The 115,343-nt window shown below is 37.4% G+C and carries 75 protein-coding genes, 1 tRNA gene, 2 pseudogenes and 1 riboswitch (1 of these 79 running past the window's edge); of the genes and pseudogenes, 37 read left to right on the top strand and 41 right to left on the bottom strand.

The annotated features are described in order from the left end of the window. The 6 genes and pseudogenes from fbp to nrdJ (BC008_RS15350) all read right to left on the bottom strand — a co-directional run. On the bottom strand, nucleotides 1-648 hold the 5' portion of the coding sequence (gene fbp / locus BC008_RS15380; RefSeq protein WP_027842510.1) for a class 1 fructose-bisphosphatase. It extends 402 nt beyond the left edge of the window; 648 of the gene's 1,050 nt are visible here — the first part of the coding sequence; it begins with the start codon at nucleotides 646-648; its stop codon lies off the left edge, out of view. A gap of 1,019 nt (nucleotides 649-1,667) precedes the next feature. Continuing rightward, nucleotides 1,668-1,958 (bottom strand): RNA recognition motif domain-containing protein, encoded by a 291-nt coding sequence (locus tag BC008_RS15370; protein WP_027842511.1) that lies wholly within the window; start codon nucleotides 1,956-1,958, stop codon nucleotides 1,668-1,670. A 1,196-nt stretch (nucleotides 1,959-3,154) separates the two neighbouring features. Then, entirely contained in the window at nucleotides 3,155-3,373 is a 219-nt protein-coding gene (locus tag BC008_RS15365; protein WP_027842512.1) for a hypothetical protein, read from the bottom strand. A gap of 330 nt (nucleotides 3,374-3,703) precedes the next feature. Next, nucleotides 3,704-4,777, bottom strand: a pseudogene (nrdJ, locus tag BC008_RS15360) (ribonucleoside-triphosphate reductase, adenosylcobalamin-dependent); the annotation flags it as partial. Between the two features lie 9 nt (nucleotides 4,778-4,786). Beyond that, a complete protein-coding gene (locus BC008_RS15355) occupies nucleotides 4,787-5,758 on the bottom strand; it encodes an NUMOD3 domain-containing DNA-binding protein (RefSeq protein ID WP_027842513.1) in 972 nt (323 codons plus the stop codon). Nucleotides 5,759-5,936: 178 nt separating this feature from the next. Further along, nucleotides 5,937-7,163: pseudogene (nrdJ, locus tag BC008_RS15350) on the bottom strand (ribonucleoside-triphosphate reductase, adenosylcobalamin-dependent); the annotation flags it as partial. Between the two features lie 225 nt (nucleotides 7,164-7,388). On the opposite strand from nrdJ (BC008_RS15350), the gene BC008_RS15345 reads away from it, so the two are divergent. Further along, nucleotides 7,389-7,973 (top strand): Npun_F5749 family FMN-dependent PPOX-type flavoprotein, encoded by a 585-nt coding sequence (locus tag BC008_RS15345; RefSeq protein WP_027842514.1) that lies wholly within the window; start codon nucleotides 7,389-7,391, stop codon nucleotides 7,971-7,973. A gap of 401 nt (nucleotides 7,974-8,374) precedes the next feature. On the opposite strand, the gene BC008_RS15340 is transcribed toward BC008_RS15345, so the two are convergent. Continuing rightward, entirely contained in the window at nucleotides 8,375-9,799 is a 1,425-nt protein-coding gene (locus BC008_RS15340; protein WP_027842515.1) for a DUF4335 domain-containing protein, read from the bottom strand. Next, a complete protein-coding gene (locus BC008_RS15335) occupies nucleotides 9,799-10,422 on the bottom strand; it encodes a DUF3038 domain-containing protein (RefSeq protein WP_027842516.1) in 624 nt (207 codons plus the stop codon). Before BC008_RS15335 ends, BC008_RS15340 begins: the two co-directional genes overlap by 1 nt. Before the next feature lie 400 nt (nucleotides 10,423-10,822). On the opposite strand from BC008_RS15335, the gene BC008_RS15330 reads away from it, so the two are divergent. Both BC008_RS15330 and BC008_RS15325 read left to right on the top strand, forming a co-directional pair. Next, nucleotides 10,823-11,341 (top strand): adenine phosphoribosyltransferase, encoded by a 519-nt coding sequence (locus tag BC008_RS15330; protein ID WP_027842517.1) that lies wholly within the window; start codon nucleotides 10,823-10,825, stop codon nucleotides 11,339-11,341. 506 nt (nucleotides 11,342-11,847) lie between these two features. Beyond that, nucleotides 11,848-12,897, top strand: a complete 1,050-nt coding sequence (locus BC008_RS15325; RefSeq protein WP_027842518.1) for an ABC transporter permease — start codon at nucleotides 11,848-11,850, stop codon at nucleotides 12,895-12,897. A 72-nt stretch (nucleotides 12,898-12,969) separates the two neighbouring features. Here BC008_RS15325 and recQ read toward each other — a convergent pair whose 3' ends face one another. Further along, entirely contained in the window at nucleotides 12,970-15,114 is a 2,145-nt protein-coding gene (recQ, locus tag BC008_RS15320; RefSeq protein ID WP_036265083.1) for a DNA helicase RecQ, read from the bottom strand. Between the two features lie 500 nt (nucleotides 15,115-15,614). Between recQ and BC008_RS15315 the strand changes: the two genes are divergently transcribed. Further along, entirely contained in the window at nucleotides 15,615-16,784 is a 1,170-nt protein-coding gene (locus tag BC008_RS15315; protein WP_027846357.1) for a homocysteine biosynthesis protein, read from the top strand. Between the two features lie 390 nt (nucleotides 16,785-17,174). On the opposite strand, the gene BC008_RS15310 is transcribed toward BC008_RS15315, so the two are convergent. Beyond that, the gene (locus BC008_RS15310; protein WP_027846356.1) at nucleotides 17,175-18,194 is read right to left on the bottom strand and encodes a hypothetical protein; all 1,020 of its coding nucleotides are present in this window, start codon (nucleotides 18,192-18,194) and stop codon (nucleotides 17,175-17,177) included. Nucleotides 18,195-18,570: 376 nt separating this feature from the next. Here BC008_RS15310 and BC008_RS15305 point away from each other — a divergent pair, with 376 nt between their 5' ends. Continuing rightward, a complete protein-coding gene (locus tag BC008_RS15305) occupies nucleotides 18,571-19,467 on the top strand; it encodes a tetratricopeptide repeat protein (protein ID WP_027846355.1) in 897 nt (298 codons plus the stop codon). A gap of 208 nt (nucleotides 19,468-19,675) precedes the next feature. Here the strand turns inward: BC008_RS15305 and BC008_RS15300 are convergent, their stop codons facing one another. From BC008_RS15300 to BC008_RS15275, 5 genes are all read right to left on the bottom strand, one after another. Beyond that, nucleotides 19,676-20,317, bottom strand: coding sequence for a TMEM165/GDT1 family protein (locus BC008_RS15300; protein ID WP_027846354.1), 642 nt, complete (start codon nucleotides 20,315-20,317; stop codon nucleotides 19,676-19,678). 550 nt (nucleotides 20,318-20,867) lie between these two features. Next, nucleotides 20,868-22,595 carry a succinate dehydrogenase/fumarate reductase flavoprotein subunit gene (locus BC008_RS15290; RefSeq protein ID WP_027842554.1) on the bottom strand — a complete coding sequence of 576 codons (1,728 nt, stop codon included), beginning with the start codon at nucleotides 22,593-22,595 and terminating at the stop codon, nucleotides 20,868-20,870. A gap of 204 nt (nucleotides 22,596-22,799) precedes the next feature. Next, nucleotides 22,800-23,111 carry a hypothetical protein gene (locus BC008_RS15285; protein WP_058183145.1) on the bottom strand — a complete coding sequence of 104 codons (312 nt, stop codon included), beginning with the start codon at nucleotides 23,109-23,111 and terminating at the stop codon, nucleotides 22,800-22,802. Between the two features lie 466 nt (nucleotides 23,112-23,577). Further along, nucleotides 23,578-23,985, bottom strand: coding sequence for a QcrA and Rieske domain-containing protein (locus BC008_RS15280; protein WP_027842555.1), 408 nt, complete (start codon nucleotides 23,983-23,985; stop codon nucleotides 23,578-23,580). A 173-nt stretch (nucleotides 23,986-24,158) separates the two neighbouring features. Further along, a complete protein-coding gene (locus BC008_RS15275) occupies nucleotides 24,159-26,426 on the bottom strand; it encodes a transglycosylase domain-containing protein (protein ID WP_027842556.1) in 2,268 nt (755 codons plus the stop codon). 439 nt (nucleotides 26,427-26,865) lie between these two features. On the opposite strand from BC008_RS15275, the gene BC008_RS50520 reads away from it, so the two are divergent. Beyond that, on the top strand, nucleotides 26,866-27,570 hold the full coding sequence (locus BC008_RS50520) for a hypothetical protein (RefSeq protein ID WP_058183147.1): 705 nt from the start codon (nucleotides 26,866-26,868) through the stop codon (nucleotides 27,568-27,570). A gap of 477 nt (nucleotides 27,571-28,047) precedes the next feature. Here the strand turns inward: BC008_RS50520 and lspA are convergent, their stop codons facing one another. Together lspA and BC008_RS15260 are read right to left on the bottom strand one after the other, a co-directional pair. Further along, nucleotides 28,048-28,527 (bottom strand): signal peptidase II, encoded by a 480-nt coding sequence (gene lspA, locus BC008_RS15265; protein ID WP_027842557.1) that lies wholly within the window; start codon nucleotides 28,525-28,527, stop codon nucleotides 28,048-28,050. Between the two features lie 228 nt (nucleotides 28,528-28,755). After that, nucleotides 28,756-29,343: a biotin transporter BioY gene (locus BC008_RS15260; protein ID WP_027842558.1), complete on the bottom strand. Its 588-nt coding sequence runs from the start codon at nucleotides 29,341-29,343 to the stop codon at nucleotides 28,756-28,758. A gap of 1,039 nt (nucleotides 29,344-30,382) precedes the next feature. On the opposite strand from BC008_RS15260, the gene pstS reads away from it, so the two are divergent. The 4 genes from pstS to pstB all read left to right on the top strand — a co-directional run bounded on the left by pstS (nucleotide 30,383) and on the right by pstB (nucleotide 34,563). Further along, nucleotides 30,383-31,555: a phosphate ABC transporter substrate-binding protein PstS gene (gene pstS, locus BC008_RS15255; protein WP_027842559.1), complete on the top strand. Its 1,173-nt coding sequence runs from the start codon at nucleotides 30,383-30,385 to the stop codon at nucleotides 31,553-31,555. A gap of 215 nt (nucleotides 31,556-31,770) precedes the next feature. Then, entirely contained in the window at nucleotides 31,771-32,733 is a 963-nt protein-coding gene (gene pstC / locus BC008_RS15250) for a phosphate ABC transporter permease subunit PstC (protein ID WP_027842560.1), read from the top strand. 20 nt (nucleotides 32,734-32,753) lie between these two features. Then, nucleotides 32,754-33,650 carry a phosphate ABC transporter permease PstA gene (pstA, locus tag BC008_RS15245; RefSeq protein WP_027842561.1) on the top strand — a complete coding sequence of 299 codons (897 nt, stop codon included), beginning with the start codon at nucleotides 32,754-32,756 and terminating at the stop codon, nucleotides 33,648-33,650. A 97-nt stretch (nucleotides 33,651-33,747) separates the two neighbouring features. Next, complete coding sequence (pstB, locus tag BC008_RS15240) at nucleotides 33,748-34,563, top strand: phosphate ABC transporter ATP-binding protein PstB (protein WP_027842562.1); 816 nt, start codon at nucleotides 33,748-33,750, stop codon at nucleotides 34,561-34,563. Nucleotides 34,564-34,776: 213 nt separating this feature from the next. On the opposite strand, the gene BC008_RS15235 is transcribed toward pstB, so the two are convergent. The 3 genes from BC008_RS15235 to BC008_RS15225 form a co-directional block, all read right to left on the bottom strand. Further along, nucleotides 34,777-34,847: transfer RNA gene (locus tag BC008_RS15235), tRNA-Gly, on the bottom strand. A 40-nt stretch (nucleotides 34,848-34,887) separates the two neighbouring features. Beyond that, entirely contained in the window at nucleotides 34,888-36,171 is a 1,284-nt protein-coding gene (locus BC008_RS15230) for a hypothetical protein (protein WP_027842563.1), read from the bottom strand. A 69-nt stretch (nucleotides 36,172-36,240) separates the two neighbouring features. Beyond that, nucleotides 36,241-39,756, bottom strand: a complete 3,516-nt coding sequence (locus BC008_RS15225; RefSeq protein ID WP_027842564.1) for a response regulator — start codon at nucleotides 39,754-39,756, stop codon at nucleotides 36,241-36,243. A 1,256-nt stretch (nucleotides 39,757-41,012) separates the two neighbouring features. Here BC008_RS15225 and BC008_RS15220 point away from each other — a divergent pair. Together BC008_RS15220 and BC008_RS15215 are read left to right on the top strand one after the other, a co-directional pair. Further along, nucleotides 41,013-41,657 carry a GNAT family N-acetyltransferase gene (locus BC008_RS15220; RefSeq protein ID WP_058183149.1) on the top strand — a complete coding sequence of 215 codons (645 nt, stop codon included), beginning with the start codon at nucleotides 41,013-41,015 and terminating at the stop codon, nucleotides 41,655-41,657. Between the two features lie 978 nt (nucleotides 41,658-42,635). Next, on the top strand, nucleotides 42,636-43,190 hold the full coding sequence (locus tag BC008_RS15215) for a hypothetical protein (protein ID WP_027842565.1): 555 nt from the start codon (nucleotides 42,636-42,638) through the stop codon (nucleotides 43,188-43,190). Between the two features lie 35 nt (nucleotides 43,191-43,225). Here the strand turns inward: BC008_RS15215 and BC008_RS15210 are convergent, their stop codons facing one another. From BC008_RS15210 to BC008_RS15190, 5 genes are all read right to left on the bottom strand, one after another. Then, nucleotides 43,226-44,383 carry a histidinol-phosphate transaminase gene (locus BC008_RS15210; RefSeq protein ID WP_027842566.1) on the bottom strand — a complete coding sequence of 386 codons (1,158 nt, stop codon included), beginning with the start codon at nucleotides 44,381-44,383 and terminating at the stop codon, nucleotides 43,226-43,228. A gap of 218 nt (nucleotides 44,384-44,601) precedes the next feature. Next, nucleotides 44,602-45,240 carry a YqiA/YcfP family alpha/beta fold hydrolase gene (locus BC008_RS15205; protein ID WP_027842567.1) on the bottom strand — a complete coding sequence of 213 codons (639 nt, stop codon included), beginning with the start codon at nucleotides 45,238-45,240 and terminating at the stop codon, nucleotides 44,602-44,604. Nucleotides 45,241-45,410: 170 nt separating this feature from the next. Further along, nucleotides 45,411-46,790 carry a glutathione-disulfide reductase gene (gene gor / locus BC008_RS15200; RefSeq protein WP_027842568.1) on the bottom strand — a complete coding sequence of 460 codons (1,380 nt, stop codon included), beginning with the start codon at nucleotides 46,788-46,790 and terminating at the stop codon, nucleotides 45,411-45,413. 116 nt (nucleotides 46,791-46,906) lie between these two features. Beyond that, complete coding sequence (gorA, locus tag BC008_RS15195) at nucleotides 46,907-48,253, bottom strand: glutathione-disulfide reductase (protein ID WP_027842569.1); 1,347 nt, start codon at nucleotides 48,251-48,253, stop codon at nucleotides 46,907-46,909. A 106-nt stretch (nucleotides 48,254-48,359) separates the two neighbouring features. After that, a complete protein-coding gene (locus BC008_RS15190; protein WP_027842570.1) occupies nucleotides 48,360-49,430 on the bottom strand; it encodes a glutathione S-transferase family protein in 1,071 nt (356 codons plus the stop codon). A 180-nt stretch (nucleotides 49,431-49,610) separates the two neighbouring features. Here BC008_RS15190 and BC008_RS15185 point away from each other — a divergent pair, with 180 nt between their 5' ends. Continuing rightward, nucleotides 49,611-50,030 (top strand): hypothetical protein, encoded by a 420-nt coding sequence (locus BC008_RS15185; protein ID WP_027842571.1) that lies wholly within the window; start codon nucleotides 49,611-49,613, stop codon nucleotides 50,028-50,030. 39 nt (nucleotides 50,031-50,069) lie between these two features. Here BC008_RS15185 and BC008_RS15180 read toward each other — a convergent pair whose 3' ends face one another. Both BC008_RS15180 and BC008_RS15175 read right to left on the bottom strand, forming a co-directional pair. Then, complete coding sequence (locus BC008_RS15180; protein WP_027842572.1) at nucleotides 50,070-51,527, bottom strand: alkaline phosphatase D family protein; 1,458 nt, start codon at nucleotides 51,525-51,527, stop codon at nucleotides 50,070-50,072. A 68-nt stretch (nucleotides 51,528-51,595) separates the two neighbouring features. After that, complete coding sequence (locus tag BC008_RS15175; protein WP_063800773.1) at nucleotides 51,596-53,080, bottom strand: FecR family protein; 1,485 nt, start codon at nucleotides 53,078-53,080, stop codon at nucleotides 51,596-51,598. Between the two features lie 356 nt (nucleotides 53,081-53,436). Here BC008_RS15175 and BC008_RS15165 point away from each other — a divergent pair, with 356 nt between their 5' ends. Beyond that, nucleotides 53,437-55,200, top strand: a complete 1,764-nt coding sequence (locus BC008_RS15165) for a hypothetical protein (protein ID WP_058183156.1) — start codon at nucleotides 53,437-53,439, stop codon at nucleotides 55,198-55,200. 478 nt (nucleotides 55,201-55,678) lie between these two features. Here BC008_RS15165 and BC008_RS15160 read toward each other — a convergent pair whose 3' ends face one another. Continuing rightward, entirely contained in the window at nucleotides 55,679-56,500 is an 822-nt protein-coding gene (locus tag BC008_RS15160) for a sulfurtransferase (protein ID WP_027846304.1), read from the bottom strand. A gap of 87 nt (nucleotides 56,501-56,587) precedes the next feature. Here BC008_RS15160 and BC008_RS15155 point away from each other — a divergent pair, with 87 nt between their 5' ends. The 3 genes from BC008_RS15155 to glmU all read left to right on the top strand — a co-directional run bounded on the left by BC008_RS15155 (nucleotide 56,588) and on the right by glmU (nucleotide 61,375). After that, nucleotides 56,588-57,463 (top strand): tRNA (5-methylaminomethyl-2-thiouridine)(34)-methyltransferase MnmD, encoded by an 876-nt coding sequence (locus tag BC008_RS15155; protein ID WP_027846305.1) that lies wholly within the window; start codon nucleotides 56,588-56,590, stop codon nucleotides 57,461-57,463. A gap of 950 nt (nucleotides 57,464-58,413) precedes the next feature. Further along, on the top strand, nucleotides 58,414-59,661 hold the full coding sequence (locus BC008_RS15150) for a response regulator (RefSeq protein WP_027843012.1): 1,248 nt from the start codon (nucleotides 58,414-58,416) through the stop codon (nucleotides 59,659-59,661). Between the two features lie 337 nt (nucleotides 59,662-59,998). Continuing rightward, complete coding sequence (gene glmU / locus BC008_RS15145; protein ID WP_027843011.1) at nucleotides 59,999-61,375, top strand: bifunctional UDP-N-acetylglucosamine diphosphorylase/glucosamine-1-phosphate N-acetyltransferase GlmU; 1,377 nt, start codon at nucleotides 59,999-60,001, stop codon at nucleotides 61,373-61,375. Between the two features lie 76 nt (nucleotides 61,376-61,451). Here the strand turns inward: glmU and BC008_RS15140 are convergent, their stop codons facing one another. Then, a complete protein-coding gene (locus BC008_RS15140; RefSeq protein ID WP_027843010.1) occupies nucleotides 61,452-62,405 on the bottom strand; it encodes an isoaspartyl peptidase/L-asparaginase in 954 nt (317 codons plus the stop codon). A gap of 22 nt (nucleotides 62,406-62,427) precedes the next feature. Then, the gene (locus tag BC008_RS15135) at nucleotides 62,428-62,607 is read right to left on the bottom strand and encodes a DUF2256 domain-containing protein (RefSeq protein ID WP_058183157.1); all 180 of its coding nucleotides are present in this window, start codon (nucleotides 62,605-62,607) and stop codon (nucleotides 62,428-62,430) included. Nucleotides 62,608-62,854: 247 nt separating this feature from the next. On the opposite strand from BC008_RS15135, the gene BC008_RS15130 reads away from it, so the two are divergent. Further along, nucleotides 62,855-63,796 (top strand): CPBP family intramembrane glutamic endopeptidase, encoded by a 942-nt coding sequence (locus BC008_RS15130; RefSeq protein WP_058183159.1) that lies wholly within the window; start codon nucleotides 62,855-62,857, stop codon nucleotides 63,794-63,796. A 6-nt stretch (nucleotides 63,797-63,802) separates the two neighbouring features. On the opposite strand, the gene BC008_RS15125 is transcribed toward BC008_RS15130, so the two are convergent. Next, a complete protein-coding gene (locus BC008_RS15125) occupies nucleotides 63,803-66,688 on the bottom strand; it encodes a GAF domain-containing protein (RefSeq protein WP_027843008.1) in 2,886 nt (961 codons plus the stop codon). A 343-nt stretch (nucleotides 66,689-67,031) separates the two neighbouring features. Here BC008_RS15125 and BC008_RS15120 point away from each other — a divergent pair, with 343 nt between their 5' ends. Then, the gene (locus BC008_RS15120) at nucleotides 67,032-68,177 is read left to right on the top strand and encodes a quinone-dependent dihydroorotate dehydrogenase (RefSeq protein WP_027843007.1); all 1,146 of its coding nucleotides are present in this window, start codon (nucleotides 67,032-67,034) and stop codon (nucleotides 68,175-68,177) included. Between the two features lie 55 nt (nucleotides 68,178-68,232). On the opposite strand, the gene BC008_RS15115 is transcribed toward BC008_RS15120, so the two are convergent. Next, complete coding sequence (locus tag BC008_RS15115; RefSeq protein WP_027843006.1) at nucleotides 68,233-68,991, bottom strand: hypothetical protein; 759 nt, start codon at nucleotides 68,989-68,991, stop codon at nucleotides 68,233-68,235. A gap of 55 nt (nucleotides 68,992-69,046) precedes the next feature. Between BC008_RS15115 and BC008_RS15110 the strand changes: the two genes are divergently transcribed. From BC008_RS15110 to cobW, 3 genes are all read left to right on the top strand, one after another. Then, on the top strand, nucleotides 69,047-69,250 hold the full coding sequence (locus BC008_RS15110) for a hypothetical protein (RefSeq protein ID WP_027843005.1): 204 nt from the start codon (nucleotides 69,047-69,049) through the stop codon (nucleotides 69,248-69,250). Between the two features lie 147 nt (nucleotides 69,251-69,397). Next, nucleotides 69,398-69,703, top strand: coding sequence for a hypothetical protein (locus BC008_RS15105; RefSeq protein ID WP_027843004.1), 306 nt, complete (start codon nucleotides 69,398-69,400; stop codon nucleotides 69,701-69,703). A 369-nt stretch (nucleotides 69,704-70,072) separates the two neighbouring features. Beyond that, nucleotides 70,073-70,229: riboswitch (cobalamin riboswitch) on the top strand. Between the two features lie 455 nt (nucleotides 70,230-70,684). Beyond that, nucleotides 70,685-71,719, top strand: coding sequence for a cobalamin biosynthesis protein CobW (gene cobW, locus BC008_RS15100; RefSeq protein ID WP_027843003.1), 1,035 nt, complete (start codon nucleotides 70,685-70,687; stop codon nucleotides 71,717-71,719). A 45-nt stretch (nucleotides 71,720-71,764) separates the two neighbouring features. On the opposite strand, the gene BC008_RS15095 is transcribed toward cobW, so the two are convergent. Both BC008_RS15095 and BC008_RS15090 read right to left on the bottom strand, forming a co-directional pair. Continuing rightward, nucleotides 71,765-74,143 (bottom strand): EAL domain-containing response regulator, encoded by a 2,379-nt coding sequence (locus BC008_RS15095; RefSeq protein WP_058183161.1) that lies wholly within the window; start codon nucleotides 74,141-74,143, stop codon nucleotides 71,765-71,767. A 485-nt stretch (nucleotides 74,144-74,628) separates the two neighbouring features. Further along, complete coding sequence (locus BC008_RS15090) at nucleotides 74,629-80,259, bottom strand: chemotaxis protein CheB (RefSeq protein ID WP_058183163.1); 5,631 nt, start codon at nucleotides 80,257-80,259, stop codon at nucleotides 74,629-74,631. 228 nt (nucleotides 80,260-80,487) lie between these two features. Here BC008_RS15090 and BC008_RS15085 point away from each other — a divergent pair, with 228 nt between their 5' ends. Both BC008_RS15085 and BC008_RS15080 read left to right on the top strand, forming a co-directional pair. Continuing rightward, nucleotides 80,488-81,915, top strand: a complete 1,428-nt coding sequence (locus tag BC008_RS15085) for an FAD-dependent oxidoreductase (RefSeq protein WP_027843002.1) — start codon at nucleotides 80,488-80,490, stop codon at nucleotides 81,913-81,915. 154 nt (nucleotides 81,916-82,069) lie between these two features. After that, nucleotides 82,070-84,823, top strand: coding sequence for a pentapeptide repeat-containing protein (locus BC008_RS15080; RefSeq protein ID WP_036265271.1), 2,754 nt, complete (start codon nucleotides 82,070-82,072; stop codon nucleotides 84,821-84,823). A 257-nt stretch (nucleotides 84,824-85,080) separates the two neighbouring features. Here the strand turns inward: BC008_RS15080 and BC008_RS15075 are convergent, their stop codons facing one another. Beyond that, nucleotides 85,081-86,556, bottom strand: coding sequence for a S8 family peptidase (locus tag BC008_RS15075; protein ID WP_063800737.1), 1,476 nt, complete (start codon nucleotides 86,554-86,556; stop codon nucleotides 85,081-85,083). A gap of 311 nt (nucleotides 86,557-86,867) precedes the next feature. After that, nucleotides 86,868-88,961 (bottom strand): S8 family serine peptidase, encoded by a 2,094-nt coding sequence (locus tag BC008_RS15070; protein ID WP_027846471.1) that lies wholly within the window; start codon nucleotides 88,959-88,961, stop codon nucleotides 86,868-86,870. A gap of 367 nt (nucleotides 88,962-89,328) precedes the next feature. Here BC008_RS15070 and BC008_RS15065 point away from each other — a divergent pair, with 367 nt between their 5' ends. From BC008_RS15065 to BC008_RS15015, 10 genes are all read left to right on the top strand, one after another. Beyond that, complete coding sequence (locus tag BC008_RS15065) at nucleotides 89,329-90,099, top strand: TIGR00297 family protein (RefSeq protein WP_235595787.1); 771 nt, start codon at nucleotides 89,329-89,331, stop codon at nucleotides 90,097-90,099. A 605-nt stretch (nucleotides 90,100-90,704) separates the two neighbouring features. Next, nucleotides 90,705-91,466 (top strand): peptidylprolyl isomerase, encoded by a 762-nt coding sequence (locus BC008_RS15060; RefSeq protein WP_027845077.1) that lies wholly within the window; start codon nucleotides 90,705-90,707, stop codon nucleotides 91,464-91,466. Further along, nucleotides 91,415-94,306: a peptidase domain-containing ABC transporter gene (locus BC008_RS15055; RefSeq protein WP_027845078.1), complete on the top strand. Its 2,892-nt coding sequence runs from the start codon at nucleotides 91,415-91,417 to the stop codon at nucleotides 94,304-94,306. Before BC008_RS15060 ends, BC008_RS15055 begins: the two co-directional genes overlap by 52 nt. 794 nt (nucleotides 94,307-95,100) lie before the next feature. Further along, nucleotides 95,101-96,471, top strand: coding sequence for a tetratricopeptide repeat protein (locus tag BC008_RS15045; RefSeq protein ID WP_058183170.1), 1,371 nt, complete (start codon nucleotides 95,101-95,103; stop codon nucleotides 96,469-96,471). Nucleotides 96,472-97,014: 543 nt separating this feature from the next. Continuing rightward, nucleotides 97,015-98,700 carry a tetratricopeptide repeat protein gene (locus BC008_RS15040; protein WP_058183172.1) on the top strand — a complete coding sequence of 562 codons (1,686 nt, stop codon included), beginning with the start codon at nucleotides 97,015-97,017 and terminating at the stop codon, nucleotides 98,698-98,700. Nucleotides 98,701-98,989: 289 nt separating this feature from the next. Further along, entirely contained in the window at nucleotides 98,990-99,700 is a 711-nt protein-coding gene (locus BC008_RS15035) for a diacylglycerol/polyprenol kinase family protein (protein WP_027845079.1), read from the top strand. A 1,160-nt stretch (nucleotides 99,701-100,860) separates the two neighbouring features. Then, complete coding sequence (locus BC008_RS15030) at nucleotides 100,861-102,126, top strand: DegT/DnrJ/EryC1/StrS family aminotransferase (RefSeq protein ID WP_027845080.1); 1,266 nt, start codon at nucleotides 100,861-100,863, stop codon at nucleotides 102,124-102,126. Between the two features lie 743 nt (nucleotides 102,127-102,869). Continuing rightward, entirely contained in the window at nucleotides 102,870-103,727 is an 858-nt protein-coding gene (locus BC008_RS15025; RefSeq protein WP_082650474.1) for an ABC transporter permease, read from the top strand. Nucleotides 103,728-103,774: 47 nt separating this feature from the next. Further along, nucleotides 103,775-104,818 (top strand): taurine ABC transporter substrate-binding protein, encoded by a 1,044-nt coding sequence (locus tag BC008_RS15020; RefSeq protein WP_027846417.1) that lies wholly within the window; start codon nucleotides 103,775-103,777, stop codon nucleotides 104,816-104,818. A 116-nt stretch (nucleotides 104,819-104,934) separates the two neighbouring features. Beyond that, complete coding sequence (locus tag BC008_RS15015) at nucleotides 104,935-105,741, top strand: ABC transporter ATP-binding protein (protein WP_036268436.1); 807 nt, start codon at nucleotides 104,935-104,937, stop codon at nucleotides 105,739-105,741. 134 nt (nucleotides 105,742-105,875) lie between these two features. On the opposite strand, the gene BC008_RS15010 is transcribed toward BC008_RS15015, so the two are convergent. Next, nucleotides 105,876-106,343 carry a hypothetical protein gene (locus tag BC008_RS15010; protein ID WP_058183174.1) on the bottom strand — a complete coding sequence of 156 codons (468 nt, stop codon included), beginning with the start codon at nucleotides 106,341-106,343 and terminating at the stop codon, nucleotides 105,876-105,878. A gap of 258 nt (nucleotides 106,344-106,601) precedes the next feature. Between BC008_RS15010 and BC008_RS15005 the strand changes: the two genes are divergently transcribed. After that, complete coding sequence (locus tag BC008_RS15005) at nucleotides 106,602-107,306, top strand: hypothetical protein (protein ID WP_027846415.1); 705 nt, start codon at nucleotides 106,602-106,604, stop codon at nucleotides 107,304-107,306. Nucleotides 107,307-108,046: 740 nt separating this feature from the next. Here BC008_RS15005 and BC008_RS15000 read toward each other — a convergent pair. Beyond that, nucleotides 108,047-108,199 carry a hypothetical protein gene (locus tag BC008_RS15000; RefSeq protein WP_027845976.1) on the bottom strand — a complete coding sequence of 51 codons (153 nt, stop codon included), beginning with the start codon at nucleotides 108,197-108,199 and terminating at the stop codon, nucleotides 108,047-108,049. 1,033 nt (nucleotides 108,200-109,232) lie between these two features. Beyond that, nucleotides 109,233-109,868, bottom strand: coding sequence for a cysteine dioxygenase family protein (locus BC008_RS14995; RefSeq protein WP_036267827.1), 636 nt, complete (start codon nucleotides 109,866-109,868; stop codon nucleotides 109,233-109,235). A 189-nt stretch (nucleotides 109,869-110,057) separates the two neighbouring features. Here BC008_RS14995 and BC008_RS14990 point away from each other — a divergent pair, with 189 nt between their 5' ends. Then, entirely contained in the window at nucleotides 110,058-110,618 is a 561-nt protein-coding gene (locus BC008_RS14990; RefSeq protein ID WP_027845974.1) for a sigma-70 family RNA polymerase sigma factor, read from the top strand. Next, nucleotides 110,615-111,460 carry an anti-sigma factor gene (locus BC008_RS14985; RefSeq protein ID WP_027845973.1) on the top strand — a complete coding sequence of 282 codons (846 nt, stop codon included), beginning with the start codon at nucleotides 110,615-110,617 and terminating at the stop codon, nucleotides 111,458-111,460. Before BC008_RS14990 ends, BC008_RS14985 begins: the two co-directional genes overlap by 4 nt. 323 nt (nucleotides 111,461-111,783) lie before the next feature. Here BC008_RS14985 and BC008_RS14980 read toward each other — a convergent pair whose 3' ends face one another. Together BC008_RS14980 and BC008_RS14975 are read right to left on the bottom strand one after the other, a co-directional pair. Next, entirely contained in the window at nucleotides 111,784-114,084 is a 2,301-nt protein-coding gene (locus BC008_RS14980) for an NACHT domain-containing protein (RefSeq protein WP_027845972.1), read from the bottom strand. 694 nt (nucleotides 114,085-114,778) lie between these two features. Beyond that, a partial coding sequence (locus BC008_RS14975) for a CAP domain-containing protein (RefSeq protein ID WP_235595871.1) occupies nucleotides 114,779-115,343 on the bottom strand: 565 nt, incomplete at its 5' end.

Here is a 115,343-nt window from a genome sequence, read left to right as displayed (position 1 = left end):
TTCTTCTGTGAGAATAAATTCCCCTAAGCTTGGATCGAGGGTGAATGAGTGAACCCCTTTCCCCATGGTATACACCAGCATTGTACTTGGACCATAAAGGATATACCCTGCAGCAATTTGCTTGTGTCCAGGTGCCAATAAATCTTTAGCATCACCATCAAGGTCATCACCTTCTTGTTTGCGAATCGCAAAAATCGAGCCCAAACTGAGATTAGTATCGGTATTTGAAGAACCATCAATTGGATCGTACAGCAAACTATAGCGGCCAATGGGACAATTCTCAGGAATATAGTATGGTTTATCCATTTCCTCAGAAGCTAAGCGGCATACTAAACCACTTTGCTTAAATACGGAAATAAACACATCATTAGCATAGACATCCATCTTTTTGACAGATTCTCCCTGCACATTGACTTCACCAGTGAATCCCAAAACACCTTCCATTAACCCAGCATGACTCATACGACGTGCAATTAGTTTTCCTGCTAGGGCTATTCGATTCATCAGGGCGCTCAAGTCTTGCGCCTCTGGGGAAAAATTCTGAAATTGTTGTAAAACATGACGTGACAAAGTTGTACAGTCGCGGTCTAAACTTTTATCTGTACCTTTATCCATTGATGACTCCAAAGATTCTGCTGCTTTAGTCATGCGTTTATCCTCGCTGCGGACTACTAATTAAACTGCAGTTTTTTCACAACACCTTGGTTGCTGACTCTATCTTAGAAAGCTTATTTCAGAACTCAAATATGATTTTAGATAAACTAAAGAAACTCAGCTTTTTTTCGATCGCATCATTGATGAATGGTAATGCAGTATACATCCTATCCAAGAAATATACTGTTTTGCCGATTAAATGGGGGCTCACATCTAGAGTGGGACGCCTCTTTGGCGATCAAATTGAAAAATAAGGAGTTTATGCCGTATAAATTACGTCAAATTATCGCTGCAGTATTTTTCGTGAAGCCTAAAGGAGATGGTGATGTATGAAGTTTTGTTGTTCTCTAATTCTCCTTTCAAAGCAGCCTGTGTAAGTGCCGTAAACATTTTCGGATTTTATTCTGTTATAGAAATAATCACAGAGTATTCTGGACCCATAACTCCAACCAAGTTTGACATTGACTTTACCCAACGGGTATATCATTTACAGATATAAGTTTTAATTCTACTCACCTTACCTCAATAAAGTCTCGGAAATATATTAACTTATCAAAATTAGTGTGGCAGAATTGATTATCTTAATTTTATCCAAAGCTACTACTATTTCATTCTAAAAGTTAAAACAATATCCAATACCTATAATGTAATTATCTAGCAGAAAAAATAAACATTCTACTCTCAAAAAAATACAATAGAAAAGGTGACAAATTAGGGACAGTAGAACATTAAAATAGGTTAAGTTAAATCAAGTATATTTTATTTTTTATTATCAATGAAGCAATTCATTATAAAATTTACAAAGTATAAAAATAAAGACTATAGAAATACAAAGTATAAATAACCATCTTAATAGCAAAAGCCGACCAGTCGTGAGGTTATTAATAGAGCCTCTGCGACTTGTCGGAATTTAGTTTATTTTTTGATAAAAATCTAAATTATTTCTAGTAAAAAGTGACTTTTGAAGTCTTGTACGACTAGAAAAAAAGTTATTTAGATAAGAGCATAATTAATTATTGCGTAACATCTTGAGGTTTTGCCCAACTAGTGCGTCGGTTATCTTCCCTTGGCTTAGCTTTATTGACTCTGATTTGTCGACCCATCCATTCAGCACCATCGAGTTCAGAAATAGCTTCATCCTCTTGTGCTTCTTCTGCTAGATCGACAAAAGCGAAGCCACGCTTACGCCCTGTTTCACGATCTGTGGGTAGTACCGCTCTTGTAACTTCGCCATAATCAGCGAATACAGCTCTTAAATCTGCTTCAGTAGCGCGGTAGGAGAGATTACCAACGTAAATAGTCATGTGGATATACTTGAGTTAAACAAAAAGCAATTTATTTACTAGAGGAAACAGATTTAAATAATAAAAAATAATTCTGTTTTCTCAATAATTATTGAGAGGCAAATAAAATATAAGTTTGCAATTTATATAATTTCTGCTTTACTTACTAGTTTGCCTAGATGTGTGAGAATATTCAGTGTACGCTTATATAATAACTGATTGCCCTATTTTTCTAGGTATGAGAAATTACAAATGCATCTAACTTAAAATTAGCCTCACTTATATATTTTTTAACTCATATTATTATGTATAGTCGTCATGTATAGTAGTTGCTTGACTATTGATTTTATCCAATTAGAAATGTATATATATTTACTGCTTGTAAAATAAATTATATCGAGTTATTTTAGCTTCTATATTCTTATAAATTTGAGATGAAAGTTAGATGTAAATTGTTTATTATTTGTTTGTTGATATTTTTTGATAAATGTAAATAATTCACATCTTACAATAAGGTTTTTTTTGTAATAAATAATCTATTTGTAAAGTACTATTATGCGCTCTAGCTAACATATTATTATGAGAATTTAACCCATTACAGTCTTTGTAGCAAAAAATGCGATTAATTCCCTGAATTCTAGAATAGCAAAGACAGTAGGCTGGGCTGGTATTTATAGCGGATTGTAAGTAAGTGAGGTACAGCCAAAAAGCTAAAAGTTATATGTAAAGCAGCTTTCACTCCTGACTCCTGCTTATAGGTTCTGGTCACACATAGGCCATTAACATATAGTCATAAAGCAAACAAAATCAAATATTATTTGTACGTTAGAATCTAGTTTAATTTACGCGAATAAAAACAATTAGTACTTGTAAGTATCATTTAAAATTACAAAATTTATTACAAAATTTTAATAGTGAGAAGTAATACATTACTAAAATAATAGTCAATATTTGAAGTGAAGGATTAAGTATCTTCGGGAAAATAATAAGCGATACCGATAATAATTCATTAATTATTATTCGATATAACTTACGAACCATAAGACTAAATTTTACTATTCGTTATCTTTAAAAAAAAACCGGACTCTGGAAAGACCGGATTTTTCAAGTATATTTTCAGTTAATTAAAAGCAACAGAAATAACAATCAGTATGTGATTCAAATCTATTGGATAATAGTATTATTTGCTGCTTCTAAGATACAAATTTTATCAAGTTTTATTCGATAGAAATTTGTTGAGGACCTTTAGCTTTACCATTGTGTGACTCGTTCGCAGAATTTATATTGCTGCTGTGTCCAAGTTGTTCTTCAAGCCAACTTTTGACCGGATCCTCAGCAAGGTTAAGTCGAAGAGCACCAGAAACAAAACCACCCATAAATGAAAGAGGATGCTGCGTAAATTCTTTAAAGATAGGTGTTAATTCATCTAGAAACATAGCTGTTTTCCTAATGCTGTTCGTGGGTAGTTGACTAGAATTACTAGGCAGCAAATACTGTGTAGCAAAATTAGTCACTATTCTCCAATTATAGATAATCAGTATTTAGACAGAGAATGTAAGGAAATTCTCAGGGATAGATTTTTCAGATTTGAGCAATTTGTTGATAAGACCAAGTTGTTGATAAAATTCTCAGTAGAATAACATAATTTCAAAATTTTAGGAAAATTTTTATTGTTTAAATTTTGAATAAAGTATCCATTCTCTAGATACTTACTCTCTGAAACAAGGAGAACCTAGTCTCACAAGAAACTAGGTATTCTCCATTTTCTATAGTCTTGGTTCCGCTTCAGGTAACATGCACTTATCCGAGTCACATCCAGCAGGGCCTGCTTCTATTAGTTCGCCAAAGTCATAACGGCTTAAAGCTGTATGGAAATCATCATTTTGGCGTCGTTTCTCCACTGCTTGCATCGACTCTTCGTACTTTTCTTTAGAAATTGGTTCAAATGGTAAGCGAGGAAAAGTTTGGTGATCGTCAAATCGTGCAAGAAGTGCGGCACTAATGTAACCCTGATCGTCTCTGATGGCTTCATATATGCGAGTACCTAAAGATTCAATTTCAGGTTCTCGTAATTCTATAGTGGCAGATGTATTATGAGTTACGTAGAATTCTTGCACCTGCATGTAGAAATCCATCTGAGCTAGGGCGCTAAATTTACTGATATCAATTTCATCTGCACCCGGTAAATCTGCCCAAGGTACGGCGACGGGAATTTCTACCAACCATTCAGTACAGCGCGGATCGAATGGATCGTTTAGCAAATTACCATTTTCATCCTTATCCGACTGAGAAGGTACAACAGAATAACCGTAGTCAATACAAGCTAGGGCTACAGGGTCATTTTTCCGGAAAGTAATCCGGCGGATGAATCGTTGTGCTTTCGGGGGATGCCATCCCGGCGAAGCTCCTGTAAGTAAAGATTTGGTGCCAGAAGGTTGAACGGTGGTACAGCGATTGGGTTGTTTGAGGTTGTGGCGATCGCAGTAATCCCAAACTACGCGATGTACAATTTCTTTCCACATGCTGAGGTATTCTTGCTCTCGGCGCTTAAATGCCAATCCTTCAGGGGTTTGGGGTCTTCCTGCTTCCCACCAGCGTAACCAATCTACTCCAAAAGCTCGGACAAAGAAATCAAATAAGCCGGTGAAGGAAACACCAACAATCGGATCTAATTCCCGACTGTATTGGTAACGCGGTTCGATAAATTTGTGATTTAATAATCCGGCTACAGATAATGCACCTGCAGTAAAGGCTTCTTCTTGTTCTTTGTAATTTTCAGGATCGATTTGATTCAAGTGTATTTCGCTAAGGTTACAGTGAAAATTAGAACCTATAATTTCCAATTCTTGTTATCCTAGGGGCTTTTTATCCCCTAGTTCTACTGCTTCCTGATTTGCAGTAGTTCCGCGTACATTTTGTACATATGACCTTAAATAGTAAAGAAAATCTTTCCTGCTACAAGGTTTACCAACAACAATTTTGCTAATAGTTCTGATATCCAAAATTTTGTATTCTTTTGCGATTGAATCCCATAAAGGCTGAAACAACTGTTTTAATTTATTCAGCTTTACTGAAAAAATTTTCTCAGAATTTTCTAAAGCGAAACTGTGAGCTAAAGCTTGAATACCTGGATCTGTCAGTGTAGTTTTACCATGTTGTGCTTCAACAGAACAATGTTTTGAGCAAAATTTTCGTTGAGACACTTTATGTGGTAGAACTTCAAAGTTTTTGTGGCACATCTCACAACTAAGAATGATTCTAGGAACTAATGGTCCTGTCTTCCTACCTTGACGGGAGAGATGATAAGCTTTGCGCTTGGGACTATTGAGAAACTTTTCTTTAAATACAGGATTGGCAAATCTGGCTTTTGCTTTGGCACGAATTTTAGCCTTGGTACTTTCAGATTGAGTCACACCAAACATTGGGTTTCTTTTTCCAAAGCTATCCATACCTCTAACTTTAGTGCGAGATTTCCATTCCTGCTTTAGGTGTTCAAATACAAAAGGAGTTGGTTTAATGAGCTTTCTTAGGTCTTTCTCTTGTAAGATTGTAACTTTGACATTGTAATCAGACTCGAACTGCTGAATTTTTGGCAGGTCATTTTCAAAATTAAAAATACCTTTTATTTCGACAAATTCCTCATTTTCCAATAATAGGAAATCAGGTTTGTACCGAACTCCATTAGAGAGTACATAAGTCTTATGTTCGTATGTCCAGTCAATGTTCATGTAATCCAAGTATCTAGCGTAAATATATTCGAGACTAGACCTTAAACAATGCTCACGATAAAAACCAGAGTAGCCATAGAAAGTACTTGTCATACATACCCCCACACTCTTGGAGAAGTATATTCTAGAATACGATTTTCATTGTAATCTAGTTTCATTCTCTACGCTGTACGGTGTCAAAAGCTTTTTAGTTATTTTGATTACCTCGGTGTTGGCATCTCAGCTTTCACCGATTTTGTGGGGTTTTTTACGTGAGGCAAAATTATCGATTACCACACGGATTTAAGCCCATACGAGCTGTTCTATGTTCTATTTCTTGAGCACCTAAATCTGGATATTTTTGTTTTAGCCACTGCTTTGCTTCTCCTTGCTGGTAAGCAACCAAGAAATTATTTTTTAGCTCTGGTGTAGTTAGTAAATCGCGGTTAGCTCTTGCGACAGCTTCACCAGCCCATTGAATCGCACCTTCTCCGCTGTAATATTGTTTGCGAACTGCTGCTATACATTCTTCTAAGCTAGGTTTTTGATGAAATACTCTGGTATGATTTGCCATCCTGAGGGCATCTCTGTCAGGATCGATCCGCCAATTACCATCCTCACCTTGCTGCCATAAGTTAGTTTTTGCATCTGCAAAAGAGTTGTCATAGCTAGCACCTTGACGGATACCTGCTGAGCGTCTAATGTTTCCTGCGACGATAGTTACAGCCGCTTCATCAATTAACAAACAACACTCAACTGAAGTTAATCGTCTTCCTACAGCTTTGTTGAGAATTGACGCACAGCGCTGATAAAGACCGGGTAATTTCACCGGATTTGCAACACCACCAAAACCTTGAAGGGGTTCACCAGCATTGCGGACATCACTAATATCAACGATTACTTCTACAACACCCTCAAATCTTTCATCAGAGGAAAGTTCTAAAAGACTTTGATAGGAATCCACCCAACCTTCACGGCTATCACCCACATGGATGATGACGCGATTTTCCTCAAATTTAACTTCTGTGGACTCCCGGCGTTGTTCAACTGGTGTTTTACCAATTTCTCCTTGCACTGCAAGGTTGATACGATTGCGAATAGAAGGTAAATGACTGATATACCTTGGTTCTATAACTGCTCCGGTTCCGCAGCCCATCATGGCTAAGCCCATCATTAACCCAAAAGCACTCCAGTCAGTCAGGTTAGTGGAAGTACAATTATATGCCCCAGAAAAATTTTTGGATTTGGCTAACCAATCAGTACCACCAACCCACAACCAACGTCCGCTGGGTAAGGCTTTCAAGTTACGCTGCATTTTATCCAAGATTGCAGATTCTTCAGAACTGAGTTGAGCCAAATCGACTAATCCCTTCAGGGTACGGGAACACACATCATCCCATGTTTCCCTCACTCCTGCCGTCAAGCGACGACTATAAGTTCTAAAAAATACAGGATTAGCAGCTGGGGCAGTTTCCGGAAATTTTGCACTCTGGTATTTTCTTTCAAGCTCTCGAACCATTTTGGGAAACCTTGTTGTTCTCTGACAGATTAAGACTATACGCTAAGTGGTGGTAGCTAAGAAAGAATTGCAAAATAATCAGATCTGCGGTAGACCCATAACAAAGCTCTAGAAATAAACCTAAAACTCATAAAACATGGGAATATGAAGAATTGAGGAAATTATGAAAAAGTTTTATTATCATCATCTCCATTATCTATTTCCCATCCTTTAGTTCAAGTAAAAATGTCTCTTGCCCCTTGGCGTTCTTACCTTGCTCGCGCTCTGCAAAAAAATCGTTCCCAACCCCATAGTCGCTATTTTCAACTAGCAACAGTTCAAGGTGATGGATATCCCGCTAATCGCACCGTTGTGTTTCGTGGCTTTGTTGAAGATGGTAATCAATTGAAAATAATTACTGATGTGCGTAGTGAAAAAATTATCCAAATTCACCATCAAGCCAGAGGGGAAATTTGTTGGTACTTTACGGTGACCAGGGAACAGTTTCGTTTAGCTGGAGAATTAACTCTAGTCGATTACAACCACCCCGATCCCCAATTACAAGCCGCTCGATATTCTACCTGGGAGCAAATTTCTGATAACGCCAGATCGCAATTTACTTGGGCAAATCCAGGAGAACCAAAAAGCATGAATACAAAATATTTTCCAATATCTGATATAGATAGAAATAAACCTTCAGATAATTTTTGTTTATTATTACTAGATCCTGTAAGGGTAGACCATTTGCAATTACGGGGCGATCCCCAAAATCGTTGTTTATATATTCTTGATAATTCTGGAATTTGGAATACTACTGAAGTTAATCCGTGATTAGTAAGTAACAAGTAATGTTAGCGTAGCGGGGCGCGTAGAAGCGCGTAAGCGTACCGTAGGTATTGCACACAGTAATAAGTAATAAGTAATAAGCAAAAGTTTATCAGAATAAATCCTGCTTTTAGTATTATTGCTTATTAAATTACTGGTTCATTACCTAATTACTTACGCAATCAAATAACTACAGTATGCTGGAGGCTTAGACCATAGCAAAATCGTAAGATTAATAATACCGTGAAGTTTAAGGCCGACACCATCACAGTCTACCTTACTTCATCCAGTATTTTTGTATAGTTTCTTGCGTCATTCTCCGCGATCTAAGCGCTTTTACTAAGCCTCATTACTTATTGCTGTGCGCTAACATTACTCATTACTTATTACTTATTACTTATCACTCATTACCGAGATACTTGCCAATGACTTACTGATAGATCGGTATCAGGCTGAAATTCTACTTGGAATTGAGCAACAGCTGCTGGGTCCAAGTTGGATGTTTGGGCAATTTTAGTAGATTTGTACAAATGCGGTAGGGGAGTATCTCGAAAGTTTTCTAATGCTGCCTCATTTAAAGGTTCATAATCAGTAATAGATCCTTCTCCATTCACTGCGACGCGATATTTCAAAACTTCTTCGAATTTCTGCTTTTCGCTCAACTTCTCACGAATATTTGTCTCCAGATTTTTTTTTAAACTATCAACCTTAACTGGATCTTTAATCTGAGTCCCAATAATTTCTCTTCCGTAACCATGCCAAGGAGAAACTTGCAAAATCCCTTCCGGAGTAAAAACTATCCTAAATTGAGCAATTGGTTCGCTGCCTGCTGGATTACGCTTATTTGGATTGTAAAGTAATTCGGGAAGTGGGGTACGCTCTAGATGAGTATTAGCTCCCTGATTTATGGACTTGTAACCCAAAATAGCCGCATCAGTACCTACACCTACTCGGTAAATTAAATTCTCTGTAATCTGAGAACGATTATTCCAAGCATTGTTGAGTTGATTGTGAACTCTACGAGTTAAAATCTTTAACACCGAGCTATCAGTAATTTCAGGTACTTGACTCAAAAGAGCTTCTAAATCTTGTACTTGGGAAGATAAATTTTTTGCCGATTTTGTAGATGAACTATTTGATTCCGATACATTTGAATCAAGATTTTTTTCTTCACCCGTTTGTGAAGACTTAACTGCAGAACTAACCTCTTTTTCCGTTTCGGGTTTTGGTGTTTGTATTTTCGGTGCAGGAATCAAAGCAAATATTGCAGCAGCAGCAACTAAACCAGAGACTCCAAGAGTTGCAGGTACAGCTTGCTGTACTACAGTTTTCTTCGAATTGTTATAACGTTTACCAACGGGCTCAAGTTGCAGTGTAAATTCTGGTAAAGTTTGGGTGTCAGCAAAAAACTGGTCGATTGCTTCCACTAAGTCAAAAAGCTGTACTGTATTTAAGTTAACTTCAATCGGTGGTTTAATATTGCTTTTGTCATAATCCAAAGTTGGTTGAGGCAACTCCGAATTGACAACCATTTTATGCTTGTTAGTATCTATTTTTTCAATTTGTACTAACTCCACCTCGATATTGTGAGCTTGTGGATTTGGTACATTACTTAAACATTCCTGAGCATAGGAACTGGCGACCCTAGCCAAACTTTCAAAAAATTCTCGTCCTCCCAAAAGTGGTTGATGTCCAGATATTTGACACTCCGCATTTACCAAAATAGATAATACGGGACGCAATTCTTGGACATGAGAAGCTTTTGAAGAATCACTCAAACCTTCTAGGAGTAGGGTGCAATTAGGCAAACTGTATTTACGTTGAATATTCATTACACTTCACCGTCAAAAAGACTAATCCAGAACCTTTGCATTCCTGATGTACCAGCACAAAATAGTAATTGTCCTAACAAATTCATCGCTAGTTCATCTACTTTTTCATCGGAAGTTAATAATGGAAAACCAGCACGCCTGGGATTCATCCGACTTTTAAAGTGTGCTCTGAATCTTTCCAAATAATTTGAAAGACGCAAATTTTGCTCGAGTGGTATTTGTTTTTCACTCAATTGCTGATATATCATTAATAATTGACGAATCACAACAGTCAATCTTCGAGCTAAATAACAAGCAATTACAACTAATGCTTTTGCTTCAGTTGTACTTAGAGGACGGCGAATGTGTGCTCTACGCATCGGATTAGTGTTACGCAACCGCCAAAGGTTTACTCTATCTTTAATAATTATTTTTAAGTCTAACTCTTGTGCGAATGCCAAAATAGCTTCGGAACCTCCCAGCTCCAAAGCTTCGATTGCCAATAAAATTAAGTCGATTTGTACTCTGGTGTTACGGGGACATACCTGCCCTTCAATTACAGGATCTGGCAGATTTTCCAAAATCATTGGCGTTGATTCGGGTGCTGAATTGTCAAATGGCGTTAAACTCGCGGAAACACTCATCCTCTAAATACCTTATACGGGTGAAAATAATTTAATGACAACTAATTAAAATAGGTAGCTAAACTAGGTTAATTGAATTTAATGCGATTTTATGACTGCATGATATATACATTACTTACCTTTTCAAATTAAAGTTTTCCGTATACTTACATTTAATTTTTGTTCTTACTATCATCAACCAAGATCAACTAGTACAACTACATCCCTACCTTGGTGTAGATTATAACAATCGTCAATAACCACCAAAATCAAATCTAATTTCAAGGGTATGATTCCAAGGGTATGACATTATAGTGTACGATTTTCCAAGCATTTACTTGATAAGAGCAAGCTTCTCGAGGTAGGGAAGGGTCGCAAACAACAATAGTATTAAAAATTCAACTTTTGTTGACAAAGATTTATGGACTTGAAGCCTCTAATTCGTGATATTCCTGATTTTCCTAAGCCAGGAATTTTGTTTCGAGACATCACCACGCTATTGCGAGATCCAGAAGGACTACGCCATACGATAGATTTATTAACCCAAAAGTTTACAGAAGCCAATTTACAACCCGATTATGTGATCGGCATGGAGTCTAGAGGCTTCTTATTTGGTACACCACTAGCTTACAAGCTCGGTGCAGGTTTTATTCCTGTCCGAAAAAAAGGTAAGTTACCGGCTTCTGTTCATGCAGTGGAATACGAACTAGAGTATGGTACAGACTGCTTAGAAGTTCATCAGGATGCTTTACAACCAGGAAATAAGATTGCTATTGTAGACGACCTGATTGCCACAGGCGGGACTGCAAGTGCCACTGCTAAGTTAGTTGAAAAAGTTGGCTGTGAGTTACTGGGATTTGGCTTTATTATCGAACTGCGCGAGCTACAGGGACGGGACAGATTACCTGATGTCCCAATTGTTACTCTTGTTGAGTATTAATCTGGGACAATTTATATTAAGTTAAGTTAATACTTACACTTTCGTTTAAGTAGCGATCAAGTAAGTATTTATCGATTTTTGATTTTTTTGCTTTCCTTAAACCTCCTATTTAATGGAGGTCTTATGGAATTTATATAAGTTTGCATTACGAGACAGTTTTATACTTAAAACCATGAAACTAATGATACCTCATTGCTTTTTTTGACGCAGTATGGAAATTGGCAAAATTCTGCAAATAAGGAGTTAGAATCCAGAAGACAGAATCCAAAATAATTAGAAAGGATTTTATACTCACATTTTTAACTAGAACATACCTAAAAAAGTTTTTTAAATACAAATCCTGAAAAGGTTCAGATAAATTTTAATTTTTATTCTTACCTGAATTTTACTCCTAGCTTCTATTCACTTGTCAGAGTGCGGTCGTCTGTCCTGACTTCTGACTCCTGAGTCCTGACTCCTGACTTCTGGCTCAAAAGGCGCATCAACTGATAACTAGCATCCGTGTTATGAATACAACATCAAGAAGTTACTGGGAAACAAGTTTAGATTGGTTACAAAGACTGGTTACAAGTGATAACTTCCTTTTTGTCCTTAAAAGGATTTTGCAAGCACTGCTAACTGTCTTACTTGCTTCTGCATTGTCATTTTTTATTATTAAACTATCTCCGGGAGATTACATCGATACACTACGGCAAAATCCGAAAATTTCTCCAGAAAGAATTGAAGAACTGAGACGACAATTTGGTTTGGATAAATCAAATATAGAGCAATATCTCTTATGGCTGAGAAATATTGTGACGCGGGGTGATTTCGGTACTAGTTTTGTTTATCAGCGCTCTGTTGCTTCATTGATTTGGGAAAGAATACCAGCAACTTTGCTCTTAGCAATTTCTTCTTTGATTGCAACTTGGGCGATCGCCATTCCTTTAGGTATCATTGCTGCGGTCAATCAAAATCGTTTTGCTGACAGGGTTTTGCAAGTTATTAGCTATATAGGACAAGGTTTTCCCAGTTTTATCACAGCTTTGTTATTACTCATATTTGCTCAAATAACTAGCCCAGTATTTCCAGTGGGTGGAATGACGAGTATTAACCACGACGAACTTTCATTTTTTGGTAAAGCACTAGATATTACTTGGCATATGATTTTGCCAACCGTTGCTTTAAGTATTACTAGTTTTGCCGGTTTGCAGCGGATTGCTCGCGGTCAGCTATTGGATGTCTTGCGCCAAGATTATATTAGAACTGCCCGTGCTAAGGGGTTACCAGAAAATGTAGTGATTTATGTCCATGCTTTACGTAATGCTATTAACCCCCTAATCACCTTGCTGGGTTTTGAATTATCTAATTTATTGGCGGGTGCTTTTATTACGGAATTTTTCTTTAACTGGCCGGGTTTAGGTAGACTTACTTTGCAAGCTGTGAATGCTAAAGATTTATATCTTGTAATGGCTAGTTTGGTGATGAGCGCGATTTTACTGATTATTGGTAATTTAGTTGCGGATTTGTTACTGAAATTTGCCGATCCCCGCATTCGTTTAGAGAATTTGAATTAGAAGGGAACGGGGAATAGGGAACAGGGAACAGCCAAGAAAATCTATTTGCTATTTCCTGTTTGCTTCTTGTACTTAACTATTCTTTTTTTTACGCCACATCGCCCGCACCAAATTAATTTCATCAAAGCTATAATCATCGCCCAAATATTCTTTAACTGGTGTTAGGGCTACATTTCCTAAAGTTTCTAATACCTGTTGAATTTTTTCCTGTTTTTCTACTGGAACTAATAAATTTATATCTACTGGTTGATGTTTTTCTATTAAGTCGGAAAGGTGACCGATAACTGTTCTTGCTTTTAGATTGCGTTGTTGAGCAATTTCTTTAATACTTAATCCTTGTTTATGTAATTCTAAAGTTTGTAATTCAGTGTATGTTGCTGTGGCTTGCAAGGAAATAGAATCATTTTCCGGTAAATTATTTTCTTGGCAATAAGCACGAATTTCTGCCAGAAATTTATCGCCATACTGTGCTAATTTATGGGTACCAACTCCAGAAAGTTTGCTAAATTCTTGCTTATTTCTCGGTTTAACTTGCGCCATTAATCTCAAGGTAGAGTCGCCAAAAATGGCATAAGGTGGGACACCAATTACATCTGCTAGTTGTTTGCGCAATTCTCGTAATCTTTGCCATAACATCTCAGCTTCTATAGCTTTAGGACTCTCTGTTTTCCAAGTTGCTATTTGCTGTGGACTTACAGCGATGGAAACTGGACGCTGTCGCCGCATAACTTCCCAACTATGGGCATTCAGTTTTAAAACGCCGTAACCGTCCGCACTTTGGGTGAGTAAACCTTGATGTAGTAAAGAACGCCCCAACATGCGCCACTCATCAACAGTTTTATCTTTACCTATTCCATAAGTAGAAAGCTTTTCATGTCCTCTTTGGATAATTTTTTGGTTCTTCGACCCCCGCAAAACATCAATGATGTAAGCCATGCCAAATCTTTCTTTGCAGCGCGCCACACAGGATAAAAACTTCATGGCTTCAATTGTCCAATCTTCAACTGGTTTGGGATGGCGACAATTGTCACAATTACCACAATTTCCGGCAAACTGTTCGCCGAAATAACCGAGTAAAATTGTCCGGCGACAGTCAGTACCTTCGGCATAGTCAATCATTTGTCGCAGTTGATGTTTAGCAATTAATTGTTCTTGGGGATCGGTTTTTTGATTGATGCTCCATTCAATAGTTTTCAGATCGCCGTAGCCGTAAAAAACGGTACAGCGGCATGGCTCTCCATCTCTACCAGCCCTTCCCGATTCTTGGTAATAACTTTCAATATTCCGGGAAATATCATAGTGAACTACAAATCGCACATCTGGCTTATTAATTCCCATGCCAAAAGCAATTGTTGCGATCATTACCCGAGCATCATCGCGAATAAATTTGGTTTGGTTTTCGCTACGTTCTGTATCACTTAAACCAGCGTGGTAGGGAAGGGCAGAAATTTTGTCATGCTGTAGTTTAAATGCCAGTTCTTCTACCTTTTTGCGGGTTAAACAATAAACTATTCCCGAACCTTCAGTTTTTCGAATAATTTCTAATAGCTCAGTGTAAACATATTTCTTTTTGGGGCGAATTTCGTAGTAAATATTTTGGCGGTTAAAACTGGCTATATGAACGTTTGGTTGTTTGAGTTGGAGCTGAGTAATAATATCGCTTCGGACGCGATCAGTAGCTGTGGCAGTAAGTGCTAATGTGGGAACTCCGGGATAACGTTGTCTTAAGGTACTTAACTGGCGATATTCAGGACGAAAGTCGTGTCCCCACTCAGAAACGCAATGGGCTTCATCAATGGCAAATGTGGAAATTCCTATTTGATGATTTACTAAATCCAGAAAAGGAAGAAATCTTTCGCTGAGCAATCTTTCTGGAGAGACATAAAGTAATTTTACTTTGCCACCGAGGATATATTGTTCCCGCGATCGCACTTTATAGGAATTAAGACTACTGTTGAGAAATGTTGCCGAAATTCCATTTTTCCGTAGTGTTTCCACCTGATCTTGCATTAAAGCTATTAAAGGTGATACCACCACCGTTAAACCTTTTTTGAGTAGTGCTGGTAACTGAAAGCACAAAGACTTACCCCCACCTGTAGGCATCACAATTAGTAGATCTCGGTTTTGTAGCGCCTGAGTAATAATGTCACGCTGTCCGAGACGAAAACTATCGTAACCAAAGTGATGTTTTAGTGCTTGTTCGAGATGAGGATACATGTTATCAGCTACCAGTTATCAGTTGCCAGTGACCAGTTAATGCGCTGTCGCGCACGCTATAGCTATAGCTGCGCTACCTGCGGATCCGCTACCTACGGATCCGCTAACAGTTTATGGCTAACGCCACGCCCTTACGGGCTACAGTGACCAGTTATCAGTTACCAATTATTGTTGGTTAAATTGTTTTGTCTTTATATTTTTTATGAGGTAAAAATGATTTGTGTCCAATTAAACTCAAAAATCTTGCTGTCTGAGCATTTTATCCAAAAATATTAACACTTCTTCCCATAGAGATACACCTGATAGAGATACACCTGAGAGTATGGGTGTGATACGCTGATTTTGCTCAGTGCGTTCAGAACTTTTTCCCAGTACTATGCAGAACTTACCAGAACGACTTAACGCATACCACTACAATTGATGTTATTTAGCAAACAAGAGAAAATAATTCACTTTCCCTTTCCCCCTTTCTTATCCCTGCTCTATTTAAATAATTTAATATGCGAACAATTGCGGAAATAAATGACAAAATCAACCGCAAAAAAGCGGTAGTCCTCACCGCACAAGAATTAAAAGCAAAAGTTGCAGAAGAAGGTGTTACATCTGTAGCCAAAGAAGTCGATGTAGTAACCACTGGAACTTTTGAACCAATGGAATCTAGTGGAGCTGTGATTAATTTGGGTCATACCGATCCACCAATTAAAATTCGTCGCTGCTGGTTAGATGGAGTACCAGCATATTCTGGCTTTGGGGCAGTAGATTTATATTTGGGTGCTAGTTGTCCCGTAGAACAAAAAGAAGGGGAAGAACTCAAAGAACGTGGTGGCGGTCATGTTATAGAAGATTTGATCGCAGGTAAGCTCGTACAAGTACGCGCTCAAGGACAAGTAACAGACTGTTATCCACGGGGAACTTTTGAGGCTGCAATTACCCGCGAAACAATCAATCAGTTTTATTTATTTAATCCCCGGAATATTTATCAAAATTTTATAGTTGGAGTCAATGGTGGAGAACGCATGCTGCATACCTACCTCGGGCCTTTACATCCGCGTTTGGGTAATGCAGTCTATTCTAATGCTGGTGCCATCTCTCCTCTACTCAATGACCCAGATTTACAGCTTGTTGGTATCGGTACACGAATTTTTCTTGGTGGTGGTGTAGGTTATGTCACCTGGGAAGGTACTCAACACTTTCCATTACAAAAACGTTTACCCAATCGAACGCCTGTAGGACCAGCAGCGACCTTAGCTTTAATCGGTGATGCGAAACAAATGGATTCGCGCTGGGTTAGGGGCTGTTACTTCAAAAATTATGGTCCTTCTTTGATGTTGGGTGTGGGAGTGCCCCTACCAATACTAAACGAAGAAGTGGTTGTTAGATGTGCTGTCGAAGACAAAGACTTAGTCGCACCAATTGTTGATTTTTCCATCCCTCGCAGGGTACGTCCCACCTTTGGCTTGGTAAGTTACGCTCAACTTAAATCAGGACGGATCGTTATTGAAGGTAGAACGGTGCGCGTAGCTCCTTTAGTAAGCTTATATCTATCAATTCAAGTTGCCCAAGAGTTAAAACAATGGATCGAGGCTGGTAACTTCAATCTTACAGAACCGGTTTGTCAAATTCCTACAGAGCGAACTTTTTTGCCCCAAAATCGTTGGACAGAATTTTGAATTAGAACCAATAACTTGTTAGCTATCGTGGGCGTATAGCACTATTTTGGTACAGTCTGCCCCCAGAAAAAAGGTAATTTGGAATTAATAAAGCAATTCAGTAATTAATTTAGATTGGTAATTAATTTAGAAGCAAATTCTCCACTTTTAGTAGTTTTAAGCACCTACGGTGTGGCTGCGACGGAACGCCCTGAGAGTGGGCGTGCCGTATAATTTATTTATTGATGAAATAAAAAAATACGCAGCATCATCATTACAATCCCCTGGATTCATCGCACCGGGTTATTACGATATACCACAAGGGGCACGCTATGCTATGACCAATTAGCGATCACCTCAGTCTTTAGCAAAGTATACCGTAGGTACTGTTTGGCTTTAGCCATGTTTTAACTACTCCTGTTGAGGTTTTTGGCGTTTTACTGGCTTTGGAGTAGGTCTATTTTCTGCAGCAGGTGCAGCAGGTCTTGATGATGGTCTTGGACTATCACTTCTCTTGACAGGACGAGTTTTTTCCCCATCTTGTCTGCGGAATGGTTTTTTCCCTCGGTCAAAGCGCTTTTTCTTAAACTTATTGTTGAACGGATTGCGTTTTTTCGGTAAATCGGCAATTAGTTCAGCTTTACCGATTGTTAAGTTATCGGCTTGGCGCTCTACTTCAAAATCCCAGAATTTACCAACTGCTTTGGTATCCAGTTTGCCCTTCAGTTTAACCTTGAAATACTTGGGTTTATCAGATGCTTTCCGAGGAGCTTGTTTAATTTTTACAACCAGGCTTTCATCGCCATAGGATTGGTAAACAACTTCACCTCGAATGGAGAAACCACCATCGGCAACTTCTGATGAAGGAATAAAGTTATCTGTTGCTTTTTTATCAGTTTCTGAAGAAGATGGATCTTCTTCCATTTCTTCTTGTGGTGAAGCTTCAGATTCTTCAAGCGCATCTGGGGATTTTTTCGCCAGATTTTCTGGCTCCCAAACACCAACTATTTGGACGTGTAACTGGTCATTTTCTTGTCTGGTTCGGGGATAAACTACCCATAAGTGCTCTTGCTCTAGAGAAAGGTGGTTTTTTACCAAACTCATAATTCGACCGAGAAGGACAGCGTTTAATTCTGTACCATCTGCGGTCAGCAGTAAGCCTTGGGTAAATTGTTCGCTGCTAGCTTGATAACGCCCTCTAACTAATCCAATGGCTCGGTATTGCATCGGTTCGCTAGGGGGTGGAATTGGTTGCTGACGACTATCATTACTTTTATTTTCGTCAGCATCGGTATGGCTAGCCTGTGAATTGTCAACTTCAGCTGCGGGAGCATCCGTATGCTCAAGCGCCGGTTTAACAATATTATTTTCTGCCTGATCGGGGGCAGTGGAATTGGAAGATTCAGGTGACGGCATCAGGTCGGAATTCATAAAAACTCCTTGCGGCGGAGACACATCCCGTAATGGGACTTAATAATATTGCGGTTCTCAAAAGCTTTTGTGCGGCAGATCGAAGTAGATAAATTCAATTTGCCACCCAATCGCACAGTGTGTGATACTAAAAACGCATTTGGAATGCATACACACACTAAATGTGTAATTTAGCGCCTTTATACTAGTTTCGGAAGCATACCATAGCTACAAATCCAACAATTTATCCTAAAATCATTGCTAGACTTGGCTGTTCAAATGCCTGTTTGTTATAAAGTTCACAAGCAATTCATGGTATTCCGCAAAGTTTGTAAATTTTTTGGTTTTTTCAATTTTTACAGTCCATAATTTGTAAATTAGAGTAAAGGAAAGTTTTGTGTCTCAAGCACGCAATCGCTGGATGGTGTTTTTGGTTTTAGGTTTGGCTGGTGTGGGTTTGCTTGGAGCTTCAGTTGCTCCCCTTATCGCTGCTTTTAACAACGAGCAATCCTCAAACGAAGAAACTGCTACTGTAAGAAACACACTTAAAACAAGTTCGCCTGCAGCAGCACAAATCTCCAAACTCACGAAAGACGTACAGTTTTATCAACGTTTGTCTCAGGAGGAGCCAGAAAATACAGCTGCTCTCAAGCGCCTCATCGAAGCAAGGCTACAGCTATTAAGTCTAAAACAAGGTGACATAAAAGCGGTAATTGAAGATTTAGAAAAGTTAGTAAAAAAAGCTCCCGAACGAGCAGAATATGCTGTATTGCTCGGTCAAGCTAAGCAGCAAGTAGGCGATAAAGAAGGTGCTGCCAAAGCTTTTCGTTCCGCTTTGAAAACTAAACCCGGCGACTCTAAGGTGCTAGAAGCATATGTTAGTCTTTTGCTCCAACAAAAACGACCTCAGCAAGCTATTAGCTTGTTGAAAGATAACCTCTCTACTGCAGCAAAAGCAAATAAAGTTGAGCCAGGCAGTATTGATGTTACAGCAGTTCAGACTTTACTTGGTAGTGTTTATGCTAAGGAAAATCGCTATGGGGAGGCGATCGCTGCTTTTGATATCGCCATTAAAAATGATAAACAAGATTTTCGTCCGGTGATGGCAAAAGCATTATTACTTAAGCAACAAGGGAAAGTAGATCAAGCAAAACCATTGTTTACTAAAGCTGCAGAACTAGCCCCTGCTAAGTACAAGGATGAAATTAATCGTCAGGCAAATAGCACTCCGAGCCCAAATCCTACAGCTTCCACAACTGAAACACCTTCGTCCAAAAATACTCCTAAAGAGTGAGTACAAAGTATAGTATTCTGCGATGCTATGGGCAGTGCAAGATGGTCTTATTGCCCTGTGCTAACAAAATTCGAAAGCTATAGCGCTATGTACAAATCATTAGCGAATCCGTAGTTAGCACAGCAAAAAGGACCGCGCCCGTAGGGTGACTAAAAGCTTGCAGTTCACAGCTTTTAGAATTGAATTCATAACGAATTGCCCAAACTAATTACGTAGTTATGATTTTTATGACTGCTAAAGTGGCAAAGATCAGAAATAGAAATCCACCAGCAAAAGTGAGTTGACGTTCGGATATTCGTCTATTCAAGAATCGCCCAGAAGTAACTGCGATCGCAGCACAAATTGTATGTCCCAAAATAGCACCTGAACTCACTGCTACAGGATTATTTCCTGCCGCTAAAGCAATAGTGGCAATTTGGGTTCTATCTCCCCACTCAGCAGTAAATATTAATAAAAACGCTTCGAGGAAAATCAGAAAAATATTTTTGTAGCTAACATTTTTATACTTCGGTATTTTTTTTTCTGCTGCATTTACCTCAGCATTTGCCTCTTTTATTATTTCTGACTCGCCAATGATTTTATCCATCCTAATGGCGTCATAAAGTAGTTTTATCCCAAAAACAAAAAATAAAATAAATTCTGCGACCTCAATGTAAATTTTCGGTAACAGTGAAGCAACTTGTCCTAGGAGTGCAGAAAGTACAGTCATTAATCCTAAAGCAGCAATCGCAGCTAACAATACCAATTTTCGCGAGTGCTTTATAGACAAAATCATGGCGATAAAAAAAGTTTTATCACCAAGTTCTGAAATTCCAATTAATAGTAAACCTTTAGTAAAAGCCTCTAGCACTTTCTCAAGCTCCCTGATATTTACAAATCCTGCGAGCTTGATGAGAGTTGCAAGACTTCACCAAGCTCGCATCTCTACGAACTTAGTGAAGGTCTCGCTTACTTATAGCTTATGAAGTATTCTTCTAAAAAGCCTTATGTTACCGAACCAGGCTCATCACCAGTATGTTGATTCAGGTACATTGGCAGCATTTAATGCTTTACCAACAGCTACTCCCCTTCATTAATAAGTAATTATACTGCAAATTGCTTAATCTTTAGTAAAAACTCAAAAGTAACAAGTAACAAGTGAAGAAGGCAGAAGGCAGGAGGCAGAGGGCTTTTATGGAGCAATTGGTAGGGGCTAGACCTGCGGTCACGCTGCGCTAACCGACCCACTACCAATTGCAGGCCACCAAATTTCATTTTGGTGGGGGCCTTAAACCCTTGCTCCCTCCGGTCACCAGAAGCCTTACGGCACAGGCCTTCTGCCTTCTGCCGTCGTACTTCTGCCTTTCTTGGTAACAAATTACCTAATCTCCAATCTCCAATCTCCAATCCTCAATCTCCAATCAATACTTTCGTTCCTTGGGTTGAAACATACTTATATTTACAGGAGCATACCGAACATCAATATCAGCACTTGAATAATAAGCCATCGTATGGCGGAGAAACTTAGTATCATCTCTTTGAGGATAATCATCTCGACAATGAGCCCCGCGGCTTTCCTGGCGATTCAAGGCTGATGTCATTATCATTTTACCTACCACCATCAAGCTTCTTAATTCCAGAGCTTCGATAATTTCTGTATTCCAACCACTACCTTTGTCATCTAAGTATATTTCTGCACACTGCTGCTGTAGCTCTTGGATTTTTTCTAATCCCTTACTCATTAATGCTTCTGTACGGAAAACACCACAATATTGGGTCATGCAATCTTGGAAAGCTTGACGAATTTCTCCAATGCGATATTTTCCAGACTGATTTAACAAGCTTTGAATTTCCTCTTTTGCTTGTTCGAGGTATTCTTGCTCGTCTATGGTAGGTAATTTACGATTTTGGACATACTGAGCGATCGCAGCGCCGGTTCTACGTCCATAGACTACACACTCTAACAAAGAGTTGCTACCCAGGCGATTAGCTCCATGAACTGAAACGCAAGCACTTTCCCCCGCAGCAAAAAATCCTTCTACTAAGGTATCAGCACTACCACGGACTTTCCCATCAGTATTAACAGGAATTCCACCCATACAATAATGAATGGTTGGACGTACCGGAATTGGCTCTATTACCGCATCAACTCCCACCAGACGGTGTGCTTCTTCCCAGCAAAAGGGAACGCGACTCATGATTTTCTCTTTACCCATATGTCGTAAGTCCAGGTGCACAAAGGAACCACCAGCACTACCATCAGAATTAATTCCCCGTCCTGCATTAATTTCACAGGTGATTGCTCGAGAGGTGATATCTCGCGGCGCTAGTTCCATGCGAGAAGGAGCATAATTTGTCATAAATCTTTCTCCTTCCGAATTAATCAAATAAGCCCCTTCCCCCCTTACGGCTTCGGAAATGAGTACACCTACAGGATATAAACCAGTGGGATGAAATTGGACGAACTCCATATCTTCTAGAGGTAATCCCGCCAAAGCCGTCATTGCCAAGCCATCACCAGTGGAAGCATAATCATTGGAAGTAGTATTAAAAACTCGACCATAACCCCCAGTGGCAAACATTACAGCTTTAGCCCGAATTACCTCTAAATGTCCATCGAGAATTCGGTACGCTACCACGCCTTTTGCTTGACCTTCAGTCAAAATTAAGCGCATTACATACCATTCATCTAAAATTGTTACCCCGAAGCGCCGTAGGTTATTTACTAACTCATGAAGAATCGCATGACCTGTTTTATCTGCTGCGTAACAGGTTCGATTGTGGGAATGTCCACCAAAAGCACGTTGGGCTATACGTCCGTCCGGTAGACGGGAAAATAAAACTCCCATGTGCTCCAAATCGATCACAACATCAGGTGCTTCCTGAGTGAGAATTTCTACTGCATCTTGATCTGCTAAATAGTCAGAACCCTTAACTGTATCAAAAGCATGAGCTTTCCAGCTATCTTGCTCATCAACATTTTTTAACGAAGCAGCAATACCCCCCTGTGCTGCAACAGAATGGGAACGAATCGGGTGAGTTTTAGCTACAACTGCAATTTTCAAACTAGGATCGGTCTTGGCAATTTCAACCGCAGCACGAGACCCAGCCAATCCACCCCCAACAATAATTACATCAAATTCAAGCATAATTAGTCCCTGATATCCTAGATTGCAATTTTTATTTTTATGTACTTACTAATCAATAAAAATTATCAAATTCTCAACTCAAACACACAAAAATTCCCTGCTTCACACAGGGAAATATAGTTACATTAGGTATTGGTTTATAGTCTACCCGCGAATAACTTAAGTATGTAAATTCGTTATTTTTATTTCCAACAAATTATTGATTTAACTATTCGCTTGTACGGGTCTTTGTCCTGAAATACCACTGGGTATTTTGTCCATACTACTTTCAGTATCTATAGCAGATAATTCTACGTGATTTAATAAGGTGGTTACGAAGGCAAATAGCAAAAATGGTAATGATAGCAAGACAACTAAACCTACTGTGGCTAGAGCATATACAGGACGTCTAGCACCCATTAAAGCTAGGGCTGATGCCAAACTCAAAGTAACCGTAATTAACCAAACAACTATCTGACCATAAATATCGCCAAAAGTTAGGGTACAGACAAAACGATATTTTTGAATATTATTCATGGGATTTGTCTCGTCGCTTTCCTTAAGTTCTACCTTAGAGCCTGGTTTTTATTTCAGACAATTTCTCAATATTTTTGCATCAATTGTAATATCACTTAATAAACTCTTAGCCAAGCTCTTAATTCAAGGCAATTATTGACAGTTCTAAAATCGGATTCATGGAAATTTGTGATAAAAATTAATAATTTAATTAAGCTTTAGCAAACAAAATAATTAGCGTCAATAAAATTATCAAGGTATTTTACTACTCTCAATTTGATATTTTTGTAATTAAATAATTAAATAATATTTACTTAATAAATCTTAGTAAAAAATACGTTGTTAATTTTAAAGAATAATTTTAGAAAATATTTTGGACACCTCTCTAATTCTGAAATTTTCCACACTCATTCCTAAAAAAGTTAGAAACAAACACAGAACAACTACTAAACGTGGAAGATATAAAAGCACCCAAATTGATTTGAACCTAAACTGATTTAACAAAGATGTCGTCACCTTCGATTTTGGTCGCATAAATTGTCAGAGGTACTCTTGCTGGTGCTCTTGTTACTTGACCGTCAGCAGTAAATTCTGATTGATGACAAGGACAAACAAATTTCTGACGATCGCTGTTCCAATCCACCGCACAACCAGCATGGGGACAAGTAGGATCGACAGCTACGGGATTATCTGTATTGGATATTTGTACTAACAAAACTTTACCAAAAGCAGCCCCTTCCTGAAGTAATTGTTTGTTAGCATCTAAATTGGCTTTACTACCTACTTTTTGCCAATCTTTGATCACACGGCGAGAGGAACAAGCAGCAATCGTCACCGGTAAAAAACTTGCTAACGCACCTACGCCAACCCAAGAAATAAAATCACGTCTATTCATCGTATTCCGTTGTTTAACCCTAGGATTTCTTAGTTATTTATTTAACACTAAAATTCTATAGGGATGGGTAAAACGGGATTATGCTAATTTACAAAAAAATACTAAAATTGCGTGATTTTGGCTGTAAAAAATTTTTTGGAATTACTGGTATTTCTGATTAATAAAATTGATTTTCAGCGTAAAATTTTGCCCATATAACTTCCCCAAAGTTGCGCAGCTTGGGCACTACTACCTCGTGTGGGAGAATTATTGTCATTTCCCAACCAAATACCAGTTGCAATCCTTCGACTGGGGACAAAGCCGATAAACCACAAGTCAACATTTCTATCAGTGGTTCCAGTTTTACCTGCGGCTCTTAATCCAATCTGTGCTCCACGACCGGTACCTCTGGTAACCACCTGCTGTAGCAACCCGGTCATTCTATTAGCAATACTAGTTTTAAGAACTCTTCTGTTTGCTTCCCGATCCTGATCGAAGGAGTAAATAACCCGACAATTTTTTGGGTTGTTATCCGGACAATCGCTGCTGTCTAATATTCTACTAATGGCATGGGGGCGATTCCACAAGCCTTGATTGCCAATAGCCGCAAAAGACCCGGTCATTTCCAAGACATTAACAACACTTTGACCCAAAACTAATCCAGGAACTGGATCGAGCTTGGATTTTACCCCCAAACGCTGAGCATTTTCTACTACATTATCAAGTCCTACGTCCTGTGCTAAACGTAAGGCTATTGGGTTTTCTGAAAGAGCAAGACCAGTTGCAACATCTAAACTACCAGTGCTACTCGTTCGACAGGGTTTATACCTAAAACCCCGCCACACTAAAGAGGTACAAGAATAATTTCTTCCTAAAGAAATACCTTGTTCCAGTGCAGCAGTATAAGCAAAAACTTTAAAGGTTGAACCGGGCTGTCGTTTTGCTTGAAAAGCACGATTAAACTGACTGGTTTTGAAATCGGTACCCCCCACCATTGCCAAAATTCCACCAGTACTTGAATCAAGAGTTACTATTGCTCCTTGGGAAAAGCGAAATCTTGAGCCAGCATTACTCACATGATTTTTTAATTCAGTTTCTGCTTGTTTTTGGATTTTTGGATCTAATTGGGTTTCGATAATTAAATTTCCTTCTGTGGCGAGTTCTCGTCCCAAAATAGATTCTAATTCTTGAAAGACATAGGTGTAGAAATAAGGCGCGATCGTTCCTGCTTGTCTCTCACAAACTTTAGGATCGATTTCAATTGCCGAACGGCGCGCGCGATTTGCTTCTTGTTCTCTAATTTTACCCTGGCTTAGCATCCGTTTAATTACACGGTTACGATAGCCAATAATTGATTGTTTACTCCTAGCGCTACCGCAAAAGTTAAACCCGTTAGGTGCTGGTAAAATTGCAACTAAAGTCGCAGCTTCTGCAAGAGTTAGTTCTTTAGCCGATTTTCCAAAATAATAATTAGAAGCATCCTCAAAACCGTAAGTATCAACACCCAGATAAACTCTGTTTAAATAAGTTAGTAAAATTTTATCTTTGCTATAAAAAGTTTCTAATTTTAAGGAAACGATCGCTTCTCGTAATTTTCTTCCTAGAGAATCTTGCCTTCCAACATAATCGCGGAACAAACTGCGTGCTACTTGCTGGGTAACTGTACTCGCTCCCTGTTGGACATCGCCACTGCGGGTGTTAATTAGTACCGCTCTGGTTACTCCTAAAGGATCTACTCCAAAATGCCAATAATAACGGCTATCTTCTGAGGCTATTACTGCATTAGCTAAATATGGCCCAAAATCAGAGATTTTCTTTTTATCTACATGTTTAATACTGTTGGGTCTACGTAAAGGAGTTTCCCCATCACCAGCATAGATAATTACAGGTGCCCTTGTGGCTCCCGGTAAAGGTCGCACAGGAAATTTTAACCACTCAATACCAATTACCAATGCAACTAAAGTTGTGACACCAACAACCCCATAACCGGCAAAAGTTACAGCCTTAAACAGTAAAGGTGGTGGATCGATATACTGGAGTCGCACAGAAGCTGCTAATTCTGGTGGTCCCAGGGTAAGGACATCTCCATGTCGCAGTTCTAAGGAATTAACACGGCGCTTGCCACGATAAATTCCATTAGTTGAGCCTTCATCCTTGATAATGAACGCGGGCTTGCGTTGTGTTGAATCCCGCGACAGGGACAGATGAATTTGGCTGACAACTGGATTGCGTACAATGATATCGCAGGACTTAGAACTGCGACCTAGTACATACCGATCGCCCAGTAGCGGGTATACCTCTGCCTTATCCGTCCCGGTATCTTGCACTAATAATTCCGGCACTCTAGCATTTGGCTTGAGTGCCAGTTTAGAAAAATCAACCCTCGCTTGAAATGTCTGTACTGCTTGAGTCATTTGACCAAGGAAGGTTTTTGGTTTTTGTGGGGGTTGGGAGGAACTCATCGACTATTCACACCAGGGTTATTACTGAAGAATCGGGCGAACTGCAATTTACGATGCTGGTTATTCCACCATTCTACTAATCAGCCGTCGGAGACATCGGCTCTACGGAATAGTTTCCAATTACGATAAACATAACAATACAATCTCTACCAATTTTTTTAGTTGTGTTTTTTACTACATTGTGTTGTCATGAATAATGCTGTCATTGGGTTCAGATTGTCAGATAATTATAGTTTGTATACCCTCATTCAGGAAGATTTAACTCGAAGTTCGATATTTTTGCAAGGTCGCGATCGCTGAAGTCATGATAAAATTGTGACTCAATTTACATAGAGGAACACTATCTTGTAGAAATATACATCCCCATATGGGAAGATTTTCTAAATGTTATAGTCTGATTTAATGAGCGGAGTATTATGTTGAGGAGGCTAATTTTACTATGAAGGGAAAATTATTTACCCTTTTCGGGACTGTTTTGACCCTAGCATTAGTAGGTAATGTAGCAGTAGTACGAGCAGAGGGAGAATCCAAGGCTCCCAGCGCAGAAGATATCAACATCAGTCCAGAAGGTATGGAGATTTTATGTGAGAAAACTCCATGGAATAGCCGTTGTGAAGGAACTCAAGCAACCACAAGCGATACTGACACCGAAAAAATCACTGTACCGGCAGACACTACAGACACAACAGATACTACAACTCCGGATCCAACCACTCCGGATGTAACAACTCCGGATCCAACAACTCCGGACGTAACAGTTCCGGATGCAACAACTCCGGATCCAACAAACATTAATCCTGTTACTCCCGTACCTGGTACTACAGCTCCAGATGCAACAACTCCGGATCCAACAAATATTAATCCCACACCTGACAGCACACCAGATGCAGCTACACCAGATTCCGACCAATCTGGCGATATAATTCAGCAAGATACAAATCAGCAGGAAAGAATCCAAAATCAAAACATGAATCAGCAGCAGGAAATTAAAGTTCCTGATAGTTCTGCTCCAGATAACATGCAAACACCAGGAAGCGGTTCAAATGATGACCCATCAAATTTAAATACTCCTGCGACCCCAGATCAAAATTCAGATAGTCCTGCGACCCCAGATCAAAATTCAGATGGTCAAAGCGGATTTTAGTCTGTGTCTTAAGATTAATCTTATAGAGCACATGAGTTCCGTTGAAGATTGAGATAAATTCCAATTTCCAAAGATTAACACTCTTAAGTTCTTTCCCATAAGGTGTTCTGATACCAAATTACGGTTTTTCCCAAATAATTAACTTTAATTTGGATAACAAAAATATTTGAGATATTTTAGGGCGAGCTAAATAGCTCGCCCTTTATATGCAATAAAATAAAGTCTTGGAATACGTTAGGCGCTATAATACTTTTTGTCTGTAGGGTTTTGGCTTTTCTAGCCATATTCCTGGCTTTCGATATCTGATATTCTTTTCTCTTATATTTTGGTGTTTAATTAATTAATTAATTAATTAGTTCATTAGTTAAATATAATTTATTTATTTATTTATTTGGCTAATTGTAAATTATTAAAGCAATCTTTCAAAAGCTAAAACAGTAAAACTAAAACTAGAAGAAAAATATAAAATCAAGCTCATTACCTAAGTTTGTGCTGACTACTGTTGGGTTTTTGTTGAAAATAACTAATCAACAAGCAAGCAAGACCAATATTAATAGATACATCAGCGATATTAAAAACAGGAAAATCGATCAACTTAAAGTGTAAGAAATCGATTACATAGCCCAACATAAACCTATCAATACCATTACCTACAGCACCTCCCAATATAAAGCCATAACCCAATTGCTCCCAACGATTTAAAGTTGGACCAAATATTGCAAAAGCAATTAATCCTAAGCTAACAATTAAGGAAAGCCAGCGCAACCAAGACACATGTCCGCTAAATAAGCTCCACGCTGCACCATAATTATGTACATAGGTAAAATGAAATACACCTGTTATCAGCGCTTGTGTCTGTTTCAAAGTAAAGTTTTGTTGAACCCAAAATTTGCTTAATTGATCCAAAACAAGCATAAATAAGGCAGCAATCCAAAAAAAGCGATTTTTAAAACTCATAATAAATGATTTGGTGCTCGTTACTGGAACTTCAGAATTTCAGGTAGTAATACGGATTTTAAACCTTACAAGAAAGGAAATTTAATAAATAAATCAGGGAAAGTAAAGGGAAGCAGAAAATCTCAAGAAGGTTATAGGATTCAGGTTTTAGTTCCAGACTCATCTTCACAGCAGTAATCCTAAAACCATGATCGAGTAATGGAAGAAAACAATTAATTAATAATATTCTTAATAAAACATTAGGTGTCGCAGAACGTATGCAAGTACTGTCACAGCGCATACTACTACTAATTGTCCCGGAAGTGCGAACCAGGAATATCTTAGGATTGCTTGTGTTAAACTCAAAGCCTCTGTACCTTTAAACTGAAAAAAATAGCTAATAAACAAATAACTAATACCGCAGATGTGTACGGTAAACAAGCCAATTAGACAACTAAATGCTAAAGTTTCCAATTTTGGTCTGGCTTTGAAAGCGATTAAGCCACATAACCAAGCTCCGGGAATAAAACCAAGCAAATAACCAAAGTGTGCTAGCTTAACATAGCCAATACCCCCACCTTCAGCAAAAACAGGTAATAAAGTTAAGCCCATCACTAAATAAGCAATTTGGGAAAGTGCTCCAGCATTCTTTCCACCCAAGCAACCGACGAGCAAAACTGCGCCGATCTGATAAGTAACACCTAAAGAAAAAGTCTGAATTCCTTGCTTACTCCAACCAAAAGGCAGGGTGGTAAAATATGCTTCTAAAAAAGTTCCACCCATAGTTAGCAGTAAGCCAATCATAGACCATAGTAATTGATTGGATGCAGCCAACATTCGTTAATATAGATTAATCAGAGTTTTAGATTTTAAATCTGGGTAAAAATAATGATAAAACTTTTACTCAGAAAATTACAATTGTGAAAGATTCGCTACAAGATAAAATAAATAGATAACAAGAAAAAAGAGATATATTTACTTTTCTATTGACAATTAATTCTACCTCGATGGCTTTATATCAAATACAAAATACTATTTTATCAATAGCCAACAACTTATTTTTCGAGCGCAAACAATATTAAGCATAGCCTCATTGAGCTTTATTCGCTAGTTCTTCAGTACATTTAATAAGCTTCACAGAGCACAAAATTAGATTTCAGTTCCATATCGCGACCCTAAAATTAGTTTGTTACCCTGCAACAAGCAACATTAACGATAGGAAGACTTAACTCTTTAATTTATTGGTACTCTGTGCCACAAAAGTTTTGAGACAAGTATAGCCATTAACTTTAGTCATTTATTGGATTGAGTACTTTTATGCTACTGCTTACTCCAATGATTTTTAAATCTTAATGATTGTTGAATTAGTAATACCTACGCTGTTAACTGATTGGCAAAAGCATACTTGATTTTGCTTCTATTGGCTGCGAAATGCTCGTATTGAAGAGTCATATTGTCAGCCTTATAGCCAGTAATTTTCAAATAAGTATGTTTGATATCATTTTTGATTCGCAAGGGCTTAAGCGTAGATTCGTGGTTATAACTCCGCATTACGAAATAAAACTTCATCAAAAAAAATAAAATAATGACATTTATTTTGTTCCTTTTCTAGTAGTATATTCGGTAATTATAAATATCTACCTAATTAACAGTTATTTGTATATCAGTAAATATATTTAAGACTAAATTTTACTCAGTATTATTTACACATAAATTTTGATGATTTAACGTATCTAAAAAACTACTAAGCAAAGATAATTAAACTTTAATTTTGCTACTTTATTAGTGGTTGAAAATCTATACTTTGTTAACCTTACCTTTACTCTGACGCGGTATATTATAATCGCTCAGCAGCAAAATTAGTAACAACACCTCCATGCTTTTTTCTAACCCTGTAAATAATACTTCTAGAATTCTCAAGACTCTTTCTGTATTAGCACTAACAGTTTCTTTAGCAGCCTGTGGTGGGCAACAACCCGAAGGTGGTGAAAACGCCGAAGGAACAACCGGTGATGCGACTAATACTACAGCCAGTGGCGACAAATTAGATTTAGGTGGAAAAGTTAATCTTAATGGAGCTGGCGCATCTTTTCCAGCACCTTTATATCAAACCTGGTTTAAAGGTTTAAACGAAAAAAATCCTGATTTACAAGTAACATACCAATCCGTTGGTAGTGGTGCTGGTGTAAGACAATTTACCGCAGAAACCGTTGACTTTGGTGCGAGTGACGTCGCAATGAAGGATGAAGAAATTGCTAAGGTTTCTCAAGGCAGAGGCGTACTTTTACTACCAATGACTGCTGGTAGTGTGGTACTTGCTTATAACTTACCTGGAGTAAATGAACTCAAATTATCCAGAGAAGTTTACACTGAAATTCTTCTAGGTAAAATCAATAAGTGGAACGATCCTAAAATTGCTAAAGATAATGCAGGAGTAAATCTACCAGACAGAAATATTACGGTGATTCACCGTGCTGATGGTAGTGGTACTACAGGAGTATTTACCAAGCATCTAAGTGCTATAAGCCCAGAGTGGAAAGAGAAAGTGGGTGCAGGTAAAACTGTAGAATGGCCTGTTGGAGTTGGTGGGAAAGGCAACGAAGGTGTAACTGCTCAGATCAAACAGACTGAGGGTTCAATTGGTTACATCGAGTATGGATACGCGAAAAATAATAATGTAACTTTTGCCGCTTTGCAAAACAAAGATGGAGAATTTGTTACACCAACAGATGAATCTGCATCTCAAACTTTATCTGCTGTAACTTTGCCAGAAAATCTCCGTGCTTTCATTGAAGATCCAGAAGGGAAAGAATCTTATCCTATTGTGACTTACAGTTGGATCTTGGCTTATAAGAAATATGACAATCCAGCTAAGGCTAAAGCCATGGAAGCAATGATTGAATATGGCTTAACTGAAGGTCAGAAGGTGAGCAAAGAATTGGGCTACGTTCCCTTACCAGAAAATGTCGTTCAGAAAGTTGCAGCAGCAGCTGATGCAATCAGTCCTGACTATAAAATTGCTGTAGGCGCTTCTCAAGCAAGTAAGTAGTCTGTAAGTAAGTGGCATGGGCATCCTACGCTTTGCGTTAAGTCTAATTACAACGAAACGATGAATTGTGAATCGCGATCATTGATAACATTTATTAACAAATATAATTCACAATTAACTGCTGACTAAATACGTTTATGTGGTTCGCTCCCACATTTCTCTGTATTTAACCATAATTCAATATGGGTTAATATTTTTGATTGGTAAATATTTCCATGACTACAAATCCCCAAGATGTTCGTTCGGCACTTCCTCACCGTTCGAAGTTGGATAAGTCACTTGATAAAGGTTTTGTTTCGTTAACACGGGTTTTTGCACTGGCTGTAGCAGCTGTATTGTTAACAATTGCAGTTCAGGTTGCAGTTCAAGCTTTACCTGCAATTCAAGAGTTCGGGGCTAATTTTATTAGTCAAAGTTCTTGGAATCCTGTCAGAGAAAGCTATGGAGCACTACCTGTAATTTACGGTACTTTGGTCAGTTCTTTTATTGGTCTCCTAATTGCTGTACCCATTGGCGTTGGGACTGCAATTCTATTGAGTGAAAATTTGCTTCCGGTCTCAATTAGAACAGTATTAGTCTTTTTAGTAGAATTACTAGCGGCAATTCCTAGTGTTGTATACGGTATTTGGGGAATTTTTGTATTAATTCCTTTCCTAGGAGATCTTGCAGGAACCATCAATCAGTACTTTGGCTGGTTGCCGATTTTTGGTACTCCCAGTTCAGGAACCTTAGAAGGTCCCGGTATGTTACCAGCAGGGATAATTCTGGCAATTATGACTTTGCCAATTATCACTGCAATTTCTCGAGATGCTTTAATCTCCGTACCTCGTAATTTACGGGAAGCAGCAGTTGGTTTAGGTGCAACCCGTTGGGAAACAATTTTAAAAGTTTTGGTACCCGCAGCTTTTTCTGGTATTGTCAGCGCTGTAATGTTGGCACTAGGTAGAGCAATGGGCGAAACAATGGCTGTAACAATGATTATTGGTAATTCCAATAAAATCGAAGCTTCTTTGTTTGCTCCGGCTAACACAATTTCTTCTTTGTTAGCAAATCAATTTGCAGAAGCTGATGGTATTCAAATTGCAGCTTTAATGTATGCAGCTTTGATTTTGTTTTTCCTAACTTTAATAGTCAATGTTTTAGCTGAATTAGTAGTCCTACGGGTGAAGAAACTGTAACATCAGAGGTATGTTCAATTATGACTTCTAGCTTTTCCGAACAGCCTGAAGGACTCGCCAAAGGTAGTTTGAAACGTTCTTCAAGTTCTCCCCGAACCTTGTTCAATTCATTCATGAACGTTGTCGCATTTACATGCGGCTTATTAGCATTGTTGCCATTGTTAATGGTACTTTCCTATGTACTCATTAAAGGATTTGGCAGTTTAAACTGGGGTGTTTTTACAGAACTACCACCTACTCCTCTCGAGCAAACTGGCGGAGGTTTTCGCAATGCTATTGTTGGAACACTCTTATTAGTGGGAATTGGTAGTGCAATTAGCGTCCCTTTTGGAGTTTTAGCAGCAATTTATCTTACAGAATTTAGTTCTGGGAAAATAGCTCGCTGGGTGCGCTTTGCGGCAAATGTTTTAAGTGGCGTACCATCAATTATAGCTGGTGTTTTTGCATATGGTATTTTGATCGCCACGAGGATAGTTAATTTTTCACCCATTGCTGGTGGTGTTGCGTTGTCAATTTTGATGTTACCAATTATCGTCCGAACCACAGACGAAGCACTACAGTTAGTCTCTAACGATTTGCGACAAGCAGCCGTAGGTTTGGGATGTACTAAATTTCAAACGGTTGCACAGATAGTACTACCATCTGCTTTACCAGCTATTGTCACTGGTACGACTTTAGCTGTTGCTCGTGCAGCAGGAGAAACTGCACCAGTAATTTTTACAGCTCAGTTTAATCAATTTGCATTTAGTGGTTTCGACCAACCGATCGCCTCTTTAGCTGTATTGGTTTATAAATTCGCAACTTCTCCCTATCCCAACCAACAGTCACTTGCTTGGGCTGCTTCTCTGATTTTAGTGTTATTAGTTTTGCTAACCAGTATCATTGCTCGTTTAGCAACAGCACAGAAAAAGTATTAAGTAAACCGATTTGATATTCTAAGTTGCAAAATTTTTAATTGCAAGATTCTCACTACTTAAGGACTCTCATTTACATTTGAATAATGGCATATTATCTATGACTACCGACCTTCACAAAGCCGATAGCGCTGACACTAGTCTCGATACTGTTTTACGAACAGAGGGAGTCAATGTTTATTATGGTAAGTTCTTGGCTTTAAAGGATATTTGGTTAGATATCCCCAAAAATCAAGTTACAGCTTTTATTGGACCTTCTGGATGTGGTAAGAGTACTTTACTCAGATGCTACAACCGCCTTAACGATTTGATTGAAATATTTAGAGCAGAAGGCAAAATATATTATTACGGTGAAAATTTGTATGCGCCTGAAATCGATCCTGTAGAGGTAAGACGTCGAATTGGAATGGTATTCCAAAAACCCAACCCTTTCCCTAAATCTATTTACGATAATATTGCTTTTGGAGCCAAAATTAATGGTTACAAGGGGGACATGGATGAGTTAGTAGAACGTTCCTTAAGACAAGCTGCTTTATGGGATGAAGTCAAAGATAAGCTACGCCAAAGTGGTTTATCTATTTCTGGAGGACAGCAGCAACGTTTGTGTATTGCTCGTGCTGTTGCAACTCAACCCGATGTAATTTTAATGGATGAGCCTTGCTCGGCGTTAGACCCAATATCCACTCTACAGGTAGAAGAATTAATCCATCAACTCAAGAAACAATATACTGTTGTAATTGTGACTCATAACATGCAACAGGCTTCCCGGGTATCTGATATGACAGCTTTCTTTAACGTTAATACATCTGAAGGCGGTCGTACTGGATATCTTGTTGAATACGATCACACAGAGTCTATTTTCCAAAATCCCAAGCAACAAGCGACTCAAGAATATATCAGCGGTAGATTTGGTTAAAAAAAGTCCGAAAAATCAGTTAAAAAAAACTGTCTAGGGAATCATTTATCCCTAGTTTTTACTTTTGTAAGCAAATTATTCTAATTGATAAGATGTTTTAATTATTATTTATCAACGATAATATTTCTAAGACATTAATTTAATTCTAGTTTTAATCTGTATTACAGACGTACAAGCATCATTCTACGACAGTAAAGCTTACAGACTAATAAAAGCGGGCGGCGGGAATCGAACCCGCATCAATAGCTTGGAAGGCTATGGTTTTACCACTAAACTACGCCCGCGTTTTTGACTTATACAGAATAACATGCCGATATGTAAAAATCAAGGTTGACGAGGCATGATTTTTACTTTTACCAAAATTTGACTTAACTCGGGAGATCTACCACCGCTTTCAGCTGGGACATATTCTCGATCTTGAAAAATTTTTTCTGCATATTCTTGGTATTCAGGTGGTTTTGCTAACAAACTGTTGAAACTACCATCTTGATTAATAAATATCACTGCTTCAAATTCAGTTGGCTCGAGAATATTTTCAGTCGATAACGACAGAGAATTTATACCTTTAAGGTCAAATTCTTTTCTCCTAGTTGTTATATCGGCGGCTTTATCTTGTATATCTTTTTTCAAAGCAGTGCGATCAATTTCCCAAGTTGCGACAAATCCTCCAATATTAGATTCAGGTAGAGGTTTTCCCCCATCCGTTGTAATATCTGACCCGGTATTTGGAAATGGATTTTTTAAGTCTTCCTGCTCTCCTGTACTTCCCTTTAAATCGTTATTAAGATCGTTTCCGGAAGGGTTATTGGCTTTTTTTGGGTCGGGTAGGTCTTCAGTTTCCGAACTACTGTTTTCGGTAGTTTTGTCACTGGAGATTTGATTCTTGCTGTCTTGCTCGGAAGTATCTGTTTGAGGGTCTGAAAATTCATTTTTTGGTTTTTGTTCAGCTATTTGCTGTTGACGCTCTTGTTGCGCAAGTTTTTGTTTTAGAAGCTCTTCCTGGCGTTTTTGTTCGGCGATTTTTTCCTGAAGCTTCTGTTGAGCAAGCTTTTCTTGCTCGATTTTTTGTTGTATAAGCTCTTCCTGGCGTTTTTGTTCAGCAATTTGTTCCTGAAGTTTTTGTTGAGCAAGCTTTTGTTGCAGAAGTTTTTCTTCAAGTTTCTGCTCAGCTATTTGCTGTTGAAGTTTTTGCTTAGCGAGTTCTTGCTGTCTAATAACACCAACTCCGCTGGAGTCTTGATTTTCTAAATCAGTTTTTGTTTTCTGTGATGGAGGTGCTGAATTTAATTTCTGAGATCTGCTTACTTGTGAAGATGGCTTTGAATTTATTTTTGTTTGTGATTCAGATTTAAGTTTAGGCTTTGGCTTTAAATTTAGTTTCACAGGAGATTTTTTCTCCGAAGAAATTCTTATTAGTTCAACTGGAACTACAGAGGAAGAACTTCCCGCCGCATCAGAACTAAACTTATATTGAGCTAGCAGCCAGAAAGCAAGTAAATGCAAAACAACAGAGCTAAAAAATAAGATTATCCACAAACCTGGTGGATCTGCATACTTTTGTTGATTTTTAGTCAAAGTCGAGATTTTATCGCTAATAGACTGTGTCATAAAAAACTACACTTCCGTCTACCGTCAGTGCTATTACTTATTTATAATAATTAATTTGCTTATCTTATATTAGCGATTTGCCACAACTTCAGGGTTGATAATAAAAGTTAAAACCGTCTCATCAACACCTTTTAGACCTAAAGAGCTACCTTTTGTTATCTCTTCGTCCTTTAAATAGTCAGCGACAGCAGCAGAGACGAGTATCGTACCAGGTTTTGCTGCTTGTTGTAACCTTGCAGCAATATTTACGCTCGGACCAATCGCAGTATAATCTGCACGTTCTGAACTACCAAACATTCCCACAACAGCAGTCCCTTGATGAATACCACAACGGAATTGCAAACCATTACGTCCATCTGTTTCAAATAAACCTTGCTCTGACCATTGTTGGTTTAATTCTGCAAGCGATCGCATCATTGCTCGACCCGTGTTAATAGCACGACGAACTTGTTCGTTTGGTGTGAGTTCTTCTGGTGCACCAAACAAAGCTAATATGGCATCTCCCATAAATTTGTCCACCGTACCACCGTTATCGAACACAGCTTTGGTCATTGCTTCTAAATATTGATTGAGCAATTCTGCAACTCTTCGCGATCTAAGGGTGTTTGCTAGCTGTGTAAAACCTACTATATCGCTAAATAAAACTGTAATGAGGCGGGGTTCTGGTCGCAGATCTAAAACTAAATCGCCTGTTGCAGCTCTGTTAACCAGTATGGGGGGTAGAAAACGGTTCAGTACCGATTGGGTCAAATAAGTATTTAGCTCCACTACTCGCTGTTCGTTTTCTTTTAAAGCTAAAAGATTTCGTACCTCTGCTAATAATTCGCGATCGTTAAAGGGTTTTGCTAAATAAGCGTCTGCTCCCCTTTCTGCACCTTCTACCCGACTATCTTCATCAGCTTTTGCAGTCAGTAAAACAATTGGAATACCCTTCAAATTCTCCTCGCTGCGAATCATTTGGATCATTTCCAACCCGGTAACAATCGGCATCATTAAATCGGTAACAATTAAGTTGGGTGTAATTGCTTTTGCTTGCTCAAAACCTTCGGAGCCATTACGTGCAGTTTTTACCCTATAGCCATTGTCACGTAGTATTTCAGAAACATAAGCTCGCAAATCTGGATTGTCATCAACAACCAAAATTAGTGGCGATGTTGGTAAAAGTGAAGAATTACTTTCATCTTCTATTCTTAACTGATTTTCTCTTTCTTGCTCTTGAGATTCCAATAAATCTAAATCTGCTAATTCAACATTTGCACGGCTAGGATTTATTTCTGCTAAAGTCTGTTGTACTTGTTCGGGATTTAAGTGCTGATTACCAGGAAGCAATGAAACTGTAAATATGGTTCCGACCCGATATTCTGACTGAACAGTAACTCGACCTCCATGCACCTCCACTAATTCTTTAACCAACGCCAAGCCTAAACCAGTTCCTTCATAGGAACGATTTTCTGAACCCTCTGCTTGACGGAAGCGCTCAAATAAATGAGCAATTTGTTCTTGCTTGATCCCTATTCCAGTATCTTGCACTTGCAGAATGCAATTGTTAGGGTTATGTCTAACTCTAATAGCGATAGTTCCACCTTCGGGAGTAAACTTCATCGCATTGGAAAGGAGATTGTAAACGACCTTATCAAATTTTTCTATATCTAAGTATATATTGGGGCATGCCTCAAATTCTGTAACTAATTTCAGTCCCTTTCTCTCACAGTATGGACGAAATGATTCAACAATTTGATGAACAAATTCTACTAAATCGCAAGGATGAAATTTTGGTTGCATCCTACCTGCATCCAAGCGTTGTAAATCTAATAATTGATTGACAAGCCTGAGCAGACGCCGCGAATTTCGTAAAGCAATTTTGCTTTGAGATGTTGATAAACCTTGTTGTGAAGTTACCGCTGACTCTAAAGGTCCTTGAATTAAAGTAATCGGAGTACGAAACTCATGGGAGATATTTTGAAAAAATTCAGTTTTTTGTTTATCTAATTCCAACAGACGTTCAGCCTGTTCCCGAGTTTTTTGATAAAGACGTGACTGCTGTACTGCAATTGCAGCCTGTGCAGCGACCGTTTTTGCTAACTCAATTTCTGAAGGTAACCACTTACGGGTTTGATTGTACTCATGTAGCGTAATACTGCCAATACTTTCACCATCTGCCAACAACGGTACAACCACTAGGGATTTTGCTGCTATTCCCTCACGTAACTCAAATACCTGTAATTGGTGTATCCATGCTTTGGTATCCCTAATTATTACTGGTTGTTGCGTTCTCAACATTTCCTGTAATATCGGATGACCTTCAATGGGTATTTGTAACTGCAGTAATTCCTTGGAATTAGAATTACGCCGTTCGTTTGTTTGATCGATAGGGTTGACAGAAGAGTTAGGAATCGGGTCCAAGCTTTGATAATAACCTACACATTCCGTAAACTCATCCGAATCAGTCCACAGAGAAAGCACACAAGCATTTACTTGTAATGCTTGCCCTAATTGCTCGGTAATAGCGGCAAAAATATCTTCGGGGTCCAAACTGGATCGAATAGCGCTTGTAATGGTGTTGGTTAACGCTTCTCTTTTGGCAAGAGCGTGGGCGCGTTCGTAAGCATAGGCTTGTGATAAGGCTAAAGCTGCCTGATCTGCGACCATATTTACTAAGTCAACTTCATCTTCTTCCCAAATCCGAGATTTTTGACATTGATGTAATGCCAACATTGCCATCAATTCTTGACGGCAAATGAGTGGCACTATCAAACTAGAGCGGATTCCAGAAACGTTAAATGCACGCATGCGCTCTTGTGACTGCGCAGTCTCTGCCTGTATTACAGAATCTGCCGTAACATCTGGGATTGCCAATACTTCTCTAGTTTCCCATACAGTTTCTGCCAAACAAGAATCTGTCAACGAAGATGATGAACCTATTTCATTACTGCTTGTTTCTAGCGATTGCAGTTCATTGCTATTCTGTTTGACTGCAAGAGAGGGATTTTGATAAATGAATTTTTCATCTGCTAACTCTCCATTCAAGAATGGTCGCAACAAACAAACATCTGCTTCTAGCATATCTCCTACACTATCAACAATTGTTTGCAAAATTTGTCGATAATCTAAGGTGCTGCGAATAGTTCCAGTTACGGTGTTGAGTAAATATTGTTGACGCAGGCTACGAGAGATTTCACGGGTACGAGCTTTAAGAACGTTATGGGTATCAAGAGCCTGGCGTACCACCGCCTTTAATTCTTCAGCTTCCCATGGTTTAGTAACATATTTAAATACCTTACCAGAATTGATTGCTTCTACTAGATCTTCTACATCTGTATAACCGGTCAAAATGATCCGCATTATATCGGGATATTGAGTTGCTGTTAAGCTCAAAAACTCAGTACCGCTCATCATTGGCATCCGTTGATCGGAAATAATCACCGCAACGTCTTCTTCTTTTGCCAACAAATCAAGAGCATCTGGACCAGAATCTGCTCTCAACACCTTATATTCGCGATAGAACGTGCGGTAAAGCAGATCTAGGTTATCAGGTTCGTCATCAACGACCAAAATTTTCGACTTTTTGTTTACTTGGGAACTCATGCACCGCTTTCCTGCTGCAATGGCAGTCGGATAAACAATAATCTCATCAGCTATACATACCTCTTAATTGGGCGGAAGCAGATCATTCGACCAGTAAGACTCAAAGCCTACATGACTGCTAAATAAAATAAAATAATAATTTTCTTCACAGCTACTTGCTGGCGATCGCTAGTGCGGATTGCCATCTGCTTTGGTACACCCTATGTTCTGGAATTATAAGTATTAGTTTTACAGAATCGATGCTTGCTTGCCAAATTTTGCTTCACCTCCAGTAAGAAAAATTTCGTTCCATCTACAGTTTTAACGGATGAGGAAAAATTAACTGCAGTCGTATATCTAAGTTTTCCCGCCTTTATCTCATCCCTAACATATTCCAATAAATTCCAATAAATATTTATATTGAGGCTTACTTGGCAATTGGGCAATATCAGAGCAATAAAATTAATCATGGGCAGGTTTTATACTTATGGGCATACGATAAATAGATTCTCCTTGCGATCGTGGTAAGTATTCCTAGTCTCGAACGGTACTTTAGTATTGCGTGACTACAAAAACTGGGGCACGATGGCATCGTATATTTTTAATATGCCGATGATAAGCATAGTATTTGAGCATAATATTATAAATATTCTGTTTTACTAATACCGGCGACCTCTAAGAGCGAACCTCAAATATTATTTATACAGCTACTAGTTAAAGTTTTATTATTTTCTAGCTTAGTTTAATTGATTTTTTTTATGAAAGTTTTCCCGATACTCCCAAAAATCAATGCAAATAGTTTACCAATACTCACTTAAGGTAGAAATAAAATGATAATTGATTTTTGATTAAAATTTGTATTTTACTATATGCTCCTTAAAGCAATCACTAATTGTATTGTGCAAACGCATAAACAACTGTATTAATCATCCTGAGTTATCTTCAAATATGAGCAACAATCCACTAAAATTGGCTTGATGGTTTTGGTGTAGTTATATTTTCACTACCCGAAAACCCCATCAGTGGCTAGTCTGCATATTGATTGTCTAATAACCTCATTAGGTCAATCAATCGCCCACAGTAGATAAGTAATGTACTCAGAATTATGATTTTCTATTTAAATTTATCCAAACTTGTCCATCTTACTTAAATTTACTGTACCTGACATAATTAAGAACTATAATTAAAGCCTTGCTCGTATTGTGTTGAGGCGGTCGATGTTGGGAAAATACTTTCCACAGACACAATAGAACTTTATATTTTTTAGAAATAAATCTTTGAAAAAAGTTAATTCTAAGTTTCCTTTAAGACCCTGGTTTTATAATCAATCTAACCAAGATATATTTACATCTGTCACGAATAAAATTTCATCCCCATTGCAAATCCGTCCAGCAAACCCAGCCGATCTGAGTGTTGTAGCCCAAATTATTGCTGAAAGCTTCCACTCTCAAAGTGGTGTTTGGGGTTTACTTTTTCCTCTATTACGTTTGGGTATTTATGAAGATTTACGACATCGTCTTACTTCATCAGCACCTCATCACATTTGTTTAGTGGCTGTTGATATAAATGGCAATGAATCAAATAATCTAGTTGGAAGTGTGGAATTGGGAGTGCGCTTTAGTGATTCTTGGACGCAAAGTGGTCGTAGCTTTCCCTATCTTTCAAATTTGGCTGTTAATCCAAAATATCGTCGAAGAGGTGTGGCTTCTAGCTTGTTACTAAGTTGCGAGCGAGTTGCTCTTACTTGGGGTTTTCAAGACATATATCTTCATGTTTTAGAAAATAATCATCAAGCACGGCAACTTTATTTGAAACAAGGATATCGCGTACAGAAAGTAGAATTTAGTTGGAATAGTTTTATCTTCCGAGGCTCTCAGCAAATTTTCTTACATAAACACTTGAATAAAGATACCAAATCTTAGTTGCTTGTTTAATCTTATTTAGTTTTTTATTCAAAAATCCGATAAATTGAATTCATTTTTTGTATTTACCTCAAAAATAAAGTTTTGATTTACTGCGATATTTTTTTGTAGTATCTTTTATTATTTTTGAGTCATATAGTGAATAAGACAATAAATCAATCATAAAATGTTAGGAAAACACTATATTGCTAATGATTTTTTTATTAAAATTAAGTAATTCCTATTTATTCTTATTGTATCTTAATAATATTCCCATTTTTTTACTTTATTCTTATCGCACTTAGTTAACAAAAATCTTTTAAGAAGGATGTTATATCTAAATAAGTAATTTTTTAAATCAATGAATCAATAAAATTAAAGTATAAAAGTGTTGTCATACTTACTTTTATAATTTTAGGAAAATTTTTTTATTTCTATGATATCTCTATGTAATGATTCTTTCGAGCTACTAGTTCTACACTGTACTGAATTTAGAATCACTAAAAATTTCATCTATTGTGTACAAAAAAATAAATAATTCTGAGATAACTATATTTTTGATAAAAATCTCTGCTTATTTTTAATAGAAAAATTTAATGCGAAAAAATTTAATTAAAAAATATTTAATGAACTTTTGTTGATACATATAATAATAGTTCTGAGAATGTCAATTATCTTAAAGATAGACATTATTTATTTGTCACCGTTGGATATTAAGTTATAAAAGTTAAAACAAATTTGATAATCCTTATACTAACTTTGTCAGTAGAATATCCATCTTTATCGAAAATTTAAGTAAAGCTATGGACTGCTAGCAGACAAACAAAGTCATGTATCATAAAATATGATTAATCAATCAATGATAACGACTGTTTTTGCTACTTCTAGTTTTCAATAACTGAAAAAGTTGTTGGTAATGAAAAAATAAATTAGAAGCTGAATTTAGCTTTTAAAAAGCTAGACTAGTATAAAAACGATCAACATTCTTGACAAACACAAATGGATAGCGAAAAGCGCCTACGCTATCAAAATTCTATGGTATCTACTTATTACCCTAACACTAGATTGTTTGAGTGTATTGTTATTCCCGATGAAAGAGAGCGAGAAGAATGTTCTGACCTGCTTACCACTCTGCGCAGTGGTAAAGTACTGATGGTAAATAGTCGCAGGAGAAATGGGTTAATTTTATTCAAGCGTTACCACGCAGAATTTGCAGGTCCTGGTGCTGTTGTCGGTGGTAGTTACGATTTAGATTGTTATGGATTGCTACCAATAGGAAATCTTTCTTTATTAACTCCTGAGTCCCACGAGGAACGCCAAAAGGCTTATTTGATTAGGCGTCAATGGGTGAGATTGATTAAACAAATTACAGAAAATGCTGTTCCACAGCAAAGAGTACAGAAGATTCTCGATCAATTTGAAGAATATTTTCCAGTTAATGTTGTATCTCAATTACCATCAGAAGCTTTTGCAATGTTAGTGGGGGTATTACCACAAACTGTGACAAAAGTTAGAGGTTTGGTTTCCCAAAAAAAAGGTGGATCCAATTATTAATTTTTATTATTTAATCCAAGTTTTAACTCTACTTATTAAGCAGTAACTTGAGGATAAAGACTATTTAAAACAGTTTTTAATCTTTCTATTGTACGGATATTTTCTTCTGGAGTTCCTATAGTAATTCTTAGTCCACCGCTAATTTGTCTGACAAGAGTACCGTTATCTTTTAGTCTTTGAGTGAGAGTTACAAAACCTTTTTGTTCGGGATTAAGTAGATCTTGCTGAAGTTTTAGAAAAACGAAATTAGCTGAACTTTGCCAAATTTTCAATTCTGGGTTTTTAGAAAAAGTTTCAATAAAATTTATCCGTTCTGAAATTGTTTGGGGGATTGTTTCTAATAAAGTATGACGGTTTTCCATTGCTATTAAAGCCGCTGCAATTGAAAAACTGGGAAGATTATAAGGTAAACGGACTTTTTCCAGAATCGCAATTAAATTTGGATTAGCTACACAATATCCAACTCGCATTGATGCTAACCGAAAAGCTTTGGAAAATGTGCGTAATACTATCCAATTAGAGTGATTTTGCAATTCACTAACTAAGCTGTGCTGACAGAATTCAAAGTAAGCTTCATCAATTACGACTAAAATATTTTCTGGTATTTTTCTTAACCAGTTTATTTCCGTTTCAGTCAAAGGGTTTGCTGTGGGAGAATTAGGATGGACAACAAAAACAACCCTAACTGGTGGATTTTGATTTTGTTCTATAGCTGTTTGTGCTGCTTGTAAATCAATTTCGAAGTTTTCTTGATTTCTACCTACCTGTATTACTGGTATACCAAGGGTTTGAGCCGTAATACCATACATGGAAAATGTGGGATTTGCAACTAATATTGAACCTTCTCCCAAACAAGTTGCAATTAATATGGAGCGGATTAATTCATCGGAACCGTTACCGACAGAAATATTATTCTCACTAAAAGTATTTGGAGGGAGTGAAACTGATTCGTTGACATATCCTGCGATCGCACGCTTCAGATTTTGATGTCCACCGTCAGGATAGCGGTTAGTTTCAATTATCCGTTCGTAGTTAGCAGCTAATTTTTTTTTCAATTCGATTGGTAAGTCATAGGGACTTTCATTGGTATCCAAACGATCAAATTGAGTAGCAACAGGTTCTGCTGTATTGCTACCGGGATGAGGTTTATAAGCGCTGAACTTAGCTAAATCGGAACGGATGAACGGAAGCATGAGAATAATAAAGCTGTAGATACACAAATTTATAACAGAATTCGGGAGTCGGCAGCTATATCTTGTTTGCTTAAATTGTTATTATTTTCTATTTTTGAGTTTTATTGATAACTGGTCGATTATTTAAAGTGCTATCTGATTTTATATTCTAAGGAGTTTTTAATCTTGATATTTTTAGTTAAACCTCTGAATAAAAGAATACCCTTGAATTTTAAATCTTAAACTTCAAATTGACAAAAACTGTGAATTTCGCGCCATATTTGAGGAAACACATTACCTAAACTATGGTCGCTATCAAGCTCAACTAATTTAACCCAAGGACGTTGACCAGCAAAATCACGACTGGCTTCAATGGGGATAACCTCATCATTTTTCCCATGCAAAATTAAAGTTGGAATGGAACGTTGTAATCCGTCTTCGGAATATTGATTCGCATCTGTGAGAAAATCATAACTCAAAGGTACTTCCCGTTCTTCTCTATAGTGATAAACCATTAAATATTTTTCTTTTTCCCAGCGCTGTATCTTTTCTTCCCCAAGCTTTGGTAACCAGTGAGATAAAAATCCAAAAGCTGGAGCAAGTAATACCAAGCGTTGCACCACTGGATGTTTTTCTCCCAAATGAGCTGCTGTTAAACCCCCTAAACTCGAACCAATTAAAGTTACAGGTAACTCTGCATTATCGAAGTATGCAGTAACTTGCTTTACTTGTCGCGTAATTGTTAAATGGGAAAAATCATTGTTATTTAGATCGGGAATTATCAAATTAATTTTATTCTCTGCAAAACGTTGTTCTATGTAACGAGCTTTGTTAGAGTTTGGACTAGATGCAAAGCCATGAAGGTAAATGTATTGCAATTGTTTTATTTAGGGAACGGGGAACAGGGAACGGAGAACGGGGAACAGGTAAATTCCCCAAGAGTTATTGCAAGTTATATTAGTCATAATTTTTACCTGCAGGGGCGCACCGCAGTGCCCCCTAATAAAAGATATATTATTTGTGAAACCTATTGTGAAAATTCCTTAAATCATCGCATTGTGACAAATTCTTCTGCTGATGAGGGGTGAATACCAACCGTAGCATCAAAATCTTTTTTGGTTGCTCCCATTTTGACGGCGATCGCTACACCTTGAACAATTTCAGCAGCATAGTCACCTACCATATGAGCGCCTAAAACCTCATCGTTTTCTGCATTGACTATCAGCTTCATCATTGTTCTTTCTTGTTGATCTGGTAAAGTGTAGAACATCGGACGAAAGCGACTGCGATAAATTTTGACGCCATCTTCTCCAAATTTTTCCTTAGCTTGTACTTCTGTCATACCCACCGTTGCTGCTTCCGGTGTGGAGAATACTGCTGTGGCTACTTTTTCGTGGCTGAATATCCTACGGTTATTACCGAATTCACTGTCAGCAAATGCTCTACCTTCACCAATTGCTACTGGAGTTAGGTTAATTCTTTCAGTAACATCACCGACAGCATAAATATTTGCTTGTGTTGTTTGACTATATTCATTGACTTTAATAGCATCTATGGTGCTATATCCTGGTCCTGCAACAGAACTGTCGACCATTTTAACGCCTACATTTTCTAGACCCAATCCACTGACATTGGGAGCACGACCAGTTGCAACTAAAAACACATCAGCAGCGATGTTTTCTTCTGTATCTCCAGATAAATTTAGCTTCAAACCTGCTGATACTTTCTCTACCGAATTAACCACGGTGTTTGTGATGATGCGGATACCATGGCCAATCATTCCTTCTTGAATATTATTGCGGATATCTACATCAAAACCTTTAAGTATCTTATCTTTACGAATAATTTGGGTAACTTCACAACCCAAACCACGCATAATACAAGCAAACTCAGTACCAATGTAACCCGCACCAATAATAGCAATATGCTTTGGTTTTTCTTGGAGATGAAAGATTTCTCTGGAAGTGATACTGTGTTCCATACCAGGTAAATCTGGTTTAATAGGACGTCCACCAACTGCAATCAAAATTTTATCAGTAGTAAATTTACGCCCATCTACTTCTACTGTATGGGGATCAATCAAGCTAGCACGACCTGTAATTAGTTCGACACCCGCTTTTTCCAAAAAACTAATATGTAATCGTGAAAGTCGTTTAACTTCGTTATCTATAGAAGTAATAAATTTTTCCCAGTCAAATTCTATATCACCGACCTTCCAACCGTAACCAGCAGCACTCTCAAACAAAGAAGGAAAATGAGAGCCATAAACCATTAATTTTTTTGGAACACAACCGCGAATTACACAGGTTCCACCTACTAAATCATTTTCGGCGATCGCTACTTTTGCTCCATAACTTGCAGCACGTTTGGAAGCTGCTAAACCACCGGAACCAGCACCAATCACAAATAGGTCGTAGTCGTATGACATATATCTTAAATGATGTCTTTCTCGTAATTATTAAATCTTAGAGGACTTATACAAGATTAAAGAAGAAATACTTAAATTAGATTCATGTGCTTTAACTTGTCAGTCCTACCCCAAATTTAACTTAACGTGAGAAATTCCTCTGCGGTAGTAGGGTGAATGGCAATGGTATCATCTAAATCTTGCTTAGTAATACCTTTACGAATTGCAACACCCAAACTTTGAATAATATCAGCAGCGTGTTCTCCCACCATATGAGCGCCTAAAATCCGCTCTGATTCTCCTTCTACAACTAGTTTCATTAAAGCTTGTTCATCTTTGATTGTTAACTGAGATATCAAGGGCTGAAACTTAGTTTGGTAACATTTGATGGAATCACCAAACTTTTCTTTAGCTTTTTCCTCACTCATTCCTATACTTGCTGCTTCCGGACGGGTAAAAACGGCAGAAGGGACATGTTCGTAATTTACAGTTTGTGGTTGATCGCCAAAAACCGTTTTCACAAAAGCTGTTGCTTCCGCTTTAGCTACAGGTGTTAATTGTAAGCGATCAGTACAATCCCCGACAGCATAAATGTTTTCCTGGGTGGTACGACTATATTCATCAACTAGGATTTCTTGTTTTTCTCCTAATTTAACTCCTGCATTTTCCAAGCCTAAATTGCTGGTATTGGGAGCGCGACCAGTTGCAACTAAGACGCTATCTGCAGTCATGATTTTTTGGGAATCACCAGCGATTGTTAATAGCAAGTTATCTTCACAAAACTTAATTGCCTTTGCCGTACTGTTACCAATAAAACGAATTCCTCTATTGCTCAAACCATCTTGAACGTGGCGACGAACATCGCAATCGAATCCAGATAAAATTATTTTACTGGTATCAATTACAGTTACCTCACAACCAAAAGCATTCATCATGCTGGCAAACTCGACTCCTATGTAGCCACCACCAATAATTGCGAGACGTTTTGGTAAATGGGGTAGCTTAAAAATTTGGCGGGAAGTAATGCCATATTCGATACCTCGGATATCAGGTTTCATTGGCTGCGCGCCCACCGCAATTAGAAATTTATCGGCTGTAATGTTGCGTCCGTCGACTTCAACTGTATGCTCGTCAACGAATTTTGCGTGACTCCGGAATAATTCAATCCCAGCCTTTTCTAATGTTTCTTGATAAGATTCGTGAATACTTTTAATCTGTTGGCGTACAGAATTAATAAAACGCAACCAGCTAAAATGCCTTTTACTCTCGCTCCAACCATAGTCATGAGCCATTCGATTTTTTAAGGCAAAATCAGCAGCGTAAACAATAAATTTTTTGGGTACACAACCGCGGTTCAAACAGGTTCCACCAAGGGCTTCCTTTTCGGCGACCCCAACACGAATACCGTATTGAGCTGCAGCTTTTGCTGCTGCTGCACCACCAGAACCAACACCAATCACAAATAGGTCGTAATCGAATGGCATATCTACTTTGCACTTTTTGTCAACAACTATAAAAATAGAAAATCTCTGATTATCAGGTCAGTATCTTAAGGAAGGATATGGAAATCTAATGTGAAGATTTTTGTACTTAATTTACCACTTTTTTACCAATATTTTGCCGATTGTGTGGTTCCCAAAGATTCCTAATATCTGGACCGGAAGGAATTATTCCTCCAGGATTAAGGGGGAACAAGTTTCCGTAATAATCCTGCTTAATACTATTTAGATCGCAGGTTTCTGATACTTTGGGAAGTTGATACAGGTCGCGTAAATAAGAGCCCAAGTTTTGATAATCCCGAATGCGACGACGGTTACACTTGAATAAGCCGTAGTACACAATATCAAAACGAAACAAAGTAGTAAATAAGCGCACATCTGCGATAGTTAATTCTTCTCCACACAAATATCGATTTGTTGCTAAAACTGCATCAATCTCATTCAAAGTTGTAAATAACTCGTCACAAGCTTGGTCATAGGCTGATTGAGTTTGGGCAAATCCACAACGATATACCCCATTATTTACTGTATGGTAGATTTTTTCGTTCCACTCATCTATTTGCGAACGCAATTTTTCTGGATAAAGATCTAATGTGGGGTTAGTCGCAAAATCATTAAACTGAGAATTTAGGATAACAATAATCTCTGCACTTTCATTGTTGACTATTGTTTGAGTTTGCTTATCCCATAGGACTGGGACAGTACAACGTCCTTGGTAACCTGGCGACCCAAGATTATATAGTTCTGGGAGCGTGCGCAAACCTTCTTCCTCTTGGGAGAAAATCCAAATTCCTCGGTCGGGGGAAGGGAATACTATTGATACTTCTATTGAATCTTCTAAACCTTTTAGCGCTCTTACAACTAAAGTTCTATGAGCCCAAGGACATCCTAAACCAACATACAGACGATAACGTCCTTTTGCTGATTGATAGGTACTTTTGGGGCTATTAACATCAACGGTAGCAATATTAGGAGTTGCAATATCAGTGGTATCAATCAAATTTCTAAACTGACTTTCAGGACGAACATATGCTCCGGTTTTACTACGAGGAGCAAGATTAGACATCATAAATTTCCACATGGTTGTCCAAACAAACTTACCAAGTTTGATCATGAAACCAGATGGGAGGGACTTACCTTGTTTTTTGATTTGTTTATTCATATACAAAAGTATTTTTTATTCAATTATTATGCTGTTCACCCGGAAATCATCTCAGTCATGCTGTTGTAAAATATAAGATTTACTAAGGTAAATTGTGCCGAAGATTATTTAGCAGATTATTTAGTAAGTTTTATAATTTACCGTGTAATACTTAATTGGATGAGGTTAGAGCAGAAAAATATGGATATTTCAAGTATTCCTAAAGTGTTTTGGTATTCTTTGAGTATCTCATTATTGTCGCTTACAACAGGTTTGACAGTATCATCAATTTTTGCAACTAGCGTTTCGGTTGAAGTTGCAAACTCAAAAATAAATCTTAGCAAAAATATTAATAGCGTCCAAAGAATCAATCAGGACTTAAAAAATAAAGTTGAAGAATTGGAGGAAATAGATAAAGCTTATAAACAATTACAGCAAAAATATAATAGACTTCTCAAGTCTACAAAGCCATCAGTGACCCAAGAGTTAAAAGAGTTAAATCGTGAAATACAAAAATTTCAGAGCCGAGTAAGGAAAATAGAGAATGAAGATTTGAAAGAGAAAATACTTCAAAATGAAGAGAAACTAGAAGCTATTAATGAACAAATATCAGTAAACTAAATTATTGATTTTTTATATTTTACTTCACATATTTAATAATTATAAGCCGCATTTTTTTGTGTATACTAGCCTCCCTTTGCGAGAAAATACCTCCACTTTTAAATTACTTTCATCGAAGGATGATTTTTCAACACTAACCCTAGTAAAATTATCATTGGAATAAACAGGACTAACATTAACTAATTTATAAGAATGGGAAGAATAAGTTTTCAATTTTCCATCTAGCTGAAAACTACTAGCTTGAGTATGGGCATAGGGCCAAAAAAAAGCAGAAGATACTATAGAAATAATTTTAAAATCAGTTTGCTCTGGACATATTAACTCTGCTGACATTGAACAGTGAACATCACCAGATAGAAAAACAACTGGTTTAATTTTATTCCTAAAAATAAAATCAATTAATTCAGTACGCTGGGATAAAAAACCACCCCACTTATCAGAGTTTTTTGTTTTAGAATCAGGGAAAAATGGGACTGATGATGCAATAAATTTTATTCTTCCCGAATCATTAGTTAACCAAGTTTTAATTGCCTCCATCTGGTGAATACTGATGATTTTTCTTTCACTTTCCTCATTACTTAAATAACGTTCAGTTCGAGTATCAGTAATAAAGAAATCACAACAACCATCGCTAAAGGTATACCAAAATTTTGTTGGTGTACCAGTAATTTTACTTTTATCTTCTGATAGCTCAAATAATGGGCTATGACTCAGTTGATAAGTCATATATGCATGAATCGCCACAGGGAAAAGAGTCACCAAATCTTTTTCTGAGGCTTTCGATGGCCAATTGTCTTCAATCTCATGGTCATCTAAAGTCATATATGTTGGGACTTGCGCCATCAATTTACGGATATATGGTTGGGAAAAAACTTCTTGATAACGTTTAAAAAACTGATGAATTCTTTGGTCTGCAGCAATAAAGTTAAGATCATCAGCGTATATTTGGTCACCAACCATAATTAACCCATCAGTTGCGACCCCTGAATCTATTTGCCGTAAAATAGATCTAAAAGTTTTGTCACCCCGGTCATCAAATAAAGAGCTTCCTAATATTCGTAGTAAATAGCGACAGGAACCAAGAATAAATGAACGATTTTGCTCAGGGTTGTTTGCCGCTGTTTTGAATTTATATGTTGGAATATTAGACCAATCAAATCTTTCAGCTTCAAGATTTTCCAAATTTTTTCGGTAGCATTTAACCCACCCAATCTGATATTCATAATCTTTTTCGGGTAGGAGATTATTGAAAATTACTACCCCAGTCATATCAAAGTTAGGATTTATTCTAAAAATCCTTGGTCTTTGAAAATTTAATTCTCCACCTACGCGAATTCTTGCTATGCCAAAATAGTGAAGTTTTCTATCAAAAAGAGAATTCCACCATTTGAATAAGTCTTGAGTATATTGTTCGTACTTACCACGACCAAATATACGAGCATTGTTACCAGTCACAGACCCTAAAATTGGTCCGACAGTTAAAGTTTTTACTTTCAATGTTCCTAACCCTCTTCAATTAATTTCAAAATTTCTCTATACTTATCAGATATTGAAGAAGTTTTACGTTAATAATTAACCTGCGTTGGTGGAACTGTGGGAGTAGTAGGTTGGTGTTGTTGTGCAGGTTCTTGAGTCGGTGGAACTGTAGGAGTAATAGGTTGGGGTTGTTCCACAGGTTCTTGAGTTGGTGGAACTGGTGGAGTAGTAGGTTGGGGTTGTTCCACAGGTTCTTGAGTTGGTGGAACTGTAGGAGTAGTAGGTTGGGGTTGTTCTACAGGTTCTTGAGTTGGTGGAACTGATGGAGTAGTAGGTTGGGGTTGTTCTACAGGTTCTTGAGTTGGTGGAACTGATGGAGTAGTAGGTTGGGGTTGTTCTACAGGTTCTTGAGTTGGTGGAACTGATGGAGTAGTAGGTTGGGGTTGTTCTACAGGTTCTTGAGTTGGTGGAACTGATGGAGTAGTAGGATTTGGTGGATTTGACGGACTTGTAGGAGTTATAGGTTGTCCTGGTTGTGTTGGTTGATTAATAGGTGGGGTCTTAATTATTACAGTCGGTCTTGATGGCGGTGATGTTGTAGGTACGGGTTTTATTACAGGTTTTGAAGTGACAGGTGCAATAGATGTTGCAGGTACAGGTTTTGTTACGGGTTGATTTACAGGTTTTTTAATAGTGTTATTTCTTCGGGTATTTGGATTATTATTTTTTCTAACTGCTGAGCCAACCTCGGACGCATCTATTAAGTTTGTATCCTGTTGATACCGAGCAGCTGCACCTGCTGTTGTTTTACGAGGAGTTTGAGTACTTAATTTAATAAAAGATGGATTTTTTTCAACCTTTGCACCAATCAAAGGCTTTTGCTCAGCTAGAGCATCTGTAGTTTCAGCTTGAACGCTAGCGATCGCTGGGTCTGGATTTGGTACTTTAGAGTTTGTTAGATCCAATCCCTCTACCAACTCGCTAGTCTCATAAAATGTTCTTAGATCGAAATCATACAAACCTGCGATTCTATCTTTAACTATTACCAATAACTGACCCGCAGCTAAACCGTGAGTTTGCGATGCATCTTTATTAGATACTTGAATCCCACTATCTGTTAGTGCTCCGACGATAGTAGTATCTGTTGCTTTGTCGTAACGTACAAATAATGCGGAACCACGAATTGCAGTAGCAGCATTCGGGGTGCGGATACGTGCTCCTCCCCTACCCGGTGGAATAAGTAACAAAGCTGTACCATTGGACAGAAAGAAACGCCTTCTTTTCGGTAAAAAACGAAATATAGCCCGCTCTCCTACCCTTGCGAGAGAGCCATCATTAAAACGTAAATCGGCTAGGGAAGCTTTACCCGTAGATAGACTATCTCCAGGTATCATGCGATCTGTTATCCGTGCTTTGCGCCAAGGTCGTTTTTTTAACCTAAGTTCTACAATATTCCGAAGCTTGTGGATTTCCGCTCTTGTCAACGGAATCTTAGCATGGGCTACCCCAGAAAAAGGTAAAAGTATCACTCCCCATACACCAAGAATTGAAATTGAAAATATTTTGCAAAACATATTTATCTGGGAACCTTAATGTTTTAACTGATATTCAAACCAGTTAGATGCGGATCCTAATTTTAATCGCTTTTCCCTGATACCATTTATAACAAATTTAATAAGTAATTACGCTGACTATTTAAAAACTTTTCAAAATATCAACATAATAAATTTATTAGTTATTTTCACAAGTCACAATATCGATCAGCACAATTTGAGAAAAAGTATTATTTATCACTTTTATTTTTGCTCGATTTTTGAAAAACTGAGTACAAGAATGGCAACAAAAAACTAAACTTCTGATAAATTAGATTTTTATATTAGAAGTATAGTTAAAAAATATACGTTTGTTTAATAAGTACAAACTACTAAATATGCGAACCAAGAAAGAAAAAAATTCCTGGTTACCAATTCTTATTACTGCCAATGGAGTATTAAGCTTTGTTATACAACCAAATGCAGTTTCAGCAAATGAAACAAGTCTGTATATCGGCAATCAAATTCAAGTCTGCACGAACCCAAATATAGCACTTTCTCAGTTTAGGTTACAAAAAACTTATACATGTAATCAATACCAGCCTGATATTGTAAATCGAGAGAATTATGTATTAGATCGACAGCGTTATTCTCGAAAAATACTACCCAAAGAGAAAAAAAATCCAAAGAAAATTCTACCCAAAAGTATAAAATTTTTAGCGCATTCAGCAGGTCCCATAGACCAATTTAATTTAAAATCTCAATTGAAAAACGCTTCAATTCTTGATGCTGTGACTGAGGAAATTGATTTAGAGCAAAAAATAAAAAATACTAAATTTTCCCTGATTTGTGACCGTATAAATACTGAAATAGAAAAAAAGTCTGACAGTGAAAGTCAGTTTGGGAAACTTGAAAGCATAAATGCTTTGCAATTTTGTCAGAACCCAGTCAATCGGTTTATCCGTGAAGATTCTCAGCCAAACAAAAATAATCAGATAATTGTAAGTTACTCACCAACCTCCTTTCCTTACTTGCTTTCCCAGACAACTGAATCACCACCACAAACTCCTACAGAATCAGCAGTTCAAAATGAGGAAAGTCCCAATCCAACCCCAGAAAATTCTCAAATATTAGATCCACCACCAGTGGAAGGTGAAGCAGCGAATATTGACAGCAATCCATCCCCCGCACAAGTAGAAAAAAATTTAAGCACAAAAAAATCTAAAAGAACTAAAAAAATTGAAAGGTTATTAAAAGTACTAAAATTAAATCAACAACAGCAGTCCGTAAGTTCAAGTAGTGATAAAGACGTAAAGAATGGCGTAAATACCGACGACAATAGTGATACTGAATTAGGAGTAGTTAGAGTCTTAGAAAGACCCTTAGAACAATTACCAATACCAGAAGAACCTGTCGCAAAATTTAAGCCTGTAGGTTATTTGTTAGCTCGCTTCGGTTATTTCCAAACAAGTAATATTTTTTCTGCAGAAGTAGATCCACAATCAGATGGTCTATTTTATTCAGGACTTACACTGTCAAGCATTCCTTTCCGAATCGGGGGTCAAACTTACTTGCGAGGATCTATTGATGGCAATATATTTCGCTATATGGATCAAGTGGACTTTAACTATAACCAGCTTCGATTTAATCTAGGAATTTTCCAGAGACTAAATCCAAAGATGTATGCAGAAATCGGTTGGAGAAACCAGCAGTTATTTTATGCCAGAGATAGCGATCGCTATAATATTGGATCGGGAGAAAAATTTCTGAATGAAAATGCATTCCGCTTGTCTTTGGGAAGACGAGATCCATTAAGTAAAAAATTAATGTTAGATAGCTTTTATGAATTGCGTGTAAGTTTAACTGATATTCCCAGGAAGCGGAATCGCGTTATTAATTATCTTTCGATTTTCTTGAATTATTATTTACAAAAACCTTTGCAAGTTGGTTTGGGTTATCAGTTCAACTACTCAGATTTTACCGAACGTATACGAGAAGACAATTACCACAGATTCCTAGCTAGTCTCAACTATAAAATGTCTGACTATAGCAATCTCAGCCTACAAACAGGAATTTCTCTTGGTAGTTCAACCCAAGATAATATTGACTTTGATGGTTGGTTTTTTAGTATTAATTACAACTTGGATTTAGGTAGATTTTAATTCAAGTAAATTTTAGAACTAGGAATTGGTAACTAGAGATTAGTAACAGTTTAACTAATAACTGTTAGTGGCTCCATTCCGTAGATACCGTAGTGGTACACGTGAATATACACAATACATCAACTAGTAACTGATAACTGATAACTGTTCACCGAAGTCAGAAATATTAACAGACCGCGCCTACGGCGTTAACGTAAGTGGGGCATAAGCACAGCAGAAGTTTTACCTCAACAATAAAGTAAGAGGATTCAAGAACGTTGTTCTGGAAAGCAGGCGGCTACGCCTATCCGCGCAGCACCAACCTGCCGCAAGCAGTTGATCCGCGTAGCACCAACAAGCACAACGCAGTTGAAATGTATTTATTTCTTCCGACCTTAAGGTCGATGGCTTTAAACCAATTCTGGTCTGTTTATTCCGCAATTCTGACTTCTGACTTCTGACTTCTGCCCGGAAGGGCACGGTAACTGGTAACTGTTAACTACATATAAGAAATCCAATCACTCCAGCTACCAGCATAAAGTTTACCGGTATGGATTTGTGCGAGTTCTAACGAAAGTAAATTCACACAAGCAGTAACACCAGAACCACAATAAACCAAAATTTCTTCCTTACCCTCTAAATCTAACCATCGACGACGTAGTTCTATTTGAGAAATTACATAACCATTTTCATCTGTTACTTCTTTCCAAGGATAATTAACTGCACCATCAATATGTCCAGCAATTTTATCTATTGGTTCTCTAATTCCTTCATAGCGATCGCGATCCCGAGAATCAACCAAAGTTACCCCTGATAAATTTTTACGATTTTTCACCCCATTAATATCGACTTTTATATTTGACTGGATCTGGGGATCGAATTTAGCTTGCTTAATAGGAGGAATTTTATCTGTTAAAGAATAATCTGCTTGATCCCATGCAGTAAAACCACCGTCAAGTACAGCGACACGGTCGTGTCCCAAATAACGCAACAACCACCACAAGCGCGAAGCAAAAGCTAAACGGGAGTCATCATAGGCTACTACCAATGTTTTTTGGAAGTTTACCCCCATCCTGGATAACTTATTAGCTAACTCCGTAAGATTTGGTAAAGGATGTCTTCCACCATGTTCTCTCACTGGAGAAGACAAATCTTCATTCAAATCTAAGTAGTAAGCTCCATCAATGTGGGAAGTTTGGTACTGCTTGCGTCCTAGTTGGGGATCGGGTAGGGAAAAACGACAATCTACTATTACAACATCTGGATCTTCGAGATGTTTTGATAGCCATTCACAAGAAACAACAAATTGATCGCGACTCATTACAGATATTATTTTGGTTATTTTGCAATTAAGGTTTCTAATTAATATGTCTAGTTAATAATTTACTATTATCGATTTTTTGTCCCCATGTCAGAACAAGAAAGTTTTACCCCCAAAATTACAGGAGACGGTTCTTTCACTTTCTTTTCCACAGAATTTGATGAATCTTTCCATAGCCATTATGGAGCTCGCCAAGAAAGTTTTTTAAAATTTGTTAAACCAACATTACTGGATCGAAAAGCCCATCGTTCGCAATTAAGAATATTAGATATTTGCTATGGTTTGGGATATAACACTGCTGCAGCTTTACAAACAATTTGGCATATTAACCCCAACTGTAAAATTGATATTATTGCTTTAGAAATAAATACTTCTGTACCACAAGTAGCGATCGCTCATAATTTATTTGACAATTGGCATTACGAATATACAGATATTTTGGCCGAAATTGCATTTAAACAAAAAGCCAACAGACAAAATCTTCACGCCCAATTACTAATCGGTGATGCTAGATCCTCCATTCAAACTATTTATCGTTCGGGTTTTCGCGCCGATGCAATTTTTCTGGATCCTTTTTCTCCACCCCAATGTCCTCAGCTTTGGACTATTGAATTTATTAAACTAGTTTCCAAATGCTTAGAAACTGACGGCTTACTCGCAACTTATTCTTGTGCTGCAGCAGTGCGTATGGCGATGAAGGCAGCCCTATTAAGAATAGGTTCAACTGCACCTGTTGGTAGACGAACTCCCGGAACTATTGCAACTCCCAGTGAGGCTGTAGAGTTATCATCTTTATCTCAATTGGAGCAAGAGCATTTACTGACTCGAGCTAGTATACCTTACCGCGATCCAGAATTAACAGATTCAGCAAAGATTATTGTTCAACGGCGACAGGAAGAACAAAACATCTCACAATTAGAACCTACTTCTCGCTGGCGAAGGCGATGGGAATCAAAATTGTAAAGAAATAATATACTTAAGGTAATATATAACCCGTGATTTTACTTAGCTGTCATATGTAGCGAATACTGAGCTATTGTAGCTATACTAACTTAGGACTTTACAAACACCAGGAGCCAAGAGAAAGAAAATTGTTTTGTGCCGGTTTTTCTATATTGATTGTTATGTTGGTTCTTACTGCAACCAGAATCAATTTTTTGCGTGAAGTGAATAATGTAAAAAAAAATACCAATTAGACAGATGAACGAGCTTTAAGCTGCATCGATAGCATACCCTACTGGGACTATATTAATCCCCAAGATCTAAGTAGGTCGGCGTGAAAAAATCAAGGTATGTCATTGCGAGTGGAACGAAGTGTAATGAAGCAATCGCAAGGGATACAGCCTTATTTACATTTTGTTACATGATTGGGTTTATTTGTGCTGACTTACTTATTTTCTCATTCCCTATCTTCAAATTGCCTCTGAATCAAAATAATGTATTTTATTTTGTGATGTATATCACAAAATGAATAAGTTAGATATCACTGCAATGACTGTTTAATAATAGTTTCATATTGCCGGTAAGTAGTATCACGGTAAACCTCAAAAACACAGTTATAACCTTGCTCGTAGTTCACAGAAAGTTTGAGTTTTATTTAAACTTCAATAGTGAAATATTATCGGAATTATTCTATGTTAATAAATTTCCGTAGAAAACCTGATTTAACCTTTGCAAAAATTCCTCATACTAGATTACAAAATGAAAAGTATTATTTAAAATCGAACTTTTTGTGCTTTCATAAATCTGTTTTCATAAAAGCATCTAGAATATTTTCTTGGTTCCAAAAGGATAAAGCTAGCTGCATTGCTATAATGTTTGATACAAAAACTTTAAATATAGTTCTTTGAGTTATTTTTACTTTGTCTTTTAGATCTTGCCGTTAACCATTTTTAAGATATTGGAGCACCTTTGTGATTCAATGGAAATCCAATTATAGAATTCCTAGTGAAGAAACAATTAATGAGTCAAGTTCCTTGATTCAAGATAATACTATTGATTCAGATTCTACAGTCATAGGTTTAGAGAATTTAGAGACTTATTATTCCGAATTATCTCAACCAGACTTAGCTGAAAAAGAAGAGCTAGAAAAAAAAGGAGAATTTTCTGACATAGAAAATAATCCTCATGTTAAGTATATTTATGATTCAATTCTTGGGACAAATTTACAAGCCAAAGGTTCTATAGTGAATGGCTTTGAAGCAGATGCACCAAAAGTTTTAGTAGTTGATGATAATGCTGCTAGTCGTATGACTGCTGTTGCTTTATTGGCGATGGAAGGATATCAAGTCATCGAGGCGGAAAGTGGTGCAACTGCCGTAGATTTAGTCAATCACAAACAACCAGATTTAATTTTATTAGATGTGATGATGCCGGAGATGGATGGCTTTGAAGTTTGTCAAATCATCAAACAAGACGAACAAACCAGGTTAATTCCGGTGATATTCATTACAGCACTTAATGATCGGCGCTCTCGTATTCGTGGAATTGAGGTCGGCGCTGATGATTTTCTATCTAAGCCCTTCGACCGAGTGGAGTTAGCTGCTCGAGTAAAATCCTTGGTTCATCAAAAACGTTTAAATGAAGATTTGGATCATGCAGAAAAAGTCTTATTTTCCATTGCAAGAGCAATAGAAAGTCGCGATCCTAATACTGGCGATCACTGCGAGCGTTTAGTTAGTCTCGGTCAAGCATTTGGAGAATATTTAAATTTACCTCGCCATCAAATTAGAGATTTGATGTGGGGTGGTTATCTTCATGATATTGGTAAAGTCGGAATTCCTGATGCTGTATTACTAAAACAAGGAAAGTTAACACCTCATGAATGGGAAATTATGAGGGGACATGTTTTAATTGGAGAGAAAATTTGCCAACCCTTAAGAAGTATGCGTGGGGTTATTCCAATTATTCGTCACCATCACGAACGTTGGGATGGCTCTGGTTATCCTGATGCTTTGAAAGGGAATGAAATTCCTTATTTAGCACAAGTATTTCAAATTATCGATATTTACGACGCTTTAACTAGCGAACGACCTTATAAACAGGCTTATGCTCCAATTGAAGCACTTAAAGTAATGCAGGAAGAAACAGAGAAAGGGTGGCGCAATCCAGAACTTATGAGACTTTTTGCTGATTTTATTAATTATTGTGAAAGTCGATAAGTTTTTTTATTAGCTAATTATCGCCGGTTATCAAAAATCAATATAACTACTCAATATAATTATTTTTGATATATTAAGAATATTCAAAGGAATTTCGCGTCAAATTTCTATGCCTACATCCTTATGAAGGAATAATGCTACCGTTTCAAAGCATATAACAGGCTAGAATCTAACCGACTAGAGCTAAAATATAACCGGTTAAAGATTGTATAAGACTTTTTAAAAATTGTAAACTACTAAGGTTTCGGGTTAATCTAGTAAGCTGCTATGATCTGGGCCGAAGTCTTAATTGATGTCGAGCATTCATAGTAATTTACAGATAGCCGATAGCTAAATTATGGTAGTTGTAGCAATTTTAGCGGCAGGACGCGGAACCAGAATGAAATCTCACCTGCCCAAAGTTTTGCATTCTTTGGGAGGCAAATCACTTTTAGAAAGAGTAATAGATAGTGTTGAACCACTTTCGCCCTTACGCCGCATAGCAATAGTTGGTTATAAGGCTGAAGAAGTTAAAATAGCTATGAAACCAATTCCAGACCTAGAATTTGTTGAGCAAACACAACAATTAGGTACTGGACATGCTATTCAACAACTTCTTCCCCACTTGGAAGGTTACGATGGGGATTTATTAGTGTTAAACGGCGATGTTCCATTGCTGTGCAGTGAAACGATCGAGAATTTATTAGAAACTCACCAAAAATATCAGAATGCTGCAACAATACTTACTGCACAATTCTCAAATCCCAAAGGTTATGGGCGAGTTTTCTGTAATAGTTTAAATATTGTGGAAAAAATAGTCGAAGATAAAGACTGTACTTCAGATGAGAAAAAAAATTGTCGTGTTAACGCAGGAATTTACTGCTTTCGTTGGCGAGATTTAGCTCGTGTATTACCTCATCTAGAAGCAAATAATGCTCAGAAAGAATACTACATCACAGATGCAGTTACTAAAGTTGCACCCGTAATGGCTGTTGATATAGAGGACAGTCAAGAAATTCTTGGTATCAACAACCGCTTGCAACTAGCTAATGCATATGAAATTTTACAAAGACGAGTAAAAGAAAAATGGATGGCTGCTGGTGTAACTATGATTAACCCCGGTAGCGTCACTATTGATGAAACAGTAGAATTAGAATCAGATGTAATTATTGAACCCCAAACTCATTTGCGGGGAAGCACCAAAATTGAAGCTGGTTGCCGCATTGGTCCGGGAAGTTTAATTGAAAATAGTAAATTAGGTAAAAATGTAACTGTTCAGTATTCCGTGATTACTGATAGTTCAATTCAAGGTGGTACGAGAATTGGTCCTTACGCCCACCTCCGCAATCATGTAGAAGTTGCTGCAGAGTGTCGTATTGGTAATTTTGTCGAACTTAAAAAGACGACATTAGGTGAGAAGACTAATGTTGCTCACCTTTCCTATCTTGGCGATACTAGTACTGGAAGTCAGGTAAATATTGGTGCAGGTACAATTACTGCTAATTATGATGGCGTTAACAAACACCGTACTATTATTGGCGAGCGCGCCGGTACTGGTTCTAATAGTGTCTTAGTTGCACCGGTTAGTATTGGTAATAATGCTTATATCGCAGCTGGTTCAACTATTACAAAGGATGTCCCCGATAGTTCCCTGGCGATCGCTCGTTCTCGTCAGATAGTTAAAACTGACTGGAAAATGAAAAATAAAGCAGAGACTCCAGAACCACAAAAATAGACATCCAACTAAAAATAGAGACATAGCAGTGCTACGTCTCTACAAATTCTCTAAGTTTTTCTACGAACGAATTTCTCTAGAAACAAAATGTTTGGACTTCTTTGGTCGCTTCAAGAGTATCACCAATACTTTCCCCATCATGATAAGCCGCTAATAGAGTCTGACTGGTTTTACCCCAAGCTATTTTCCCATTACCATCAAGAGCGATCGCACCAAAATCTCGCTGACGTCCTTCTGCTTCCTCAAATGAACGTTCCATAGCTTTTTCTAAAGTCATTCCGTCGGTAACGCGTACGACGATTCTCGCTGCTAAGCATTCATCAATAATGTCTTCTCCAATTCCAGTACAGCTAACTGCAGCGTATTTACTAGCATAGTTACCTGCTGGCATTGCAGAGTCGCTAACACGACCGACTCGCTCAAAGCCTTTCCCCCCAGTTGAAGTACCTACAGATAATCTTCCGTTAGTATCCAAGGCAACTACACCTATAGTACCGCGTCGGGCAGTTTCACTAGCTACCAATTCTTCTTCGGCAACGACTCCAGCCATGGAACGTTGGAAATTATCTTGTCTTTCGAGTAACCACTCTTGCAAGCGTAATTCAGTTAAAGCATTGTAACTGGGAATTTGTAATTCTCGTGCAAGTTCTGCTGCACCATAATCCGAAAGCACGCGATCAGAAGAAGTTTGTAAAAATTTAGCTAAATTTATTGGGTTCTTAACTCTAGTAACGTTAATTACACCACTTAAACTTTGGGATGTACCATCCATCAAAGAAGCACTCATACGGATTTGTCCATCTGATTGGAGTACCGAGCCAGTCCCAGCATTAAATCGGGGTTCGTCTTCCAGCAATTGACAGCCTCTCACTACAGCTTCATTTGCAGAGGCTCCTGATACTAACAGTGTGTAAACCTCCTCTACAATTTGATGAAGAGTTCGACGTATGACCTCAACTCCGCCTTTACTTTTTAGGGAACTTCCAGCCCCACCGTGAATGATTAACTTTGGTTGCACCTTTGGTTTCATTTCTGTTTTTTACTGTTGATATCTAAATAGAATTTGTATCGTTGTTTTTTGTTTTAGCTTCCGAACGACGACGACGGCAACGTTCCGAGCAGTATTTAACTTCATCCCAACAGTCTTCCCATTTCTTTCGCCAGGAAAAGGGGCGTTGACAAACCGGACAGATTTTTTCCGGTAAGTCAGATTTAGAACGAGAACGTCCCATATTGATTCTGGATTTATCAAATATGAATAATAGTGGGGTGGAAGTTAATTATAACTACTTAAGAAGATATAATATAAGGTTTTTTCTTCCTAGAAAACCGAATTGATTAGAAAAACAACTCGCGATATAGTTGTCTTCGCTAATTTGGTGATGAATTCCTAACGTAAAAACATTATTGTCTGAAAATAAGTATATTCGGTATTGTTTACCACATTCTCAAAGTTAAAAGTGTGACAATTTTAGCTTTTTGGATAGAAGAATTGAGATTCAGTCAGATGAGATACTTCCTGCTGTAACATTGGAAAATATCAATTATATGCAATCCAAGTATCTAGAACTAGCAGGCAAAGGAAAAAATGATTGGTGGCGTTATCTGCTAGGAATACTACTAATTTTAGTTATATGGATTTACGTTGGTGGAATTGCTGCTTGGATTTTTCTCAGCTTTTTTACTACAGATATAGCTCAGCCAACACCATTGTTAACATATGTCAGCAGTAAGATTACTGATGCTTTTCTGTGGCTGGGAGTTTTTCTGACTGTCACAAGGTTACACCGACGTCCTTTCTTGTCGCTAATCAGTGTAAATGGATCGATTTCTATTCGTCGTTTTCTGTCTGGATTAGCTGTTTGGTTTTCAATGTTGTCTATTGTCTTGCTCGGAAATATTCTGTTTACCTCTAATAAATTTTTATTCAATCCTGATTTGGGTCAATGGTTTGTACTCATTCCTTTGGCATTAATCTTGACTCCCATTCAAGCAAGTAGTGAAGAGTTACTGATGCAGGGTTATATCCTTCAGGGTTTTGCTCGTATAACGCGCAAACCAGTATTTCCTATTATTTGTACCAGCTTATTGTTTCTTATCGGTCACCTTCATCGGGTAGAAATGAAGCGAGGGTTGATTTGGGGAGGATTGTTTTACATTATCGTAAGCGTTTTTAATTCAATTATTACTTTGAAAGACAATAGATTGGAGCTTGCTGCTGGACTACATACAGCTACCAATTTTTACTCCGTTTTGATCGTTCAAGGAACAGACATACCTTTTTCAACAGCTTTGCTACAGGTCAAATCTAGAGACCCGAAAGTTTCTTTAGGAATGTGTTTACTTTTGATGTTAGGGTTCTACTTCATTTTTTTCATTAAACCCAAGGTGATTTTGGGATTTGGTAAATGTAAAAAGTAGCAGTTTTTAATCTTTAGTAGCTAAAGGTAAAACTAAACGACTGACTAACCTACTATCTGCTAATTGATAGAAATGCAATTCTCCCCCCAACTGCTGGATTAATTTTTTGCAAATTTGTAAATGTAAACCTGGGGGACATTTAGTTTCAGAAGGAACAAGAATATCTGATAAATTATTACCTTCTAATTCTTCTAATAGTCCTTCCTCAATCCTGCCATTATCTGTAATTGATACTTCCAAATGTTTTTCATTGATCGGACGACACCAAATATCAATTCTGCCATTTGTAATAGAGCGATAGCATACAGCAAGCAAAATTTCATAGATTGCTAATTCTATTTTTATGGTGTCGCCAGCAACTATTAAGGATTGAGGCGAAGATTGATAATTCTCAGTTTTTGTTTCGGGTGGGGAGTTTTCTTCAAACTGTTTTCCCAAACCATGTACCCCGATCCATAATTTCTGTTGTTTGAGCAAACTATCAATTCTTTCCAAGGAACGCTTGAGGATGCTAGCCATGGGTATTTTCTCTGGAGCAAACATTAACTCCCATTGTTCTTGAGCGATCGCTCTATTCACTGATGCTGTTGTTTGCTCTAATTGATGAAGTAATTGTTGGTAACGCATATGGGTGAGTTCATCACCAGTTATTCCCAATTCTTTTATTTGTGCAAGTAGTGCTGCTACAGTCCTGTGACTTTCTTCTAAACGTCGATGTTTGTACCAATTTAGTTGTTCTAAAGTTTCAGCTTTTGCAGTTAGAAGTTGGGTTATTTGCTGCTGACGCCGCGACCATGCTAGCTGCTGAATTAATATACTTACTGCATCAAGAGAAAGTCTTGACCACTGACGTCCTGGTTCATCAGCAATTACCAAAACACCTGAGGGTTCGCCCTTCCCTCCTGTATCCAATGTCATAATTAAAAGTTCTGCGATATGGGAACCATGAAGCCATTTTTTGGTTTCCCCAGGTAGCTTATCGATGCTTAAACTAAGCATACCTTCATTCGCTAATGCCAACTCAATTAAAACCTCTCTTTTGCGTTTAACTATCGCATCTTGAGAAATCGCAAATTTATTATTGAGAACTACTCCTGGAGTAATCTTTGCAATCTCTTCTCCTGGCATCCAAGAGAGTAATAATACTAAAGGAGCATTGAGAAAAGAAGCAATTTGCTCCATCCCTGTTTTTTCTAATGTTTCTTTTAGTTCTTCATCTAACGTTGGGATATGTTGGGTTTTTCCTAAAATACGCAAAGATTTGCCCAAACTATCTAAAAAGTGCTGTTTTTGTTGGTTTGATTCATTTAACTGCCATTGTCTGACAATTGTGCCAATTTGTCGGCTAACTGCTTGGATTAATTCTTTTTCTAAGTTAGACCAATAACGGTTTATGTCAGTTGTTACTATTAGTAATGTATTGGGGAAGCGGTTGGGAGTACAATTCGCAATTAATAGCGATCGCACACCTTGGGAAAGTAAAATCGTGCGCCAGTTAAATAAGCATAGATCTTCTTCTAAATTTTCAATCCCTACTGCAAGTTTTTGATATTCCAAAAGTTGTCGGTCTACTTCCCTGAGGGCTTCAAAGGTAATATTTACAGGCAAAATCCGCTGATTTTTTCTTTGACCTTGGTAAAGAATTTGATAACAATCCCGTTCGGAATTTAACTGCAATACTAAAAACCGGTTAGCATCAAGTCGCCCTAATATAGTTGACGCAGCATCACTAAAAATTTTTTGAATATCTTGAATGTCTTGTTCTTGATAAATTCCTTGTAGCATTCCGGTTGTAATGCGTGCATGTTCCTTCACCTGTTGAATCGTATTTTCCATTGAGTCAACTGGCGTATTTAAGGAAATTAGTCCTGCTGCACCTCTAATAAAATTTTGCTCTGCTTCTGCCCAAATTCGAGGTTCCTTATTTTCTACCGCCAAAAAACCTAATAATTCTTTCTGCCAAATAATCGGAGCAGCCAATAAACTTCGTGCTTGTAGTTGTTTTAATAATTTAGTTGTTGAATAGCTATTTAAGGAACTTTTACCGTCACCGATAAATATCATGTGACCGCCTGACAATGTATAGTAAAAGTCATTAAACTCTCGAGCATTGATTTGCGTCTGTGCCGGAATTCCATGTTTATTTAAAGCATTTAAACCTAATTTCTTCCCTTGGTTTCTTTTTCGCTGCCAGAAATAATTACCTTTACGCTCAAACCAGTAAATATTCGTGCGGCTGGGTGAAATAAAATCATGGGTGGTATGAACTACTGCTTCTAGCCTTTGTTCGAAATCGTTCAGATTTGGTAAACTTTGCAATAATTCCAATAATGGTTCATCTGGATGCTTGGTTTGCTTATGGAATAAATCTACTTCATGATGATAAAGTATGGTTCCCAACTCGCCTAAAATAGTCATCAGCATGACTTTAATCTCTGAAGAAAGTAGGTATCCCCAACGCTCCGATGCCATTAAAACGATACCTAAACAACAGTCACGATAACGAATTGGTAAAATAACTGTTCCTTTAAGATTATGTTTTTCGGCCAATTCTTGCCATTCCTCAGCCCTAGTCTCAAGTCTTAAATCAGCTACGCCTAGGGGACGTTGTTCAATTGTGACTTGCTCTAATAAATCTCCAGGACTCAGCACTAGTCTTTGCTGCAAAACCTTGGTTTCATTTCCTGGAGTAATGCCGCCTTTACCAAATAAAATATGGTTTAAACGGTCGTAAAGCGCAACCCAAATTAGGCTGTATTGAAAATACTCTTGAAAAAAAGAAACAGTTTTTTCAATTAGAGCATCAACGTTGTCTTCTTCCCTTAAATTTTGGAGAATACGTCCTAGAGAAAGAATTTTTTGTTCGGTGGTAATCTTATTTAGCTGCACCATCCGGCTTTAAGTCGAAATACCTTGTTAATAATAGGGTTCCCATAAAAGCATCTCAATCGATAAAATTTTATTGGAGGTTGGGGATTGGCAACTGGCGACTGGCGACTGGCGACTGGGAAGATAATCTACATTAATCATCATCTCCCCTACGCTAAAGGCTTATAGCTGCGCTACCTACGGATCCGTCGACGCCGCAGATTCTACCTACCTATCATCTTCTTCTTCGCTACCTTTGGAACGAACGGATTCCTACGTACCGTTCATCTGTCGAGATGCGTCCTAATGCTAATGTCCAATCCCTAATCCCCAACCCCTAATCCCCAATCCCTAATCCCCAATTACCTTGAATATCTATCAATCTTTAGTTCGCCCAATTTTATTTAATCTCCTTAAAGCTGACCCAGAGCAGTTACACTCATCAACCCTCAGTAGTTTGAGTTGGCTGGAGCAAAATCGTCATATTGCAGGTGTAAGCTCGATCGCTCGTCACCTAGAAAAAACTTTATGTATTTCGGACCAGAAGCTAGAGCAAAATTTATTTGGTCTGCATTTCCCCAATCCCATGGGTTTAGCTGCAGGTTTTGATAAAGATGGTGTTGCTGCTGCGATCTGGTCTCACTTTGGATTCGGATTTGCGGAACTGGGAACAGTAACATATTTAGCACAACCGGGTAATCCTAAACCTCGCTTGTTTCGTTTACCTTTAGATTACGCAGCTTTGAATCGAATGGGTTTTAATAATCGTGGTGCAGAAGCAATGGCAACAAGATTAAAATCTGTTAGTATCAATAGTTCTTCTATTCCTATAGGAATAAATCTAGGTAAATCGAAGGTTACACCACTCGCAGATGCTGCAGATGATTATTTGAATAGTTTTCGTCTACTCAAAGATTACGGTAAATATTTTGTTGTTAACGTTTCTTCTCCTAATACTCCCGGCTTGCGAAAACTTCAAGACGCCTCATTTTTAGCTTCAATTTTAACTGCATTACAAGCAGAAAATTCTCTACGCAAACCAATTTTTGTTAAAATTGCTCCAGATTTAGAATGGGAAGCGATCGCCGACATTATTTCCCTAGTACAACAATCTGGATTAGCTGGAATTATTGCCACAAATACTACTATCAGTCGTGAAGGTCTTAAAACCCAAGCGATCGAGAGAACTGGTAACTCACCCCAGCAAGAAGCTGGCGGTATCAGTGGTGCACCAGTACGCGATCGCTCTACGGAGGTCATTCGATATATTTACCAACAAACCGGAGGTAAAATGCCGATTATTGGTGTTGGTGGTGTGTTTAACGCCGAAGATGCTTGGGAGAAAATTACAGCTGGTGCAACTTTGGTTCAAGTTTACACGGGTTGGATTTATCAAGGTCCAATGATGATACGTCAGATTCTTGAAGGTTTGCTTGTCAAGTTAGAACAGAACAAACTAAATTCCATCTCCGAAGCTGTGGGTTTGCAAGTTAAACAGCAAAAATCGATCTAAAGTCATCGATTCAAAAAAATTCACTTGGAACTAGTTACCGATCTAGAACACACAACTATGCTTCGCCATCCACAGGGAAAAATTCCTTCGTTTCCTTAGAATAGGTCCAAGCAATACCGTCAGGGTCGCGATTGCGAGACCATTCGGAAAACTGTGGATCGTTTCGCCGTTTAAAAACAGTACTTGAATACACACCTAAACGTTTAGCAAGCTCTGATTGAATTAAAGAACCAAATAATAGTTGCTTTTCTAAAGGTTTCTTATCTTCTGTGTGGAGGTGCTCTGGTTCGGCGTTAATTTGTTCGGAGATGGTTTCATTTACCAAGCTTTCAGCATGACTAACTTCCTTTTTAGGCTCTAATTCTGCCAAAATCTGAGTACTTGATTTTAGCGTTGGAGCAGAAAATTCTTCTGCTTCTGGTTCGCTAGAATCCAATAAACTGCTCAAAGTCTTAGCAGTAATAAAGTGATAAACTTGATTGCCATCTTCAACTTTAACGATTCTGGCACCAAATTCTCCGGCTTTTGTATCCAGGTAACGTTTTGCTTTTGTTCCAGAAAAATTACCCTTAATTGCTAAGTCTATCGGTGTAATTCTACCTTGATTACTTTCAATTAGTTGGTGAAATGTCGGATTAACTTTTGTACACCATTGCTGCCACCGATAACTCTGAAATAATCTCAAACCAATTAATAGTGCTACAAGCACTATCCAAATTCGCCAAGTGTTGACAAAGAAAATAATTGCAACCGAGATTGGCAAAATTAAAACGAGAAAACCTTTCCCGTAACCTTCTATCGTTTTTTCACTCATGCCCATCGTTGCCAAGAGGTTTGTTTGGAAAATAATTTAAGAAATAATATTATCTTTGCAAAATTTTGGACATTTGTTTGTAGCGTTTGCTGATTTGCCAAAAAATTATTTGACAACTACTACTGGAGCTAATGATTTCTCAAAAGCCTGGTATATAAGGATAGCATCCATTGAAGATAAAGGAAAATTTTGGCAAAAATTTGCGAAAAAAAGCAAAAATGCTTCTTTAGAGGGAAATTTATTTCAAATAATTTTTTAAATCTTACGTAAGTTTTGATTTGTAATAGGTATCTTTTTATCGTAGTTTAAGTATAAAGAAGGCTATGGAAATAAGGCTATTAAAAATACAAGCTTTCGCTGTTCCCAAACCTAATGACGTCAAAATATAAAATTTAACAAAACTATAATGAAATTTACTGCCTTACTATTGTCAATACATTTTCTATTTTCGGGTATTTCCGTTTTCGGGATCATTCCTAACAAAGATGCAATGTGCAGTAATTATGATGGACATGAGATTTGTATTCTCAATATTCAACGTAGTGCAAAAAGATACTGGAATTACAGAGTCGCAATCAGTGTTGACGGAGAGAATAAGCCCGTTGAAATATATAACTGTCGTGGAAGATTTAAGATTCAGCGCAATGGTAAAGTTGTTCCATTTGAAGAAAATAGTCCTGGTAAGCTGATATGCAAATATTTTAAAAAGTAGATTCTGAAAAATAAATTTAAATTTAGAAAATAGTTTTTATCGGTCTCTGATACATATTAGGGGTCAACAATTCTCTAGCAAAGAAAAAAAATTAATTTGAATGATAAATCTATTTGCGGGAATTCCTGTTAACTGGCAAGACTGGCTAACTGTTTTCTCTTATGTCGGTTTTACAGTCTTCATCATTGTTTGTATTTTGGCGACCCAAAAAAACTAGTTAGGATTCATCACACGAAAACTCCTAACTCAGTTAATTAACCTGGAGGGCGATCGCAATGAATAAATTTTTGAGTCATTAGCCCTAAATCTTGAAAATATCACCTGTGGAACCAAAATCCAAAGCTTTACTCACTCATATTGTGCTATCTTCTGTAGATATGTCATATCGGTTCTGGTAGGGAACAGCTATCAGAGGTAATGGGGAAAGATTGGTGAAAATCCAACACTGTCCCGCAACTGTGATGAGATAAAACAAAAGCTTTGTTTATCTCTAAGTCAGGATGCCCGCCGTATTTTTTCTGAGTCAGGTAAAACGTCTGCGAGGTACAGATGATGTCGAATCAATTTTTATTGCAATTAAATGAAATAGATATGCGAGATATATACCCAGAGGGTATTGCATTTGGTAAGTAGATTTTTAAGTTATTAGATCTGTATAAACATTAATTTTTGTGTTTCAAAGTATGGATGCAGAAGCAATTGCTTGAAAAAATTCCTCTTAAATTTGTTTCTACATCTATGCTCCATTTGCCCTACAAAACTTAGCTATTTTGTTCTGCTTTCAAAAAGACTGTACTACAGTTCATCTTTGATGAGACTTCTTGCGTACGGTTAGCTGAAGAAATGTACAGATACTTCAGGGCGAAGTGCTGGTGCTAAACTATCTCGTCTACAAATGAGGACTCAATTGGTAAATCCTCAAACGAGAAGAAATTAACTTTCTGTAATTTGAGTCAATAATTTTTCGCGAACATTATAACAATGCATAAAATTCCTGTAACTGTTATCACTGGATTTCTTGGTGCTGGTAAAACTACTCTTGTCCGCAATCTTCTCAAAAATAATCAAGGGCGTCGTATTGCTGTTTTAGTCAATGAATTTGGCGAAGTTGGTATTGATGGTGAAATTTTACGTGGGTGTCAAGTTTGTGATCAAGAAGGGAATCCACAAACTAATATTGTTGAACTGAATAATGGATGTCTTTGCTGTACCGTCCAGGAAGAATTTTATCCAGTGATGCAACAGTTAGTTGAGAGACGAGATAGTATTGACTGTATTCTTGTAGAAACTTCAGGTTTAGCTTTACCGAAACCTTTGGTACAAGCTTTTCGCTGGCATCAAATTCGTAACGCTGCAACGGTCGATGGTGTTGTCACGGTTGTGGATTGTCAAGCCTTAGCCATGGGACATCTTGTTAACGATTTCGCTGCTTTGGAAAAACAACGAGAATCTGACGAAAGTATTGAGCATGAGACTCCCCTCGAAGAATTATTTGAAGATCAGTTAGCTTTTGCAGATTTAGTTTTATTAACGAAAACAGATTTAGTTGATAAGGATACTGTTGCTAGAGTTACTGAATCATTACAAAATCAAGTTCCACCGGGAGTTAAAATTGTACCTTGCGATCACGGAGAAATTAATACCGATTTATTGTTAGGTTTTAATGCTGCAGTTGAAGATAATCTCAAAAATCGTCCTAGTCATCATGACCATGAAGAAGAACACGAACATGATGATGGAATTAACTCGGTGGAATTTGTTTTAGACCAAGGATTTGAACCAAAAGTTTTGATTAATAAACTACAAGAGTTAGTGCAACAAGAAGAAATTTATCGCATTAAAGGTTTTATAAACGTTCCTCAAAAGCCAATGCGGATGATTCTTCAAGGAGTTGGTAATCGCTTTGATTCGTTTTACGACCGCATGTGGTTAGATGAAGAACCTCGTCAAACCCGTTTAGTATTTATTGGTCGGGAGCTTCAAGCAGCAAAAGTAGAAAAAGCGATTTTGAACTAGTTTGGGGATAGCACTAAGATGCCGCCGCCTTGCGGCACATGGGGGTTAGGGATTGCTGGAAACTGGATGAGATAAAACGTCCATCAATATTCCTGGGCGACCTAAATGAAATCCTTGAACATAATCTACTTTTAATTTGCGTAAAGCATCTAAAATAGTTTGATTTTCGACAAATTCAGCTATGGTTTTAAGACCAATTCCTTCGGCTATGTGATTAATTGCTTCCACCATTACCCTTGAGGCTTTATTACTATTCAATTCCTTGATGAAAGAGCCATCAATTTTTAAATAATCCACAGGTAAATTCTTTAAATAAGTCAAAGAGGACATACCTTTACCAAAGTCATCGAGAGCAAAACTACAGCCAAGATTTTTGAGAGAATTAATAAACTTTGAGACTCTAGTCAGATTAGAAACTGCCACGGTTTCAGTAATTTCAAAGCAGAATAAGTCCGGAGGAAGATGGGAATCGGTCAGTTTTTGTGACAAAAATTCTAGAAAAGATTCGCTGTTGAGTGATGCTCCCGAAAGATTAATGGAAAAGCGATAATCTTGTAAATCAAAGTTAGTTCCAGAAGATTCACCCTCCGAATGAAAATTGCTGAGCTTTTCCATTAAATTATTAACGACCCAAGTATCAATATCAGTAATTAGGGAGTTACGCTCTGCTATGTCTAAGAATATATTGGGGGAAATAACTCCATTACTTTTATCTGTAAGGCGCAATAAAATTTCAAAGTATCTTTTTTTGTCATCTACTTCCAAAGGAACAATGGGTTGCGCGTAGAGGCTAAACAAATTTTCTTGGAGAGCTTGGCGAAGATGTTTAACCCAGCATTTGGTTTTTTCTTGACGTTCTTTGAAAGTAGAGATGGGGTCTGAATAAACAGTAATACAATCTCGACCTCGCTCTTTAGATTGATATAAAGATAGATCGGCAGCTTTGAGCAACAGATCGGGATTATTTTCGGAGGTGGGTATTACACTTGCGATACCAACACTAATGGTGACAACAGAATTTGTTGAGGAATCAAGATGAGGGATATTTAATTCTCTAACAGCAATCCTCATATCTTCGGCAACTTTAATTGCTCCAGATTCGGGTGTGTGGGGTAAGATTGCAGCAAATTCTTCTCCTCCGTAACGCGTTAATACATCTCCAGGTCTTTTGATTGTGCTGGCAATTGCTTTAGCTACTTGTTGCAAGCACTCATCCCCGAGTTGATGACCATAGGTATCATTATATTTTTTGAAACAATCCACATCACAGATGATTAATGACAGGGGAGAAGAAGCGCGTTTAAGCCTATACCACTCTTTATATAGTTGTTGGTCGAAATAACGGCGATTATAGAGATTAGTTAAAGAATCTACAATAGCTAGTTTGGATAATTGTTGGTAAAGTAATCCTTGTTTAATGCCAATGGCTAATTGGGTTGTCAATTTTTCTAGTAAGTCAATCTCTCTTATTTGCCACTGTCGGGACGATTTATATTGGTCTGCAATAAGCCATCCCCACAAGGTATTTTTAACAGTACTAGGATCTGCTGATTGAGTAGGATTAATTAAAATTGGAGCTATTAATCGTGCTTTAGGATTAAGTAAGGATTGCGCATCTAAGAGAATTTCTGTTTTCTGCTTTCTGTTTTCTGTTTTATTTACTTCAATTTTATGAATTTTGTTTTGTAGATCGCATTTGCTGTAAGGTATGTTGCCATCTACACTATTTGTGTAACAGATATGTTGATGGTTGTTTGTATTTAAGAGAAAGTAATCATAGGGTATATTTTCCTCAAAATCAATTGTAATACCACTGGAAGCATAGGCTTTAATCGATATGCTTTGATTGTTTATTTGAGTTTGATTATTTATTTGAGCTAACCAAACAAGGTCACAGTCTAATAAAGCTCTTATCTCTTTAGTTGCAGTTTCTAAAATTAATTTTAAATCTAGTGATTGACGAATACGATCGCTGATTTCTCCTAATAATTTTTGTTGGGCAGCATCTTGGGCTAAATTTTGACGTAAGCTCTGAAGGGAAAGATGGGTTTCAATTCGTGCTAGTAATTCTTCTTCCTTAATCGGTTTAGTTATGTAATCTACCGCCCCTAATTTAAAGCCCTGTACTTTGTTTTCGGTCTCTTTTAGGGCAGTCATAAAAATAACCGGAATATCTTTGGTACTGGGGTTACTTTTTAAGTAACGACAGGTAGCAAATCCATCAAGGTTCGACATCATCACGTCTAATAAAATTAGGTCGGGATGATTAGCTTTGGCAGTTTCAATAGCTTTATTTCCACTCTGAGCAATGAGAATTTTATAACCAACTTTTTTCAAATATTGAAATAAAAGCTGTAAATTATTGGGATTATCATCAACTATTAAAATTATTTTAGATGGTAGAGAATTTACTAAGTTATTCATGTTAATCTTAATCTATTTTCACCCATATTATGGGTTTTAACCGACTCGGAATTAACTAGTAACCAGTAAAAATACTTGTATTGTTTTTGGATATTACTAATATTTTTTAATTTTATTTCATCATTATTACGCTTAGGGAAACATAAAATCCTTGTTAGTTCGGGCTTGAAGTGAAAAGCGATTATTGCTTCTATAATATTAGAAAATAAAGCTTAAAAGCTAATAATAGTCTAAGGTTTACAAAGTTGTTTCCGATTTTTATGTTTCCAGAGTTACGCAAGAATACGAAGCCCTAAAACTCATATTTCATCACTTCATAATGTAATATTAATTACTATGTGTTTTGCGACTGAAAGGCGAAAATCAGAAAAAATAAGTGTTTATACATAAAAAAAGCCTAGTTAAGTAATACTTAGACATTACTTAAAATATTACAAAAAATCTTTAAAGGCTAGGGCGGTAATACTGCTGATAGTCATCGACATTTAATTTATCAATTTCTGAAATAAAATTTCTAATTGCTCCTGCTGACAATTAAGAACAAGCTGTCGAACCTTTTGCACAAAAGGGATATATTGAGAATTTGTTTCTTCGAAAAAATTTATCTGCTCTTTAATTGCTTCTATATCTCCGAACTTGGCTAGTTCTAATAATTGGATTAATTCCTGCTGAGGAGGTACAACCAGAACATATAAGTCTTCTTCTGTAACGGTTTCGACTGATTGCCAATCTAACTGTAAATTACTTTCTAATAGTTCTAGCAGTTGTTCTAAGTCTACAGGTTTAGATAAGAAGCCGTGACAATTCATTTCCGATTGTTTGAGAATTGACTGGCTATTAGCCGAAATCATAATAGTTACTGTATTTTGTAACTCATGGTGTTGTTTGATTCTAGTAATCATTTCTTTACCATCCATGACTGGCATAACTAAATCCACCAAGATAGCATCGGGTTTAAAAGTTTCAGCTATAGCTAAACCTGTTTCACCATTATTAGCTTCTGCAATGATAAAGCCTAAGGGTTCTAGATATCTAACCAATAAAGCTCGGTTGTCATTGCGATCATCCACAACGAGGATTTTTTGGGGTTCCCTCAAACAACGGATATTTTGATAATTAGGCCCAGATGATGTGGGTAAAATATTGGCATCTGCTTCCAAGATTTCTAAATCGAACCAAAACTTAGTTCCTTGACCTACTTTGCTTTTCAGTTGGATTTGACTACCCATAAGTTGAATAATGTTTTGGCTAATATTTAATCCTAAGCCGGTTCCTTCAGGATTTTCAGTTATATTTCTTAATTGTCTAAATGGAAGGAAAATTTCAGTGAATTTAGTGCTGGGGATGCCGATTCCCGTATCTTCGATCTGAAAACGGATTTTTTGGATTTTTCCAGGCTTAAGGCGTTTCTTTTGTTGCTTTGTTTTTATATTAGAAACTTTGAAGGTTATGGTGCCATTTGAGGTAAATTTAACGGCATTACCCAGTAAGTTTAATAAAACCTGTCGCAATCGGGTTTCATCAGCACTCACTATTTTAGGTAGAGAAGGTGAAATTGAAGTAGAAAATTTTAAATATTTTTGCTGAGCGCGGAGACGAAAGATAGTCGCAATTTCGTTTAAGAATTGAATAAAATTAAATTCTTGTGGTTCTAATTGCAGTTTGTTAGCTGTTATTTTCGATAAGTCAAGGATGTCATTAATTAGAGTCAGCAGATGTTGACCAGATTGATTAATGATTCTTATGGAATCAAGTTGCTGTGTCGTTAAATCAGAGTCTTTTTGCAAAATGCTACTAAAACCAAGGATGCTATTTAGGGGTGTGCGTAATTCATGGCTCATATGAGCAATAAAAGCATCTTTAGCTTGGTTAGCTTTTTGGAGTTTGGTTTTACTTTCTTTAAGATCAATTTCCGCTTGTTTGCGATCGCTAATATTTCCAACTATGGCAACAAAATATTCCGCTTTTCCCGACTTATGTTTGATTAGAGTGACTGTTAAATGAGCCCATACGATCAAGCCATTACTGTCAATGTAGCGTTTCTCACAGGAATAACTTTCGAACTCCCCAGCTAGCATTTGTCTGACATATTCTAAATCAAGAACTGAGTCTTCGGGGTCGGTAACGTCTGCGAAGCCTTTCTGTAATAATTCTGCTTCAGAATAGCCGAGCATCTGGCAAAAGCCTTGGTTAACCTTAAGAAAACGAAATTCTGGGTTAAGATGGGCAATACCTATTGCTGCTTGTTCAAAAGTACTACGGAAGAGTTTTTCGTTTTTTCTGAGGGCTGCTTCAGTTTGTACAGAGGCAATAGAATTACCAATATCCTTTGCCATCAACTCGATAATTTTTCTTTCCTCTTCAGTAAATTCTGATTTTCTAAATTTAGTATCGCAAAAGATTAATCTTCCGTAGAGATTGCCATTGACAAAAATTGGCGTAATGATAAAGGATTCTAATTTTAAGTCGAGACAAGTGGGAGGATTTTTGATTGATTTGCTTTCCCCAAGCTGATTGTAGGTAATGGTAGAAAGATTTTCTTCTACTACCGACCCACAGTAAGTACAAAGACAAGGAGATTTGTAACCCACTTCTAAATCTAAAGGCGATTCAACAGCGACAATATTATATATAGAATCATTGACCTCGCTGACAATCCCCGTAGGTAGATTGAACATCTGGCATCCAGCTTGGAGATAATTGCTAAATAAATCATCTAACTGTTGATAATTGGAAACCGCTAGACGATGAATTTGTTGAAGGCAATTGCTAAAATTGGCTAAGCTTTGCGTACGCTGGGCAACTCGCTGTTCTAGCTCAGCATTGGCTTGCAGGATTTGCTCTTGAGCTTGTTTAATTTCGGTGATGTCCCGACAACTAGAAATTAAATCCCCTGCGGGAGTAAAAGTGAGAGTTAATTCTTCATTAAAAGTATGACCGTCGCGGTGTTTGGCTAAAGCTTCTCCCTGCCATTTTCCCCGCTGTTGTAAAATAGGAAATATTTCTCGTTCGAATCGACCTAATTCTTCAGGTTCGTAGAGAATATGCCAAGATTGACCGATTAATTCTTCGGGTTGAGTGTAGCCAAAAATCTCTAGGTGAGCTTGATTAAGATAAATAAACCTATCATCACTGAGAATTGCAATGCCATCACTAGCGGTTTCTATCGCTGCCAATTGACGGCTCTGCAATTCTTGAGCAAGTTTTTGTTCGGTGAGGTCGCGGGCGCTGGCATATAACAGTCCCTGATAGGAAGTTGCCATCCATTGAAAATAACGATAAGAACCATCTTTGCAGCGGTAACGATTCTTAAAACCTATGGTATCACGATCTTTTTCCAGTCTTTTTAGCTCTTCGATGCTAGATTGTACGTCGTCAGGGTGAATAAAATTCAGGAATGGTTGATTGAGCAATTCCTCTTGGGTATACCCTAAAATCCTTTCAAAACTGGGGTTAATTCGTCTAAAACAATTATTCTGTGGAGTAGCTACACATAAAAGTTCTAGAGATAGATTAAAAAAGTTGTTTATTTCCTGTTTTTTACTTTGTAACTCTGTTAAAGTATTTTCTAGTTGCAGCTGAACTACTTTAATTTCATCTATTTTGACAAAACTAATTACAATTCCCTGTCTTTGTTGGTTTTCCGTGTGATAAGGGTGGATTCGCACCAAGAGATAGGAGTCACATTCTAGATGCTTAACCTCTAATTCAATAGATTTTTGATTTGAATTGACTTCCTCCAACAATGCTTGTAAATTAGGGCATTCTATTTTGAGGGTAAGTTCTTTTAACGGGCGTTCTAGATCTGTGTGGCGTACGGAGACTGCTGCTGTTGCAGCAGGGGTAAACTTACGAATTTTTAACTCTGAGTCTAAAAAGATAACTCCAATTTCTGTACTCTTAAGTAAATTATCAATGTCGTCATTGAGTTGAGTAAGTTCTAAGATTTTTGACTGATACTCAATGTTAACTGTGTGCAGTTCTTCATTAACTGAATGTAATTCTTCATTAGTGCTTTGTAGTTCTTCATTGGAGGCGGTTAATTCTTCATTTGATGCCTGTTGTTCTTCGTTAGTAGTTTCTAATTCTTCGATTAATGCTTGAAGATTTTCCCGGGTATGTTGCAACTCATGCTCTAATTCTAAAATTCGCCGTTGAGCTTCATTGTTAGCTTCAAATATTTGTACTGGTGTTTTTTCTAGAGACGGTACAATTTCTTTGCGATTAATTTGTACCAGATAAAAGTTCCCACTTTCCCAATTATTTTCTGGGGGAATAACCTTGAGGTTTATATAATACGTATTCCTTCCCTGTTCTAGTTTAATTTCAGAATAAATAATCGATTTCTTTTCTTTTTTAGCTCGATGAAGGGCAGTATTTAGAGGTAGCTGTAAGGGCAATACTACCATTTTGGTAACATCAGTAACAATTTCCCCATATGGAGGTTTAAATAGTTTACTTGAGTTGCCATAAACATAAAGTAATTGATAATCTGAACTCACCAGCATGATAACCGAGTGAGAGTCGTTTAACATGCGTTGGAGACTATGCTCATGAATTGATTTTGTATTATTTGGAAATTTAGGTTTTAAAGTCTGAGAATAAGAGTTGACGGTAAATTTAGAGATGGTTCTTGGAGGAATGGCGAACTTAATATCTCTTCTTTTTTGGTAAATTTTCCATTTTTTGTTTAAAGCTGTAAATTCAGAAGTAAATATTCCTAAAGATTCAGCTTCTCCTAGAAAGAGCACTCCCTTGACCAATAAAGAGAAATGAAGATTACGCAGTATCTGTTGTTGCAAATCCGACTGCATATAAATTAGGACATTACGGCAGCTGATTAAGTGCATACGGGTAAAACCCGCATCTTTAGTCAGATCTTGGGGGGAGAAAATTAACATTTCTCTTAATGTGCGTATCACCTGAAAAGATTCATCTTTGGGGATGAAATATTTTTGTAATCGTTCGGGAGTGATATGATTAACAATAGATTGGGGGTAAATTCCCGTAGAAGCTTTTTTTAACGCAGTGTGATCTATATCGGTAGCAAAAATCTTTACTCTCTGGGATTTATTTAAATCCTCTAAGGCTTCATGGATCAAAATCGCTAGGGAATAAGCTTCTTCCCCCGTAGAGCAAGCCGCTACCCAAAACCTCAATTCTTCCTGGGGTTTGGCCTGCTCGATTAAAACGGGCAAAATATTATTTTCTAAATGATTCCAGGCTGCTTGATCGCGGAAAAAATGAGTGACGTTAATTAGTAAATCCGAGCAAAGAACTTTCCTTTCTTCCTCAGAGTGATGGAGAAATTTAAGATAACTGGCGATATCTGGAAAGTTATTAATCAAACGGCGACGGTGAATCCGTCGTGATATGGTACTAGTTTTGTAGTGAGAAAAATCGATTTTTTCCGTTTCAAGCAAAAGATTAGCCATTTGCTGAAGGTGAGAAGAAGTCAGAAAGCTTGTGTCATTAGACTCAATTTCTAGACAATCTGCAGGTGAGAGAATGCATTGATAGATTAGTTGCGCTAGTTCTTGGGGGGGGAGAATTTGGTTTACGACTCCAGTAGCGATCGCACTGCGGGGCATACCATCAAACTCTGCCGTTTCTGGATCTTGTACTAAAGATACTCCCCCTGCTTCATTAATAATCTTTAAGCCATGGGTTCCGTCACTACCTGAGCCTGACAAAATTACCCCAATGGATCGTTCTTTGTAGTTATTAGCTAAAGAGGTAAAGAACAGATCGATGGGAAAGTTGAGTTCGTATCTATCATTTTCGTTTTTTTTACGTTCTTCTAACCTTAATAAGTTGGTTTCTAAAACTAAATTCTTACCTGGAGGAATTAGATACACCGAATTGGGCTGCAACTGCATATCTTGTGTAACTCGATGAACTTCCATACCCGTGTGTCGCTGGAGTAATTCTTTCATCAAGCTTTTAAAATCTGGCGAGAGATGCTGAATCACAACAAAAGCAGCACCGCTATCGGAGGGTAGGTGATCGAACAGTTCTTCTAAAACACTCAACCCACCTGCTGATGTACCAATACCAACTACGAATAAGTCATCATTTACTGTTTCCTTGAGATACAGTTTTTTACGAGTAGGCATAGTTTCAGTAGGATATTCAAGTTAGGTGCTGATACTTGTCATATTTCAGTATAAAAAGAAGTGTAGCTCATATACTGTTATTAAGTGTATAAATTATTTTTGATTAACTCGCTCCTTGTTAAGGCAGCTACAACAAATGGAGTCCGTCAGATTTTGATTTCTGTAAAGCTAGAGCAATTCTCGCTAAGATCGGATTACAAGTTTTACAAATTGGATTAGTAAAATAAAATGCACGCGTCAATATCGCAGCAAAATACTAATGATCGCACTGCCATAGTTATCGGTAGCAGTATGGCTGGACTTTTAAGTGCAAGGGTTTTAGCAGATTATTTTGCTCGTGTAGTTGTAGTTGAGCGCGATACCTTACCCCAAGAGCCCCAAACCCGTACAGGTGTTCCTCAAGCAAATCATGTTCATGTACTGCTTACCCAAGGAAAAAGAATTTTAGAAAAATTATTTCCTGGGATAGATTCAGAGATAAAGGAAGCTGGAGCACCAAAAATCGATTGGGCTAAGGAATACGCACTTTTTGGTTTTTGGGGCTGGCATCCGCATATTGAATCGGATTTGATCACCCACACTTGTAGTCGTGCATTTTTAGAATGGTTGGTACATCGTCGTCTTTTGAGTTTTGATAATGTTAAGTTTTTAGAAAAAACTCAAGTTCAGGAATTGCTAAGTGATGAGTCTAATTCTCAAGTCAAGGGAGTCAAGGTATATCACTTAGATCGGCATCAAGAAGAAGAATTAACTGCAGATTTAGTTGTGGATGCTTCTGGTCGTAATTCCCAAGCACGTAATTGGTTAAAATCAATGGGTTATCAGACACCAGAAAAAACAGAGATCAATTCTTTTTTGGGTTATAGCACTCGTTGGTATGAACGTCCTCAAAATTTAGAAGTAAATTGGCAAGCTTTAGGAGTTCTCTCTAAACCTCCCCATAATAAACGAGGAGGAGTTTTGGTTCCTGCAGAAGGTAATCGTTGGATTATAACTTTGGGAGGTATCGGTAAAGATTATCCACCTACTGATGACAAAGGTTTTTTAGAATATGCCCGTACTCTACGTAACTCAGCGATTTATGACCTAATCAAAGATGCTAAACCTATTTCCAAGGTGTATGGTTATCGTCGTACAGAAAATTGCTGGCATCGTTATGAAAAATTAGCGCGTTTGCCAGATGGTTTAGTCATTATTGGGGATGCAGTTTGTGCTTTCAATCCGATATATGGTCAAGGAATGACAACTGCTGCTTTAGGAGCTTTAACTCTACAAAAATGCTTACAAAAGCAGTTCAGTGGTTCCAATTATACAATTGTGGGATTAGCTAAAAAGTTTCAAAAACAGTTAGCTCAGGTGTTAAAAACTCCGTGGTTAATGGCGACAAGTGATGATTGTCGTTGGGAAAGTACTGAAGGTGGAAAACCCGATACAATGACTCGATTTATGCATAAATATATGGATGAAGTGATGTTATTATCAACCCGCCAGCCAAAATTACATCGGACATTTTTTGAAGTCATACATATGATTAAACCGCCTGCAGCATTGTTTGCGCCTGGTATTGTTTTGGGAGTTTTAGGACAGGTAATTAGGGCGAAAATCAATGGTAATTCACGGAAGGTTTTAGCTACTTCTACAGAAGTTCTTTCTTAATGAATTTATAAGGAAATAGTAAATAGGGATACTTAGACATTTTTTTCTTGTTTTTTGTCTGAGTCCCTATATTTTTTATAAATATTTTTCCGAAATGTAAAATGAACAAATTGATTCTATTTAGATAAGTATTTTTGCGAAATATACAAAATACATGACCCATGAACCAGGAATTTCCATCAAAAAGCCCGACAAATTCTGGAATAAGTCTTTGAAAATAGAAGATCCCCGCAATTTGTTTTCGTCAGTAGGAAAGGCTGCGTTAAATGGTCTTTTGGGTAATTTAGATAGTGCTGCTGAAAATCTAGTGGAAGCTTCAGCAGAATTAGGAATAGCAAAAACACCGGGAGAAATTGCTTGGTTACTGATTTATAATTCTTTGACGACTGCAATGGTTGCTTTAGTGAAGAGCAATCAAGATTTGCAGATAAAAATAGATAATAATGAATTGGAAGTTAATGAACTCAAGATAATTTGTGATTATCACTTAGATCGCTTTTTGAAAGATAACGAATTACGTATTAACCAAAACTTTTTTACAAATCCCAAAGATTTACCCATTATTGAAATAATCAAAGTTCCTTTGAGGCAATGGTTAGAAGAGTTTGGGGAAGATAAAGCCGCAGCACAAAGTATTAGTGATCGCCTACCGACTTATTTTGTCTATGCTTTACGTGAGGAATGGAACAAAGATTCTCAAAAATACGCCTGTTTAACAGAACAGCCTGATACTCCTTTTATTAAAGCTAGCGAACAGGAAAATGCATGGCGGCGCTACTCAGCTTGGCTGCAAAGACAGGTTGAAGAACCGATGTTTTTCGAAGCATTTGGTCTCAAACAAATCTATGTTCCTTTGTATGCCTACTACAATTGTGAAGTTGAAGAAAATCAGCAGGATGATAAGTTTGAGGATAGACTACATGAAAACAAGCAATATCAGCGGGTTGTTGTTGATTTAGAAAGTCAACTCGAAACCTGGTTAAATCAAGCAGACCCTCATGACGCGATTCGAGTTATAAGTGGTGGACCAGGAAGCGGTAAATCTTCGTTTACAAAAATATTTGCTGCCAAGCAAGCAGAAAAAGAAAAGGTTCGAGTTTTATTTATTCCTTTACATCAATTCAATCCTACAGATGATTTGGTGGATGCAATTGGTAAATTTATTCAATCGGACATTGATAATATTTTACCTTCTAATCCTCTATCAAAAGAAAATGCTGAACCACGCTTACTGATTATTTTCGATGGTTTAGATGAACTAGCTATGCAGGGTAAAGCAGTTCAAGAAGTTGCTCAGCAATTTGTTAGGGAGATAGAAAAAAAAGTAGATAGATTTAATTCTAATAAAACTCGACTGCAAGCTTTAATTACTGGACGAGAACTGATAGTGCAGGCGAATAGTAATGAGTTCCGCAAACCAGAGCAAATTTTACACGTTCTACCTTATTTTGTCAGTAAAGATGATAAAGGAAAACATAATTACAAAGATGAACGCAAATTATTAAATGAAGATAAGCGCCAGCAATGGTGGAAGAAGTACAGTTTACTTAAGGGTCAAAAATATAGTAGCTTACCAAAAGAATTAGAAAAAAATAATTTAATTGAAATTACTTCCCAGCCTTTACTAAATTATTTGGTTGCTCTGAGTTTTATTAGGAAGAAAGTAGATTTTTCTCAAGAGAGTAATCTGAATATAATTTATGCAGATTTACTCAAATCTGTTTATGAAAGAGTTTGGGAAAATAAACGACAACATCCTGCAGTTAAGGGACTTAAGGAACAAGATTTTATCCGTGTTCTAGAAGAAATTGCTTTATCTTCTTGGCATGGTGATGGACGTACAACAACAGTCAGAGATATTGAAAATCATTGCAACCGCAGTGGTTTAAAAAAATGGCTGATGGAATTTCAAAAAAAAGCTGAGGAAGGCGTAACTAGGTTGTTACTTGCTTTTTATTTTCGTCAAAGTGGCTCGAATAATCAAGGAGACAAAACTTTTGAATTTACTCACAAGAGTTTTGGTGAGTATTTAACAGCAACACGCATTGTGCGGGAAATAAAACTAATTCACAAAAAGCTGAAAGCACAACAAAACGATCCTGATGAGGGTTGGGATGAAAAAGAAGCTCTAACCCGCTGGGCAAATTTGTGTGGTGCTTCACCGATGGATGAGTATTTGTTTAACTTTGTATTAGATGAAATACGCTTACAGAGTATACAAAATCCCTCGGATATTGCTAATTGGCAGCAAACACTATGCGAATTAATTAGTTTTATGCTGCGTCATGGAATGCCAATGGAACGTTTGAATCCTCGACCAGATTTTCATCAAGCAAATCAACAGGCGCGGAATGCAGAAGAAGCACTGTTGGTTGTATTAAATGCTTGTGCTAGGGTAACAGAAAATATTTCTCAAATTGAATGGGATTCCCCTGAAGCTTTTGGAAACTGGATTTCCCGACTACAAGGACAAAGAGTAGACGGTATTGTATTTTGCTTGAATCATCTGAGTTTTTTGAATTTGAAAGATTGCATTCTGTTATTTAGAGAGTTTTACTGGGCGAATCTTGAAGGGGTGATTCTTGAAGGGGCGAACCTTTATCGGGCGAATCTTTATGGGGCGAATCTTGAAGGGGTGATTCTTGAAGGGGCGAATCTTTTAGGGGCGACTCTTGAAGGGGTGATTCTTTATGGGGCGAATCTTTCAGGGGCGAATCTTTCAGGGGCGAATCTTTCAGGGGCGAATCTTTCAGGGGCGAATCTTTCAGGGGCGAATCTTTCAGGGGCGATTCTTTCAGGGGCGATTTTTTATCGGGCGACTCTTGAAGAGGTAAAAAATTATGAAAGTGCTAATTTTAAAGGAGCTAATCTCACAGAAACAGTACTTGAAGGTAAAGTAAAGACTTAAGTGATTTAAAATTCCTGTATGAGCTAAAAGTGAATTGTGTCGCTACTATGGTGCGAACTTATACTAATTCAATAAATCATTGCAACAGATTCTCCGGTAGAGACGTTGCATGCAACGTCTCTACAAAATCTATCTGTCTCATTATTTTTCCAAATTGGTATTATCTCAATGCTCCACATCCAGAGAAAGACCATGCAAAGCAACTAGAAGCAAGATGACTCTTTCAGTTCCTAGTTGATATGTACCTCATGGATTATTCATCTCGACAAACTTGGAATTGAAGGTAATTCCTCAGGATTGTCATCTTTTGTGATTTCTTCAATACCTTTCATTAAATTCAAATAACCGCGATATAAATTCAATAATTCAGAGGTAATTGCTGGATTAGAAAGTATGGGATTATTCAGCAAGTTATTGTTATTGGCAAGATTATTATTAGCAAAATCAATATCTAAAGTTGATAAAGTTGATACATTAAAATTGTCAATTACACTGCTAATTCCTGATTGACTAGAAATATTACTGGAAAAATCAATAATTTTATTCGCTTCAAGGTTAGCAAAATCAAAATTAAAATCGATACTGTCAAAGCTATCAAAAGTTGTCTCAACAAAGCTTAAATAATCAAGTTCTAAATCTAAACCTAAAATTTTGCGATCGCTATTTGTTGCTTGACTACTATTACTTGCCGACTGAGTAACAATTTGACGAATTTGATCGGGAGTCAGATTTGGGTTTGCACTGAGCATTAATGCAACCATTCCACTGACGTGAGGAGCCGCCATAGATGTACCACTGTAGGATTCATATCCATCATTTGGGACTGTAGAGTAGATATTTACGCCCGGAGCGGTCACATAAGCAATTTCATCATTACCAGCACGGTTGGAAAAATCAGCCAATTCATTATTTCGATCTACTGCTCCAACTGCAATTCCATAATCATCTGCATAGTTAGCCGGATACAAAGGAACTTCTCCGGAACTATTTCCAGCAGCCATGACAACAGTTACACCATTTTTATGGGCATATTCAATTGCTGATTCCACATCCCAACTGGGATATTCACCTCCAAGACTCAGATTAATAACATCAGCGCCGTTATCTACTGCGTAGTAAATTCCATCAACAATCGAACTGTAATAACCAGAACCACTATCATCAAGTACCTTCACGGGCATAATCTGGGCATCATAGGCTATACCAGTTACGCCATAATTATTATTAACACCAGCGATAGTACCTGCAACATGGGTACCATGTCCATCTTTGTCTAACGTGTCGTTGTTATCGTCATGGAAATTCCAACCGTAAATATCATCGATAAAACCATTACCGTCATCATCTTTGCCGTTACCAGCAATTTCCTTACTATTTGTCCAAATGTTATCTCGTAAATCCTTGTGGTTGTAGTCAACCCCACCATCAAGCACAGCAACAATTACACCTTCTCCGGTATATCCTTCATTCCAAGCACTTGGAGCATTTATCAAATCGGCTCCCCAATTATTACCACCTAAATCTGGAACTTCATTGATTTCTTTACCTGTAATTGTTTCTAAAGCTTCTTTTGTATCAATAGAACCATAACCTGTTGAAGAGTTATAACTACTGTTACTAACTAATCCTGAATAAGTGGGTTCTTGAAAGCTGAAAGTATTCTTTGAAGAGAAAGTATTGATATTTTGCCCTTTGCGATAATCGAGATTATTATTCAGGTAATCGATGGACATAAATTATTTTTAGAAAAAATTGTTATTTATTAGCAGCACGAAACTTTAAAAGCTTCACCGAAGTAAAGTTTTTAGTTATTGATATGCTTATGAAATTAAAAATAATGTAAATAAAAAAAATAAACAGATAATTGATTTACAGATTAGTTATGAACAAGAGAAAATTTGTCATCAAATAGTGACAGGATGTGCGATCGGCATCAACACACCCTGTATTAAATTTGAGCTAATCAGTAATCAGCTGCAAACTAATTTATATATCTGATAACTGTTAACTGTTAGCGGAGCGTGCGCGTTAGCGCATTAACTGATTAAGAAAATCCTCTAGAAATTGCCATTGCTCGTCTTACTGCTGCATCAGCATTTATTAATCCATGACCGTATTCCGTGTCATAACCAATAGCACCTAGATCGGTAGCAGTTTGAGAAATAATGGATTTAATTTGCTCTGCAGTTAAATTTTTATTGACACTCCAAAGTAATGAGGCAATACCAGATACCATTGCTGTTGATGCAGAAGTTCCATTAAATCGAGGGTCGTAGCCGTGAGTGTGGAAGCTACTAGATGGGTTAATTATGGCATTGGTACTAACAAATTCCGATGGAGCCATTAAGGTTAAACCATCTCCACGATTTGAACCCCACCATCCAATTCCAGAATAATCAATTCTTTGACCCGGTGTTTTTGGATTACCATACCAATCTGCTGTACCCCAAGAAGCACCGACAGCCATTACATTACTGTATTTTGCCGCTAAGTTAGCAGGGCTAGCAATACTATTACCACCGTCATTACCAGATGCAATTACAAAGAGAGCATTACTTTGATTGTTAGCAATTATCTGTTCGAGTTGTACTGAGTAACCGCCAACTAAACTTAAGTTGATGACTGCAAACTGTCCTAGGGAATTTGCTTCTTTAATTATTGTGTCAACAGCTCCAACCAGGTTATAGTCTCCAGAATCGCCACCTACAACATCAATGGTATAAATGGAAGAATTCCAATTAATTCCAGCAATACCTTGACCATTATTTGCTGCTGCTCCCATTGTTCCTTGAACGGGAGTCCCATGAGAAAAACCTTGCCATTCATCTAAATAATTATTACCAACAACAATAGTATCTCGTAGGTCGGGGTGAAGATTACCATTACTGTCAGTACCCAAGCCCGTATCGACAATCCCCATCAGCACATTATTATTACCTTGAGTAAAACGCCAAGCATTTTGAACGCCCGTCATGTGCAGGTTCCACTGCTGATTAAATAAAGGATCGTTAGGTATAACGGATAAATTAAGAGTGGTATCTGCAAATTGAACTACTTCGATATTTTCAAATAGGATCTGACGACCGTCACTAAATTTAATCGCATCAAATACACGTGCGCCATCGCCAGGATTGTAAACAACACCTCCATTTCCATTATTTGCAAGGTTGATTCCAACCGTGTTGGAAACATAATTGGACAAGTTGAGTGTGTCAAACAAACCCGAGGAGTAATTATAATTGCCATTACCGGAGAAAATATTCAAGTTGTAGCCCGACTGATAAGTAAAAGTATCAGCTCCAAAAGTTCCTTGGATATGATTTGTATTGCTATTTGCTGATTGAGGAATCGGAGATGCTACAACATTACTATCCCCACCTGCTGTTGGTAATGGTAAAGGACTACTACTTGTTGGTACAGGTGAATTTGTCTTGGGAACTGACGAAAAAGTTAGATTATAATCTGCTTCATTAAGGCTGTATGAATAAATATATACGTTATGTTCGTTATGTTTTCCGGGTTCTAAAGTTTCAATAATTGATTCATCAGAACCTGGACTCGTCGAACTAGAAACGATCTGACCATTAATGTCGAGTAAATGTACATCAATATCACTATCGCTATTATTATTGAGACCACTTACCGTTATATCAATATCGCTTCTACCATCTAAAGTTAATTGGTAATAATTATTTAAATCTAAACCACCGATGCGGTCGCTAATCGCTGCTCCATTTTCTAATTTGTACGCTTCGGTAAGAGTATCTCCCCCTAGATCTAAAAGTTCTGCACCAACAGTTAATCTATATCGGATATCCACATCTTCTTCGTAAGGATAAACTCGAATATAGTAATCACCTTCTTCCAAAATTTCATTGATCAATTCCGACCTCGTACCGCCGCGATTGGAATAAGCTATTACTTCGTCTCCATCTATTTGCAAGTTAGAATTGCGATCTTGAATTAGAGTGACGTCAGCATCGGCACTCAAATCATCCAAGGACAAGTTAAAACTGCTACTAGCACCGATAGTAAATTTATAGAAGTCACTTCCTTCTAACGAACTGACTGTATCAGTAATAATGACATTGTCAGTACCAAGATTTATATCGAAGGGATTTGAAATTTCCACTGCCATAATTTTGAGCCTGTGGTGGTACTACATATTCTATGAAAGTCGATTGTCTCTTAATTTACAAACTAATAAAGCTATCTTGTTCTAATTTTTACGAATGAGTAATCAGTATTTTATTAAGTTTTTATATTGGTATAAAGTCATTTTTTTTACATTTCGTCTTTACAGTATTATGAAGAGTTGATAAAAAATATACTCGTGACAAAATATTGCTCTATATTTTTGCAGCAAAAAAATTATTAATTCCTACTCCTTACTCATTACTCATTACTTATTACTCATTACTTATTACTCAAATCGTCTTCTCCTGCTAGTCTGAAAAAAATACTAGTGCTGATAATTTTTAAAGATGTTCCTGGAAAATTATGTGATGAATTCCGGGCTATTGGGTATTGGGCTAAATACAGTTTTAGTTTTCATAGCCTGGATCGCTCCCAAAAAACTTTTAACTCCCGTTGGTTTAATACATGCTTGGTTTTTGGGTGCAATACTTTGGTTAACTTTAGGTTGGCAAGGATATTTACTGGTAATATTTTATTTCTTGGTTGGTTCTGCTGTTACCCGTATTGGTATGGCAGAAAAAGAAGCTTTGGGTATTGCTGAAGAACGTTCTGGTACGAGAGGTCCGGGAAATGTTTGGGGCTCGGCATTTACGGGTTCGGTTTGTGCTTTGGCTGTATTAGCAGTTCGTTTGTTTTACCCGACAACTGATGGAAATCTGAAGCTAACCATAGTTTCCCTGCTAATACTAGGATTTGTTGCTAGCTTTAGTACAAAACTTTCTGACACTTCTGCAACTGAAGTTGGTAAAGCTTATGGTAAAAGCACTTATTTAATTACCACTTTAAAACCTGTTCCCCGTGGTACGGAAGGAGCGGTGAGTTTGGAAGGAACCCTTGCTGGTATTTTTGCTTCTGCTGCGATCGCATTTTTTGGATGGGGAATTGGTCTGATTGATTTAATTGGAGTTTTGTGGTGTACTCTAGCTGCTTTTATTGCAACTAATATTGAAAGTGTCATCGGTGCAACTTTAGAATCCCGCTATGATTGGCTTACCCATGATGTTGTGAACATTGTAAATACCTCAATTGGAGCAATTGTTGCGATCGCACTAGCTTTGTTGTGGAAAAGTTTTTCCTGAAGTTGGGTAATGGGTAATTGGTAATGGGTAATTGGTAATTGGTAATGAATGGAAAAGTATAGCGGATTGGTACAACCAAAAAGCTAAAAATTAGATGTAAAGCAGGTTGCACTCCTGACTTCTGACTTCTGACTTCTGATTCCTGACTCCTGCTAGAAATATTGAAAATACCTTTATTTAATTCCCAATTCCTAGTAGTCCACCACATAAGTTATGAGGGGTTAGTAATAAGAATAAAAAGTTCTTGTCTCCCCCCTCTCCCCTTACCTGCCTTCACCCGTCAAAATTAATGTGGTCGAGTACTAGTTCCCAATCCATAAATTAACGCTACAATTACGGGATGTTTCGCTTAGTCAATTATTGAGATCGAACGTTTAAATTGCTTTGCGCAAAAACATAAATCATATCGGGGAATCATGACACTTAAGATCTTCGGCAAATAATTTTAAGTGTTTATACGTAATTATTTCGTATATTAGTTGCTGTTTAGCACTTCTAGATTTAGGATATCTATGGTGAATTGGTGAAAGGATATTCTTCTAGAATGTGAATTATCTGATATCAAGGCTTGCACTATTTATTAGTCGTTTGTACGTATTCATTTTATGGAACCTTTACAGTTTTTGACCGTAGACGAAAAACCAATCGGTATAGGGGAAGTAATAAAATATTTACGAGCTTCAGGAAAGTTAGGACATTTTATAGGAGATGTTCTCCGTCAAAAAGTTATAGAACAAGAAATTAAAGCCAAAGAAGATGAAATAGAACTTAATTCTGTAATTGTCGAACAGGCTGCGATCGACTTTAGGCTCAAAAATCAACTTACTGAACCCCAAAAGTTTCAGGAATGGCTAGTGAAAAATAATACTGATTACACTACTTTTCATGAATCTATATCTTTTGGTTTTAAGTTAGACAAGCTCAAAGTTTTAGTTACAGAGGGAAAAATTTCCGAATATTTCATCGAACGTAAAATTTTTCTGGATCGAGTAGTTCTCTCAAGGATAATTGTTGATACTCGAGAATTGGCTGAAGAGTTACAAACTCAAATTCAAGAAGGTGTTAGCTTTGAGCAATTAGCTAGGGAATATTCCCTCACAGATGACCGCATTCTTAACGGGATGATGGGAGCAGTAAGTAGGGGAACAATGCCGGATGTACTCCGTGCTGCAGTGGATATAGCTAATGCTGGGGATTTATTAGGACCGATCCAACTAGAGGAACGTTATGGTTTATTTCGGGTCGAACAGTTTCTCCCGGCGACTTTGGAAGATATTCAGTTAAAAAAAGCTCTACAGAATGAATTATTTGAGAAATGGCTAGCGGAGAAAATTCAAAAACTGACGGTCAAGCTGGAAGTGAAGTAACAGCAGTTGATGATTCTTTTGCGGCTCAAGTGCTAGCTTCTTTGGCTTGGAATCAACCACCATTGTCTTGGTTAACAACCGAACAACAGTCCCGAGTGGAAGAACTTGGGAAAGTGTTGCGCTATAAATTAGGAGAAAAAATTTGGTCGTCTTTCTCGACGTCAACAGAATATCAATTTTTAATTATTTCTGGTAAGGTTCGTTGGCGAGATGAAAAGACCAGTCAACCTATAGGAACAATAGATGCAGGGAATTGGTTTGGCGATTTAAAAAAGTCAGTTGTTGACTGTAAAGCAGTTGCAGCAAGTAAAGAAGTTATTATTGTTCGTTGGGAAACTACTGTTTGGGAGGAACTTGCTACGCCTCAAATAGTTGAATTCTGGCGTGAAGATGATTTGGAAACTCCTGAGAAAACTTCTGAGAAACTTTCTGAAAAAACTCTTGATAGAGGTTTAAGTGATAACGGTTTAATTTCCAAACAAACTAATACTGAAATTAGGGATGAAGAATTTACAGAGCAAGCAGCTACAAACAAACAAGCTCAAACTCAACTAGATCTATCTAAAGTACAAGAATTAGCAGTAAATAACAGTAACTATTCCGGCGATACAGAACCTCCTTCAAATCATTCTTCTCGTCAAGAATACAGTTACTCCAGTACTCGCCAAAGTTTACTTAACCTGACCCTTCCTCCTCAAGGTTTGAATTCTGCAGCTTATCCATTTGTTAGTAGCTCGAATACTGGTGCTGCTTGTTTGACAATGGTGGCGCAACAGTTAGAACACCCTGTAAAACTAGAATGGGTGCAACGTCAACTCAGAGGACAACGTCCAAAACATTTGATTGAAGCCTCAGAAAAATTAGGTTTTGTTTTGCGCCGCTTGCAAATTAATAGTTGGAAGGAATTACGACAACTTTCATATCCAGTTTTATTACGATGGGGTACATCTGGTCATAATGACGGTAATTGGGTGGTAGCTTACGCGATGGCTGGCGATCGCCTGATTATTGCTAATCCCCTCAATACAGAACAACGTTGTGAAAGTCTTACCCAAGAGATAGTTGAAGAGTATTGGGATGGTAAACTCTGGCAAGCAGAACTAGTTCAAAAACAAGAAAAGTTTAACTTAGGTTGGTTTACTCCAGCTGTTTGGCGCTACAAAGGTTTACTTTCAGAAGTTTTAATAGCTTCTTTTACTCTGCAGTTATTGGGTTTAACTACCCCATTAATTACCCAAGTCATTATTGATAAAGTCATGGTACAGGAGAGTTTACCAACTCTCGATGTCATGGCGATAGCTTTATTATTAGTTGCGGTTTTTGAAGCAGTTCTGGGAATTCTCCGTTTATTTATTTTTACCCATACAGCCCGTCGCTTAGATTTAAGTTTATCAGCGCAATTATTTCGCCACTTAATGCGTTTACCATTAGCTTATTTCGAATCGCGACGGGTGGGAGATACGGTAGCGCGGGTCCAAGAATTGGAACAAATTCGTCAGTTTCTTACCGGTACAGCATTAACAGTTGTACTCGACAGCATCTTTGCTGTGGTCTACCTGGCGTTAATGTTCTATTACAATCTTTCCCTAACTGTAGTTGCTTTAGCCGTACTACCTTTATTTGCCACATTAACCTTAATCGCCACACCGATTCTTCGTAATTGGCTAAACCAAACCTTTAACCGCAGCGCCGATAGTCAATCATTTTTAGTCGAGACAGTCACCGGGATTCACTCTGTTAAAGCCCATGCAGCCGAACCCATAGCTCGCGATCGCTGGGAAGGATTATTTGCTCGGTTTGTTCGTACTGGATTTAAAGCTTCTACTACTTCCAATATCAGTAGTAATATTGGTGATTTTTTAACTAATTTTTCTAGTTTATTGATTCTGTGGTTTGGAGCCAAATTAGTTATCGAACAAAAGCTAACAGTCGGTCAATTGGTAGCCTTTCAAATGCTATCTGGACGGGTAACTGGACCACTGTTACGTTTGGTGCAACTATGGCAAAATTTGCAACAAGTTCTCCTATCAGTAGATCGAATTGGGGATATTCTTAACGTTGCGCCAGAAGCAGAACCGGGAACGGGTTTAGTTCTACCAAGCATTAAAGGACAAGTTACCTTCGAGCAAGTATTCTTTCGCTATAAAAGTAATACCGAACCCGTATTAAGAGGAATCTCCTTCGATGCTCAACCAGGACAATTTGTCGGTATTGTCGGACGCAGCGGTTCTGGTAAAAGTACTCTCTCCAAACTTTTACAGCGCCTATACCAAATCGAATCAGGTCGGATTTTAGTAGATGGTTTTGATATTAAAAGTGCTGATATTGCATCTTTACGTCAGCAAATAGCCGTAGTTCTCCAAGAAGATTTTTTGTTTAATGGCACCATCTTAGAAAATATTACTTTGGGACATCCTGATATTAGCGCCGAAGAAGTTGTTGAAGCTGCTAGACTTGCAGTCGCCCATGATTTTATCAGTCAACTCCCCCACGGTTACGAAACCAATGTGGGCGAACGGGGTACAGCCTTATCAGGGGGACAACGTCAACGGATCGCCCTCGCAAGATTATTCCTTTCCCATGCTCCAATTTTAATTTTGGATGAAGCAACTAGCGCTTTAGATAGCGAAACCGAACAACAAGTTCTGCAAAACCTACAAAAAATCTCTGAAGGAAGAACAGTATTTCTAATTGCTCACCGTTTTGCACCTCTGAAGCGTGCTGATTTGATATTAGTGATGGAAAAAGGTGTAATTGCAGAGCGGGGTAACCACCCAGAGTTATTACGACAAAAAGGTTTGTATTGGTCGTTGTATCAAAGACAGCAAGCAAATGTTTAGGATCTTTTGTCACCAAAATTTTTCTCAACTGAAATATTAAATGATAATTCCTAATGTTTGAATAATATGCAGAACTTCCCAAAAATGATTTAGACAGGTTAAGAGAACTCAAACATTCTATTGAATATAGTTCTCAAAATAAATCTAAGTATGCTTATAATTTCGATGAATATTATGAGGAATTGAGTGAGTTCTTCCAATTGATGGCTGACCCACTTCCTCCAGATTGTGAATTGAAAGAATCGCTATTACCTAAGCTATTACCTAAGCTATTACCTAAATATTATCTTGATTTCAAAGAAGAATATTACAAAACAGGGCCTTATACATTTTTGAATCATTGCCAATATTCAAAAATAATTATTTTTACTAAATTGAAATCTGCCAAAGACTAGGCAGTCAGCACAAATTTATTCAATTATTAAGAAGAAGATAATTAAACAATTAATGGGAGTATACAATAAAAACCTAACTGCCAATTACCAATTACCAATTATCAATTACCAATTACCAATTACCAATTACCAAAATTTGTTTATTTATACTTATTTACTTAAATAATGTTGGTATTGTATCTTATTTGAGTAATAAATCCGATATTTAATTTTGTTTTTTTAGAGTATTTTAGATAGTTTTTCAAAACACAAAAAAATCTAATTTAATTACAAAATACAAAAACATAAAACTCTTTATATTCCCATATTAAATATTTAAATAAACAAGTATTTTTATGGATAGTATTCTTAGTTTAAAAGTGTAAAAATTTACGGTAGTACCTATTGAGGTCTTACCGAATGGATGAACAGCGTCTGCGCGCTTATCTGACACTGATTCAAGAACTGCTACGATGTCCGAGTGGAGAAGAACTGGCACTATTGAAAGAACATTCAGATCTGCTTGATGCTGATTTCATTAAAATTATGGAACATGTAGCAAATCAAGCAGAAGAGCAGGGTGCACAAGGGGCTGCATATTTTTTACGAAATTTAGCACAACAGTTAAAAGAAGCAGTAGAACAAGCATCGGGAAATCTTGAAAGTGACCCCGAAGATCGTTATTCTGCTTATATTAAATTAATTGAAACTTTATTAAACTGTCCTAGCGGTTCAGAAGCAGAAGTTTTACGTAAAAATCAAGAATTAATTGATAGAGGTTTTATTCTTAAAGTTACTCAAGTTGCAGGAATGTTGGAAGAGATTGGTGAAGGAAGAGCCGCTAATTTCTTACAAAATATTGCTGCTCCCCTTGCTGAAGGATTAATTACTTCATTACCGCCAGATGTTTCAAAAAGTCATATAGATTTTCTGGCGGAAGCTTTACGAATAACTTCTAACAGTAATGCTAACGCTAAGATGGTTTATCCATTGTTACAAAATAATTTGGATAAACTCAATCTACAATTAGCTAAAGCAATTACAGAGTGGGTTAAGGACATTACAACTAGAGTCCAGCCTCCCATCGCCCAAAGTATTGCTGTTGATATTGTTCACTTTAGTATTTTGATTCAAAGATTTCCCTTAGGAAACCATAGTGATAATCTGGAAATCGCTGTTAGTGGATATCATGCAGCATTGACAATTTTTGAGCGCGATCGCTTTCCCGAACAATGGGCTGGAACTCACAATAACCTTGGTAATGCTTATGTGGAGAGGGTCCAGGGTGACCGAGCAGACAATTTAGAACAAGCAATTGCATCTTATAAAGCAGCTGCGGAAGTCTACGGACGAGACCGCGCTCCTGATGATTGGGCGATGGTGCAAAATAACCTCGGTACTGCTTACTTCAACCGCATTTTAGATGAAAAAGCAGAGAATGTTGAAATTGCTATTGAATGTTATCTAAATGCGCTGCAAATCTATCAACGGGAATTAACTCCCTACAAATGGGCAGCAATTCAATTTAATCTTGGTAATGCTTATAGCGATCGCATTTTTGATGACAGAGAAGAAAATATTGAACTAGCAATTGAATACTATTTAGCTGCATTAGAGGTATATCAACGCGAACGTACTCCCAACGAATGGGCAATGGTTCAATACAATTTAGGTAACACTTATAGAAACCGCATTCGTGGAGATGAATCTGAAAATCTAGATTCTGCTAATAGATGCTATTTAGCTGCCTTAGAAATATACAAAAATAATCACTTTCCATCACAAGAATAATAGATTATTTGGGTTAAATTGTAATCGCTTAAGGGTAAGTGCTACGAAAATAGCTATTTTAGAAAGTGTATCTTGAGGGCGCATGGCAGTGCACCTACGTCTTTATAGTATGGTGGGCAATGCCCACTTAATACTATAAATAGTATAGATGAAATAGTATAAATAAAAATACGAAAATTACAAATTTTGTTTTATCATTAGTTCCAACAATTATTTACTTATTATATTATTTACACTTTATTTTATACAAGTTGCTACAGTAAATTATATCACTTGTTTTATGGTTACAAAATAATCGAAATTTTAAAATTAAGACTTGAAAACCAACTAAAACTCTTGCAGACCAAGACTAACAGAGTAACCTGTTTATTTAATACCCGATACATGATAGTTTAAAAATCCACAAACAAATTAAGATAGAATATCTTTTGTTTTTTCTACAAAGGATTTTTAAGTTTGCTGACGTTTTATCAGTATCTTGAATTTAAGTTAGGATTTTAGTTAAAAATACCCAAGTATATTTATAAGCAATTAGAAAATCATATGATAGTCGCAGATCAAAAGCGCTTCCGTGCATATCAAAATCTAATTGAAGAATTATTGAGTTGTGAAAAAGGTCAAGAGAAAGATGTTTTAAAATCAAATCAAGATTTGATTGATGAAGAACTAATCCAAATATTGCTTTCAGAGGCAGATAAAGTATCTAGCCAAGGCAACGAGTTTGTTAGTAACTTGATGTTATCAATTGCAGTTTGCATTGGTGAAGAATTAGATTCTATATCATCTACAATTGATCGAAAAAAAATAGAAAATTTAGACCGACAGCAAAAACAAAATTATCTAAAATTTCTGCTACAAATTCTGGAAGTTACAGCGGAAAGTCAAGGTAGAAAAGAGTCAATTTATCCTATGATGATGGATAATCTTGATAAATTAGATTCGTCATTTACCGAAATTTTACGCCAGTGGGGAGTTGATGTATTGTCTGAGAATAAATCAGAAGATGCAGAATCTCTGGCGGCAATTTTAGTGGAATTTGGTAATTTAATTAGCCAGTTTCATGCAGGTGATAAAGCTAATAATATTGAAATAGCCATTGTCTGCCATAAAATGGCTCTCACTGTATTCGAACGGGATAAATACCCCTTTGATTGGAGTACTACTCAGAACAATTTAGGAACAGCTTTTTTCTACAGAATTAATGGAAATAGAGCCGCTAATGTCGAGAAAGCTATTGCAGCTTATAATGAAGCACTCAAAACTTTAAAACAGGTTCCTTTACCACAACAATGGGTGGCAATAAAATATAACTTAGCTAATGCTTATCGTCATCGTATTAGGGGCGAACGCAGCGAGAATTTGGAGCAAGCTATTGAGGCTTACACTGAGGCTTTATCGGGTTATACGCGCGATACTTCGCCTTTAGATTGGGCAAGAATTAAAAATTATTTGGGTAATATTTATTACGAGAGAATCAAAGGCGATCGAGGACAAAATTTAGAAAAAGCAATTGAGTTTTATAATGCTGCCTTAGAAGTGATTACAGCTCGAATTAATCCCACTGAATGGGCAACAATCCAAAATAATTTAGGCAATGCTTTCCGCAACCGCACAAAAGGTAATGAAGCTGAAAATTTAGAACAAGCAATTAATGTCTATAAACAAGCTTTAGGAGTTTATACTAGTAACACTTATCCTGAAGAATGGGCAATGACGCAAAATAATTTGGGTAATGCTTTTCGTCATCGACTTTATGGGGATACAGCCGAAAACATAGAGCAAGCTATTAACGCATACCGTGCAGCGTTGCAGGTAATTACTCGAGAAGCCTGTGCAAAAGAATGGGCAATGACACAAAATAATTTGGGTAATGCTTACCGCAATCGGATCGAGGGCAATCAATTTGAGAATTTAGAAAGAGCGATCGCTGCTTATAATAAAGCATTACAAGTAATTACTCGGGAAACTTTCCCACAACAATGGGCGACAATCCAAAACAATTTAGGTCATGCTTACCGCAGCCGGATCAAAGGCTCTCAACCTGAAAATATCCAACAGGCGATGAGAGCTTATAAAAAAGCTTTATCTGTTTATAATCGTCGCGATTTCCCCCAAGAATGGGCAACAACACAAAATTATTTACATTCAGTTTCTTACGTGAAAGCTCAAAGCAATCGACCCCAAAGTTTGAAGTCTACCATCTGTTCTAATTTACTTTATCAATATTAGCTTGATTTTAAGCGGTTATTTTTTTTGGAAGTAACAATCGCCAACAAAATATGTAATTAGTCGCATTAGCCTTATCAGGGTCTAACGAAAATTATGCTTGTGGGTATTTACAGAGAGAACATATTATTATCGATTAACTATGAATCATTAACTATAGCCAACGAACAGACGAGATAGTTGTGAAATTAGATTATGAAATTAGATTATGAAATTAGAAATAATTTTATTAATTCAACGCTGATGTAATAAATTGGTAACAAAGGGAAAATTTTTAGCATTTTGGTAAATTTTGTTGAGTTTATCTGTTGCCTCGGAATCTATTTCACCTTTGTGGATACAAATTAGCTTGGTTGCTGTCTGGATATTGCTAATTGCTCTTGCAGCATGGTTAGTATGGCGTCTAGGGAGTGACGATTCAGAGGTTATCCGCAAAATAGTTCATATCGGTACTGGCAATGTGATTTTACTCGCTTGGTGGTTAGACATGCCTGCCATTATCGGTATTGTAGCTTCAGTGATCGCTAGTGCTGTCATGTTGTTGTCTTATCGCTTCCCTATTCTCCCCGGAATTAATAGTGTTGGTCGTCAAAGTTTGGGGACATTTTTCTATTCTGTGAGTATTGGAATTCTGATTGCTTGGTTTTGGAATATTCAACAACCACAATATGCTGTCCTGGGTGTTTTAGTCATGGCTTGGGGCGATGGTTTAGCAGCTTTGATTGGAAGGCGTTTTGGAAAAAATAAGTATGAAGTTTTTGGCGGTCAGAAAAGCTTGGAAGGGTCTGCAACTATGGCTGTCGTGACTTTTACTGTCAGTTTTTTAGTCTCTATTTTCGTGAGTGGTAACTTTTGGCAGGCTGCTTTAGTATCAACGATAGTTGCAGTAATTACAACTGCATTAGAAACCTTTTCTTTATTGGGTATTGATAATTTGACTGTTCCTTTAGGTAGTGCGACTCTAGCATATATATTAGACCGGTTAACACAAGGTATTGGTTAGAGATATTTTTGTTAATGCCAAAATATTAAATACTATTACTAAATCAAAGCGTGAAACTTTAGGACTCATAGCGAAACTTCGGTTTGCTAACTTTAACTTTATATAATCGAGATTTTTATATAAACGCATTAACAGACAGATATATTTTGTAGAGACCTTGCAGAGCCTGGGGCGTCGGCGTTAGCTTCTGCAAGGTTTCTACCGAAGGATCTGTTGAAATGATTTATTGAATTGGTATTAGGTATTGGGCGATTGTCAGTTCATATAGCGCTACGCGTAGTTTTCAATTACGAACTGCTTGAGATTTTGCTCTTTTCAAGCTCGACGGTAGGTGGTTAAACAACAAGCAATACTTGTTAAAAAACTCATTAACAACACCTATTAAATAATTATCTGAGCAGAATTAATTTAATATTTCTTAGCATTTGCCAACAGTTGAAAATACATTTAATGTAGTCTCGTTGTCAGGCTATAAGCAATTTTGCTTACCTGCTTTAGATCTATATTCCACCTCTTGAAATCAAATATCCAGCAGCAAAGATAATCGCTAATTACGTATTAAGTTATATTAGCTATAAGTGAAAATCATGAAAAATTGCGATAATCATCCAAGTTTGAAATATATTTGGGATTGAGCAGCACATTGGAACTACAAACAATTAGGAGTATGCAAATCTAAGTATGAGCTATATTTATTGTGTAGCTAATTTATCATAAATAAACTAATGATTTATGCTTGACTATAAGCATCATTTGTTTTAATGCCACAAAATATACACTTATAACCAATAGATCATTTTTTTTAATAATAAACGTCATTTAATTGTCTTTTAACTTATAAAATAATTTGACATAAATAAGCAAATATAAATGACCCCTTATGGCGCTACATAGTAGAGGTTTCAAGGATTTTTCAGATGCGAAATTTTCCTGGTTTATAAGAACTTATATCTGCCAAATTGAATATATTTTTGTGCAAGGGTGCAAAATAATATTGCAGGTATGCCGATAATTTTGCTGTGTTTGTTCCAGACAATCGGTTAAACTTTATAGTTGTATAGTTGTCAGGATCATTGCTTGCAACTACCTGAAGCTATGTGGTAATTGCATTCTCGTAGTTCATTGACCCCGACTTCACTTGTGAGAAATTCACTAAAAGCATGATGGAATTTACCAAAGATTTTAAGATTCCCGATCCAGTTCCCCAAGCAGGTATCGAGCAAGCGGTAAAATTGATGGAAACGGGGCGAATGTATCGCTACAATTTCCACGCAGAATTTGAGGAAGAAATAGACCCCTCTGAATTAGATGATGAATTAGCAACTGAAGTCACTAAACTGGAATATGAATTTAGTCGCTATATAGAACATAAATATGTGATCGCTGTTAATTCTTGCGGCAGCGCTCTTTTTATGAGTCTTAAAGCCGCTGGATTAGAATATCAAGATAAGGTATTCAGTAATGCTTTTACCTTTACTGCAGTTCCAAGCAGTATTGTTCATGCTGGTGGTATTCCCATATATCTGGAATGCAACTCTCAGTATCTGATTGACGTTGAAGACTTCAAACGCAAGATCAAACAGCATCCTGACGCCAAATACTTTATCGCATCCCACATGCGAGGACATGTATCGGATATGGAAGCTATTAAAAAAATTTGCGATGAAGAAGGAATTTACCTAATAGAGGACTGCGCCCACAGCTTGGGTGCGAAGTGGAGCAATGGTAAGCACGTAGGACATACCGCCAAAATTGCTTGCTTTAGCAGCCAAAGTTACAAAATGCTTAACTCTGGTGAAGGAGGGTTTATTGCGACGTCTGACGAAAGGGTTGCAGCTTACTGTATTTTGGCTGCTGGTTGTTACGAAAAACTTTACAAAAAACATTTAGCTCGACCTTTCAACGATGAAATATTTGAAGAGCTAAAACCCTATGTTCCAAATTTTAGTCTGAGAATGACAAATTTAACTGCAGCAGTACTCAGACCCCAGCTTGGAATTTTGGATGAGAAAATAAATCGCTACAACACACTGTATGACCAATTGGCGGGTATTTTGGAAACAGTGGAAAGCATTCATATTCCTCCATCCCTAGATAGAGTGAAACGTGCGCCTGACAGTATGCAATTTAACCTTCTAAATTTCACTAAATCACAAGTAGACCAATTTGTCAAAGACACGGCGGTTAAGGGTTTAAAAATCCAAATATTTGGACGCCTCGATAACGCTCGTTATTTTAAAAATTGGCAATACTCGTTTACAGAAATGCCTGAACTCAAGCAAACAGAAGAGATTATTGCTTGTGCTTGCGATCTGAGATTGTCGCCTTCGTTTACTACAGAGGATATTGATACAATTGGCCGTATCATTAAAGATGTTTTAAAGGATATTGTCGGCGAGACAAATCAAGCACTTTCTTCTGTCTAGATAGCCAGCAGTTTTGAGGGTAAGAAACTGTTGACAGGATTTCCTGTAGGTAGTGTGTTGGGATACTAGTCCTAACATACCCGCTTCATGTGGAAATTTGGCGTTTATGATTGGTGGTATGTTACGGAAACTTGTCCTAACATGCCCCATATCTGATGATTATGAATATATTTTTGGATTAGGATATTTCTCGTATCTTGTCCACAATTCTCATTTACTTTAAAGAAAATTATGATTTCCTAAACCATCACCTTGATATTATTAGGCTTAATATTATATTTTGTTGATTTAGACTTTCTCAATATTTTAAAGACGGTAGATTGCATATTTAAAGCAATCGTATAAAAATGTGACAGCTTTGACCCATATTATATGATGTCCGCTTAATTACTTATGAAAAAATATGTTTGTAGTAGCGCTTTAGCGCCAATGTTTGTCTATTGCGCTAAAGCGCTACTACGAACCTTATTACAAGTGTTTTACCGGACATAATATTACTTAATTTTTTTGAATTTAAATGATTGAGTAAATAAGACTATATGCATGTACGTGCCTCATATGTAAATTATTACTAGGATAAGGAAAGGCGTACAGTTCGAAATAAATTAATTAGAAGCTATGGGAAACCATATTCCATGCAGATAAAGTACTATCGCCTAAGCGGAGATATTTCCGTTTAGGCTTCAAGCTATAAAAAAAGATATTCCTATTTGTAGATATACCGGGTATAAACCCAATTCATTATGGACTTGAAAGACAAAGAATCAACAAATAAATTTTCTCCACCCAACAAGAAACTAAATGGGAAAAAATCATTCTCTCTCCAAGGAATCTTAACCCGAGAACGGATTATTTCTTTGACTACTGTGGCGATCGTATTTACTGCTTGGACGATGGTGACAGAAAAGGAATTAGTCAGTCCATTATTTTTACCATCTCCCATGAGAGTTTGGGCTGCTTTTGTAGATATTTGGCAAAATGGCTATAAAGGAAATTCGTTGATTTTTCATATCGGCGAAAGTATGTATCGCTTGGTATTTGCTTTAGTGTTAGCAATTGTCACAGCAATACCTTTGGGGATGTTGTCTGGTTTTTCTAAACCTATTCGGGCTGCACTGGATCCGATTGTTGAATTTTATCGCCCTTTGCCACCACTTGCATATTATACATTGTTAGTAATCTGGCTAGGGATAGAAAACCCTTCTAAAATTGCCCTACTTTATTTGGGAGCATTTGCACCGTTATATATTGCAGCCGTATCTGGAGTCCAGAGAATACCGCGCGATCGCGTTAATGCTTCTTTGAGCTTGGGTGCAAGTTCGTGGCAAGTATTTACTTTTGTAATTTTTCCTTCTTGTTTGCCAGACTTATTTACTGGATTGCGTACGGCAATTGGATTTACTTACACTACCCTAGTAGCAGCAGAAATGGTGGCGGCGGTTTCCGGTATCGGTTGGATGGTATTAGATGCAAGTAAATTCCTTAGAAGCGATCAGATTTTTGTCGGCATCATTATTATGGGTATCATCGCGATCGCGATCGATGCTTGCATTCGTTGGGTAGAAAAAACTCAGTTACCCTGGATCGGTCACGACTCATGAGCCATACTATTTGCTAGTAAATTATCAAAAGTGAAAATTCGCAAAATATGCGTTTAAAAAGAAGAAACGTTCTGTTCGGATTAGCAGGATTGGGTGGAACCTTACTTATATCCAGCTGCGGTAATTCCCAATCTACCCCAACTGATGGAACTGCTACATCTGGTGCAGGAATGCCATCAGAAATTCGCATTGGTTATCAAGTATCTGCTAATGCTGAACTATTAGCTAAAGCTGCAGGGCTAGCAGAGAAAGCCTTTACGGATTCCAAGGTCAAAGTCAGATATATCAGCTTCAACTCCGGTAGAGATGTGAACACAGCCATGGCTTCCGGTGGAATCGATGTCGGATTAATTGGCTCTGTGGGAGTTGCTGTAGGTGTTGCCCAAAAATTACCTTATCAGCCTTATTTTATTCATAGCGTAATTGGTGAGGCTGAAGCCCTGGTAGTAAAAAAGAATATTAATAGTATTGGTGATATTCGTGGGAAGAAAATCGCAGTTCCCTTTGGTTCTACTAGTCACTTTACTTTTCTTTCCCTACTGAAATTAGAGAAAATTGAGGAAAAGGAATTAACAATTTTAGATTTACAGCCCCAAGATATGGTCGCAGCTTGGCAGCGAGGTGATATTGATGGGGGTTATATTTGGTACCCAAATTTACCTAAGCTTGTCGAAAGTGATGGAAAAATTTTGATTACTTCAGCCGATATGGCAGAAAAAGGAGTCGTAACGGCTGATTTAGGGGTAGTACGCAAGGAATTTGCTGACAAATATCCCGATGCGATGAAAAAGTATGTAGAAGTTTTGGATGAAGCTGTTAACTTATACCGTAAAAGCCCAGAAGAAGCCAGCAAACAAATTTCTAAAGAAATGGGTATCAGCCCAGAAAAAAGTCTAGAAGCGATGAATAAACTAATCTGGTTAACTTCAGACGAACAAGCAGATGCAAAATATTTAGGTAAACCTGATAATATCGGGAATTTTGCTGGAGTTCTCGAAGAATCTGCTCAATTTATGGTTACTCAAAAAACAATATCATCAGCACCCGATCTCAAAACCTATCAATCGGCGATTCGCAATGAGTTCTTGTAGTTATGAATTGTAGCTACCAACTCTTGTAGTTAATTATTTGTCACTTGCTCCTTTCCTTCTCCTTTAGTAATTCCCAACTTGCATTTTAGTTTTGTATTAGCACCCAGGATAAATATATGGAAGTATATTCACAACAAAGCAGTTCATTGGAAAAAAATACCATCTGTCAATTGCAGGGTATTGGTGTAACCTTTGGTTCTGGGAGTGATCGCTCGGAAGTGTTACGAGATATTAACCTAGATATGAATTTGGGAGATTTCGTATGCGTACTGGGATCTTCTGGGTGTGGTAAAACTACTTTATTGCGAGTTTTGGCTGGATATCAACCACCAACAACAGGTTATGTCAATGTGTCTGGGAAACGACATTTTAAACCTGATGCGGATGTGGGGGTAGTATTTCAACGTCCCAATTTATTTCCTTGGCTGAGTATTGCAAAAAATGTTGAGTTTGGTCCTCAAATGCAAGGAGTATCAAAGCTCGAACGCAAAAAGAAAGTTTCTTATTACCTGGATATGGTGGGTTTAATAGATGCTGCAAAGTTATTACCCCACCAGATTTCTGGAGGAATGCAGCAACGAGCGGCGATCGCTCGGACACTTGCTGCAGATCCAAAAATAGTTTTGATGGATGAACCTTTTGGTGCTTTAGATGCTTTGACTCGCGAGTCGATGCAAAGCCACTTACAAGATATTTGGGAACGCACCCAAAAGACGATTTTTTTCATTACCCATGACGTTGAAGAAGCTTTGCTTTTATCTACTCATATTGTAGTGATGCACGCACGTCCTGGAAGAATCGTCAAAATTGTAGATAATCCTTTTGCTCACGGATTGAAAAAACAATCTGCTGCTAGTTTGCGGGTAACACCAGAATTTATTCACATGCGAGAACAGTTAGTTGCTAGCATCCATCAAGACTGAGGTTTAATTACTCCTATCTCGGTAGAAGGTTACCTAATTGAGAGAGATGGGGAAGTGTGGGAAGAGGAAAAGAATTTTTTTATAGGTAATCTTAGGGTGAGAAGGTAGTAACAGATTATAGATGGGGAGTAGATTTAGTACCCGTAGTAGTAATTATTATGGCGCTTCCTAGGATAACGCCGATAATTAACGTTGTTGTGATAGTAGTTTCTAGAACGACGTTTGCGGTAATGGACTTTTTTCGGGCGATAGTATCTCCGCGTCCGACAAGGGCGTCTATATTTTTTGTAATGATGTCGCCGCCGCTTTTTGTGGTGATGATGTTTGTAGTGGTAGTTACTTTTTGTCTGTTCTAGTTCTTCACTGTCTACTTCTGGTTCAATCCCTAATTCTGGTTCAACCTCCAATGACAAGCTATCGACTTCAAGGTGTTGAATGTCAGGAGTTTGAGTGAAGTTAATCAGGTTTTGATTTATCTCTTGTGAGGAGGGCTGTTTATCAAGTTCTTTAGTAACAGATGCTTGTGCTACCCCAAGTCCTAAAAAACCAGGTATTACCACAGCACCAACTGCAAACTTCCAAAATATTTTTTTGGAAAACATTAAAATATGCTCCTAATTTTGGTTTCCCTTGCTCCACCTAGGAATGTCTTCGAATGGACTTTAGCTGATTTCTATCGATGTTGCTGCTACAGCTTTAAGAGCCCATAACAATGGTTTAGCACTTCTAAAACTACTAAGGCGTATCCTGGCGATCGCTATTGGCATTTTTTATTGGTAAAAACTTGCAAAGTTTTGTTAATTTTAATTAATATATTGTTAATAACATATAGGTGTGTTTACAAATCACGCGAGAAGTTAATGACTTTTATCCCATTGACTCAGTCTCTCCTACGCGAAAAGCAGCAAGATTTAGATTTTCAAGATTTACAAGGGTTATTACGCATCAATGCCAAAATTGGTAAGGTAACCATTTTCTCGGGATTTTATACGCGAATAGATCAAGTATTTATCGTTTGGGGATTAATTTGTGGTGTCATATTTATCTCTGCCCAATTTTTAGCCCTTAGTTGGCAAACACAAGCTATTATTTGGTCAACTTTTTCTGCATTGGGAACCTTGGGAATGATATTGCTAACTTGGTTCTGGGTTAGCGTTGAAAAACTGCGCTGGCTGGTTTATTCCTGGTTCGTCTTAATGTTTGGTGGTATTGTTATTACTGACTTGGGTATTTTTTTGGGTTGGGCGCAAGTGTTAATCAATTTATGCCCCATATGGTTGAGTTTGTGCGCCCTTGGATATATCATTACTGCATTAGCAGTGCGGTCGCGTGCCTTTGTTTTAATGGCGATCGTACATTTGCTTGGAGTTGGAATTTTGCCTTTATTTTCTGGCTGGCAATTCTTAGGTACTGGTTTAGTAATGTCAGTAAGTTTGCTGCTACTTGCTGAAATGCAATGGGATATGCGTCCTCCGATTGAATACAGTCTTTTGAGTGCAAAACAAAAACAATTTAATCGAGAGCAACAGCAGCAACGTCTGTTAAGTTTGCAAAAGAATATTTAAGTAGTCTATATTATTTATCTCTTTTCTTGATCGTTGTCCCAAAATATAAATATGCAATTTAAATAGCCTTATTTATATTGCATTTGCTAGAGCAGGTGTTATGCTGTTTGTCCTGCTGATTGCTTACCAAAGGAGAACGGTGTCAGGAAAGCAACTAGTTATGAGATTGTTAAATATGAGATTGTTACATTTAACATCTGTTGGGGTAAAAACCCAGTTGAGAAAGGTCAAAAACAAGTGTTATGGGGTTTTTGCCGTTTCCCCCATTTTGCGGTCATCGAGGGGATGCGAAACCATCCATCAGAACAGTCTGAGGTGACTGACACTTATACTAATGACATTAATAATAAACTTTAAACTGGGCAATTGCACTCCTTAAGAATCAAATTTTCTTTACTAACTATTTATACTGGTCCGAAGCTAAATGCATTTGGACCAGGTTTTTTTGCAGAAGGGAACGGGGAACAGGGAATAGAGGAAGCAGAGGAAATTTAAGGAATGAGAATTTAATAACCTGTAATTCTGAAATTTGGAATGGTGCGTTACGCGATGCTAACAGCACCCTACTTTTATAATTTATTTAATCCACATTCCTAAATTAAATATTTGGTTAATTTCCATTACCCATTACCCATTACCCATAAAAAAAATCGGTGAATCGAACGTGTAATTCTTCACCGATATGGTTGTGATTGACTCATATGAAACTTTATTTATTTACCAGGATTAACCAGGATTTATTACCAGTTCTTTGCTAAACCTGGTTTGTATGGATCGCCTGTGAATGGTTGAACTCCGATTACGGGGTAAGAGTCATCTGTTGGAGCGAAAATTCTCATTGCTGCTTCTGAAATGTATTTCATTGCATTAGCGAACATTTTGGAAATTACCATTTTCAATTCTCCCAGAGTTTGGAAAATGCGTTTATTGATCGTGCGGAGTAAAGGGGTTGCGAACCCACTACTAAGCTTGAAAACTCCGTTCACACTCCTCTAATAACAATTTTTAGAGCCCGCATATCCAAAAATACTAGTTCAACCCTTAAGTCTGTTTAGTTTTTTTGGTTTTAAAGTTCCGAAAAATTATATTTAACAGAACGACATTTTAATTCCTTTCTATTCAATTCCTCTTTCAGAATAACTTGTTAACTGATACCAATTTGCATTTTTAAATGTAGTTTTACTTTGGCTTTGTAGTAGTGCTCTAGAGTGAGCTTGCTCTGAGGAAATTTTTCCGGGGGCATTTATTACTACAAATAAATTTTTCTACTTAATGATTACGGATGAAAATGCGAGTTGATATTAAGTTGAGCAAAAGCTTTATAATTTTGGCTATACTTGATAGTTTTGACTATAAATGCCAATTTTTTATAAGGCTTCCTATTGATAGTTAGGAATTATTTACGGTATCGGACTCCCTACACTTGTGATTCGCTGATTGTCTAGATACAGATCTATAATTTAGATATGTCTTTAACTTAATATCAATAATCCTTATTTGTCTCACATTTTCAACATATCGATAATAAGAGCAATGCTTGTTGAAATATGTTTGAGATACTTTACTTTGTTCGCTAGTATAAGTCTTTTAAGTGAGTTGCAAATTTAACAAGTGAACTCGGTCAAAGTGAAGGAAGAGGAAACAAGGAAACGAGAATGGAGAACAGAAAAACGTCCTAAAAATAATGGCGACAGCTATACACCTCCCTTTATCCGTATCCTTACGGATGAACACGTAGTGCGTTCAAAATTTCCCCCGTCTGCTCATGAACGAGGCTTGCATCCTTTTGTCGGTTAGCGGATCCGTGAGATAGCACAGCTATAAGCCTCCAGCTTTGCGTTAGCAATAGGAAGGAAGCTTCTTTTTGGGAAACCCGTGCATGAGAGCTACAAGAAACAAACTGAAAATAAAATATCAGCAATATAACTAGAAATTATTTGCTTTACCAGTTGTAGGGTCGAATTCAAAACGTTGTTCGTAATTAGTTTCACCATACAAGTTGAAACTGATAGTTGGTTCATCTCCAACTACTTCAATGCTATGAATTGCATTGGGAGTAAAACTAATAATTTCTCCTGGGAGAAGTAACTTTTCCCCAATCTGAACAATACCCCCATCGCTGTCTTCATCTGCTACTTGCCAAAATTTATTCTTCTCCTGTCCATCCAAAATTGCAACTACTCCCCAAGCAGCATGATTATGGATTGGTGAGGAACTCCCTGGAGCCCAAGCAACAGTTTGCACCGTGAGAGGAAAATCTGGTTCGTCGTACAAAGTAGTTACTGACCAACCTGTTTCTGGGTTTGGTTCTTCAAACTCATACTGCAGCCATTCGGAACTATTTAACAAACGACGAACCAAAGGACAGATTAATTTTAGTCTTTGAGTATCATCTGTAACATTAATTAGGATGTCTTCTAAATCTGTTAAAAATCTGTAAAGTCGGTAAGGTCGCTCGCTATCTGATGCATCAGTTGTAGTTTCGTATGGTTGACACTCACCGTTGTCCAATACTAACCAGTCGGTATTGGTTGTGCTCTCGATATTTTTGAGTAAATCCATTTTTATTCTAGCTTCGTAATAATAACAAATTCCTAATAGTATTTATCATCGATCGCCGGTCGCCAATTATTTGTCACTAATTATTTAACACCGAGCATTTATTACCAACTGCACTAAAAACATTGATTTTTTATCTCAGTATAAGGTATGTATGTTGTGCATTTTACTTCAAGGATTGAGTTTTAAACAATGCTGTCTAATCAGACGGATGCGGATGTGTTCCAAGCATTACGTTCGGGAAACCTTGTGGCACTAGGTATACTATACGACCGTTATGGAAGTATTGTTTACCGCTTGGCACTACGTATGCTAGGTAATACTCAAGAAGCAGAAGATCTCACTCAAGAAGTTTTTCTAATATTATGGCGACATCAAAATTATGAACCCAAGCGCGGTTCTATGAATGCGTTCTTGAGTACTTTAACAAGATCTAGAGCTATCGATCGCCACCGTAAAATGAGATCGCAAAGACAGCTAATCCAAAAATGGAGCAGTAGTATTTTCCCAGAAAATCAAAATAGTTTGATGGATAAAATTTCCTTTCAAGAAATTTCTCATCGCGTGCGGGAAGCACTTTCTCAGTTACCAAATAATCAGCGACAAGTCTTGGAGAAAGCTTATTATGAAGGCATGAGTCAGTCAGAAATTTCTCAAGATTTGAATATACCTTTGGGAACAGTTAAAACTCATAAACGTAAGGGTTTAATTCAACTAAGGCAAATCTTGAAAGACTTGGTAGAGAGTAGATGAACGATTCTCATAATTCAAAATTTCACAATTGGGAACCCCACAACTGGAAAGAAAAACAAGAACTTCTTGCAAGCTATGTACTAGGAGATCTAACTCCGGAAGAAGTCGCACAAGTCAATAAATTATTGGCAGCAAACCCAGAATTAGTGGAAGAAGTCAAGCATTTGCAAGAAACCTTAGCATTATTGCCTTTTGCTTTACCTGAAGATGAACCTCCTCAAAAGTTAGGTTTGCAAATTATGCAAGCAGCGACGAAAGTGTCCAATAATCAATTACAACTTGATACAAATAAAAATAGTGTAGATAAAGACAGTACAGAAAACAGTATAGAAAAAAATATAATTAGCAAAAAATTTAATCACAAACAAAAAGTTTGGTTGGGTTTGACTGGTGCGATCGCAGCTAGCGTTCTTTTAGGTCTGGGGTTTTATAATTATAGTCTTCAGGAAGAAATGCTTACAACAAGAAATAAGCTATCTTATTATCAAGAAACTGTAGCTTTGCTTCGTCAGCCTAATAACCGTTTATTACCTTTGAAAGGTATTAATGATAAGTCGGAAGCCACTGGAAGTTTTGTAATTATTCCGAATTCTGGTAAAGGTGTACTAAGTTTGCAAAATTTGAGACCCTTACCAAAAAATAAAGTTTACCGCTTGTGGGCTGTAAGTAATGGCGAAAAAGTGGATTGTGGTGATTTCCAAGTAAACTCCCGAGGACAGGTTTTAGTACAGCTTCCAGTTGATAACTCAATGGTTGATATCTCTTCTGCTTTGGTCACCATTGAACCTTTACAGTCGGTCTCTTACCCGACAGGTCAAATGGTCATGAAGGGGAATATGTAGTGCTGTGCACAAGTAAAAAGTAAAAAGTAAAAAGTAAAAAAAGTAATTAGCGGATCCGTAGGTAGTGCAGCTAGAGCGTGCGGCGTCGGCGTTAGCCTAAGCGCGGCTAGTCGTCCGTAGGATAAACAGATTTACTGATGTTTTAACCTTACTACGTAGTGCTATATCTTGATAATTTTTATCTTGGGGAACAGAGAGCTATAGTCGTACAGGATGCTCAAGAATGAGTAGTTTTGTGCGGGTTAAATGTTGCAAACAGAACAGAGTTTTCCTAGATTTTAATGGTGATTTCGCGTAGCCCCCCAGCTACGCCGATAATTTGCTTAAACTCGTAGCAGCCGCTTTTCTAGTTCTTCCCAATTAGATTCTGATACCTGCACTGCTGTATTCTTACATTGAAATATCAAGTTGATAGCATAAAAGTAATTTTCCATCGCCTTTGCTTCATCTTTAGATAAGTCAACTGTATCCATATCTAAAGAGAAAGCACTCAACCATGTTTGCTCGATACGTTCTACAAATTCCCTATAGACTTCAGAAGATTTCCTTCGTTCGGGAATTTTATTTTTCAATGAATCCATTTTGGAAGTTAGGGAAGAAAAGTTAACTCCCTTGAATATTCTCAATGCTTCCAATTTTTTAGTTTCTTCAATTAACTGATCGATGGAATCAACAGACGTGTTACAAATTGCATTCGCGACTGCAATTCCATTTGCGTTACTGATGGAGATTGCAAATTTGATGATGTAACTATTTGCAAATGTATGAGCAATTGCATTAGCGATCGCATTGGAAACAGCGAAAGCATTAGCTGTTGCAGCAGCGTTAGCAATAGTGCTACTGAAAGCAAGTGAGCTTGCATTTGGCGCATCTTTGGCGCTCACAAGTGCTTTAGCGTTGGGATTAACCTGCAAGACCGTATCATCGCCTTTAGGGTTGGGGAGAGAGATGCTATAAGCGTTTGTTTTAGCTTTTGCAACTGCACAACTTTTGGTGAAAGCGTTAGCAAAGGCGGAGATAATGATAAAAGCTAAAGCACGCTTACCCGCTGGGTTCATATCCGCTTCAGAACCATCTGTTACCTTGTCTGCCCATTTTACTAACCGCTCTAATTTGGGTGTATTTATATAGCTTTGGGCTCCCTCTTCCATTTCCAAGAACAATTCGTCGACCTTTGGTGCCATAATTCCCGCTAGAAGCAGGAATACTTCTCGCCAACGTTCATCTGGTAAATGTTCTACAACTAGACTTTTATACTGGCTATTTTTATGAACACAGTATGCTGCTAAGTACTCTTGGATTGTTAAATGGGAAAACCCAAATACACCTTTAATTTTTTGTTCTAATATGTCGTTTTTAACGAAGATAGTGTTTAAAACCCCTTTGGCGTCTAGGTTTTGAGGCTGATTGAAATAATTTGTCAGAAAATCATCTATTAGACCAATAATTTGCTGTCCAGAGAATAATAAACTTTCTGTAGCGAAGCTTGCATAGGCGATTTCTGATAATAAAATTTCTTCTAATTCTTTGTGCAGCCCTTGATAATTTTTGTCTTTTATAATTTCTTTTTGGTTAGTCCATTTTTCTAAAGAAATCAACAGTGCCTGATTATAAAGCTTACTGCGGTTATCAGGGAAATCTTGAGAATGTTCGTAGACTAAACACAAAAAATTTAGCAACAAGGGTGTATGTGCTAAATTCTTAATTGCAATGTTTTCTGGCTCTTGCAATAGTTTCCAGCATTTTTCTGCGGTTCCTGCTTGTTTGTTTTCACTATTGCGAAACCAGTTAGCAATGAATTTTTTAATCTGGCGATCGTCAAGTTGTGTAACAGCAGCATTACTAAAATTGTCAAAACCACTGAGATAAACTGGGCTTCGGCAGGAGACAATAAAGCGATTGAAACTATATTGTTCAATAAAAGTTTGGATTTTCTTTGTTACCCGGCTTAAGTTGCTATATGGAACTTCATCTAGACCATCAAGCAGGATTAATAATTTACCTTGACGCAATAACTCTAAAGTAAATCTATCTGGAGACGGAAACCCACAATTATTGAATTCTTCAACGATGCATTGTTCGATGTCTACATCATTGGATATGAACCTTTTGAGTTCAATAAAGACCGGAATCAGAGAATGTTGGAATACTTCTGTCCTACCACTGAGGACTTCTAGAGCAACTCTACGTAAAAATGTAGATTTTCCGACGCCAGGACACCCTTGTACCATCAAGTATCGTTGCTCGTTCGCAATTTCAATACCTGACTGTTGAGAGGGTTCTTGAGGTGTTCGACGACTTTGCTGTTGCTCGTAAGCTAGTTCTAAACCTTCATCAGATTCAACTGTACGGGTTCTCGTAGGAGCATCTAAAAATTTAACTGTTGTATTGATAGATCCAACTTTGAGCGGTACGGTCATACCCAATACTTGGGAGAAGCCATGACGTTGTTTAAATTGTTTTTCATATTGTTTTGATGCTCCGACAATAACATCTCTAACTTTTTTATCTAATGATTTACCAAATATTCCCAAAAACTTACCTCCACTTCCCGAAAGGGAGCGGAAAATGGGAATTGCGATTTCACCTACAACTGATACTCCCCAAGATTCCATTCCTGTCATAGTTTTGCGACGAGAAAACTTACGGACACATTAGCGAGAATAGACTTAAACTCTTAACGCTGAAAGTTATTAAAGTAAATAAACAAGGCTATAACACCTTGTACTCATAAGCAAATATAGATTACATTCTTTGAGCGTTTATTTAAACCCCTCCCGCTTAAAGGAGGTTAGTGCGAACTCGGGATAGGATCCAGGTCCATGTAGTATTATGTCAGCATATTATCGTATGTAAATTTCTACAATAATCTAATAATCACGCTAAATTTTCAAGTGAATTATGTTATTTGAAGCTTAAAAGCTTTACGAAGCTCAAATTGATTTGGAAATGTTGTATTCCTGGAGCCTTATGGTTCCACACTAAATCTTGCTTTGTATAGCGATCGCTTTAGGTTTATGAAGATATTGCAAAGGATAAAAATTTAAAGTTTACTATTAATAATTTGCTATTCCGATAAGATTTACAGCCGTGCGTTACACATGCTGACAGCACCCTACTTTTATTATTTTTTCTGTTTGATCAGGACTATAATTTCCATTTGAAGCAATTTGACGATTGACACTTAAAAATCAAGCATCAATCGTCAGTCAAATTTTGCGATTAGCGCTCGACTGTAGAAATTGATTTAATAAACCCAGTTAATGAATCTAATTTCAACAGTGACTCAGCTAAAGGTCATGATTTACCCAAGCATCACTACCCAAATAAATGAGCACCTCCACCGCAATGCTTTCCAAAGTGAGCCAACTTATGACCTTTACCTTGGTGAAGTCCTTCAAGAAAACTATCTTTTAATCCCATCCAGTCATCTTGGGAAAACTGACCAACTCCTAAACCATCATAACTAAGGTCATCGGGTAGCATTGATTCCTTTTGATTTTGAAGGTTTTGATTTTGGAGGTTTTGAGCGTCAATTGAATCTCTTCCCCAAATAAACTCTGGATTATAGTTTTTCATATTTCCAGAGGTAATATCATTCATCTGGATTTTGTTATTCCCAAAGTCACCTGCTAAAGATTCATTTTTAGATGTACCCATCAGCATATCTTTGTCACCTTTAGCACCAGATTGTAAAGTATCGTCAATATCAAAGTCATCACTGTCGGATTTTGATTTTCCAGGGGGAGTACCACCACCTCCAAAATCTTGAGTCCAATAGTGTCGATAGTTTACACGACCCTTGTCAGATTTTTCTTCGTGGTAACCGACACCAAGGTATTCATATTTAGGATTGAGCATATTTGCTCGATGACCCGGACTA

Origin of the sequence: Mastigocoleus testarum BC008 (assembly GCF_001456025.1) — a bacterium.
Classification (GTDB): Bacteria; Cyanobacteriota; Cyanobacteriia; order Cyanobacteriales; family Nostocaceae; genus Mastigocoleus; species Mastigocoleus testarum.
The sequence above is the reverse complement of the archived record's forward strand: the minus strand, read 5'-3'. Positions and strand labels throughout refer to the sequence as shown.

Coding starts and splice junctions, on each gene's coding strand:
- BC008_RS15370 (WP_027842511.1), bottom strand. CDS start 1,958: ATGACTATTTACGTTGGTAATCTCTCCTACCGCGCTACTGAAGCAGAT.
- BC008_RS15365 (WP_027842512.1), bottom strand. CDS start 3,373: ATGTTTCTAGATGAATTAACACCTATCTTTAAAGAATTTACGCAGCAT.
- BC008_RS15355 (WP_027842513.1), bottom strand. CDS start 5,758: ATGACAAGTACTTTCTATGGCTACTCTGGTTTTTATCGTGAGCATTGT.
- BC008_RS15345 (WP_027842514.1), top strand. CDS start 7,389: ATGTCTCTTGCCCCTTGGCGTTCTTACCTTGCTCGCGCTCTGCAAAAA.
- BC008_RS15340 (WP_027842515.1), bottom strand. CDS start 9,799: ATGAATATTCAACGTAAATACAGTTTGCCTAATTGCACCCTACTCCTA.
- BC008_RS15335 (WP_027842516.1), bottom strand. CDS start 10,422: ATGAGTGTTTCCGCGAGTTTAACGCCATTTGACAATTCAGCACCCGAA.
- BC008_RS15330 (WP_027842517.1), top strand. CDS start 10,823: ATGGACTTGAAGCCTCTAATTCGTGATATTCCTGATTTTCCTAAGCCA.
- BC008_RS15325 (WP_027842518.1), top strand. CDS start 11,848: ATGAATACAACATCAAGAAGTTACTGGGAAACAAGTTTAGATTGGTTA.
- recQ (WP_036265083.1), bottom strand. CDS start 15,114: ATGTATCCTCATCTCGAACAAGCACTAAAACATCACTTTGGTTACGAT.
- BC008_RS15315 (WP_027846357.1), top strand. CDS start 15,615: ATGCGAACAATTGCGGAAATAAATGACAAAATCAACCGCAAAAAAGCG.
- BC008_RS15310 (WP_027846356.1), bottom strand. CDS start 18,194: ATGAATTCCGACCTGATGCCGTCACCTGAATCTTCCAATTCCACTGCC.
- BC008_RS15290 (WP_027842554.1), bottom strand. CDS start 22,595: ATGCTTGAATTTGATGTAATTATTGTTGGGGGTGGATTGGCTGGGTCT.
- BC008_RS15285 (WP_058183145.1), bottom strand. CDS start 23,111: ATGAATAATATTCAAAAATATCGTTTTGTCTGTACCCTAACTTTTGGC.
- BC008_RS15280 (WP_027842555.1), bottom strand. CDS start 23,985: ATGAATAGACGTGATTTTATTTCTTGGGTTGGCGTAGGTGCGTTAGCA.
- BC008_RS15275 (WP_027842556.1), bottom strand. CDS start 26,426: ATGAGTTCCTCCCAACCCCCACAAAAACCAAAAACCTTCCTTGGTCAA.
- BC008_RS50520 (WP_058183147.1), top strand. CDS start 26,866: ATGAAGGGAAAATTATTTACCCTTTTCGGGACTGTTTTGACCCTAGCA.
- lspA (WP_027842557.1), bottom strand. CDS start 28,527: ATGAGTTTTAAAAATCGCTTTTTTTGGATTGCTGCCTTATTTATGCTT.
- BC008_RS15260 (WP_027842558.1), bottom strand. CDS start 29,343: ATGTTGGCTGCATCCAATCAATTACTATGGTCTATGATTGGCTTACTG.
- pstS (WP_027842559.1), top strand. CDS start 30,383: ATGCTTTTTTCTAACCCTGTAAATAATACTTCTAGAATTCTCAAGACT.
- pstC (WP_027842560.1), top strand. CDS start 31,771: ATGACTACAAATCCCCAAGATGTTCGTTCGGCACTTCCTCACCGTTCG.
- pstA (WP_027842561.1), top strand. CDS start 32,754: ATGACTTCTAGCTTTTCCGAACAGCCTGAAGGACTCGCCAAAGGTAGT.
- pstB (WP_027842562.1), top strand. CDS start 33,748: ATGACTACCGACCTTCACAAAGCCGATAGCGCTGACACTAGTCTCGAT.
- BC008_RS15230 (WP_027842563.1), bottom strand. CDS start 36,171: ATGACACAGTCTATTAGCGATAAAATCTCGACTTTGACTAAAAATCAA.
- BC008_RS15225 (WP_027842564.1), bottom strand. CDS start 39,756: ATGAGTTCCCAAGTAAACAAAAAGTCGAAAATTTTGGTCGTTGATGAC.
- BC008_RS15215 (WP_027842565.1), top strand. CDS start 42,636: ATGGATAGCGAAAAGCGCCTACGCTATCAAAATTCTATGGTATCTACT.
- BC008_RS15210 (WP_027842566.1), bottom strand. CDS start 44,383: ATGCTTCCGTTCATCCGTTCCGATTTAGCTAAGTTCAGCGCTTATAAA.
- gor (WP_027842568.1), bottom strand. CDS start 46,790: ATGTCATACGACTACGACCTATTTGTGATTGGTGCTGGTTCCGGTGGT.
- gorA (WP_027842569.1), bottom strand. CDS start 48,253: ATGCCATTCGATTACGACCTATTTGTGATTGGTGTTGGTTCTGGTGGT.
- BC008_RS15190 (WP_027842570.1), bottom strand. CDS start 49,430: ATGAATAAACAAATCAAAAAACAAGGTAAGTCCCTCCCATCTGGTTTC.
- BC008_RS15185 (WP_027842571.1), top strand. CDS start 49,611: ATGGATATTTCAAGTATTCCTAAAGTGTTTTGGTATTCTTTGAGTATC.
- BC008_RS15175 (WP_063800773.1), bottom strand. CDS start 53,080: ATGTTTTGCAAAATATTTTCAATTTCAATTCTTGGTGTATGGGGAGTG.
- BC008_RS15165 (WP_058183156.1), top strand. CDS start 53,437: ATGCGAACCAAGAAAGAAAAAAATTCCTGGTTACCAATTCTTATTACT.
- BC008_RS15160 (WP_027846304.1), bottom strand. CDS start 56,500: ATGAGTCGCGATCAATTTGTTGTTTCTTGTGAATGGCTATCAAAACAT.
- BC008_RS15155 (WP_027846305.1), top strand. CDS start 56,588: ATGTCAGAACAAGAAAGTTTTACCCCCAAAATTACAGGAGACGGTTCT.
- glmU (WP_027843011.1), top strand. CDS start 59,999: ATGGTAGTTGTAGCAATTTTAGCGGCAGGACGCGGAACCAGAATGAAA.
- BC008_RS15140 (WP_027843010.1), bottom strand. CDS start 62,405: ATGAAACCAAAGGTGCAACCAAAGTTAATCATTCACGGTGGGGCTGGA.
- BC008_RS15135 (WP_058183157.1), bottom strand. CDS start 62,607: ATGGGACGTTCTCGTTCTAAATCTGACTTACCGGAAAAAATCTGTCCG.
- BC008_RS15125 (WP_027843008.1), bottom strand. CDS start 66,688: ATGGTGCAGCTAAATAAGATTACCACCGAACAAAAAATTCTTTCTCTA.
- BC008_RS15115 (WP_027843006.1), bottom strand. CDS start 68,991: ATGAGTGAAAAAACGATAGAAGGTTACGGGAAAGGTTTTCTCGTTTTA.
- BC008_RS15105 (WP_027843004.1), top strand. CDS start 69,398: ATGAAATTTACTGCCTTACTATTGTCAATACATTTTCTATTTTCGGGT.
- cobW (WP_027843003.1), top strand. CDS start 70,685: ATGCATAAAATTCCTGTAACTGTTATCACTGGATTTCTTGGTGCTGGT.
- BC008_RS15095 (WP_058183161.1), bottom strand. CDS start 74,143: ATGAATAACTTAGTAAATTCTCTACCATCTAAAATAATTTTAATAGTT.
- BC008_RS15090 (WP_058183163.1), bottom strand. CDS start 80,259: ATGCCTACTCGTAAAAAACTGTATCTCAAGGAAACAGTAAATGATGAC.
- BC008_RS15085 (WP_027843002.1), top strand. CDS start 80,488: ATGCACGCGTCAATATCGCAGCAAAATACTAATGATCGCACTGCCATA.
- BC008_RS15080 (WP_036265271.1), top strand. CDS start 82,070: ATGACCCATGAACCAGGAATTTCCATCAAAAAGCCCGACAAATTCTGG.
- BC008_RS15075 (WP_063800737.1), bottom strand. CDS start 86,556: ATGTCCATCGATTACCTGAATAATAATCTCGATTATCGCAAAGGGCAA.
- BC008_RS15070 (WP_027846471.1), bottom strand. CDS start 88,961: ATGGCAGTGGAAATTTCAAATCCCTTCGATATAAATCTTGGTACTGAC.
- BC008_RS15065 (WP_235595787.1), top strand. CDS start 89,329: ATGAATTCCGGGCTATTGGGTATTGGGCTAAATACAGTTTTAGTTTTC.
- BC008_RS15060 (WP_027845077.1), top strand. CDS start 90,705: ATGGAACCTTTACAGTTTTTGACCGTAGACGAAAAACCAATCGGTATA.
- BC008_RS15055 (WP_027845078.1), top strand. CDS start 91,415: ATGGCTAGCGGAGAAAATTCAAAAACTGACGGTCAAGCTGGAAGTGAA.
- BC008_RS15045 (WP_058183170.1), top strand. CDS start 95,101: ATGGATGAACAGCGTCTGCGCGCTTATCTGACACTGATTCAAGAACTG.
- BC008_RS15040 (WP_058183172.1), top strand. CDS start 97,015: ATGATAGTCGCAGATCAAAAGCGCTTCCGTGCATATCAAAATCTAATT.
- BC008_RS15030 (WP_027845080.1), top strand. CDS start 100,861: ATGATGGAATTTACCAAAGATTTTAAGATTCCCGATCCAGTTCCCCAA.
- BC008_RS15025 (WP_082650474.1), top strand. CDS start 102,870: ATGGACTTGAAAGACAAAGAATCAACAAATAAATTTTCTCCACCCAAC.
- BC008_RS15020 (WP_027846417.1), top strand. CDS start 103,775: ATGCGTTTAAAAAGAAGAAACGTTCTGTTCGGATTAGCAGGATTGGGT.
- BC008_RS15015 (WP_036268436.1), top strand. CDS start 104,935: ATGGAAGTATATTCACAACAAAGCAGTTCATTGGAAAAAAATACCATC.
- BC008_RS15010 (WP_058183174.1), bottom strand. CDS start 106,343: ATGTTTTCCAAAAAAATATTTTGGAAGTTTGCAGTTGGTGCTGTGGTA.
- BC008_RS15005 (WP_027846415.1), top strand. CDS start 106,602: ATGACTTTTATCCCATTGACTCAGTCTCTCCTACGCGAAAAGCAGCAA.
- BC008_RS15000 (WP_027845976.1), bottom strand. CDS start 108,199: ATGGTAATTTCCAAAATGTTCGCTAATGCAATGAAATACATTTCAGAA.
- BC008_RS14995 (WP_036267827.1), bottom strand. CDS start 109,868: ATGGATTTACTCAAAAATATCGAGAGCACAACCAATACCGACTGGTTA.
- BC008_RS14990 (WP_027845974.1), top strand. CDS start 110,058: ATGCTGTCTAATCAGACGGATGCGGATGTGTTCCAAGCATTACGTTCG.
- BC008_RS14985 (WP_027845973.1), top strand. CDS start 110,615: ATGAACGATTCTCATAATTCAAAATTTCACAATTGGGAACCCCACAAC.
- BC008_RS14980 (WP_027845972.1), bottom strand. CDS start 114,084: ATGACAGGAATGGAATCTTGGGGAGTATCAGTTGTAGGTGAAATCGCA.